This is a genomic window from Bradyrhizobium amphicarpaeae, assembly GCF_002266435.3.
GTDB classification, from domain to species: Bacteria; Pseudomonadota; Alphaproteobacteria; order Rhizobiales; family Xanthobacteraceae; genus Bradyrhizobium; species Bradyrhizobium amphicarpaeae.
On record NZ_CP029426.2, the window covers coordinates 4,587,270 to 4,697,123 of the forward strand.

Genomic DNA, 109,854 nt, shown 5'->3' on the forward strand with positions numbered 1-109,854 from the left:
CCCATGGCCGCCATCGCAACGACGGCGCCCCGCATTCGGCAATAGGAGCAAGTGCAGCGGCGGATCGACTTGAAGCCGTCGCTAAGTGTCACCTCGAAGCGCACCGAGCCACAATGGCACTGGCCTGCTCGAACGGTCGCGTCACTCGTCATGGTCCGTGTGTACCCCGATCCAGATCACGTCCACGCCCGGCTCGGGGCGCACTGGACTGTCTTAGCGGGGATCGAACGAGATGTAAGACAAATTCGCGCAACCCTTCAATTCCGAGAGGTCGCCAGCCTGCTGAAGCCGTTGACCAGTCTTGTTCTTGCCCGCGCAACACTGTCCCTCACCGCGCGGCTCACGGCCCGGATGGCGCGCCAGGCGTCCGTCTCCTGCAGCCAGGCCTTCGCCGCGGCGTATTTTCCGTAAGCCCAGGCAAAGGCGGGAATGCGCATCAGCTTGTCGCGCGTGAGGTGAAACAGGCGCTCGACCAGCACCAGCTTGAGCAATTCGCCAACGATCAAGACCATCGCTCCGCTCAGCACCTGGCCGGTCGCAGTGAGGTACGCAGCAACCGGCTTGACCGGCTCCAGAATGATCACGGGCACCAGGAACAATGCAAGCGACGCATATGGCGAAAGCGATTTGATCCAGGCGCTCAAACGCCTGAATTCAGCGTGCCGCCCGATCCAGCGCGCGATCGGCGCCGCCACGGCCATGAAGACCGCATCCACCAGGAAGTAGATCGCAGCCAGGATATAGGTGATCGGTCTCAGGATTTGCTTCACGGCATCTCTCCCGCAGAGTGAAAGCCGGAACCTGGGCCTAAGTTTCACCTCCGCGTGGATAGTTCGAGGCAGCCGGCGGGAACTTTTCCGGGTCGGCGTCTCAGATCTCGGCATAGATCTCCAGCAGATTGCCGTCGGGATCGCGGAAGAACAGCGTGCGGTGGCCGAAGGACTGGTTGGTGGGCGGTGACACCAGCGCAACGCCTTGCCGGACGAGTTCGTCGGCGCACGCGTCGACCTCGGCGGCGGATACCTTGAAAGCCAGTTGCAGGGAGGCCGTGCCATACGGCACCGGTGCATCGGCGGCGGTCCGACCCGGCTTCGCCAGGGCGAGCGTGTTGCTGCCGAGGCCATACTCGATCCAGTTCGGCGACAGTTCGCGCAGCAGGGGAAAGGCGAGCACGTCCTCATAGAAGCGGCGCATCGCGGCCATGTCGCGCACGAAGATGACGGTGTAGTCGATCGCGCGGATGGCGTTGAAGGGAGAGCGCCGGGTTGGTTCGGGTGTCTGATCGTTGGTCATCGCGTCCTTCATACTTCGGCTCGTAGCCCGCATGAGCGAAGCGACATGCGGGAAGACTTCAGCCAAGGCCCGGATGTCGCTTCGCTCATCCGGGCTACAAAATCACTCCACCAATTCCGGCCACGGCACGATGGTCGACTTCACCGTCTTCATCGCCATCGCGTCCTTCACTGCCTGCGCGACGCCTTCGTCCGTGAACGGATAGATCGTCTGCATCTTCAGCCAGGGATATTTGTCCCGGGTGCGGTAGAGCATGTCGACGCCGAGCGGGAGGTCGTTGCCGGTGAAGCCCCAGGAGCCCAGCACGTTGAGATCCTTGGTGCAGATGCGATGCCAGGAGGTCTCGATCGAGCCGGCGTCGGTGAACTGGCCCATCTCCACATAGGTGCCGCCGTCACGCAGCATCTCGATGCCTTCGGGGCCGGCGGTAGGGTGCCCCGAACAATCCATCACGAGATCGGCGCCGAAGCCGCCGACGATCTCGCGGACGCGCGCGATGCGCCCCTCGGGTGACTTGATCTCCTCGATGTTCACGGTCGCCTCCGCACCGAACTCGCGCGCAAGCTTGAGCCGCGGCTCCTCGGGGGCGCCGACGCAGATCACGCGCCCTGCCCCCATCTCCCTGGCGGCTGCGACCGCCAGAATGCCGATCGGACCGGAGCCCTGGATCACCACCGTGTCGCCCCAGGTAAAACCGCCGGCACGGCTGGCGCGGTTGAAGGCGCGGATGCACGATGTCAGCGGTTCGGACAGTGCCCCTAACCGCAGCGACATGTCGTCGGGCAGCTTGTAGATCTTGGTGCCCGGCAGCATCTCGAGATCGACATAGACATATTCGGCCCAGCCGCCCCACATGTGCGGCGCCTTGTCGAAGCCGAGATAGCGGCCGTAATAGACCGGCGTCAGGCACTTGTTAGCGGTTTGCGGGTAGTGGATGCAGTAATAGCACTGGCCGCATGGCATCAGCGGCGGGATCATCACTTTTGATCCGACCCCGAGCGGCTTGCTCATGAAGTCCTCGGTGAATTCCTCGCCGCACTCGACGATGACACCGCCGATCTCGTGGCCGAGCGTGAACGGCCAGGGCAGCGGCTTCGGCCAGTGTCCTTTGAGAATGTGCAGATCGGTGCCGCAAACGCCGCAGGCGCCGACCTTGATCAGCGCAGCCTTGCGGCCGACCTTCGGCCAGGGCACGGTTTTGATGACGGGCTCCGAGCCCGGCCCTGCATGGGTGCATACGCGAATGGATTCCATGGCTATTTCCTCGATGCCCGTCTGTTCTGATTGATGGGTGCGGGCGTGAGGTGAAGCGTATGTGAGATGTACGGTCGTGCCAAGGTGGCAGTCTAATAGTGCGCATGAGCAAAGTGACATTTGGGACAAGCGGTCCGGGGTTATCGCTTCGCTCATCCGGGTTACGGTGCAGCTACACACTCAGTCGTCATCCTGAGGTGCGAGACGTGCGACGCGTAGCGTCGCGCGGGGAGCCTCGAAGGATGAGCTACAGGCGCTTGCTGCCCATCCTTCGAGGCTCGCTTCGCTCGCGCCTCAGGATGACGGCGGTGCGTGTGGCAGCAGTGCATGGCGACTATCCCACCCAACTGCCTTGAGCGTTCAGCGCTGAGCGTGTAAGGCGCCGATAGTCTCACCCTAGGTCATGCCCCTTGAATCCCCTGCCCCAAGATCCCGCCGCTGCGTCCGGCTCGTTCGCGGCGATGAAGTCGGGGCCGTACCGGCTCCAGTTTGGCTCTTACGTGCTGGCGATGATGGCCGACAACATCGAGCATGTGATCAGCTATTGGGTGGTGTTCCAGAAATTCCATTCGCCGGCGCTGGCGGGCTTTGCGGTGCTGTCGCACTGGCTGCCGTTCCTGCTGTTCTCGGTCGCGGTCGGCGGCCTTGCCGACCGGTTCGACCCGCGCCGCATCATCCAGTGCGGCATGCTGCTGTTCATCGTGGCATCGAGCGGATGGGGCTTCTTCTTCCTCACCGACACGATCCAGATGTGGCACGCGATGCTGCTGCTGGTGATCCACGGCTGCGCCGGCGTGCTGTGGCAGACGCCGAACCAGTTGCTGCTCTACGACCTCGTCGGCCCCGCCGATTTGCCGAGCGCGGTGCGGCTCAACGCGATGGCGCGCTATCTCGGCATCCTGGTCGGACCTGCGGTGGGCGGAATCATCATGCTGACGCTCGGCACCTCGCACGGCATCATCTTCAACACGCTGTTCTATCTGCCGATGCTGCTCTGGCTGTTCTGGGCACCCGTGCGGGACAGAAGCGTGGCGGCGCGGCGCTTCGCGGTGCGAGGCCTTGCCGACATCGTGCTGACCATCCGCGCCATCGGCACCCAGCCGACCCTGACGGCGATGACCTGGCTTGCCGGCCTCACCTCCTTCATGATCGGCAACGCCTATCACGCCCAGATGCCGGGCTATGCCGGCGATCTCGGCCATGGCGATCCCGGTGTCTCCTACAGCGTGCTGCTCGCGGCCGATGCGGCCGGCGCGGTGCTCGCCGCCATCGCGCTGGAATCCTGGGGACGCCTCAAGGGCACGCCGCGCACCGCGATCCTGCTTGCGATGCTCTGGAGCGTGGCGCTGCTCGGCTTCGCCACGGTGCGGATCTATCCGGTTGCGATTGTGCTGCTGTTCTGCGCCGGCTTCTTCGAGCTGTCGTTCAACACCATGGCGCAGGCGCTGGTGCAGCTGAATGCGCCGCACGACATTCGCGGCCGCGTGGTCGGTCTCTATAATATGGCGGGGCTCGGGATGCGGGCGTTCAGCGGCATCACCGTCGGGGTCGCAGGCGCGGCGATCGGCATCCACTGGTCGCTGGGGCTGTCGGCTGCGGTGCTGCTGGCGCTGCTGGTTCTGCTCTATGGTCGAGCGACGAGAAAGGCGGCCGGTTGACTCTCGCCCCTGCCCACCGCACCTTCGACACAGGGCATGGGGAGATCAGGCGTTGCGCAATCGCTGGTGCATTCTTGCGATCCTGTTCGTCGTTCGCCTCACCATTGCATTCCAGTTCCAGAGCGTGGCCGCGGTGGCGCCGCTGCTGCAGCAGACTTTCGGCGTCGGGCTCGCCGACATCGGCATCCTGATCGGACTCTATTTCACGCCCGGCATCGTGCTGGCGCTGCCCGGCGGCGCGATCGGGCGAAAGCTCGGCGATAAATCCACGACCATTGCGGCGCTGCTGCTGATGACGGCAGGCAGCCTCGTCATAGCCGCCACCGATATCTGGGGCTTGCAGATGGCAGGCCGGCTCGCCTCCGGCGCCGGCGGCGTGCTGCTGACGGTGCAGCTCACCAAAATGGGCGCCGATTGGTTCGCCGGAAGGGAGATCGCAACCGCGATGGCGATCTTCGTCAATTCCTGGCCGGCCGGCGTTGCGATCTCGCTGCTGGTGCTGCCGGCGATAGGCACCGCGTACGGCGCAGGCGCCGTGTTCCTGACAACGGGCGCACTGAGTGCGATCGGCATCGTGCTAATCCTGTTCTACCAGCCGCCGCCAGCGACGACAGCCAGCGCGGCCGGCTCCGGCCGGCTCGATCCTCTTGCGCTGCTGGCGGTGATCGTCGCGGGCACGATCTGGGGCCTCTATAATGTCGGCTTCGCCATGATCTTCTCGTTCGGCCCCTCGCTGCTCGTCGAGCGCGGCTGGAGCATTGCGGCGGCGGGCTCGGCGATCAGCCTCGTGATGTGGCTGTCGGTGATCTCGGTGCCGTCAGGCGGATTTCTCGCCGATCGCACCAAGCACCCCTTTGTCTTGGCAATCGCGGCGAGCCTCGTGGTGGCCGGCCTGCTCGCCTGGCTGACCCGGTCCGATGCCGTGATTGCGATCCTCGTCCTGGGCGGCCTGATCGGCGGCCTGCCCGCCGGCCCGATCATGAGCCTGGCCGCCCGGGTGCTCGCGCCGCAGACGCGAGCGATCGGAATGGGCGTGTTCTACACGCTGTTCTATGCGGCGATGATGCTGGGGCCGGCCGTGGCAGGACGGCTTGCCAAGTCGGCCGGGACCGCGGCGGTCGCGCTCGACCTCGGCGCGTTGGCAGTGCTGGCCTGCCCGCCGCTGATGTGGCTTTTCGAACGCATTGTGTCCGTCCGTGACCGCCGCACCCAATCCTAACGCGGCATTAACCCTATGCACCTTAGGGTCGTCCCCGGACTCCGCCAGGCGGGGGGTCGGGTTGTGAAAATGGCGTTGGCGAACAAAAAATTTCTTCCGGCCGCCGAAGAGCGTCGGCGTTTCCAGCGGGTCAAGGTCCACCTGCTCGGCCGCTACATGCTGCCGGATCGCCGTGAATTCCCCTGCCAGGTGATCAACATGTCGCCGGGCGGCCTCGCGCTGCTCGCCCCCGGCATCGGCAATGTCGGCGACCGCGTCGTCGCCTATCTCGACCATATCGGCCGCGTCGAGGGCAAGATCACCCGCATCATCGACAACGGCTTCGCCATGACGGTCGGGGCGACGCCGAGGAAGCGCGACAAGCTCGCGGCACAGCTGACCTGGCTCGCCAACCGCGACATCCTCAACCTGCCGGAAGACCGCCGCCACGACCGTATCGTGCCGCGCAACCCGATCGCGGTGCTGACGCTCGAGGACGGCACCAAGATGACCTGCCGCATCATCGACCTCTCCCTGTCCGGCGCGGCTATTGCCGCGGAGAACCGGCCGCCGCTGAAATCGACGGTTCTGCTCGGCCGGGTCCAGGGCCGCGTGGTCCGAAACCTCGAAGACGGCTTCGCGCTCGAGTTCGTCCACGCGCAGCCGATCGAGACACTCGAAGAGAGCGTTACCGCGCGGTAAAGCGCCTGCACGCCAAATCCCACGTATTTCCAGCCCCGAAGGCGGCCTCCGCAATGCGGACGCCGCCTTTTTCATGCGTGATGACAGGCCTCGCGCCGGTTAACGCGCGACCCGTTTGCGCACAGAAAGTGCGGTTCCGCCAACGTTTCCGCGTTAATCGATAAAACTTGAATCAATTGCAGTTGCTTCAAATTTTATGAGAATTCGATTCAAGTATAGATCGAATTCGCCGCGCCTTTTACTTGTATTCGTCTCGACTTGACTTGGCTGACTTAGCGGCAACGCAAAAGCTCCGTGCGAAATGTGGTCCCAACAAGAAACGGGGGCCGCAATGTTTGATTTCAAGGGACAGGGGAAAGGGCTGGCACTGGCTGCCATGCTCTTCGGGATCAGCGCGGCAGCGCAGGCCGGCGAAAGCCGTCTGCTCTACGCGAGCCTCGGCGACACCACGCGTGCGCCGATCGGCTGGGTCGAGTTCTGCGCGGACAATACCGCTCAGTGCCAAAGCGCGCCGACGCAGCCGCGCGACATCGTGATGTCGCAGGCCGCATGGCGCGACCTCGTCAAGGTCAATCGCTGGGTCAACGAGACCGTCAAGCCTTTGACCGACCAGGAGCACTGGGGCGTGATCGAGAAATGGTCGCTGCCGACCGACGGTTACGGCGACTGCGAAGACTACGTGTTGTTGAAGCGCAAGATGCTGATCGATGCCGGATGGCCCCGCCAGGCCCTGCTGATCACCGTCGTGCGCGACAAGAAGGGCGAAGGACACGCGGTGCTGACGGTGAAGACCGACAAGGGCGAGTTCGTTCTCGACAATCAGAACGAGAACGTCGTTGCCTGGACGGAGACCGGCTACCGCTTCGTCAAGCGCCAGTCGCAGAGCGATCCCAACGTCTGGGTTTCGCTGGGCGATACCAAGCCGGCGGTCTCCACCGCCAGCGCGAGAGATTAAGAACGAGACAAGGAGTTACGCGACCCGGTCACATCCCCACCCCTCCCCGTCCCAGACCGGTTCGCGCGCGCCCAGCCATCCCCCAATGGCTGGGCGCAACTTTTTTGGGGGTCTTCAATCAGCCCTGCGACGACCACGGCACGCGCGCGGCGGTGAAATCACGCCAGGTGCCTTGCAAGGCCGGCCTGACGCCGATCGATGCACGCGCCTGCCAGCCGGCGATCGCGGCGGCAGCGATGGCGCCGTCGGGCTCGGCTCCGAGCCCGTCGAGCAGCGAAGCCGTGACCGCCATGTCGTTGAAGGCGCCGAGCTCCTCCTGCAAACCGGCGAGCCTGCGGGCAAATTTCCGCGCGGACTTGCGATCGGCAAACAGCGGCAGCAGGAACTCGCTGAGATAGCGCAGCCGCTTCGTCGCGAGCCGCACCCGGTGCAGTTCGTCCATCGTGAGCGACTTGAAGCGGCGGCCGCGCTTGAGCACCTTGGCGTGCTGCTCCGAGAGAATGCGCTGCGCGAAATTGACGGCGGGCTCGGCGAGCCGGCCGAGATCTTCAGCAGCGACATCGTTGCGCCAGCCCCGTGTCTCGATCCAGTTGCCGAGACCGATCAGGAACATGGCGCAGCGGCGGTCGTCGAGCGCGTGATGCGCCTTGCCATAGGCGTCGGACTGGCGCTTCGCCGCAGCCCGGCCGAGAGCATCGAAACCTGCGATGGAAGGGCATGCTTTCGCGATCGTCGGCAAGGTCTCGAACTGGAACACATCCCAGTCGCGTGCGGCGGACAGGTCTTGCGCCAGCCAGCGCGCCTCCGATCGCAGCGCGTCGAGATTGCTGAGCGCGCCGACCGAGCGCATCAGGCCGAGCGCCGATCGGATCCGGCGCAGCGCGACGCGCAGCTGATGCACGCCTTCCGGATTGCGCCCGTCCTCGGCCGCCGGCAGCGACTGAAGCAGATGCAGGAAGCAGGAGCGCAGGATCGTCGCGAACGCCTCGTCGAGCGTCACTGACGGATCGAGGCGAAGTTTTCGGGGGCGTCGTGCCGCGGGCGGCGTGCGGGCGGCAAGGTCGAATCCGCGCGCCGATTTGCTGCGGATGGACGGCTTCACCGCGCCGTGCTCGGCCAGCCGCAAGGCGACCTCGAAGATCGTGCTCGCGCTGCCGCTCTTGAGCTCCAGCTCGATCTCGCTCACCGGCAGCGATCGATCGCTTGCCGTCAGCGCGCCATGGTCGAAGGCGACCTCGACCGTGCCGGACGGCAGCTCGATCATCCGCGCGTGGCGGTGGATGTCGGCGGCGAAGACGGCTTCGAGCGGCCGCGCTTCGAGACGGCTGCGAAGCTTCTCCGGAATGAAAGGCATCGCCAGAGCGCGATCGGGCGCCAGCGAGGCCACGCGCGCCTCCCACTCGCCGCGGCGCAGCGGATCGTCCGTAGCCTCGGTCTTCACCGTTTGCACGAAGCGCGCGCCGCTCTGGCGAACGCGCAGGCTGAGGCCGTTGCGCCGGAGCATCCGCTCGGGCGTGTCATAGTAAACGGATCTGAGATGCTTTCGCGAACCCTTGTTGCGCGCATTGGCGGCGATGATTGGTGCGGCGTTGAAATGCGCCATGCGATCGGCATCGACCAGCAGCTTGAGCTCGATTTCATGGGAATGGGCGGCAACGCCCGACTGCGTCGACTCCGGCGCGGGCGAGGCATCTGGCGATGGCGTCTCATCACTCACGGCGCCCTCGACGATCGCAGGCTCAGCCGGTTCAATCTGCCTGAGGAAGCCGGCTACGACTTGCGTCCTCTTGTTGTCCTTCGGGACAGCATTCCCGTCCGGCGCGCTCGGGGTTTTGCGAGCCGGTGTTGTGTCTGATTTCAGCATTTGCGGTAACATGACAGTTCAATGACAGAGCGGCAGCATATAGCCGGTCAGGCCCGCAAGGAATAGTTACATGACGTCGCGCCGCGTGATCGTCGACTGTCATAATTCGCAGCAAGGTTGCGAACTACGTTGCAGTAGAGATTCGCGGGCGATCGAATTGATGGCGAATCGCGTTGTTCTCGAAACCGAAATGAACGCGTTCGCGAGCTTGACTCATGCTGGCCGAGAAATTCTTTCTGGTTCTGGAGACGCTTAGAAGTCACGCGTCCGACGACAGACCCGCGATTGTGACAAGCGCCGCGCCGCCGCCTGCCGTCCCTGAGATCGCAACTGCCTTGCATTGCAAGAAACCGGTCCCCGACCAGCGGGGATAGAAAAAATCCAGCCTGGACGATCGGTACTTGGTGCTGCCCGCCCTCACGCGCCCAGCACGTCCGCGAGCCGCAGCTCGTCGGCGACGGGATCCTTCAGGAACAGCTCGGCCTCGATCTCGTCGAGATGCGACAGCATCTCGCGGCGCGCGGCCTGCTTGTCGCGCTTGCGGATCGCGGCGACGATGCCGGCGTGATGATCGGTGCCGCAGGCCGGCGTGTCGTGGCGGCGGTACAGCAGGATGATGAGCGAGGAGCGCGCGATCAGCTCCTTCAGGAATCCAAGATAGATGGTGTGGCCGCTCATCTCGGCGACGAGCTTGTGGAACTCACCGGACAGGCGAACCGAGGCGCGCGCGTCGCCGCGCAGCTCCGCCTCGCGCTCCTCACTGAGGTGTTGCTGAAGACGATCGAGCCAGGCCGGCGACATCGCTTCGATGGCGAGATCGACGATGGTGGGCTCGATCAGGCGCCGCGCCTCGAACACTTGGCGGGCATCGGCCGGCGTGGGACGCGCGACAAAGGCGCCGCGGTTCTTCTCGATATTGACGATGCCCTCATGCGCGAGCTGCTGGAGCGCAGTGCGGACCAGCGTGCGGCTCGCGCCGTAGATCTCGCCGATCTCGTCCTCGCCGAGCTTGGTGCCTGGCAGCAGGCGGTGCTCGAGGATCGCGGCGGTCACGCCCTCCCGGATGCGGCTGACGCGATCGCTGGCGTCTGGCGCGTCGGATTTGGGGCGGGGCTTGGCGGCCATGGTTGCAGGGGCTCGATCGACGACGTTCGCCCCGGATGTTAGTCGACCAGCTGTATCCAATCACAGGCGAAACTTTATACAATCGCCGCCCGCTTTGTGTGCAGACGCCTGCGCGCAGGTTTGACGGCCGGGATGCGCCGGATTCGATCTAACGATCTGACTCCGCTGCACAGTTTCGAGAAACCGGCGGACCGAAGGCGGTTGGCACGGACCTTGCGGAGAGAGCCGCAGCACCGCCTTCCTCTCGGATACGCCATGGCCACTCCCGCCGCTCTCGAACTGGTCGCCGTCACCAAGCGCTACGACACGACGCTGGCGGTCGACACCGTCAATCTGAAGATCCCGGCCGGCACCTATTGCTGCCTGCTCGGCCCGTCCGGCTGCGGCAAGACCTCGACGCTGCGGATGATCGCGGGCCACGAAGCGGTCAGCGAGGGCGACATCATCCTGGGCAGCCAGAACGTCACCGACCTGCCGCCGGCCGAGCGCGGCACCGCGATGATGTTCCAGTCCTACGCGCTGTTTCCGCATCTGAGCGTGATCGACAACGTCGCCTTTGCCCTCAAGATGCGCGGCGTCGACAAGCCGACGCGCCACAAGCGCGCCGGCGAATTGCTGGAGCTGGTGGCGATGAGCCAATATGCAGGCCGACTTCCGGCGCAGCTGTCCGGCGGCCAGCAGCAGCGCGTCGCGCTCGCCCGCGCGCTGATCACCGAGCCGCAGATCCTGCTGCTCGACGAGCCGCTCTCCGCGCTCGATCCGTTCCTGCGCGTGAGGATGCGCGGCGAGCTCAAGCGACTGCAGCGCGAGCTCGGCATCAGCTTCATCCAGGTCACCCACGGCCAGGAAGAGGCGATGGCGCTCGCGGACCACATCGTGGTGATGAACCACGGTAAGATCGAACAGCAGGGCACGGCCCGCGACATCTTTCACCGTCCCCGCACAGAATTCGTGGCCCGCTTCATCGGCGGCCACAACGTCCTCAGCGACGCCGGCAAACTCATCGCCGTCCGCGCCGATCAGCTCGGCATCGCGCCGTTCGTTGACGGCGCGTTCGGCGCGCCGGCGCTGCTGACCCAGACCGAGTACCAGGGCTCCTACATCGCCGTCTCGCTGACGCTCGACGACGGCACCGCCCTGTTCTCCCACGTTCCCGAAGCCACTTTCGACGTCCACCCGTTCCGTCCGGGCGATCGCGTGCTGGCCACCTGGGATCCCGCCAAGGCGCAACGCCTGCAATAGCGCCGATCGATCACTGGAATGCGCAACAGAGGAGTGACTGACATGAGCAAGACCACTGGGACGAAGGGCGTCAGCCGCCGTACGCTGCTCAAGGGCACCGCTGGTCTCGCCGGCCTTGCCGCCGGCTCCGGCGCCATCACCGGCTTTCCCTATGTGAAGTCGGCCGACGCGAAGGTGCTGCGCTATCTCGGCACCGCCGTGAACGAAGGCGACGACATCTCCAAGCAGTGCCTGAAGGACACCGGCATCAAGATCGAATACATCACCGCGACCACCGACGACGTCACCAAGCGCGTGATGACCCAGCCGAACTCCTTTGACGTGCTGGACACCGAATATTTCTCGCTGAAGAAAATTGTGCCGTCGGGCAACATCCTTGCGCTCGACGCCAGGAAGATCAAGGAGTTCGACAACATCACGCCGGTCTTCACCAAGGGCGAGACGCCCGGCGGCAAGAAGATCGGCGGCCAGGGCACCGCGCCCTGGAAGGTGCTCTATCTCGAAGGCAAGGACTCCAAGAAGTTCGCGACCTCGGCGACCGAATTCGTCACGCTGATCCCGACCGTCTACAACGCGGACACGCTCGGCATCCGCCCCGACCTGATCAAGCGTCCGATCAGTTCCTGGTCCGAACTGCTCAACCCCGAATTCAAGGGCAAGGCCTCGATCCTCAACATCCCCTCGATCGGCATCATGGACGCCGCGATGGTGGTGGAAGCCACCGGCAAGTACAAATACGCCGACAAGGGCAACATGACCAAGGAAGAGATCGATCTCACCATGAAGGTGATGACCGAGGCCAAGAAGGCCGGCCAGTTCCGCGCCTTCTGGAAGGACTTCAACGAGAGCGTCAACCTGATGGCTTCTGGCGAGACCGTGATCCAGTCGATGTGGTCGCCGGCGGTGACCAAGGTGCGCTCGATGGGCATCGCCTGCACCTTCCAGCCGCTGAAGGAAGGCTATCGTTCCTGGGCCTCGGGCTTCTGCGTCTCCAAAGGCGTCTCGGGTGCCAAGCTCGACTGGGCCTACGAGTTCGTCAACTGGTTTCTATCAGGCTATGCCGGCGCCTATCTCAACCGCCAGGGCTACTACTCCGCCGTGCTCTCCACCGCGAAGGCGCATATGGAGCCTTACGAGTGGGCGTACTGGATGGAAGGCAAGCCGGCCGAGAAGGACATCAAGGCGCCCGACGGTTCGCTGCTGGAGAAGGCCGGCGCCGTGCGCGACGGCGGCTCCTACGAAGATCGCATGGGCGCCGTCGCCTGCTGGAACGCGGTGATGGACGAGAACGACTACATGGTCCGCAAGTGGAACGAGTTCATCGCGGCGTAACGGACATGTCGGAAGAAGTCCTGCAACAGGCAGCCCCGGGCCTGGTCCCGGGGTCGGGCACGGCGCGCGCGGCGAAGCCGACGCGCCTGTCGCCGTCCTTCATCTCCTGGCTGCAGGCCGGGCCGATGATGCTGGTGTTTCTCGCCTTCTTTCTCATTCCGCTGGTGTTCGTCGTCATCGTCTCGTTCTGGGACTACAACGAATACCAGCTGCTGCCGGCCTTCTCCGGCCGCGGCTACACCGACACGTTCGAAGGCTGCATCGCGCAGCTGCCCGATCTCTGCACGATCGGCAAGACCTATGTGAAGACGCTGAAGCTGTGCTTCATGGTCTGGGCGATCACGCTGTTCATCGGCTTCTGGGTCGCCTATTTCCTCGCCTTCCACGTCAAGTCCAAGACCTGGCAGATGGGATTGTCGCTGCTCTGCACGATCCCGTTCTGGACCTCCAACGTGATCCGCATGATCGCCTGGATTCCGTTGCTCGGCCGCAACGGCCTCGTCAATTCCGGACTGGTCAAGACCGGGCTGGTCAACCATCCCGTGGAATGGCTGCTGTTCTCCGAATTCTCCGTGGTGCTGGCGCTGGTGCACCTCTTCACCTTCTTCATGGTGGTGCCGATCTTCAACTCGATGATCCGCATCGACAAGTCGTTGATCGAGGCCGCCTATGATGCCGGCGCGACCGGCTTCCAGACGCTGGTCAACGTCATCATTCCGCTGGCCAAGCCCGGCATCGTGATCGGCTCGATCTTCGTCATCACCATCGTGATGGGCGACTTCATCACCATCGGCGTGATGGGCGGCCAGCAGATCGCCGCTGCCGGCAAGATCATCGAGACGCGGGTGAACGCGCTGCAATTCCCCGCCGCCGCAGCCAACGCCGTCATCCTGCTCGTCATCACCTTCCTGATCATCACCATGATGTCGCGCATCGTCGACATCAAGAAGGAACTCTAGAGCATGAAGGAAGGACGCCCGCGCTCGTTCTATGTGCTCGCGATCTTCTTCGCGGCCTATGTGCTGTTCCTCTACGGGCCGATGATCGCGATCTACGTACTGTCGTTCCAGGGACCACAGGGCGGCCTCACCTTCCCGATGAACGGCGTGTCGACCTTCTGGATCGCAAAGCTGTTCAAGGGGACCGGGATCGTCGATCTCGGCGCGGCCTTCCGCCGCTCGCTATTGCTCGGCATCATCGTGATGATCGTCACCGTCGTGCTGTCGGTCGCCGCCGGCATGGCCTTCCGCAGGAAGTTCAAGGCGCAGAGCATCCTGTTCTACTCGGCGATCGCCAGCCTGATCGTGCCTTCGATCATCACCTCGCTCGGCATCTCGCTGGAATTTCGCATCATCGACGATCTGATCAAGGCGCATTGGAACGAGAATTTCGAGACCTCGATGGGCCTGCTCACCTCCGGGCTCGGCGCACACCTGACCTGGACGCTGCCGTTCGGGCTGCTCATCATGTTCGCGATCTTCAACCGCTTCGATCCCAGGCTCGAGGAAGCCGCGCGCGATCTCGGCGCGACGCCGTGGCAGACCTTCCGCCACGTCGTGCTGCCGATCATCCTGCCCTCGGTGATCGGTATCGGTCTGTTCGGCTTCACGCTGTCCTGGGACGAGCTCGCGCGCTCCAGCCAGGCGATCGGGGCGGTGAATACATTGCCGCTGGATCTGCAGGGCCTCACCACGACAGTGACGAACCCCGACATCTACGCGCTTGGCACCGTGATCTCGGCCGTGTCGTTCACGGTGATCGCGCTTGCACTCGGCACCATCGCCATGCTCAACAAGCGTCAGGCGGCCAAGGGCTCGGACGCCGGCCAAGGACTCGTCTGACAACGCGCTTGCCTGAGAAGGGACTTGTGTGATCGCGATGCGGCTACACGTCGTCAATCCCAACACCACTGTGACGATGACGGCGAAGATCGCCGCGGCTGCGCGCAGCGTCGCCCTGCCCGACACGGTGATTGACGCGCGCCAGCCCGCGATGGGCCCGGTCTCGATCGAAGGATTTTACGACGAAGCTTTCGCAGTGCCCGGCATGCTCGGCTGCATCCGCGAGGCCGACCGTGACGGCGCCGATGCCCATATCATCGCCTGCTTCGACGACACCGGCCTTGATGCTGCACGCGCGATCGCCAAAGCCCCTGTGGTCGGCATCGGCGAGGCCGGCTTCCACATGGCGACCCTGATCGCGGCGCGCTTTGCCGTGGTGACCACGCTCGGTGTCTCCATCGTGCCGATCGAGCACAACTTACGGAAATACGGCCTCGCCGAGCGCTGCGCGCGCGTTCGCGCCGCCGAGGTCCCGGTGCTCGCGCTCGAGGAGCGCAACGCGGACGCGCTTGCAAAAATCTCCGCGGAGATCACGGCCGCGATCCGCGACGACCGCGCCGAGGCCATCGTGCTCGGCTGCGCCGGCATGGCCGATCTCGCTGCGGAGCTCGCCGCGACGCACGGCCTGCCCGTAGTCGATGGCGTCGCCGCAGCCGTGACGCTGGCGGAATCGCTGGTGCGGCTCGGGCTGACGACGTCGCGGCTCGGACCGTATGCAGCGCCGCGGTCGAAGCCCTATAATGGATTGTTGTCGGGCTTTCGTCCGTAGGTGCAGCACCACATGCCTCTGGACTGCATCAGCAGAGCGTCGGTGTGCCCGACCGACAACAGCGCAAGCTTTTCGCGGCATCGAGTTCCACAATTGTTGTCGCGCCTGTTGCGACCTGCGAGCCTGCAAAAACCTTGATTCGGGGCGCACGCGGGGGCGGAGCATGACGAGATTCTTGACTGCAATGATTGCAGGAGCACTGGCGTGGGCCGCTGTCGCGGGTTCGGCATTGGCCGCCGACTTGCCGGTGAAGGCGCAGCCGGCTGCGGCGCCGTCGTGGTCTGGATTCTACGCCGGCGTGTCGCTCGGCGCTCGCTGGGCCGACAACGACTGGCAGACCAGTGACATCGCACCGAGCTTCGGTGCCGGTTCATTCGTGCCGACTGCTGGCGCCGCCGGCGCAATCGACAGCGTCGCGGCCAGGTTCGGGGGCTATCTCGGTTACAACGCTCAGATCTCGACATCCTGGGTCGCGGGCGTCGAAGCCGATTTCGGCTGGGCCGACAACAAGAAGACGACGAATCCGATACCGGGGACGGTCGGGCTCTTCCTGGGCGCCCCGCTGATTGGCCTTCCATCCGGCAGCGTGCGGGAAACATGGGACGGCAGCCTCCGTGGCCGTCTCGGCTACCTCGTCAGCCCCGCCACACTGGTCTACGGCACTGGCGGCGTGGCGTGGCAGCGCCTCGAACTGAGCGCCAATTGCACCGTCGTTCCCGGAAACTCGTTCTGCTTCGGCGCCCCTCACAACGAAACCTATGCGTCGACACGGGTCGGCTGGACCGTCGGCGGCGGCGTCGAGCACATGATCGGCGGTCATTGGCTCCTGCGCGCCGATTACCGTTACGCCGATTTCGGGACCTGGACCCAAACGTTCTTCGCCGCTGGTGGCGTCGGAATTGGGTTCGACGACCGCTTCACCGCCCACGTCACGGCCCGCACCCACACTGCAACGGTTGGCCTCGCCTACAAGTTCTGAAGTGGACTCACTGACGACCGCATTCCGTCGAATCAGCCCGGCATTGCCTGCCTGGACGGGGCCCGCGGCGTACCGCGGCGTCGAGGTAAACCGGTATCTTGAAACCTTTTTCGTTGAATTCCGTTCGTTCTTGTCGGCCCAGCCTCTTTTTGGTCCCAATCGTTGCCGATCAGTAACACTTTCGGGACGCCCCGGCGGCTTTCGGCATGCCGGTCTTCGCCACTCACCAAGTTTCCAATTTGGGTTTTGTCAGCGATGCACGATCTCGCAGCGGACACTCGGTCCAATCCCCTGCTTCGTCTTGGCGCCCAGCCGATCGCACTGACTGCGGCCGCGCTGCTGCTGCTGATCGCGGGCGTCACCTCGATCGCGATCTGGCGCGCCTATACCGGCGCAGTTCCTGAGCCCGACCGGGTGGTGGCGTCGCGGCAGCTCCAGGCCCGCACCGCCCAGGCCTCCGAGCAGCTGGTCGAGAAGACCAAGGGGCTGGAGGCGACCCAGCAGGAATCGATCGACCAGCTTCAGGTCGTGCAGGACCAGCTCCAGACCATGAAGCGGCTGATGGCGGCGCAGCAGGCTGACACCAAGCGCCTGTCCGAACAGGTCGCGTCACTGAACGAGTCGATCGACGGCTTACGGCAATCGTTTGCCAGCGCACGGTCGACCGAAGTTGAAACGCCCTCGGTTACCCGCAGGAAACCGGCGCGACACCGTGTCCACGCCAGTGCACGCAAGCGCTCGCGCGGCTGAGCGCCACGCGGTGGAACTTTTATTTTGGCCACTTGTGAACTGGATCACATTCGCCCGTATGATTCCGCGCGATGGTCACCGTTACCGGATGGCGTGAGCCGATTTCAATGTCCGGGGCTGGCAAGGTCGTTGACGGTATACTGCGTCAACGGCCTTGTTTTTTGGTCGGTCAGCCTTTCGCCAAGGCGCTATTCGCAGACGTCCACGCGGCGGTATCGCCATCCAGCTGGGGTCCTGACACGCTTCCGCACCACGTAGCAGCCGCCGTAGCCGTCGTTATAGGCGGGACCATAATCGTCGGGAACGGCGTAATAGGGGTAGCCGTAGCCATAGCCGTAATAGCCGCCGTACAGGCCGGCACCGGCGATGCCCGCCCCGATCCCCACGCCCGGCCAGAAACCGCCGCCGTGCCAGTGGCCGCCATGGCCCCAGCCGCCACCGTGGCCCCAGCCACCGTGTCCAAATCCGCGCGCCTCGGCCGCATGCGGCACCGACAAGCCGATCGCCGCAACGGCCAGCGCCGCCATCATCATCCTGCGTAACATCACTCGATCCTCTGCGTGGAAACGCTCCACGCTTCAAAGCGGGGACCAAGCTAACGTTATCGGGGCATTCCGGACAGCCACACTGCCTCACTTCCCCGCGAGAATTCAGCAGCCGCGACAGATGCTCTTGAGCTTCTTGTCGAGCAAACGATTCTCGGCGGCGACGGCCGCATCTGTTCCACCGCCGGTGGCGGCGGCGCCTCCGCCGCCTGACCCTGACGATTGAGCCGTGCCGAGGCTGTTCGTGCCGGGCGGTGGGGCCGACGAATTGGCGACGCCTCCACTCGATCCCGCAGCGCCGCCGGTCGATCCGGCAGACCCGCCACCCGCTTGCGCAAAAGCTATGGCGGGCATCGCCGCGAGCGCAAAGATCGTGATCATGGTCTTGAGCGAGGCGGTTGCGGACGAGGCGGCCATCGGAAATCTCCTTCACCGGTCAACCGCCGTTGCGAAGTCCGGTTCCGGAACAATTGCCGCCGCCTGAGCTTGAACCAGCAGCGCAATTCGACGCGCACAAGCTCATCACCACGACTCCAACAACAGGAAGGCAAAGTCACGATGACGGATCGCGACCCCTTTGCGGAAGGCGAACGCGCGGCGCGCGAAAACATCCCCGCCGAAGCAAATCCCTATACGGATGGCAGCGACGAGCACGCATTATGGTCGGCGGGTCACGAGAGGGTTGCGAGCGCGACGGAAGCAAGCGAGTCCGAAGGCACTTAACCGATCCGCTTCAGGCCCTTCGTGAAGCGCGGACCGTTGGCGACATAGAATCTGGCCGCACTCCCCATCTTCTGCACCTGGGCATCGTCGAGCGTGCGGATCACGCGCGCCGGTGAGCCGATGATCAGGGAACGTTCGGGAAATTCCTTGCCCTCGGTGATGACGGAACCGGCTCCGACGATGCTGTTGCGGCCGATCTTCGCGCCGTTCATCACGATCGAGCCCATGCCGACCAGCGCGCCCTCCCCGATGGTGCAGCCGTGCAGGATGACGTTGTGGCCGACCGTGCAGTTGTTTCCGATGACGAGGGGAAAGCCGAGATCGGTGTGGCAGGTCGAGCCATCCTGCACATTGGCGCCCTCGCCGATCTCGATCCATTCATTGTCGCCGCGCAGCACCGCGCCGAACCAGACGCTGGCACCCGGCTTCAGGCGCACACGGCCGATCACGGTCGCGGTCTCAGCGATGAAATAATTGCCGTCGGCGGGAAGATCGGGCGCCTGCCCGTCGAGCTCGTAGATCGCCATGGAGGTCTCCTGTCGCGTTGACCACTGGCATAGCGAAACGGCAGCCGCGAGGCAAAGGCGCCGGCAGCGCTCGATGCGCGGGCGTCAGCCCAGAACGCCGGCGGCGCGCAGCGTCATCAGGAAGAAGGTGCCGCTCATCATGCTCCAGAAGCCGGCGATGACGGTCGCCATCATCACGAATTCGGCGCGGCGGCTTTCCACCCGCATGCCGCGCAGCGTGTTGCGCATGATGATGAAGGGCGCGGCGAACACCAGGAACGGCACTGCAGCGAAGGTCTTCGGCGCCACGCCGTCCTGCAACAGGCCGAAGCCGGCGGGCCGCTGCGCCAGCGCCTGGTATCCGTTCACGAGCGCGCCCGCGAGCGCGAAACCGATGCAGATCGAGAACAGGGTATTGAAAGCTTCAGGTGTCATCGGAACGGTCCGCCCTTACGCAACGCCACCGCCTTCCTGTGACAAATCGTGCTGGTTAACGCTACATTATCCTTAAGCGAAGGTTAACGCCGCCGTCCCGTCGGCGCAGGGCGGTCCCCGCCCCCCGCAGCCCGGAACGCTGCGCGATATCGCCGCCGCATGGCATATTCGCCGCTGATTCGTCGGCCATCGGCCGACTTCCGGCCCGGCCTCGCAAAGACTCATGACGGTGTTTTCGGCAGCTCCCCCCAGGTCCCCCCGCACGCGCACCTCGACGCGCATCTGGGCGCATGCCGTCCCGATCGTGCTCGGCGGCATTGCCGCGGTCGGCGCAGTCGCGCTCGTCGCCTATCTGTTGTGGCCGACCTGGGGCACACGCGGCGCGGACGCCCCGGACAAGCTGCCGGTGAGCGTCGGCGGCACGCTGTTCAACCTGCCGGTGACGGCGATCCGCATGAAGATCCAGCGGCACTCCGGGCCGCAGGAGCGCATCGATCTCGACTTCCTCTATCCGTCGCTCGAGCCGCCCAGCGCGCCGAAGCACGTCACCGCCGACACGGTGGAAGCGGCGGTGCAATCGATCGACCGCATCTTCATGTCGATCGCAGCCCATCACGATGCGCTCTCGCCCGAGCAGCGGGCAGCCACGATCTATCCGCGCTACCTCGACCCGGCCGCGGCGACGCCGGTGGACGGGCTGACAATGCGGATGTTCCGCGCCGACACGCCCTACGGCAGCGAGGACTTCTATTCCGCTGCCAGCCCCGCGCTGACCGCGCGCTGCACCCGCGATGCGGCCACCCCCGGCATGTGCCTGTCCGAGCGCCGGGTCGGCGGTGCCGACCTCACCTTCCGTTATCCGCGGAGCTGGCTGTCGCAGTGGCACGATGTGGCGGAGGCGATGGACAGGCTGACGGCGCAGCTGCGCGGGCCGAAGGGGTGAGCGGGGCTGCGCGCCCTGGCTCCCGAAGCCAAAACTGCGAAAACAACCCCATGCACAGTAACCAAGCGCCTGTGATTGTTCGTATTTTTCGAAGTCGAATTTGGCGTTTTGACGTCGTCATGGGGCAGTTGTGAAGCTGCTGTTCGTCATTGCGAGCGCAGCGAAGCAATCCGGAATCCCTCTCCGGAAAGATTCCTGGATTGCTTCCGCCTTTGCCAAGGCTTCGGCGGACAAGTCGCTTCGCTCGCAATGACGATGTGGAGAGAGCGCGCTCGATTTCGATGCGTGTCCCGGACGCGCTGCAGCGTTCTTACGCTGCTGCGCAGAGCCGGGATCCAGAAGGCCCCGAGCTCCGCCGTTGCATGGGCCCCGGCTCTGCAGCGCACCGCCGAAGGGGCGCTGCGCTGCGTCCGGGGCGCGCGGCCGAAGTGGCGGTGCAGAATTATTCCTGATCGACCAGATCGTCCTCGAGGATCGCCATCTGGAACTGGAACGAGCGATCGTCGTCCTCGTCGTCGACGAAGAGCACGCCGATGAACTCCTCGCCGATATAGACTTCGGCGGAATCGTCCTTCTTCGGCCGCGGCACGACGCGGATCTTGGGATTGCCGAATACGCGCTTCAGATACGCATCGAGCTTTCTGACTTCTTTGACGTCCACGGCAAGTCTCCGATCGAAATTGGCAGGCCGCGTTTTAGGACGAGACGCGGCGAACCGCCAGCATGAATTGCCAAACAATTTGGGGACGAAAAGGGCCGGAGAATCCGGCCCTTGCACGCGAGTTCAAAGCCCCATCGCGTTGATCATCTGATCCATGGTGCGCGAGGGCTCGGCGCAGCCGGCCTCACCGACGACCTTGGCAGGCACGCCCGCGACGGTGACGTTGTGCGGCACCGGCTTGACCACGACCGAGCCGGCGGCGATGCGCGCGCAATGGCCGATCTCGATGTTGCCGAGAATCTTCGCGCCGGCGCCGATCAGCACGCCGTGGCGGATCTTCGGGTGACGGTCCTCGTTCTCCTTGCCGGTGCCGCCGAGCGTGACACCGTGCAGGATCGAGACGTCGTCCTCGATGATGGCAGTCTCGCCGCAGACGAAGCCGGTGGCGTGGTCGAGGAAGATGCCGCGGCCGATGCGCGCGGCGGGATTGATGTCGGTCTGGAACACCGCGGAGGCGCGGCTCTGCAGATAATACGCGAAATCCTTGCGGCCCTTCAGATAGAGCCAGTGCGCCAGCCGATGGGTCTGGATGGCGTGAAAGCCCTTGAAGTAAAGCAAGGGATCGATGAAGCGCGAGGTCGCGGGATCGCGGTCGTAGACGGCGACGAGATCGGCGCGGAAGGCGTTGCCGAGATCGGGATCGTCGCGCAGCGCTTCGTCATAGGTCTGGCGAACGAGGTCGCCCGACAGAGCTGAGTGATCGAGCCGGTCGGCGACGCGGTGGATCACCGAATCCTCCAGACGGCTGTGATGCAGCACCGTCGAATAGATGAAGGTCGCAAGCTCGGGCTCGCGATGGACGATGTCCTCCGCCTCGCCCCGGATCCGATCCCAGATCGGATCGAGCGATGCGAGCTTTCCTCCCGGATTGACCTGATGCACTGCCATGATTTGCTCTTTGGGATTTGTTCTTCGAGTGGGCTCGTTTGACCGGTTCTATAGCATAGTCTAGGCGCCGAAGTCCTGACCGGCTTGCCTGGGAGTGAACAGCGCCTTGCCTCGCGAATGCATATCAAGACGTTGAAACACAACAGCTTCTTTCGACGACCCCAAGCAGCGAGGTCGGCTCAAAGTGGTCAGAGTTTTGCCAAATTCAAGCCGGGCGACTTCAGACTATTGGTGAATTCTCTCCGAGCGGCTATTGCGAGCATGGTCGGAACCGGGGACGGGAAGCGGATTTGAGCATCACCACCGATCAACTGCGCGCGCGCGCCGCGGGTACGCTTTGGCTGCGTCTGGCGGCGGTCGCCCTGCCGCTGCTGATGATCGCGCCGGCGTTCTGGAACGGCTACCCGCTGTTGCAATGGGATACCGGCGGCTATCTGGCGCGCTGGTACGAGGGCTATCTCGTTCCCAGCCGCTCCACGGTGTTCGGGCTCTATCTGCACTACGGCGAGAGCTTCGGTTTCTGGATCAACCTCGGGGTCCAGTCGCTGGCGACGCTGTGGCTGCTGCAGCTCACCCTGCGCGTGCTCTCGATGATGCAGACCTTCCGCTTCGTCGCGATCAGCCTCTGCCTGATCGTGTCGACCGCGCTGCCCTGGCTTGCGAGCATGCTGCTCACCGACATCTTTGCCGGGCTCGCGGTGCTGTCGCTGTTTCTGCTGGTCGTCGGCGCCGGCCGCACCTCGACGCTGGAAAAGATCGCGCTGTTCGTCTTCACCGCCTTTGCCGCGGCCACCCACAGCGCCACGCTCGGCGTGTTGCTCGGCCTCTGCGTCGCGGGCTGGATGGTGCGGCCGTTTCTGAAGGATCGCCTGCCGGTCGCCGGCCTGGCGCAGGCGAGCCTCACCATCGTCGCGGGCGCGGTGATGCTGGTCTCGGCGAATTATGCGCTGTCAGGCAAGGTCGCCTGGACGCCCGGTGGCACCGGCGTCGCGTTCGGGCGCATGATGCAGGACGGCATCGTCGCGCAATATCTGAACGACCATTGCCCGCGCGAGCGCTACAAGCTCTGTCCCTATCGCAACGAATTGCCGGCGACCGCCGACGAATTCCTGTGGGGCAAGAGCGTGTTCAACGCGCTCGGCCGTTTCGAAGGCCTGAACGACGAGATGGGCAGCATCGTCGTGCAGTCGCTGAAGGACTATCCGCTCTGGCAGGCCGGCGCCGCGCTGCGCGCGATGGGCCAGCAATTGCTGCATGTCGCGACCGGCGAAGGCACCAACGGCTGGATCCCCCACACCCGCGGCATCATCGAGCGCTACGTGCCTTCGCAGGCGGCGCCGATGCGCGCGGCGCGTCAGCAGAATTGGGGCATCAATTTCGACTATGTGAACTGGCTGCATGTCCCGGTCGCGCTGGCCTCGATGCTGGCGCTGGTTGCCCTGCTCGGCCGCGCGTTGGCACACCGCCGGCTCGACGATTTGACACTGCTGGCGGCAACCGTGACCCTCGCTCTGCTCGGCAACGCCTTCATCTGCGCCGTCATCTCCGGCCCCCACGACCGCTACGGCGCAAGGATGGTGTGGGTTGCGACGTTCGTGGTGCTGATGGCGGTGGGGCGGAGGGTTGGGGAGGACGGCAAGGCGCGGTGAGATTGGTTGAAGGGGCATCGGGGGTTGGCCTCTTGTTTAAGCATGACCCCCGCGCCCCATTTACGGAGGTCAAGCGTTTGGTAGGTTTGCCGTCCTTCAGCCTGAGGGCGAACAATGAAGCAGATACTTTGTGTTATAGCTTTTGTCATGATTGCAACCTCGGCTCGTGCGCAGCTCACATCTGAGCCCGCGCCAGGGACGCTGCCGGCCGGTCAGAGTGTGCTCGTCGATGACGGCACGTGTGGGCCAGGAAAGATCAAGAAAGTCACTGGCGGTAGCGACACGAATATGACGACGGGTCAAGCGATCAAAGGCGGATCCGGCCGAAAGAGAACCTGCATCAAGAAGCCTTAGAAGCGCCAGCAGGAGGTCGCCCAATCGGCGGCCTCTCTCCTAGCTGCCGCACTTTCTTGAAGGTAGCGAACGGGGCGATAGACCTAGGCAGACGCCGCTTGAGCCGATAGTCTTGCCCCTTTGGAGCACAGATCATTTGGCCAAGTTTTATTTATTGCTCGCGATTTCGATATCAGCTTTCTACTTCTCGGCCAGCGCCGACGAGGGGATGAAGATCCAATTCTCATTTGGGCCGACCAAACCCTGTACGACCGTTTTTCCAAATCCCGAGATTCGGCTCAAGCACGTTCCAGCGGAGACCCGCACGGTCATAGTGAGGTTTCGCAGAGAGAAGGACTACGAGATGGGCGGCCAAGAGATACCGCTTCCCTCGGATCACCTCATAAAATCCGAAAGCTTGAGGACCTGGGGCCCGTGTAATTCTGGCCTCTATACCTACGAGGTCATCGCTAAAGCCAGCACGGGGGCTGTTTTGGCGAAAGCTGAATGGTCGGAGCCCTACCCTCCGTAAAGCCCGCAGGATCGGTAGAGCACCAGCGAAACCCATCAATCCGTTCGCCGCTGACGAAGCATGATGGGTTTCGCAAGGGCTCAACCCATCCTACGCGCTGGCCTCTATGCTGATGAGATTTGGATGAAGCGTCCTCGCGCTTGGCTTCGTCCAAGCAGCGAGCGCATTCATTCGCCCCCATGTTTTCACACCGCCTTGGCGAGCGCGATCAGCCGGAAATCCTCCAGCGCCGCGTGCCGATGCGGGGCGACTTCGCGCCGGTAGGTCTCGGTGTCGACGATCGAGCGGAAGGTGGCGAAATCGCCGTATTCATTGATTGCCGCTTCGTCCCAGCGTTCGCTTGGCGAGCCGACGAGGCTCGCCAGGACCGGTCCGGAGAACATCCGCACCAGCGGCTTACCGGCCGCCAGACGCCGGAATGCCGGCCTGTAGCGTTCGTTAAAGGCTTCGCGGCCTGAGCAGGGCGCGGCGTCGAATCCGTCCTCGTAATGCGCATGGGCGCGGTAGCGCAGCAGATTGAGCATATAGACCGGCTGGCCGGGCGGAATCGCGCGCTCGGCGGCATCAAGGGCTTGCAGGGTGATTTCGATGAGGTTCATGGGACGTCTCGCGTTCCCAGCGCCGCAGAATGCGCGCTGACGTTCTGCATGTAGCCGTTCGGGAATGGCCCTTGTAGTGACCACACAGCCATGACTATGTGGACTACATGTCCACAACGACTTTGCCTCCCGACCTCTCGCGTCTCCTCGCCTTCGTCCGCGTCGTCGAGGCGGGCTCCTTTGCCGAAGCCGCGCGGCGGGCGGGGACGACCACCTCGGCGATGTCCAAGGCGGTCGCCCGCTTCGAAAAGGCGCGCGGGTTGCGGCTTTTGCATCGCTCCACCCATTCGTTGGCGCTCACTGAGGAGGGCGACAGGCTGATGGCGGCGGGACGCGCGTTGGTCGAGAGTCTCGCCCGTGTCCAATCCGCGCTCGGCGAAGTCGCGCGCGACGAGGGCGGACGGGTGCGCGTGACCGCCCCCGCCTCGTTCGCGCGCGCCTGCATCCTGCCGCGACTGCCCGCGTTCCTGCGGGAACGCCCGGAAATCGAGATCGAAGTCAAATTCCGCAACGAGATTCTCGATCTCGCGGCGGAAGGCGTCGACATCGCAATCCGTTCAGGGCCGCTCGACCGCGCGCCCGGCCATCACGTGCGGCGTCTTTGCACGTTCTCCTGGATCGCTTGCGCCTCGCCTGCCTATCTGAAAGCGCGCGGCACGCCGACTAGTCCGGACGAGCTTTCTGCGCACGACCACGTCGGCTTCCGGAATCCCGCGAACGGTCAGATCCTGACCTGGCGCTTTGCCAACCCGCGGGGCAAAGGAGCCATTCGCGTCACGCCCAAGCCCAAGCACATTTGCGACGACGCGCACGCTTCGCTCGCTTTGATGGTGAATGGGTTCGGGGTCGGCTGGGGGCCGGCGTGGCTCGTCGAGGAAGACCTTCGCGCCGGCCGGCTGGTCGAAGTGCTTGCGCCCTGGCGCGCGTCTGGAGAACCGCTATGGATGCTGCGGACCTCCGACCGCCGCCCGCCCCTGCGCACGCAACGCGTCATGTCGTTCCTCACCACGCTTGCCGCTGGGTTCAGCGACAAGGCGGTGTGAAGCATCGGTCGTCACCGAAGTTCGGGCGCCAGGAAACTGAGCTCCAGCCCGCAGGATGGGTAGAGCGCCAGCGAAACCCATCAATCCGTTCGCCGCTGACGAAGCATGATGGGTTTCGCAAGAGCTCTACCCATCCTACGGGCTGAACTTCAAATAGGCTTTGAGCTTCGCTCAGGTTGAAGTTCCGTGGCGACTTGATGTTACGGCGCGAAGTTCAGCGAGATCTGCGATGCGCTGCAATGGCGAAAAATCCACTTTCCACAGATCGAGCTCAAACAATTCCCCTCGCTGATCGACATTGAGCGCGACTGAGACGATCACGCCATCTGCATCATGGAATTCGGCTTCACCGACACACCTGCCGAAGCGTCGGTCTGGGCTGCCGACGAAGCGAATACTACCCATTCCACCGTCGTTCATTTCCTCGACGAGGTGGAAACGGCCATTCGAAGGTGACGACGGCCCCAGAATATAGACGATCAAGTCACGCTCTTCGGCTGTCAGTGCGCGTGGCATCTTCCTGCTCGCAGCTTCTAGCGAGCTTCGATTATACCATGCTGGACTCGAGATGTCCGCGTCTCGCCCTGAGCCGACGACCCGACCTCTCGCCATGACGCTTGCAAGAACTCCAGCTGGTCGCCGTCGCCTCATCCCCGCCGGGCCAAAAACTCCAGCACGCCATTCTTGTACACCTTGTCGCCCACTGCGCGCATGTGGTCGCGGTTGGGAATGTCCAGCACTTCCGAGCCCGGGATGATCGCTCCGAGCGCGCTGGCACTTCCTGCGACATCGTCGGTCGAGCCGACCGCGATCAGCACGGGCACGTCGATGCGCGCGGCTTCGTCTCTCGTCATGAGATCGCGCGTGCCGCGCAGGCAGGCGGCGAGCGCGCGGCGGTCGGAGCGGGTTTGGTCCGCAAACGCGCGAAACGTGCGACCGACGGGATCGGTGACGTCGTCGAGATCCGGCGCTTCCAGCGCCTCGGCGACGTTCTCGCCGGGGCCGGTGCCCTCGATCAGGCCGCCGATGCCGATGCCGCCGAGGATCGCCGAGCGCAGCCGCTGCGGCTCGTTGAGCGAGAGCCAGGCGGTCATCCGGCCGCCCATCGAATAGCCCATGATATCGGCCTGCGGGATGGCGAGATGATCCATCAGCGCGAGCACGTCGCCGGCCATCACGGGAATCGAATATTGGGCGGGCTCGTAGAGCTTCTCGCTTTCACCATGGCCGCGATTGTCGAGCGCGATGACACGGCGCCCGTTCTTGCGCAGCTCAGAGACCCAGGTCGGATAGACCCAGTTGACGTTCTTGCTGGAGGCGAAGCCGTGCACCAAGATGATCGGATCGCCCTCGCCTTCGTCGAGATAGGCAATTTCAACGGCGCCGTTGTGAAAGCTCGGCATCAGCAGTTCCGTAGTGTTGTGGGGAGTGATTGATCTTAGGCCGTGACGGCCGTGCTTGCCAGAGCCGTATCGGCTGCGATCCGCGCCCGGCGTAAGCGCCGCGCTCTCTTCCGATCGCACCAGGCCTGGGTCAGGCGTTCGGTGGTCGCCTTGATCGACGAGAGAAGGCCGAACAGCGTCAGTGCCGCACCGAACAGCCACAGCGCCAGATCGAACGCGCCGCCGATCAGCAGCAGCGCGCCGCGGCCGAGCAGCTTCATGATCGCGCGCGCCTTGCCGCCCTGCGCTTCGGCAAGCCGCGCCGCGCGCGCGACGTCCTTGGGGCCTTCGGCGATGCGGAGCGTATCCATCGCCCCGCGCGTGCCGGTCTTCTCCGCGACGCGCGTGACGTCCTTGCCGAGCCGGACCAGCGCACCGGCCTTCTCCGCCCGGAACGCGGCCTTGATCGCGCTGACGGTATCGCGCGGCCGCAGCACCGAGCCCGATACCACCGCATTGCGCAGCGCCGGCGTGTCGACGACGTCGCGCGCGGAACGGCCGGCCCAGACGGCGAGCCCCTCGCCGAGCCGCCCGACCTTGCGCGCATCCTTAACCAGCGTCAGTCCGGCGCGCACCGGCGCAGCACCGCCGACGGACACGTAGGTGGCCGCCGTCACCGCAAGGCCCGCGGCCGCCAACCCGAGCACGAGGCGGTCGGTATCCTCGCCCATGGCCAGATGCTTGCCCTCGCGCACCACGTCCCTGATGTCGCCGATCACGAAGAGATCGCCCGCCACCGTCCCGGACAGGCTCGCGACGTCGTCGGCATTGCCGGTCACGAGCCCGGTGGCGAACCGTTTGGCGAAATGCGAGCTGGAACCTTCGGCCTTGACCGCGTCATTGACGCGGCTCAAGAGGTCGTCAGGCAGCGCGATATTGCGGTCACGCGCGAGCGCGACGAAACTGTCGGCGAGATCGGCATCGCCGGCGGCGAGCGCGGCTTCGACGTGGTCCTGGACCAGGCGGTCATTGTGCCGCAGCACTTGGTCGAGCTTGAGCTCGGAGAGCACGGCTGGATCATCCTGGGCGGCGAGGATCGCGCCGGCCTCACGGGCGTGCGGTGCTACCTGCGCGAGCATGAAGCTGCACGCCGCGATACCGGTCAACGCTGTGCTGATTCGCAGCCACTTCATGTGGAAAAGCCCGGCGATCCCTGAAATCGTCTGCGCCTCAAGATTCGTCGTTCGGCGCAATTTGCTCGTCCCAGAGACATAGTATGCCAAAATTGCGACACAACGTCCCCGACGAAAGAAGGGCTTCTCTCAGGCCTCAAGATTGTGTCGAATTTGCATGAGCAAATGAGCATGGGGCAATTGCGAACCTTTCGGTTCCGCTGGACTAGCAATCATCCACACCCGCCAGTATGGTCCGCGGCGCCTTAAAGATGCCGCGTCAGGTCTTGATTGTGTCTGCCGCCATTGCCACTCCAGGATGAGTTACGATGTCCGACCATGTTGTCCCGCACTTCCATAACGATGCCGGTGTCCCCGTCATCGAGATCGGCTCGCAAGAGTTCATGTGCGTGGGCGCCAACCCTCCGTTCGACCATCCGCACGTCTTCCTGGACCTCGGCAACGACAACGAGATCATCTGCCCCTACTGCTCGACGCTGTACCGTTTCGCCGCCGACCTGAAGGCCGGCGAAGCCCGCCCGCCGGAATGCGTCCTGAAGGACAAGGTGGCCTGACCCCGCCCTTCGGTCAGGGGTGGCGCTCTCCCGCACGATTGTCATCGCCGGTGCCGGCATCGGTGGACTGACGGCTGCGCTGGCGCTGGCAGCCCGTGGCTTCCGAATCGTCGTGCTGGAAAAGGCCGAGCGGCTCGAGGAAGTCGGCGCAGGCCTGCAACTCTCCCCCAATGCCAGCCGCGTGCTGGTCGAGCTCGGCCTCGCCGAGCGCCTCACGTCGCGCGCCGTCACGCCGGAGGCAGTCTCGATCATGAGCGCGCGGGCCGGCGGCGAATTGTTGCGCATGCCGCTCGGCGAAGCCGCCTCGCTGCGGGCCGGCGCCCCCTATTGGGTGATCCACCGCGCCGACCTGCAATCGGCGCTGGCGGGCGCCGTGGCCGAGCATCCCGACATCGACCTGAAGCTCGGCGCGACCTTCGAAGACGTCGCACCCCATGCCAAGGGGCTCACGGTGGTCCATCGCAGCGGCACGATCCGCCGCAGCGATCTCGCCAGCGCGCTGATCGGCGCCGACGGCATCTGGTCGACCGTGCGCCAGCATCTGTTTCCCGAGGTGCAGCCGCGCTTCTCCGGGCTGATCGCCTGGCGCGGCACGCTGGATGCCACGCAGCTGCCGAAGGATTACACCGCGCGCCGGGTGCAGCTGTGGATGGGCCCGAATGCCCATCTCGTCGCCTATCCGATCGCGGGCGGACGCCAGATCAACGTGGTCGCCGTGTTGCCGGGCACCTGGAACAGGCCGGGCTGGAGCACGCCCGGCGATCCGCTCGAGGTGATGGATGCCTTCGCCGCGCCGCGCTGGCCCGCCTCGGCGCGCATGATGCTCGCCACGGTCGACAGCTGGCGGAAATGGGCGCTGTTCGGCGTGCCCGACGGCTGCCCCTGGAGCAAGGGTGCGGTGGCGCTGCTCGGCGATTCCGTGCATGCGATGCTGCCTTTTGCAGCGCAGGGCGCCGGCATGGCGATCGAGGATGCCGCGGTGCTCGCCCGGCACCTCAGCCTTGAAGCCGCCGAGAGCAGCGCGGGCATCAGTGCTGCGCTGACGCAATACGGCCGTGCCCGTCAGGCGCGGGTGCGGCGCGTGCAGCGGACCGCGCGGCAGCAGGGCCGCATCTATCATCTCGGCGGACCGCTGGCGGCCGCGCGCGATCTTGCGATCCGCGCGCTCGGCCCGGACCGCATGCTGGCGCGGCAGGACTGGATTTACGGTTGGCGGCCCTGATGCGAAGCGCCGCCGGCGCCGCGCCTCAGCGCGACGCCTTGCCGGGTTTCGAAGCGGGCCTGGCGATCGCCGCAGGCGACAATGGCGTGGCAGGCGGCGTCGCCTCGGGCGGCGTTTCCCGGCACCGGTTGCGGCGCCAGGCGTCCTCGGCCATTTGCGACGACCCGCGCACGGCAACATAATCGTTGCGATAGGCGAGCTCGGATACCACGGCGCCGCCGGCCCCGGTCTCGGCCTTCTCCATCAGCCCCCGCAACTCGTCGGTGCGCTTGGCGAGCAATTTGCGCTCGGCCTCCAGCTGCTTGCAGTCGTACAGTTCGTATTTGGCGGGATCGGCGAAGGCCGGCGCGATCGTCTCGCTCATGCTGGCGCAGCCGGACAAGCCGGCGCCAGCCGCAAGCAGCGCGAGGAGCGCGCCGAAGCCGCGCGGCGATGTGAAAAACGAAGCAGCCATGCCGGATGAATAGTCCCCGTGGATTGAGAATGCCTAAAGCAACACCAGATGTCCGGATTGAGGCTTTGCCTTGTGCGCCCGGCTCGCTTAAGGAAGAACCGTCCCTCCGGGCCCAAAAAGCGCCAATTCCAGACGGCCAAGGATGGACTTAAGTATTTGATCTCGTTGGATCAAGCGGGCATGGCGGAATTGGTAGACGCAAGGGACTTAAAATCCCTCGGTGCGCAAGCGCTGTGCCGGTTCGACCCCGGCTGCCCGCACCACGAGCTCTGACGGCACCCTGCGTTGCGGGCAGCGATCGCGAGCGGACATTGAAGATTGATCCCTAGGCCATTCATGGCTCCGCGCAACATGGGGGCGCGCCGAAGATCGTGATCGGGCCGACCGCCAGGGTGGCGATCACCAGCTGAACGCGCCGATCACACGATGCCCGCCTGGCTGCAAGTGACCGGCCTGCCGTGGGGCCTGTTGCAGACGCCGGGCACCCTGACCTGATCCGGTTCGAAACGATGGACGGGCTCGCCCGCGCATTTGCAGATGGTCAGGCTCTTAGCGAGGTGGCCGGCGAAAGCTTCGGACGAGGTCACAATCACCGCCCCCTCGGGACCGATCTCCTCGACGAGGTAGCGCGGCTCCTTGCCGCCGTCCTTGGCCATCAGGAGCGAGCGAAATCGATCTTCTTCCGGAAAAGTCAACGACGGCCGCGATCCCGGTGGTCCGAACCTGTCGGTTGTCGTGACGGGCGGTGCTTCCACCGCAACTCTCGGGAGGGTCGGCTTCACCTCGCCGATCTCAACGCTCTTTGGGTCCTTGCCCGCATCAAGCGCCTCATTCATGGCTTCGAAAATGTCACCGGCCGTGACGACCCTCGATCCATGACCGTCACCGACGACCACGGCTCTCGTTCCGGCCCTGATCTTGTCGAGCGCTTGCGGAAGTGAAAGCGTCGGCTTCACCCGCCCCAAGACAATCCGCTGCATCGAAAGCCCCTCCCGGAACTCAGCGCTGTCACGATCGAAACGTTCTGCGCCGCTGACGACGTCAGCTCACGCCGGGCCTATTTCAGAACCTTTTTCTTCGCCCATTCCCGGACGCGCTCCTCCGAGACTTCGAAATGCATGGTGTCGCGGAAGCCGACGCCAGAGTACCAACCCGCCTTGTTGAAAAGCGGAATGAGGAGCGCGATGAACGCCGGCACGCTCCCGCCGGTGTTCGCGGGCGCGTCGAAGCCGACGACCTTGAAATCCACCGCCGTTCCCCAGGCGTGATTGGAAATGTGGGTGCTGACCGAACCATTGGTCGGCTTGCGCATGCGCACGCTGAGCATGCCTTCGGTCGACAGAACGTTCGCGAGATCCGGCTCCTTCGCGAAAGCTTTCGCCAGAACGGCTTTCACGTCGTCGATGGCCGGCTTGATGCCGGTGAGGCGAAATAGCGGAGACATCCGCTCCAGCACGACGTTGCGCTTGACGAGATCGGATGCGCGCTCGTTCTGTCCGACGGTCGTAAGCGGCATATGAGGCGAACCGAGGAGCGAGATCATCGTCTCCTCCTTGGCGCTCGAGAGTCCATTGTTGATGGGCAGCAGAGTGGCAAGACGGACCGGTGCCGAAAAACGGCGGGCCAGATCAGCACGGCTCACCGTCGCGCCCGCGCCGAGCGCCCGGGCGGCAGGCCCGGCTGCCGCGATCGCCGGCGCATCGACGATCCGTTCCACCGCCAGCATCAGCTCCTTGCTCGCCGACCGCACCTCGGCGGCACGATTGATGATCGGCCCCCAATGTCCCGCCTCCTCCCGCAGCCCCAGCGCAGCGATCTCGACCACCATGGCCGGACATTCCTTGCTGAGCTTTTGAAAGGCAAAGCCCGGGGAAGCCGGATCGCCGAAATTCTCGCGGTCGCGGTCGTTCTCGCGCGGCCGCATATCCACCTCGAATATCTCGCGGAGCCCCTCGCCGGGATGATCCTGATAATGGTGGAAGACGTCGAGCAATTCGGCACGCGGCGCAACGAGGTCGAAGCTCATCTGGAACAGACCCGCCTCCGCGGTGTTGGCCGCCCGGTTGTTGGCGCTCCGGTCCCGTCCTTCGCAGCAACGCCCGCTGCTCTCCCGCATGCCAAGACCAAGCAGCAGGACGAACAGGGCTCGCAAGCGCTCGACAGCGGTCGCCGTGCCCATGCCGATGGCCCTCAACTGGTCGCTATACCAGCTGAGAGCATCTCCCTTGAGATGGCCGTGGGAATGGAATGCAGGTTCCAAGGCGCGCGCCATGCGATCCGCGACGGGATCATGCGCCTGCAATCGCGCGTAGGCCGACGCGTAAGCCACCGCCATGCCTTCGGTGTAGCCGATGCAGGCCACGCCGCGATTTTTCCAGTCATATCGCGCGATCGCCGATACTTTTGCAGCGGTGATGACCTGGGGCGTGACGTCGGCCACCAAGGGTGCAGCATCGGACAAGGGGGCAAGGAGTTCGAAGCGATGATCCTGCCCATCCAGGTTCACCACGGACGTTTTTGATGGTGGCTTGGGCGTCTGTTTCCTGGCCATGCAATCCTCCAGCAGCCGCCAAGACCGGCGGCCTTCAAAAAAATGTTCGACAATCAACGCAACGTGTAATGGTAACTTCTGGCAATAATGACCATTAGTACGGCGCCGCCACGGGGCCGTCAACCTCAGCGTGTCACACGATCTCGCACGCACCGATCACGCTTCGGACACCAGGCCTCCGCCGGACGCGACGTCGCCGCTAGGCCGAGCGCGGTCAACTTTAAGGCGATTATGCCCCACATGTCCTTGAGAAATGGGGCGCTCGCTGCTAACCCGGGCGAGAACAAGGCGCAGACTCCATGGCTCAGACTTCCTTTCCCGCCCAGTCGACGACGGAAAGCCTGAAGGTCGGGGCCGACACCTATTCGAGCGCGATCGCCGACGCGCAGAACTACATGAACTGGGTGATCGACCAGTTCCGCCCCTACCTGAAGGGTGCGATCGTCGAGGTCGGTTTCGGGCATGGGCTCTACAGCAGAGTGCTCGGAGAGCTCGGCGCGTATTGCGGCGTGGACCACGACCGCGAAAGCGTCGAACGCGCCACCAAGGCGATGCCCGATCGCAACTTCGCCGTCTGCGACATTCTGGTCCGCGATCAGCTGAGTTCCCTGTTTCCCCAAGGCGTCGATGCGGTCTTCACCATCAATGTGCTCGAGCACATCGAGGATGACGCCACCGCAATTGCCAATCTGGTGCAGGTGCTCAAGCCCGGAGGCCATCTCCTGATCAGCGTTCCCGCCCTGATGCTGCTCTACAACGATCTCGATCGCCTGGCAGGACACTGCCGCCGCTACACCACGACCCGCCTCGCCAAGCTGCTCGCCGATCAACCGGTCGAACTGGTCCGGCTGAACTACTTCAATCCGATCGGCGGACTTGGGTGGCTTGCCAATCGCCTGAAGCGGCATCAGTCGCTGAACGATGCCGCCGTCAACGGGCAGATCGCCCTGTTCGACAAATATGCCGTGCCGCTGTCGCGGGCGCTCGATCCGCTCTCGCGAAGCTTCTTCGGGCAATCCGTCACCTGTATTGCACGCCGCTTATGATCTCAGTCGTCATTCCTGCGCTCAACGAGCGCAACGGCATCGTCGAAACCATTGATCGAGCCAAGGTGGCTCTCGACGGCGCTCAGCTCACCCCCTACGAAATCATCATCGTCGACGATGGTTCGGCCGACGGCACCGGAGAGCTTGCCGAACAGGCCGGTGCAAAGGTGCTCAGGCATCCCCACAACATCGGCTATGGCCGTTCGCTGAAGGATGGAATTCGCGCCGCATCCTACGACACGATCGTCATCAGCGATGCGGATGGCTCTTACCCGATGGAAGCGATCCCGGCCCTCGTCACGCGTTTCAACCAGGGTTTCGACATGGTCGTCGGGGCCCGGACCGGGCCCAATTACCGCGAGTCGATGCTGAAGTCGCCGTTGCGCGCCATCCTCAAGGCGATCGTCGAATTCACCGCCAACCGCGAGATCCCCGACATCAATTCCGGCTTGCGGGTGTTCGGCCGGCAGGTCGCGATCTCCTATTTCGACCATGTCAGCGACCTCTTCAGCTTCACGACGTCGCTGACGCTCGCCTACATGATGAACGCGAAGTTCGTCGACTACATCGACATCGACTACAATGAGCGCATCGGGCGCTCCAAGGTGAACCTGTTTCGCGACTCCATTCGAACCCTGCAATACGTCCTCGAGGCCTGCACCTACTACAATCCGCTCAAGATCTTCGTGCTGCTGGCGATGATGTGCATGGCGCTCGCACTGGTCTCGCTGATCGGCGGCATCATCCTCCAGCTCGTCAGCGCCTTCGTCCTCGGCGTCGGCGCGATCCTGCTCAGCATCCTCGTCGTCGCCATGGGACTGCTCGCGGTGCTGCTGAAGCAGATCATGAATCAGCGGCCATGACCTCCCGCGGCGAGGGAACGCGATGTGCGGCATAGCGGGCGTCTTTCATCGTGACGGGCGGCCCGCCGACGGCCGCGCGGTTGCGGCGATGTCGGCCGCACTGGTGCACCGCGGGCCGGACGGCGAGGGCAACTGGCTGGACGGCCCCGTCGGCCTCGCCCATCGCAGGCTCGCCATCCGCGATCTCTCCGATGCCGGGCGCCAGCCGATGCTCGATGCATCCGAGCGCATCGTCGTCACCTACAACGGAGAGATCTACAACGATCACGAGCTGCGCAGCGAGCTCGAGCGATCGTTCGGCGTCCGCTTTCGCAGCACCTGCGACACCGAGATCCTCCCTTACGCCTACCTCGCCTGGGGCGAGGCGATGTTCGAACGCCTGGAAGGATTTTTCGCGATCGGCCTGTGGGACCGGCAGGAGCGCCGCCTGATCCTGGCGCGCGACGGCATCGGGATCAAGCCGCTGTACTACTCCGAAAGCAGCAGCCGCGTCCTGTTCGCAAGCGAGATCAAGGGACTCACGGCAAGCGGTGACCTCGCCGCGCGGATCGATGCCGTGGCCCTGCATACCTATCTCGCCGCGGGCCATCCGGGAACGCGACAGAGCCTGTACCAGGACATCAAGCAGCTCCCGCCCGGCACGATGATCGGATTTACCGACCGCGAGCGGACGGAGCGGCGGTTCTGGCGGCCGGTGCGCGCGCCTGTGATCCGCGACCTCGACGAAGCCGTTGTCCGGCTGCAATCGACGATCGAGACCGTGGTGAAGAGCCAGATGGTGAGCGACGTGCCGCTCGCCGTGCTGCAGAGCGGTGGCATCGACAGTTCGCTGATCAGCCTCACGCTCGGCCGCCTCGGTTTGAAGCCGCCGCTGTTCACGGCCGGCTTCGCCGAGAAAAGCCATGATGAAACCGCGGTGGCGCAGCAGATCGCGACCGCCGCCGGCCTGTCGCTCAACGTCATCGACGGGGAAGCGGGCGAGGATGCCGAGGCGGCGCTGCGGGCGGTGGTCTATCATTTCGACGGCCAATGCGCCGACACGGGCGCGCTCGGCTTCTATCATCTGGCGGCTGCAGTCCGCCGGCATTCCACGGTGGTGCTGTCCGGCGACGGCGGCGACGAATTTTTCGCCGGATATGAAACCTATGCCGCCACCATGATGGCTGAGCGCGCACGTCACGTCGTCCCGCGCGGCCTTGCCGGCCTGACCGGGCGCCTCGCCTATGCCGCGGTGCGCGGCAACGAGAAGCGGCTTCCGGCGGCAGCGCAGCTCGCCCGCTTCGCGCTCGGGCTCGGCGAAGCCGGCAACAGCCCGCATCTGCAATGGCGGCGGCTGGTTCCCCGCTTTCTCGCCGAAAGGATCTATGACCGCGAGATGGCCGGTCTTGCATCGGCCGACCCGTTCGCGGAATACGCCGAATATTACTCGGAGCCGCATGACAATCTGCTGGATCGGGCGCTGATCGCCGACCAGCGCTTCCATCTGCAAAGCGTCCTCACCAAGGTCGATGCCATGAGCATGGCGCACGGTCTGGAAGTGCGCGTGCCGATCCTCGACCGACGGGTCATGGACCTCGCCGGCAGCCTCGACGTCTCGCTGCTCAATCCCTGGCCCAGGGGCGCGCCGAAATACGTGTTGCGCAAACTCGCCGAGCGCCTGGGCATGCCGGGTGAGGCCGCATGGTCGCGCAAGCGCGGCTTCAACGTGCCGATCGCACAACTGATGCGACGCGGCGGGCTGCGGCCGATCTGCGACCGGGTGCTCGGCCGCGAGGCTGATGTTTTTGCGCCCTTCCTGAAACCGGAGGCAATCCGGCTGCTGTGGAATGCGCATCGCGAGGCGACGAGCGACAATGCGTTCGCGCTGTGGCCGATCCTGACGCTGGGCATCTGGTTGACGGGCCTTGCCGCCCCCTCGCCGCGCCGAGCGTAGGGAGCGAACGCATGCCGGACCTGAAGGACCAGACGATCAACGATTTCGGCGAGCAATGGACCGCGTTCCGCGAAAACCCCGGCTATTACGGCTCGGCGGACCTGCTTGCCGATCTGTTCGGTCCGTTGCTGTCCCTCGACGAGGTCAAGGGCAAGCGGATCGCCGATATCGGGAGCGGCACGGGGCGCATCGTCAACATGCTGCTCGATGCCGGGGCGGATCGTGTCGTCGCGGTCGAACCCTCCGATGCCATGCTGGTCCTGAAGGACAACACGCTGGCACGCGCGGAGCGCATCGACTATCTGCAGGCGCCCGGCGACCAATTGCCGCCGGATCTCGGGCTCGACTATGTGGTTTCGATGGGTGTGCTGCATCACATCCCCGAACCGGCGCCGGTGGTTCGCGCGGCCTACGATGCGTTGCGCCCCGGCGGACGCTGTATCGTCTGGCTCTATGGCTACGAGGGCAACGAGACCTATCTGTCGCTCGCGATCCCGCTGCGCAAGCTCACCGTCCTGCTGCCGCACCGGCTGCTGGTGGTGCTGTCGCATGGTCTGGAATGGGTGCTGACGGCCTATATCGGGCTGTGCCGCATATTGCCGCTACCGATGCGGTCCTACATGCGTTCGGTGCTGGCGAAGTTTCCGCGCAGCGTTCGCCGCTTGACCATCTACGACCAGCTCAATCCCGCCTACGCGAAATACTACACGCGCGCGGAGGCTGAGGCGCTGCTGTCGGATGGCGGATTCGGGGATGTCAGGCTCTACCACCGCCACGGCTATAGCTGGACCGTGTCCGGCACCCGGCCCGCTTGACCGGCGTCGAGCAGCAGCACCCAGAACAACATCAGCGCGCTGAAGAGCAGGATGAAGCTGCCCTCGAGGGACGTCCCCACGACGGAGATCAACGAGGGCATCAGGAGACCGACGATGAGAGCGGCGGCGAGCGCCGCGGCCGAAAGATCGACCAGCAGGATCGCGGCATAGAGCGCGAGCTCGAAGAAGGCATATTCCTTGAGACGCGGCGAGCTGAGATAGAGTGCAAACATCGCCAGCACCGTGATGCGCATCGCCACGCGGGGGTGATCCATCAGCCAGCGATCCAGCCGCACAGGCAGCGAACCTCCTCCATGCGCCGGCCGGTTTCCGATCAAGCGCAGGATGCACAGGGCGAACGGCCCGAGCACCAGTGCAGTCGCGGCGACTGCATAGGCTGCGAAGATCGCCGGCTTGCTATCGATCAGGCCCACATGGCCCATCAGATCCCGCGCCAACAGCAGCAGTGACGGATTGCTCTCGAACAGCTCGACGAGGTGCTGGTCAGGAATCTTTCCGGCCATCGCAAGCTGCCAGCTCGCGAACAGATCGGGGTAGGCCAGCCACGATATCAGGATCGGCAAGGCGAAGCTGAACGCCGCCATCGCGATCAGCGTCAGCTTGCGGCCGCGCGGCAGCGGCAGGAAGTACAGCGCGGCCAGCACGGGAAAGAACACCAGCTTGAACGACATCACGAGGCCGAGTAGCCCGGCGCCGGCGAGGCGCGACGGAAAGCTGCGGTCCTCCGCCGCTCCGGATGCGGGCAGAGAAAGCAGGAGCGTCAGCGCGATCGCGGTCAGCACGCCGCTCAGGATCGCGAAATTGCCCGACGCCTGCACCCATTCGAAACCGACGAAGGCGCCGAGCGCGCAGAGCACCCTGAGCCCGACCTCGCGAGCGCTCGTTCGCGTTCGGCCAGGCCCCTGAAAACCTGGCAAGAGGAGGCCGCAGAGGACGGCAAGGACGGGAAAGATAGCTCTGTAATGAGCGACCAGAATGCCGCCCGCGCAGAGGGGTCGGAAGGCCTCCAGCGTCACCGGCAGATAGGGGTAAGAGAGCTTGGTGCCCTTCAGGTTCTTGACGAAGTAGGGATCGAGCCCGGCGGCATAGGCATCCACCGCCGCACAATTGACGCGGGTGTCCCAGCCGTATCTCACATCAAGCGTGGCGTCGTTGGCGAGATTGCCCAACACCAGGAGCGCGGTCAGTGCAATCAGGCAGCCTAGCCAGATGTTTCGCCTCGAAGCCATGTCGGCCGAGGGCTCCAACCATCGTGCTGTCCCGGTGACATCAGACACAATCGGATACCTTGCCTGGCCTGCTTCTCAAGGGCGCCAGCGCGGCGCCTCATCAATCGGCCGCCACAGTGGACAGCAGGTGTTTCCGTTTCACCCCGCCGGACCGACCTGCCCCCGCCGGACGCCGATCTTTAGGGATGGATGGTGAATCACTGGTTTCCGGATCAGGGCAGAATCCGAGGTCGTCGCGCGGTCTCCTCACCAATTCTTGTTCGCCTCTCCTCCGCCTGCCAGCCATCCCGAAACAAGGGTTGTGCAACGCAGCATGAGCGGTGGATAAAGTCGCTCAATTTCAGAGGTGAGCTTCTTGTCTGACGTCAATGCCGACGATTGGGTGTCTTCGGGACACCGCCCGATGAGATTCCCGGAATTCGTCATTGTCATCGCGTCCATCATGGCGCTGAACCCGCTTGCGATGGACATGATGCTGCCGGCACTGCCCAATATCGGGGCAGCCTTCAAGATTCCCGTCGCCAACCATCTCCAGCTGGTGCTGTCGACCTTCCTGATCGGCTTCGGCGCAGGCCAGTTCATCATGGGTCCGCTGTCAGACCGGTTCGGACGACGCCCCGTTCTGCTCGGCGGAATGACGGTCTATGCCATCGCGAGCGTGCTGGCGATCGCCGCGCCGTCGTTCGAAACATTGTTGCTGGCGCGCGCGCTGCAGGGATTTGGCACCGCGGCGACACGCGTGATCGCGACCTCGATCGTGCGCGATTGCTATGTCGGCCGCAGGATGGCGAGCGTGATGTCGCTTGCGATGATGGTGTTCATCGCCGTGCCCGTGGTTGCGCCGTCGTTCGGACAGGCGGTGCTGCTGGTGTCGCAATGGCGGGGCATCTTCGTCGTGCTGGCGCTGTATGGCCTGCTCGCCCTCGCCTGGAGCGTGCTGCGTCTGCCGGAGACTCTGCCCGAGTCCGAACGCAGGTCGCTTGCTCCTGCCGATATACTTTCCGCCTTCCGACAGACCCTGACCAACCGGCAGACCATCGGCTACGCGATGGCCGCAGGCAGCGTCATGGGGGCGCTGTTCGCCTATGTGTTCTCGGCACAGCAGGTCTTCACCGGCATCTACCACCTCGGCCATTATTTCCCTCTCGCCTTCGCCGCGATCGCGACTGGCGTCGCCATTGCCGGTTTCCTCAATGCGCGACTTGTCGGTCGGCTGGGCATGCGTGTGATCTCCCACGGCGCGCTGACGCTTTATGCCGTCGTGGCCTCGATCCTCCTCATCACGGAAAGCCTGAACATGCTGCCGCTGGCCCTGTTCATGGCGCTGTCAGCGCTGATGATGTTCTCGTTCGGCATGATGGTTGCGAACTTCACCGCGCTTGCGATGGAGCCGCAGGGCCACATCGCCGGCACGGCCTCGTCGCTCTACGGCTCGATCACGACGCTGATCGGCATAGCGATCGGCATGGCGATTGGACAAAGCTTTGACGGCACGCTGATGCCGTTCTCGGTTGGCTTCTTCCTGTCGACGCTCGCCGCGCTCGCGATCGTGCTGGTGGTTGAGAAGGGCCGGCTGTTCAAGCCGCATCATCATCCCACCGCTTGAGGAACTTCCCGATCGCCTCGATGTTGTCCTGCAGCATTTTGAAAGGCGCTGCGATGGAACTGGAACCCCGCGAAGACCACGGCCACGTCGAGCCGAAAACGACGGAACGTTCCGAGCCGGGCACCGGACGGTTCGCGTTCACGACGCCTTTTGCGAGCGAAGGGCTAGAGCAGGTGCGCGACAGCCACTGCTGAGAGGGACCCTACTCGGTCGCTCGCCGGCTGGCACTGAAATCATCCGCAGCGCTCTCGGCTATCATCCGCATTCCCCGAGGCCCCATCATCAGCCCGAGGCCCCATCATCAGAGCGACCGCCTCACGCGTTAGACCGGGCCGCCCCCGAAATGTCCGGTCTGCGAGGCCCCCCACTCCGTCCATCGGTTGCAAGATTCCTGGTTGCGGAAACACAGTGCGGCCCAGCCACGGTCGAGCGGTGTCCCGGCCGGCAAGCCCAGCGTCGGCTCGTATTCGAAGGGCGCCGCCTTGTGCGGATGGTCCGGGCTGTAGAACGCGGTGGCGAAGGCCAGCGAACCATCACCACTCACCGCGCTCAGCGGCACGCCGGTCACCTCGCGCCACTCGCGCGTCAATTCGCCGGCGGCATGGGCGTAGAGATTCCGTCCTTCCACGTAACCGTGATCGTTGCGGTAGACGGCATGGATCGGGCGACGATCAGGATGGCCGCGAGCGCGACGCCGGCCACGATCATGGTGAGGTTGACGGTGTAGAAGCGCTCGATCGGGTAGCTTGTGCCGCAGACCACGAACGGTGAACAAGAACATTCCCTGCAACGCCCATAGCGACGGCAGATCGGTGCCCATCAGGAGCAACGTCGCCACCGGCAGCACGATCGTGCCATCGCGACATGGCAGCGGCGCCGCTGGTGACAGCGGCGCCGCGTGGCGAAGACAGCGAAGGTTGCGTGAACCCGCCGCCCCTTACTCCGACTTGTCGACGTTCCAGAACAGCGGCGTCGCCGGGCCGTCGAGCACGCCGGTCAGCGATTTGCGCCAGCCGCTCGGCGTCTGATACTGCCCGAGCGGGATATAGATCACCTGCTCATAGGCTTCCTTCTGGATGTCGGTTGCGATCTTCTTCTGCTCGTCGAGCGAGGCCGCACGGACGAAATCGTCCTTGAGCTTCTCGATCTTGGCGTCTTCCGCCCAGCCGAACCAGCCGCCCTTCTTGCCCTGGCCGCCGATCGAGAGATTGGCGATCGGGTTCGACACGTCGGGCGCGACCCAGTTGGTGAAGAACATGTTCCAGCCGCCCTCCTTCGGAGGCTTCTGGCTGGCGCGACGGCTCACTACCGTCTGCCAGTCGGTCGCCTGCAGGTCGACCTTGAAGCCGGCCTCACGCAGAAGCTGGGCGGCCACGATCGGCTGCGCCTTGAGCGTCGTGACATCGCCGGGCGCCATCACCACGACGGGGGTACCGTCATAGCCGGACTCGGCGAGCGCCTTCTTGGCTTCCGCCATGCCGTTGCCCTTGATCAGCGTCTCGGCGCCGACCTCGGTCGCAAACGGCGTATCGCAGATGAAGAACGCGCCGCAGATCTTTTGATACTTGGGATTGCCGATCAGCGCGTCGAGCACGTCCTTCTGGTTCATGGCCAGAAGCGCAGCACGCCGCACTTTCGCGTTGTCAAACGGCGGATAGAGGAAGTTCATCCGGCCGAGCGTCTGATAGCCGAACTTGTTCAGGACCTCGATCGTGAGTTCCTTGTTCGCCTCCAGCACCGGAAGCATGTCGTAGGGCAGGTTCTCCATGAAGTCGATGTCGCCCGACTGCAGCGCGTTCACCGCGGTCTGCGAGTCCGGCATGGTGATCCACTCGACGCGGTCGACCTTCGCCACCTTGCCGCCGGAGGTCCAGCTTGCCGGCTCCTTGCGCGGCACGTAGTCGGTGTTCTTGACGTAGACCGCCTTCACGCCGGGCTGGAATTCCGAGGCCACGAACTTGAAGGGGCCCGAGCCGATCTGCTCGGGGATCTGCTTGTCCGGCGGCGTCTCGGCGAGACGCTTCGGCATCATGAAGGCGACGCGCGAGGACGGCTTGCCGATGGAGTCGAGCACGAGGCCGTAGGGCTCCTTCAGCTTCAGCGTGATGGTCTTGGCGTCGGTCGCCTCGATGCTCGCGGTGAAGTCCATGAGCTTCTGGCCCATGCCGTCGACCGCGGCCCAGCGCTTCAGCGAGGCAACGCAGTCTTCCGCCGTTACCGGCGCACCGTCATGCCACTTCAGGCCGTCGCGCAGGGTGAAGGTGTAGGTGAGCTTGTCGTCGGAGATCTTCCAGTCCGCCATCTGCGGCTGGATCTTGAAGTTCGAATCGGGAGCCACCAGCGTGTCGTAGATCATGTAGCCATGGTCACGCGTGATGTAGGCCGTGGTGAAGATCGGATCGATGATGCGCAGATCGGAATGCATCACCGCCGTAATGGTCTTGCCGGCCGCAAGCACAGGCGAGGCGAACGCCGTCGAAAGCGCGACGACAGACAGCGCGAGTTTGGAGGCGAACGCGCGAGACCCCCGGCGCATGAAGTGCAACATAAAAAGTTTCTCCTGACGTGAAACTGTTCAAAGGCGGGCTATTGATTGAGCATGTGGTTCGTTCTTTGGGCGAACTAACCTCATGCAATGCCTTTATCTTTCGAGACTTGCAGACCGTGCCGAGCGCGTCAATCCGGTTTCGCTGCAAGCCCAGGCGGCACGCGCACAGGCTCCACAAAGATCGGTTTGGCTCTACAACACTCTCCACTCGTCCCGACCGTGGCAATGCAATGCGCGTTCCATCTTCCGAAGCTTGAGAGACATTGAGATGAATCCAGCCAATCTTCCTTTCGATTCCGAAGCCATGCTCGAAGGTCTGCGCACCTGGGTCGAATGCGAAAGCCCGACCTGGGACGCCGGGGCCGTGAATCGCATGCTCGATATCGCGGCGCGGGATATGGCCATCATGGGTGCGACGATCGAACGCATCGCGGGCCGGCAGGGCTTTGGCGGCGTGATCCGCGCGCGCTTTCCGCATCCCAAGCAGGGCGAGCCCGGCATCCTGATCGCCGGACACATGGATACCGTCCATCCGGTCGGCACCATCGAGAAGCTGAAATGGCGGCGCGAGGGCAACAAGTGCTATGGCCCCGGCATTTACGACATGAAGGGCGGCAATTACCTCTCGCTGGAAGCGATCCGGCAACTGGCGCGCGCATCCTTCACCACGCCGCTGCCGATCACGGTGCTGTTCACGCCGGACGAGGAAGTCGGCACGCCCTCGACACGCGACATCATCGAAGCCGAGGCCGCGCGCAACAAATACGTGCTGGTGCCGGAGCCCGGCCGCGCCGACAACGGCGTCACCACCGGACGTTACGCCATCGCACGCTTCAATCTCGAGGCGACGGGCCGGCCGAGCCACGCCGGCGCGACGTTGTCGGCGGGACGCTCGGCGATCCGCGAGATGGCGCGGCAGATTCTCGCCATCGACGCCATGACGACGGAGGACTGCACCTTCTCGGTCGGCGTCGTGCATGGCGGGCAATGGGTCAATTGCGTTGCCACGACCGCCACCGGCGAAGCGCTCTCCATGGCCAAGCGGCAGGCCGATCTCGACCGCGGCGTCGAGCGGATGCTGGCACTGTCGGGCACGGCCAACGACGTTGCCTTCAAGGTGACGCGCGGGGTGACGCGTCCGGTGTGGGAGCCGGATGCCGGCACGATGGCGCTGTATGAGAAGGCGCGCGGCATCGCCAAATCGCTCGGCGCCGAACTGCCGCATGCGAGCTCCGGCGGCGGCTCCGACGGCAATTTCACCGGTGCGATGGGCATCCCGACGCTGGACGGCCTGGGCGTGCGTGGAGCCAATGGCCACACGCTGGAAGAGTATATCGAGGTCGAGAGCCTGGTCGAACGCGGCCGCTTGATGGCGGGACTGCTTGCGACGCTGGACTGACATCCGGGAAGACCGCCGTCATGGCCGGGCTTGACCCGGCCATCCACGGCCTTTTGCCACCAAACGCGAAGAAAGACGTGGATGCCCGGGTCAAGCCGGGCAAGACGACCCTCGGGTCCCGGCCCCCTGATGGCACGGGAATTGCTGAAATGTTAGGCTGGTGGCAGAACAGACCACCGCGGCTGCCGCCGATTTGCCTCTAATCAGACGGATTCAACTTGCTCGGATATCTCCTTCGCCGAATCTTCGCCGCTGTGCCCGTGATGGGCGTCGTCGCGCTGTTCGTCTTCCTCCTTCTTCGCCTCACCCCCGGCGATCCCGCGGCGATCCTCGCCGGCGACAACGCCACCCCGGAGCGGCTGGAGCGCATCCGAACCTCGCTCGGCCTCAACGAGCCTCTGATCGTGCAGTTCATCACCTGGGTGAACAAGCTGCTGCACGGCGATCTCGGGACCTCGCTGATCTCCAACCTGCCCGTCATGAAGATGATCGGCCAGCGCGTCGAGCCCTCGATCTCGATCGCGCTGTGCACCATCATCCTTGCCGTGATCGTGGCAGTGCCCCTGGGCGTGATTGCGGCATGGAAGCACGGGACCTGGATCGATCGCTTCGTGATGGGGCTTTCCGTGCTCGGCTTTTCGGTGCCGGTGTTCGTGGTCGGCTATGTCCTGATCGAGGTGTTCGCGCTCGAGCTGCGCTGGGTGCCGGTGCAGGGCTTCAAGAGCATCAGCGCAGGCTTCGGCGCGTTCTTCGAACGCATGATCCTGCCGACCTGTGCCCTCTCCTTCATCTACATTGCCCTGATCGCGCGCATGACGCGCGCGGCCATGCTGGACGTGCTCGGCGAGGACTACGTCCGTACCGCACGCGCCAAGGGCATCAACGAGGTCGCGGTGATGATGCGGCATGCGCTGCGCAACGCCGCCGTACCTGTCATCACCGTGATCGGCACCGGTTTTGCGCTCCTGATCTCGGGCGTCGTCGTCACGGAGAGCGTCTTCAACATCCCCGGCATCGGGCGTCTCACCGTGGATGCGGTGCTGGCGCGCGACTATCCGGTGATCCAGGCGATGATCCTGCTGACATCCCTGATCTATGTCGTCGTCAATCTTCTCATCGACGTCGCCTACACCCTGCTTGATCCCCGGATCCGGTACTGAGGCAAGGATTTAAGGACAAACATGTCGGTCGATACCCTTCCCCAGTCGTCCATTCCGATCACGTCGCCGCTGCGGCCGCGCTTCGGATTCCTGACCTCGACGCCGATCATCGCCGCGGCGACGATCCTGCTCACGCTGATCGTGCTGATCTCGATCCTCGCGCCGCTGATCGCGCCGCATGATCCGATCCAGCTCGCGCCGTCGCAGCGATTGAAGCCGGCGTCCGCGCAGTTCCTGCTCGGCACCGACGCCTATGGCCGTGACCTGGCTTCGCGCGTCCTCTATGGCGGCCGCATCTCGCTGCTGATCGGCATCGGCTCGGCGATCCTCTCGATCGTCATCGGGCTCGCGATCGGCCTCGTCTCCGGCTTCTTCAAGCTGGTCGACGCGGTGCTGATGCGGGTCATGGACGGCTTGATGGCGATGCCGAGCATCCTGCTCGCAATCGCCGTGGTCTCGCTGTCCGGTGCCAGTATCTGGACCGTGCTGATCGCCATCACCATTCCCGAGATTCCGCGCGTGGCCCGCCTGGTGCGCTCGGTGGTGCTGTCGGCGCGCGAGGAGCCCTATGTGGAAGCCGCGATCTCCGTCGGCTCGTCGCTGCCGAAGATCATGTGGCGCCATTTGGTGCCAAACACCATCGCGCCGCTGATCGTCCAGGGCACCTATGTCTGCGCCAGCGCCATCCTCACCGAGGCGATCCTCTCGTTCCTCGGCGCCGGCATCTCGCCGGAAACGCCGACCTGGGGCAACATCATGGCCGAGGGCCGCCAGTACTTCCAGATCAAGCCGTCGCTGATCTTCTGGCCGGGCCTTTTGCTCTCGATCGCCATCCTCAGCATCAACCTGATCGGCGATGCCGCCCGCGACGCCCTCGATCCGCGCATGAAGCAGCGGGAAGGCAAGTGATGACCGATAAAGTGATTACCAACACAATCCTCGACATCAACAACCTCGTGGTCTCCGTCGGCAAGAAGCCGGGCGGGCCAAAGATCATCGACGGCATCTCGATCCAGGTCCGCGAGCGCGAAACGCTGTGCCTCGTCGGCGAAAGCGGCTCGGGCAAGTCGGTGACCTCGCTCACCACGATGGGTCTCCTGCCGAAGGGTACGCTGGTGCCGACCGCCGGCAGCGTCAAGCTGGTCGGCGAGGAGATCCTCACCGCGACCGACCGCCGCCTGCGCCAGCTCCGCGCCACGCAGATGGCGATGATCTTCCAGGAGCCGATGACCGCGCTCAATCCGGTGGTGCCGGTCGGCCGCCAGATCGACGAGGTGCTGCGCGCGCACACCAGTCTCGACGCCAGGGCGCGCAAGAAGCGCATTCTCGACATGATGGACCAGGTGCGCCTGCCCCAGGTCGAGCGCATCTTCGCCTCCTATCCGCACCGCCTCTCCGGCGGCCAGCGCCAGCGCATCATGATCGCGATGGCGCTGGTGCTCGAGCCGAAGCTCCTCATTGCGGACGAGCCGACCACCGCGCTCGACGTCACCACGCAGAAGCAGATCCTGACCCTGATCCGCGACCTCCAGCGCGATCACGGCACCGCCGTGCTGTTCATCACCCACGACATGGGCGTGGTGGCCGAGATCGCCGACCGCGTCGCGGTGATGCGGCAGGGCCGGCTGGTCGAGACCGGCCCGCTCGAGGCCGTGCTGCGCAATCCGACCATGGAATACACCCGCAATCTGCTCGCGGCGGTGCCGAGCCTGGTGCCGCGGGCACCGCGCGAGGAGAGCCGCGAGCCGGTGGTGCTGGAGGCCAACGAGCTCAGCAAGGTCTACAAGGAGCGCGCATTCTTCGGCAAAGGCCGCGAGGTCGTCGCCGCCGACAAGGTGACGCTGACCTTGCGCAAGGGCCGCACGCTCGGCATCGTCGGCGAAAGCGGCTCCGGCAAGTCGACGGTGGCGCGCTGCATCGTCCGCCTGATCGATCCGACCTCCGGCGGCGTACGGCTCGCCGGCCGCGAGATCGCCGACATCTCGCGTCGCCTGCTGCAGCCGCACCGGCAGAAGATCCAGATCGTGTTCCAGGATCCCTACCGCTCGCTCAACCCGCGCGTGACCGTCGGTGAGAGCATCGCCGAGGGCCCGATCAATTACGGCGTCGCGCACGCAGACGCGATCAAACGCGCCCGCGAGCTGCTCGAGCTGGTCGGCCTGCCGGCCGACGCCGTGTCGCGCTATCCGCACCAGTTCTCCGGCGGCCAGCGCCAGCGCATCGCGATCGCCCGTGCGCTCGCGCTCGATCCCGACGTGCTGGTCGCGGACGAAGCGGTCTCGGCGCTCGACGTCTCGGTGCAGGCACAGGTACTGGACCTCCTGGACGAGATCCAGAATCGGCTCGGCATCGCGATCCTGTTCATCACCCACGATTTGCGCGTCGCAGCGCAGATCTGCGACGAGGTCGTGGTGATGCAGCACGGCCGCGTCGTCGAGCAGGGCCCCGCCGCCGAGGTGCTGACGCATCCGAAAGAGGATTATACAAGGGCTCTGCTGGAAGCGGCACCGGGCCGTGGTTGGGATTTCGCGAACTTTCGGCCGGTGTCGGAAGGTGTGGCGGCGAGCGCCTAAATCTCTCAGTCGTTATTCCGGGGCATCGCGAAGCGATGAGCCCGGAATGCACCGAACTACAGAGTTTGCTGCACCTGGATTCTCGGGTACGCAATTGCGCACCCTAGCTCGCGCCAACTGGCGCACCCCGGAATGACGGCGGAGCAGCATTCCTAAAACGTCTTGACCCTATGCGCGGCGCGAGTGCGTCCCGCCTTGCTCTCTCCGCAAGGCCAAGGCTAACGTCCCCCCTCTTTGCTCACCGGACCAGAATTGATGACACGCATCGCCGTCGGCGGCTTCCTGCACGAGACCAACACCTTCGCTCCCACCAAGGCGACCTTCGCCGACTTCCAGCATGGCGGCGGCTGGCCGGCGATGACGGAAGGCGCGGACGTCCTGAAGGTGATGCGCCGCATCAATGTCGGCCTTGCCGGCTTCGTCGACAGCGCAGAGGCCAATGGCTGGGAACTCGTTCCGACGATCGCCTGCGGTGCAAGCCCTTCGGCGCACGTCACCAGGGATGCCTTCGAGCGCATCGTCAAGGTGATGGTCGATGGCATCGCGGCCGCCGGCCCGCTCGATGCGGTCTATCTCGACCTGCACGGCGCCATGGTGACCGAGCATCTCGACGACGGCGAAGGCGAGATCCTGGCGCGCGTACGCCGCGTCATCGGCAAGGACGTTCCGCTGGTCACCAGCCTCGACCTCCACGCCAACGTCACGCCCGGGATGATGGAACATGCCGACGCGCTGATCGCCTATCGCACGTATCCCCATGTCGACATGGCCGAGACCGGCCGCGCCTCGGCGCGGCATCTCGCGCTGCTGCTGAAGTCCAAGCAGCGCTTTGCCAAGGCGTTCCGGCAATTGCCGTTCCTGATCCCGATCAGCTGGCAATGCACCAACGACCAGCCGACCAAAGGCATCTATGAAAAGCTCGCCGCGCTGGAAAGCGATGCGGTTCCGACGCTGTCTTTCGCACCGGGCTTCCCTGCCGCCGATTTCCGCGACTGCGGCCCGAGCGTGTTCGCCTATGGCAAGACGCAAGACGACGCCGACCGCGCGGCGGATGCGATCGTCAAGCTGATCGAAAGCCACGAGGACGATTTCGACGGCAAGATCTGGTCGCCCGACGACGGCGTGCGGTACGCCATGGAACTTGCGAAGAGCGCGAGCAAGCCGATCATCATCGCCGACACCCAGGACAATCCCGGTGCCGGCGGCGATTCCGACACCACGGGCATGCTGCGCGCGCTGGTGCGCAACAAGGCCAGCGCCGCGACCGGCGCGATCTACGATCCGGTCTCGGCCAAGGCCGCGCATGACGCCGGCGTCGGTGCCACCGTGACGCTGTCGCTCGGCGGCAAGTCCGGCATTCCCGGCGACGAGCCCTATACCGAGACCTTCGTGGTCGAAAACCTCTCCGACGGCCGCTTCATCGCGGGCGGCCCGTACTATGGCGGCCGCGAGATGGAGATGGGGCCCTCGGCCTGCCTTCGCATCGGCGACGTCCGCGTCGTCGTCTCCTCGCACAAGGCGCAGCTCGCCGACCAGGCGATGTACCGCTATGTCGGCATCGAGCCGACCGAGCAGAAGATTCTGGTCAACAAGAGCTCGGTGCATTTCCGCGCCGATTTCGAGCCGATCGCTGCGAGCCTGATGATCTGCGCCGCGCCCGGCGCGATGCCGGCCGACACCGCCACCCTGCCCTGGACGAAGCTGCGCCCGGGCATCCGCATCAAGCCGAACGGCTCCGTTTTCACGCCTCCCTCCCGCTAACTGGACAGAACCCATGCCCACGATCGACCGCATCGACGGCTACGCCGACGAGCTCACCGCCATCCGGCGCGACCTGCACGCACATCCCGAGATCGGCTTCGAAGAAGTGCGCACCTCCGGCATCGTCGCCGACAAGCTGAAGAGCTGGGGCATCGAGGTGCATCGCGGCCTCGGCGGCACCGGCGTGATCGGAATCATCAAGGGCAAGGGTTCGGGCGGCAAGCGGATTGGCCTGCGTGCCGACATGGACGCGCTGCCGATGGAAGAGAACACCAATCTGAAGTGGAGCTCGAAAATCCCCGGCCGCTTCCACGGCTGCGGTCATGACGGCCACACCACCATGCTGCTCGGCACGGCGCGCTACCTCGCCGAAACCAGAAACTTCGACGGCACCGTCCACCTCATCTTCCAGCCGGCCGAGGAAGGCCTCGGCGGCGCCCGCGCGATGATCAAGGACGGGCTGTTCGAGAAGTTTCCCTGCGACGAGCTGTACGGCCTGCACAACGCGCCCGACCTCAACCACGGCGAGATCGCGATCCTGCCCGGCCCGGCAATGGCCAGCGCCGACTTCTTCGACCTGCGCATCACCGGCTACGGCGCGCATGGCGCGATGCCCGAGCGCTCCAAGGACGCGGTGATCATCGCAACCACGCTGGCGCAGGCGATCCAGACCATCGTCAGCCGCAACGTCGAGCCGCTCCAGGCCGCCGTCATCTCGATCACGCAGATCCATGCCGGCTCGGCCTACAACGTCATCCCGGGCGACGCGCATCTTTGCGGCACCATCCGCACCTTCTCGAAGGAGGTCCGCACTCTGATAGCGGAACGCATCCGCACGATCTGCGCCGGCATCGCGAGTGCCTACGAATGCGTGATCGACGTCGACATCCGCGACACCTTCGACGTGCTGATCAACCAGGTCGAGCAGTCCAAGGTGGTCGAGGAGGTCGCGCGCACCATCGTCGACCCCGCCAACGTCATCACCCGCGCCCAGCCCAAGATGGGCAGCGAGGATTTTGCCGACATGCTGCAGACCATTCCCGGTGCCTATTTCTGGGTCGGCCATGACGGCTCCGTGCCCGTGCACAATCCCGGCTTCGTGCTCGACGACAAGATCCTGCCGATCGGCGCCAGCATGTTCGCCCGCATCATCGAGACCCGCATGCCGGTCGGTTCTCATGCCTAAGAAGAGCGCTGAAGAGGCGGTCACCTCGCTGCACGATCTGTCCGCGCTCGATCTGATCGCGGGCTATCGCGCCAAGCAATTCTCGCCGAGCGAGGTGCTGGAGGATTTGCTCTCGCACGTCGCTGCGTGGGAACCGCATCTGAAGGCGCTCTACGCGTTCGATCCGGACGGCGCGCGCGAGGCCGCCAAGGCCTCGACCGCGCGCTGGACCGGCGGCGAGCCGTCCGGTGCGCTCGACGGCGTACCCGTGACGGTGAAGGACAACATCGCGACCAAGGGCGTGCCGGTGCCGCTGGGTGCCGCCAGCGTCAAGCTCGTCCCGGCCGAGAAGGACGCCCCTCCCGCCGCGCGCCTGCGCGAGGCAGGCAGCATCATCTTCGCCAAGACCACCATGCCCGATTACGGCATGCTGTCATCCGGACTTTCCAGCTTCCACGCACTCGCGCACAACCCCTGGGACCTCTCCAAGAATCCCGGCGGCTCCAGCGCAGGCGCCGGCGCTGCGGCGGCGGCCGGCTATGGCCCGCTGCATCTCGGCACCGACATCGGCGGCTCGGTCCGCCTGCCCGCGGGCTGGTGCGGCCTCGTCGGCCTGAAGCCGAGCTTCGGCCGCGTGCCGATCGATCCGACCTATGTCGGCCGTGTCGCCGGCCCCATGACCCGCACGGTCGACGATTGCGCGCTGATGATGAGCGTGATCGCAAAGCCCGACCGCCGCGACGGCATGAGCCTGCCAGCCGAGCCGCTGAACTGGAAGGGCCTGGAGAAATCTCCGCGAAAACTGCGCATCGGATTGATGCTCGATCCCGGCTGCGGCCTGGCGCTGGAGAAACCAGTGCGCGAGGTCGCAGTGAAGGCGGCGAAGGCGTTCGAATCCGCAGGCAGCGTCGTCACCGAAATCGACGGCATCCTCACGCGCGAGATGCTCGATGGCCTCGATAATTTCTGGCGCGCGCGGATGTGGGATGATCTGGCCAGGCTGACGCCGGCCGAGCAGGCCAAGGTGCTGCCTTACATCTTCAAATGGGGCGAGTCCGGTGCGAAGCTCTCGGGTGTCGATGTCATCCGCGGCTTCAATCAGACCATGGCGATCCGCGCGGCGGCGGCGAAGCTGTTCTGCGAGTTCGACTACGTGATCTCGCCGACCGCGCCCAACGTGAACTATCCGGCCGACTGGGCTTCCCCCACCAACGACCCCATGAAGCCGTTCGAGCACATCGCCTATACCGTGCCGTGGAATATGTCGGAGAACCCCGCCGTCTCCGTCAACGGCGGCTTCGACGCCAAGGGTTTCCCCATCGGCGTGCAGATCGTCGGTCGCCGCTTCGACGATATCGGCGTGCTCGGCATGGCCAAGGCATTTGAGGGCCTGCGCGGAGCGCAGAAGCCCTGGCCCAAACCGCCTTCACACAAGACGCAGCACTAGCGTCACTGCACAATTCGTCATGCGCGGGCTCGACCCGCGCATCCATCCTCTTTGAAAAGATGGATTGCCGGGTCAAGCCCGGCAATGACAGAATTGGGTCAAGAATCCAGAAGGAAGGAAACCGCCATGGCGTATGAGACGATCAAATACGAGGTCGCCGAGCAGATCCTCACCATCACGCTGAACCGGCCCGACAAGCTCAACGCCTTCAACGCGCAGATGCAGGCGGAGCTGATCGACGCGTTCGACGCCGCCGACAAGGACGACAACGTCCGCGCCATCATCGTGACAGGCGCAGGCCGCGGATTTTGCGCGGGGGCCGATCTGTCGTCAGGTGCTGATACTTTCGATCGCGACGCCCGGCGCGGACCGGTGAAGCGCTTCGCCGACGGCAAGGTCGACTACAGCGATCCGCAGGTGCGCGACGGCGGCGGCCAGGTGACGTTGCGCATCTTCAAGTGCCTCAAGCCCGTTATTGCCGCGGTGAACGGCCCGGCAGTCGGCATCGGCGTCACCATGCAGCTCGCGATGGACATCCGCATCGCCTCGGATGCTGCACGGTTCGGCTTCGTGTTCTCCCAGCGCGGCATCGTGCCGGAGGCCGCATCGAGCTGGTTCTTGCCGCGTATCGTCGGCATCTCGCAGGCGCTGGAATGGTGCTATTCGGGCCGCGTCTTCCCGGCGCAGGAAGCGCTCGCCGGCCGCCTCGTCAGCAAGGTCGTCGCCCCCGATGATTTGCTGCCGACCGCCCGCGCGCTCGCCAGGGAATTCGCGGCCAAGACCGCGCCCGTGTCGGTCGCGCTGATCCGCCAGATGATGTGGCGCATGATGGGCGCCGACGATCCCATGGAAGCCCACAAGGTCGACAGCCGCGGCATCTACGCCCGGGGACGTTCCGGGGACGTCAAGGAAGGCGTGGTGTCGTTCCTGGAGAAGCGACCGGCGCAATTCAAGGACAAGGTCTCGACCGATATGCCGGACTATTTCCCGTGGTGGACGGAGCGGGAATATAAGTAGCTTCGTAGGGTGGGTTAGCCGAAGGCGTAACCCACCTCTTTAATCTGCGCGGCGAGAGAAGTGGTGGGTTACGCTTCGCTAACCCACCCTACGGCACTCTCACTCCATCACCAGCGCCACGCGCCCGATGGCCTTGCGATCGAGCAAGAGCCGCATCGCCTTCGCGTAGTCTTCCAGCGGCAGGCGATGCGAGATGTTGGGGCGCAGCTTGCCCTCTTCCGCCCATTGCAGCAGCGCCTTGAGGCGCACCTGCCCGAGCGCCGGATTTTTCCGCACGGCTTCGCCTGCGCGCACACCGAGCACGCTGGCGCCCTTGATCAGCAGCAGGTTGGTCTTCGCCGAGCCGATGCCGCCGGTGAAGCCGATCACCAGCAGCCGCGCGCCCCAGGCGATGCAGCGCATCGAGTCTTCGAAAACCTGGCCGCCGACGGGATCGAACACGACGTCCGCGCCACGACCATCGGTGATGCGCTTGACGGCATCGCGAAACGGCTCGCGGTCATAGCGAATGAGGTGATCGGCGCCGCGCGCCCTGGCGATGGCGAGCTTCTCGTCGCTGGACGCGGTCGCGATCACGGTCGCGCCCAGCATCTTGCCGATCTCGACTGCGGCCAATCCGACGCCACCGCCGGCGCCGTGCACCAGCAGCACCTCGCCCGGCTCAACCCGGCCGCGATCGATCAACGCGTGATAGGCGGTGCCGTGGCCGGCAAGGTAGGTCGCGGCCTCCGCATAGTCGAAAGTCGACGGCATCGGCGTGAGCTGCGCGGGCGTCACCACCGCTTCATCGGTGAACGCGCCGTGGCGCATCTTCACGATGACCTTGGCGCCGACGGCGACGCCCCTCGCCTCCGCGCTAACCTCGGTGACATCACCGGCGGCTTCCATGCCCGGCGTGAACGGCAGCTCGGGCTTGAGCTGATATTCGCCGGCGGCCATCAGCACGTCGGGAAAGTTAAGCCCGGCAGCGCGGATCGCCACGCGCACCTCGCCGGGCTTCAAGGTACGCGACGGAAATTCTTCCAGCCGCAATGTTTCGGGGGCGCCGAGCGCGCGACAGACGACAGCGCGCACCATCAGGCCGCACCCGCCTTGCTGCGCAAGAGCGCCTCGCGGATCAGCGGCAGCCGGTCGTTGCCGAAATACATGTCGGTCTTGTTGACGAAGATCGTCGGCGAGCCGAAACCGCCGCGGGCGACGACCTCTTCCGTATTCGCCTTGAGCTGATCCTTGATCGCCTGCTCCGAAATGCCGGCGAAGAATCCCTGCTCGTCGATGCCGACCTTCTTGCAGATCTCCGCGAGCACCGCGTCCTGCGAGATGTCCTTGTCGCCGCCCCAATAGGCCTCGAACACTGATGTCGCGAACGGCACCATGTCTTTGCCGAGCCAGATGCAGCCGCGCATCGCCTTGACGCTGTTCACCGGAAACACCGTCGGTGGCATCTTGATCGCAAGGCCGGCCGAACGCGCCCAGTCGGCGAGGTCCTTCTTCATGTAGCGCGCCTTCAGCGGCACCGGCGCCTCGCGCTGCGCGTAGACGCTCGGATTGACCGTGTTGAAGATGCCGCCGACCAGGATCGGCCGCCAGACGATCTCGGCGCCGAGTTCCTTCGCGAGCGGCTGGATGTTGTGGAAGGCGAGATAGGTCCAAGGGCTGGAGCAGTCGAAGAAGAATTCAATCATGGCGTTTCCTTTGATGTTCATTCCGCTCCCTCCCCGTCATTGCGAGGAGCGAAGCGACGAAGCAATCCAGAGTCTTTCCGCAGGGCCAGTCTGGATTGCTTCGCTGCGCTCGCAATGACGCCGAGAGAGCGATGGCCGTCACTTCCTTCCCAACACTTCCTTAGCCTTCTGCCCGAACATGATCTTGCGTGATTCCTCGTCGAACGGCTCTTTCACGAATTTTCCGATCGCGAGCCCCGCCTGCACCTGCGGCCTGGCGCGGACCAGGGCGTACCAGCGCTTGACGTTCGGGTAGTCGTCGAGCGTAAAGCCCTGCGCCTTGTGGGTCATGGTCCAGGGGAAGCAGGCGATGTCGGCAATGGAATAGTCGCCGGCGACATAGGCCCCGGTCTTCTCCAATTGCCGGTCGAGCACGCCATAGAGCCGGGCCGCCTCGTCGCGGTAGCGCTCGATCGCGTAAGGAACCTTCTCCGCCGCATAGAGCGCAAAATGCCCGTGCTGGCCGAGCATCGGCCCAAGGCCGGCCATCTGCCACATCACCCACTGGATGGCAACGGAACGCCCGCGCAAGTCGGTGGGCAAGAAACGGCCGGTCTTCTCCGCGAGATAAATCAGAATGGCGCCGGTCTCGAACACCGAAAACGGCCCGCCGCCGTCGGCGGGTGCGTGATCGACGATCGCGGGGATGCGGTTGTTCGGGGAGATCGCCAGAAATTCGGGGCTGAACTGCTCGCCGGCACGGATATTGACGGGCTTCACCTCATAGGGAAGTCCGAGCTCCTCCAGCATGATCGAGATTTTCCAGCCGTTCGGCGTCGGCGCGTAATAGAGGTCGATCATGACCTTTCCCTTGGCATTTCCCATCGCCGCCGCTGGAATGGAGAGCGACTTTTGTTGTTCTGTACCTCGACGTTAGGACATGGCAGGAAGGGGCGCAACACAACCTGCCGGGAGGTCCGCCATGCTGTTTCCAACCACGATCGCCGGCTCCTTGCCGAAGCCGGAATGGCTCGCCGAGCCCAACATGCTCTGGGCGCCCTGGAAGGCGCAAGGCGACGAGCTTTTGCGCGCCAAGCGCGATGCGACGCTGATCTGGCTGAAGATCCAGGAGGACGCCGGCATCGACATCCTCACCGAGGGCGAGCAGGCCCGGCAACATTTCGTTCACGGTTTCCTGGAGAAGATCGAAGGCATCGATTTCGCCCACAAGGTCGAGATGGGCATCCGCAAGGACCGCTACAAGGCGATGGTGCCGCAGGTGGTCGCGCCTCTTCGGCTGAAGGATCGCGTCCACGCCTTCGAGGCGCGCGTGGCGCGGACGCACACGAAGAAGAAGCTGAAGTTCACCCTGCCCGGCCCGATGACCATCATCGACACCATCGCCGATCGCTATTACGGCGATCGCGTCAAGATGGCGTTTGCCTTTGCCGAGCTGCTGAATGAGGAGGCCAAGGCCTTGCAGGCCGACGGCGTCGATCTCGTGCAGTTCGACGAGCCCGCCTTCAACGTCTACATGGACGAGGTCAACGACTGGGGCATCAAGGCGCTGGAGCGCGCCGCGCAGGGGCTGACCTGCACCACCGCCGTGCACATCTGCTACGGCTACGGCATCAAGGCCAATACGGATTGGAAAGAGACGCTTGGCGGGCAATGGCGGCAGTATGAGCAGATCTTTCCAGCGATCGACGCCAGCCCGATCCAGCAGGTCGCGATCGAGTGCCGCAATTCGAAGGTGCCGCTCGATTTGCTCGCGCTCCTGAAAAACAAGATCGTGCAAGCCGGCGTGATCGACGTCGCCAGCGACACCGTGGAGACCGCCGAGGATGTCGTGAAGGTGATCGATGCGGTGTCGAAATTCGTGCCCAAGAGCAACATCATCGCCACCACCAATTGCGGCATGGCGCCGATGCGGCGCGAGATCGCCGAAGCCAAGCTGATGGCGCTCGGCGCCGGCGCCGCGCTGGCGCGCGAGAAGCTGGGATGATCCGGACGCCGCTCTGCTAGTCCAGAGCGGTTGGATGCAGCGCCGGTTGATATCCGGCGCCCAGCGCCCGCAATGTGGACGGCGGTGTCAGCAGCATTGGGCTCTCCAGATCGTTGCCGGCGCGGGCATAGCCGGCCGCCGACCATCGCCACAGCCGAGCCTTCGTCACCAGAAAGCTCTCCTCGCCCTGCTGCACCATCGCGCCGTCAGGCAATTCTGCCACCGGCATCGGCAGCGCGTGCAGGCGCTTGCGGCCATGATCCAGACGCTCCAAATGGAGCTGGGCGTCCATCGCCTTCGCACTCACCTTGCTCACGCCGTTGCCCGCCTCCCACGCGGCGCGAAAGCGATTGGCGTCGTCGCGGCGGCAGAAGAAGCAGGGCCGGTGACCCGCGGCAAAGGCCGTGGCCTCGTCGAGAAAGAACAGCTCGGTCCAGCTCCGCCGCGCCATCACCGGCCGCCGCCAGCCGCGGAATTCACACAGGCAGGTGATCCAGGCCGGCGACGACCAGCGCTTGTTCAGCAGCGTCTTCGTTGCGGGATCGTGGATGATGCCGCGATTGCCGGTGAACAGGCCGCGATGCGGAGTAGCGATGATGTCACCGGTGGGGGTGACGCGGTTCTGCAGGGGCATGGCGGCCTCCGCTCGTCATTGCGAGGGAGCCCGCGACAAAATTGCGAAGCAATTTTGCGCTGGCGACGAAGCGATCCAGACTATTTCCGCGGATACATTCCTGGATTGCTTCGCTTCGCTCGCAGTGACGACGGCACTCACGCAGCGCCGTCGCGCAGTGGCGGGTGGTAGGACAGCGCGGTGTCCCAGGGGAAGAAGATCCAGGTGTCCTGCGAAACCTCGGTGATGAACGTATCGACCAGCGGGCGCCCCTTCGGCTTGGCGTAGACGGTGGCGAAATGCGCATCGGGCAGCATCTCGCGGACCAGCCTGCCGGTCTTGCCGGTGTCGACGAGGTCGTCGACGATCAGAAGCCCCTTGCCGGTGCCGCCGCCGAGCTTCATGGCCTGTTCGGAGATGCCCTTCAGGACCTGCAACTCGCCCTGCTTGTCGTGGTCGTAGCTGGCGATGCAGACCGTGTCGATCACGCGCACGCCGAGCTCGCGCGCCACGATCGCGGCCGGCACCAGGCCGCCGCGGGTGATCGCGATGACGGCGTGGAACGGGCCGACCTCGTTGAGCCGCCAGGTCAGTGCCCGGCAGTCGCGGTGGAACTGGTCCCACGAGACCGGGAAGGCCCTGCCCGCCCGCTCCTGCGCGCTCAGTTCCGGTGCTTCACCAGCCATTGTCGTCTCCTGCTTCGCCTGCCGGCAAATTCCCTGCTAACGGGTGATGTTCAGTCCTGCCAGCATTTCCTTCACCGCGGCCATGGCTGCCGCGAGCTTGTCCGCATCGCGCGAGCGCACCACGAGGTTGGTATTCGGCTTCTGCTCCTCGTCCATGAAGGGATAGCTGCCGATGATGGTGTCGGGATGGGCGGCGGCAATCGCGCGCAAGGGGCTGCCGATGTCGCCCTCCCGGGCGTTGGCGCGGACCGATTCGGAGAGCATGCGCACGCCCGATTTCAGCTTGGGCGAGACGATGTCCATCATCGCCTGCATGATCGAGGGCACGCCGGCCATCACGATGACATTGCCGATCTTGAAGCCGGGGGCGAGGATGGTGGCGCTCTGGATCAGCTCGGCGCCATCGGGGATGCGGGCCATGCGCAGGCGGGCCTCGTTGAGGTCCTGCTCGCTCCAGCGCTCGCGGAAACGGGCGACGACCTCCGGATGGTGGTCGATACCGACGCCGAACGCCTTGGCGACGCTGTCGGCGGTGATGTCGTCATGGGTCGGGCCGATGCCGCCGGTGGTGAAGACATAGGTGTAGCGATGCCGCAGTGCATCCAGGGCCGCGATGATGTCGGGCTCGTCGTCGGAGACGACCCGGACTTCCTTCAGGTCGATGCCGATATTGGTGAGGTATTCGGCGATGAAGCCGATATTCTTGTCCTTGGTCCGGCCAGACAGGATTTCATCCCCGATGACCAGAATGCCCGCCGTGACGATCTCGCTCATACCTTAAGTCCCTCACCTCTGGTCCCGACTTTGCCGAGGTAACGCGTTGAAGTCACGCGGTTTTGCTGCCGAAATAAGCAGTCCTCAGCCATTTTTTCAGGCAAGCCGCCACGCATTCCCGGCAAATGCCCTCTCTCCATGCTTATCGCGCTGGCCCGCCCCTTGCTACCTCCTCAAAGTCATGCACTCTTGCCGCATGGCCAGGGAGATACGTCGGGATCTATGGCAGTCGCGTTTGACGAAATGAATATTCCCGGTGGGGACCTTCGCCCCGCCTATCAGGAGCTGGCACGCTGGCTCAAGGAGACGCCTCCCGAGGCGCTCGAATACCGCCGCCAGGAAGCCGAGCTCCTGTTCCGCCGCATCGGCATTACCTTTGCGGTCTATGGCGATTCCGAATCGACCGAGCGCCTGATCCCGTTCGACGTGATCCCGCGGATCATGTCCGGCAAGGAATGGGGGGTGCTGGAAAAGGGGCTGAAGCAGCGCGTGAAAGCGCTGAACATGTTCCTGCGCGACGTCTATCATGGCCGCGACATCCTCCGCGCCGGGATCGTGCCCGAAGATCTGATCTTTCAGAACCCGGTGTTCCGGCCCGAGATGAACGGCCAGCAGGTGCCGCACGACGTCTACGTGCACATCGCCGGCATCGACATCGTCCGGATCGATGCCAACGACTTCATCGTGCTGGAGGACAATGCGCGGACGCCGTCCGGCGTGTCGTACATGCTCGAGAACCGCGAGATCATGATGCGGCTGTTTCCGGATCTGTTCGCCCGCCACAGGGTGGCGCCGGTCGAGCGCTATCCGGACGAACTGCTCTCGGCGCTCCGCTCCGTCGCGCCGCTAAGCGCCTCGGGCGAGCCGACCGTCGCCCTGCTCACCCCCGGCGTCTACAACTCGGCCTATTACGAGCACTCCTTCCTCGCCGACAAGCTCGGCATCGAGCTGGTCGAGGGCCGCGACCTCATCGTCAAGAACAACGAAGTGTTCATGCGGACGACGGAAGGGCTGAAGCGAGTCGACGTGATCTATCGCCGCGTCGACGACGACTTCCTCGATCCCCTCACCTTCCGCCCCGATTCCGCACTCGGCGTGCCCGGGCTGATGTCGGCCTATGCGGCCGGCAACATCACGCTCGCCAACGCCGTCGGCACCGGCATCGCCGACGACAAGGCGATCTACTCCTACATGCCCGACATCGTGAAATTCTATCTCGGCGAGGAGCCGGTCCTGAAAAACGTGCAGACCTGGCGCTGCCGCGAGCCGAAGGACCTCGCCTATGTGCTGGATCATTTGAACGAACTCGTCGTCAAGGAGGTGCACGGCTCCGGCGGCTACGGCATGCTGATCGGGCCAGCCGCGACCAAGGCAACGATCGAAGCGTTCCGCGAGAAGCTCAAGCGCGAGCCTGAAGGCTTCATCGCCCAGCCGACGCTGGCGCTCTCGACCTGCCCGACCTGCACGGCGTCCGGACTCGCACCGCGCCACGTGGATCTGCGACCGTTCGTGCTGACCGGCAGCAAGACCACGACGATCGTTCCCGGCGGGCTGACACGCGTTGCGCTGAAGGAAGGCTCCCTGGTGGTGAATTCGAGCCAGGGCGGCGGCACCAAGGACACCTGGATTTTGGACGAGTAGAGAGATGCTGTCGCGTACCGCCGAAAACCTCTACTGGCTCGCCCGCTACGTCGAACGGGCCGAATATCTCGCGCGTACCATCGATGCGACGCTGCGGGTCACGGCCTTGCCGGCCGCCTATATCGGCAAGACCAATGAATGGGACTCCGCGCTGCTCACCGCAGGCGTCGCCGCCAGCTTCTATCAGACCTACGAGGAAGCCAACGAGCACAACGTCGTCGACTACCTCTCGTTCTCCGTAGACAACCCGTCCTCGATCAGGAACTGCATCGAGGCGGCGCGGCTGAACTCGCGCTCGGTGCGCACCGCGCTGACCAGCGAGATGTGGGACACCATCAACTCGGCCTGGATCGAGCTACAGGCGGTCTGGAACAAGGGCACCTCGACGCGCGAGGACCTCGCAAAATTCCTGCGCTTCGTGCAGGAGACCTCGCTGCGCTTCGACGGCTCGGCCTACCGGACCATGCTCCGCAACGACGCCTACTGGTTCTCCCGGCTCGGCCTGCATCTGGAGCGCGCCGACAACACCGCGCGCATTCTCGACGTGAAGTATCACGTGCTGCTGCCGGAAGAGGAGCACGTCGGCGGCCCGCTGGACTTCTATCAGTGGAGCTCGATCCTGCGCTCGGTGTCGGCGCTGACGGCCTATCATTGGGTCTATCGCGAAACGCTGAAACCGTGGCTGGTCGCGGATTTGCTCATTCTCAACGGCACGCTGCCGCGCTCGCTGGCGAGCTGTTACGACAATCTCGTGCGCAATCTCGACCAGATCGGCGTCGCCTATGGCCGCCAGGGCCCGGCACAGCGCCACGCCCGCGGCATCCGCAACCGGCTCGAACACAGCAATATGAACGACATTTTCCAGCATGGCGTGCATGAATTCATTCAGGAATTCATCACGGACAATTCCAGGCTGGGCGAAATCATCACCAAGCAGTATCTGATCTGATGTCCCCCGGCTGACGAAAACGGGATATCGTCATGGCCGGGCTTGTCCCGGCCATCCACGTTCTTGCCTTCGCGCGCCGAAGAAGATCGTGGATGCCCGGGACAAGCCCGGGCATGACGAGCTTCTTCACGGTAAGCAGTCAGGCTAACCACTAACTTCACGGTCCACCATGCGCCTGCGAATCCTGCACACGACGACCTATCGCTACGAGCCGCCGGCCACCAGCGTGATCCAGATCCTGCGCATGACCCCGTGCAGCCATGACGGGCAATATGTTGCGGAGTGGCAGATCGACGTCTCCACAGACACCAGGCTCGATGCCCACGAAGACGCGTTCGGCAACGTCACCCATGTGCTGTCCTGCGGGCCCGTGGGCGATATCCGGATCACCGCCGAAGGGCTGATCGAAACCCACGACACCGGCGGCGTGCTGCGCGGTACCGACGAGCGCTTTCCGGTGGGCATGTTCCTGCGCGACACCGACCTGACCTCGGTCAATCCGGCGATGATGGCGGTCGCGCGCCAGTTGCGCAGCGAGGCCGAGAGCGACACGCTCGGCTTCCTGCACACGCTGATGACGGAGATCGGCGATCACATGACGTTCGACGAGGACCCGACCAACAGCGGCACGTCGGCCGCCGAGGCATTCACGCTCAAGCGCGGTGTCTGCCAGGACTATGCGCACATTTTCATCGCCTGCGCCCGCACCAGCGGCGTGCCGGCGCGCTTCGTCTCCGGTCACTTCCTGCGCTCGGACGGCACGGTGCATCAGGACGCCGGCCATGCCTGGGCTGAAGCCTACGTGCCCGATCTCGGCTGGGTCGGCTTCGATCCCGCCAACAGCATCTGCGCCACCGATGCCCATGTCCGCGTCGCGATCGGGCTCGACTATCTTGGCGCAGCCCCGGTGCGTGGCACCCGCTATGGCGGCGGCTCCGAGACTCTGACGGTGGCGGTGAAGGTCGAGCAGGCCGGCCGCGGCGGGCCGTCGCAATCGCAATCCCAGCGACAGAGCTAGGCGCAGCCGTCCGAACCCACGGGCCGTGCTACACTCACGGGGATCAGACCTGCTCTCCTGCGAGGACCCCATGGCAACCGTCAAGCTGCTTTCGGACGATGAACTCTCCCCTGAAGCGCGTGCCGTCTTCGAGGATATCCGCAAGGTGCGGAAGTCGGATTTCGTCAACAATTTCTGGCGCGCGCTGGCGCATGATCCGAAGACGCTGCGGAGGACGTGGGAGAGCATCAAGGAGGTGATGGCCCCCGGTGCGCTCGATCCCAAGGTCAAGGAGATGCTCTATGTCGCGGTTTCGATCGCGCATGGCTGCAGCTATTGCATCCACTCCCACACCGCCGCCGCACGGGCCAAGGGCATGTCCGAAGCCGAATATGCCGAGATGCTCGCCATCGTCGGCATGGCCGCGGAGACCAACCGGCTGGTCACGGCGCTTGGTGTGCCGGTCGACGAGGCGTTTCTGGTCGGTGCCGCTGACTGAGTGGCGGGGCTAACCGTCCGGGGAATCGGGGGTTTCATGCCTCCCCGAAATTGGCTAGTAATTCCGCGCAAACGCGTTCGGGGACTGGAAATGACCTATTGTTGCGGAATCCTGGTTCGGGACGGTCTGGTGATGATCGCCGATACCCGCACCAATGCCGGGCTCGACAACGTCTCGACCTTCCGCAAGCTGCACATCTTCTCGAAGCCCGGCGACCGCATCATGGCGATCGCCAGCGCCGGCAACCTCGCCATCAGCCAGTCGGTACTGTCCACGCTGACCGAAGGGCTGGAGGACCCCAACACGGGTGAGATCGAGACGCTGATGAACGCGCCGACCATGTTCCAGGCCGCCCAGCGCATCGGCCGGGCGATCCGTGCGGTGCATGCGACCGAGGGCCCCGCACTGCGATCCGAGGACGTCTCGTTCGACGTCTCGTTCCTGTTCGGCGGCCAGATCAAGGGCGCGCGCATGCGCCTGTTCATGGTCTACACCGCCGGCAATTTCATCGAGTGCACCACCGATACGCCATACTTGCAGATCGGCGAGCACAAATACGGCAAGCCGGTGCTCGACCGCGCCATGCATTACGACGTCGAACTCTACGAGGCGCTGAAGACCGGCCTGATCTCGATGGACTCGACCATGCGCTCGAACCTCGGCGTCGGCCTTCCGATCGACGTGCTGGTGGTGCGCGCCGACGCGTGCGATGCCGATCTCAACCACCGCATCGAGGCCGGCGAGCCCTACTTCCACGATCTGCGCTCGCGCTGGTCGGCGGCGCTGCGCGCGGCGCATCAGAACATTCCGCGGCCGCCCTACAAGAACGAAAAAGAACCGAAAACCTGACAACTGAAGAAAAGGCAGGAAACGATGAGTGAAGCAAAGAAGATCGCCGTAGTGACGGGCGCCGGCACCGGGGTCGGGCGCGCCGCGTCGCTGGCCCTGATGAACACCGGCTTCACCGTGGTGCTGGTCGGGCGCCGGCTCGACATGCTCGAGGAAACCGCGAAGCTCGGCCCCGCCGGCAAGAGCCTTTGCGTCACCGCCGACATGACCAAGCCGGAACAGATCGCGGCCCTGTTCGACAAGGTGAAGGCGACCTATGGCCGCCTCGACGTGCTGTTTAACAATGCCGGCATGGGCGCGCCCGCCATCCCCTTCGAGGACCTCAGCCTCGAGCAGTGGCAGGCGGTGGTGAACACCAACCTCACCGGCCCCTTCCTGTGCACCCAGCACGCCTTCCGCATCATGAAGGACCAGAGCCCGCGCGGTGGCCGCATCATCAACAACGGCTCGATCTCGGCGCATGCGCCGCGGCCGCTGTCGGCGCCCTACACCTCGACCAAGCACGCCATCACCGGCCTGACCAAGGCCTCAAATCTCGACGGCCGTGCCTACGACATCGCAGTCGGCCAGGTCGACATCGGCAATGCCGCGACCCCGATGACGGACCGCATGGTCAACGGTCCCGGCGTCCTGCAGCCGGACGGCACGTCGAAGCAGGAGCCGCGCATGGACGCGAAGGCGGTCGGCGACGCCGTCGCCTACATGGCCGGCCTGCCGCTGGATGCCAACGTGCTGACGATGACCGTGATGGCGACCAAGATGCCGTTCGTCGGACGGGGTTGAACTCAAAACTGCGAAAACAACCCCATGCACAGTAGGGATCTCATTGATTTCCCTAGGCTCTGTCCACGGTCGTGCCCCGGACGCTGCGCGGCATGAAATGACGCGCTGCTGAGCCGGGGCCCATGCCTCGGCGATCTCGTGCTCGGCCCTCTGGGTCCCGGCCCTGCACCGCAACGCTGACGCGTTGCGGCTTGTCCGGGACACAAAACCGTCTCCCTACTCCAAACTCTCCACCTTCCGCAGGCTCGGAAACAGCTTCATCCAGAGCAGCGCCACTGCGACGGTGGCAACGCCGCCGAGCACGGCGGCGGGCATGGCGCCGAGCAGCGCGGCGGCCACCCCGCTTTCGAACTGGCCGAGCTGGTTCGAGGCGTTGATGAAGAGGAAATTGACTGCTCCGACCCGGCCGCGCATCTCGTCGGGCGTGGACAGTTGCACCAGCGAGAAACGGATCACGACACTGATCGTATCGGCGGCGCCGAGCACGGCGAGCGACAGCACCGACAGCCACATCCACGACGACAACGCGAACACGATGGTGGCGAGACCGAACACGATCACGGCCTGGAACATGCGCAGGCCGACATGCCTGGAGATGGCGTGACGCGCCAGCACCATGGTCATCAGCAATGCGCCGACCGCGGGCGCTGCACGCAGCACGCCGAGCCCGACCGGGCCGGTCTGAAGGATGTCGCGGGCATAGATCGGCAAGAGCGCAGTGACGCCGCCGAACAGCACCGCGAACAAATCGAGTGAGATCGTGCCGAGGATGGCGGGATTACTGCGAATGAAGCGGACGCCGGCAAAGATGTTGTCCGACGCCGTCCCCTCCTTCGCGATGGCCTGCGGGCGCGGGCGGATGAAGCCGGTCAGGATCATCCCGAGAATCCAGAACAGCAGCATCATGGCATAGGCCAGATGCGGGGCGACCGCATAAGCGAAGCCGCCGAGAGCCGGCCCCGTGATGGTCGCGACCTGCGCCGCGCCACTGGAGACGGCGGTGGCGCGCTGCAGCGAACCTTGCGGCGCGATCAGCGGCAGCAGTGCCGCCGTGGTCGGGCTCTCGAACGCGCCGGCAATGCCGAGCACGAAGGTCGCGATGAAGATCTGCACCTCGCCGACCGCGCCGAGATAGGTGATGATTGCGAGATAGAGCGCGGTCGCGGCCTCAACGAGCTGGCAGAGCTGGACTACGCGTTTGCGCTCATAACGGTCGGCGGCGTGGCCGGCGACGAACACCAAAAGCGCGGTGGGCAGGAACTGCACGAGGCCGACCATGCCGAGGTCGAAGGCCGAGCCGGTGAGATCGTAGATCTGCCAGCCGATCGCGACCGCCGCGATCTGGCTGGAAAAGCGCGACAGGCTGCGCGAGAGCAGGAAGAACAGGAAGGCGCGATGGGTCAGGAGTTGGCCGGCGGTCACCGGTGAATTCACGGCTGCTGGCTGCTCAGGCATCGCCTGTTGGTCACCCCTGACTTTGGCTCCCCTGGATGTTCTCCGCGTGACTGACGCAGACCGGCTTGTCAACAGCGGGCCGGCCAACACCATTCCCGGCATTGCCTTTGCAGCGCAGGCGCGGCCATAATCATTGAGGGTTTGGGGACATCATGCTGCGCCTGCAATCGGCACTCGGCATTTTCGCATTGCTGTTGATCGCCTTCGCGCTGGCGGAGAACCACCGCGCCGTATCGCTCCGGCGGGCGGCCATCGGCCTCGTCGCCACCTTCGTCACCGCGATCGTGCTGCTGAAGCTGCCGGTCGTCGCGCACGCTTTCGGTGCCATCAACGACGCGGTTGGTGCGATTTCCGCGGCCTCGCGCGCCGGAAGCGCTTTCGTGTTCGGCTATGTCGGCGGCGGCACGCTGCCTTTCGACGTCAAGGTGCCGGGCGCCGATTTCATCCTCGCGTTCCAGGCGCTGCCGATCGTTCTGGTGATGAGCGTGCTGACGACGCTCTTGTTCCATTGGCGCGTGCTGCCGCCGGTCGTGCGCGGCATGGCCTGGCTGCTGGAGCGGACGCTCGGCGTCGGCGGCGCGGTGGGCCTCTCGACCGCCGCCAACATCTTTCTCGGAATGGTCGAGGCGCCGCTGTTCGTGCGGCCCTATCTGAAGCAGATGACCCGCAGCGAACTGTTCCTGGTGATGACCGGCGGCATGGCGGGCATCGCCGGCACCGTGCTGGTGCTCTATGCGACGCTGCTGGCGCCCCTCATTCCCGATGCGGCCGCGCATTTCGTCATCGCCTCCGTGCTGGGCGCGCCGGCTGCGATCCTCGTCAGCCTGATCATGGTGCCCGAGACCTCCGACAGACACACCGGCGGCGCGCTGGAAGACCCGGAGATGGAAGTATCCGGCACGATGGACGCGATCGTGAAAGGCACCAGCGCGGGCCTCGAGCTGCTGCTCAACATCGTCGCGATGCTGCTGGTGCTGGTGGCGCTGGTCTATCTCGTCAACGCCCTGCTCGGCCAGCTGCCGAACGTCGGCGGCGCCGCGATCTCGTTACAGCGCCTGCTCGGTCTCGTGATGGCGCCGGTGTGCTGGCTGATGGGACTGCCGTGGGATCAGGCGATCACCGCCGGCAGCCTGATGGGCACCAAGACGGTGCTCAACGAATTGATCGCCTATGTCGACTTCTCGAAACTGCCGCCCGACACGCTCGACCCGCGCTCCCGCCTGATCATGCTCTATGCCATGTGCGGCTTCGCCAACTTCGCCAGCCTCGGCATCATGATCGGCGGCCTCGGCGTGATGGCGCCTGAGCGGCGCGAGGAGATCAACGCCCTCGGGTTGAAGTCGATCGTGTCGGGGACGCTGACGACGTGCTTGATGGGGGCGGTGGTGGGAGTTCTAGCGTAGCGACGACTGCCCCCATCGCCCGCGTTCAAGTGCACAATTTCGACTTCTGCAAGATGCGGCGCACCTCGGCCAGCTTGGCACGGCACGGCTCGGCTGCCATGGCTTTCGCCTCGCTTTCCCGTCCCTGCGCCCACAGCAGCACCGCCATCAGACCTTGCGCGCCGGAGCGCACCGGCCCACCCGCCACATCCGACGCTGCCAGCGACATGGCGGTTCGCGCCTCCGTCTCGGCGTACCGCAGGTTCGCTTGTTCCAGAAAGAAGACCGCGCGGAAGACGTGAGCCCGCGCGTCTTTCGGGTAGCGGGTGACCAGGTCGAAAGATCGGCGAACCATCTCGTCAGACTTCGCCGGAACTTCCGAGGCACGGATATAGTTCAGGGCGTCCGCCATGTATGACGAATAATGGAAGGATGCGAAGCCGGCGGAGATCAGAGATCCGAGGGATGCTGCAAGCAACGTCACGCCGGCGCTCCGCGGCAGGCTGTCATAGGACCAAAAGGCCAGCCACGGCATGATCGCAAGCGCGGCGCCGGCCACCGCACCGCCGGCATGGGCATAATAATTGACATTGCCGGAGGCACCAAAGGCCAACGGCAGCAATGCGGGCACACCGAAGAAGAGCGACGTCTTCAATCGCGATATGGTTTGATCGGCATCCGCTTCGGGTTCGAAGCTCGCGACGAACAAAGCGGCGATGAGCCCGGTAATGGCGCCGGACGCGCCGACGCCGACCGTGCCGGGGCCATTGCCCAGCAGGGAGCCGACCTCGCCCGCCAGGGCACTGGCGACAAAGATCAGCGCAAACCAGCCGCGGCCGATCAGAGACTCCAACCTGACGCCGACGATGAACAACCCGACGCAGTTGCTGATGAGGTGCCACCCGCTGCCGTGCAATAGCGGCGCAAGGCCGATCCTCCACCACTCTCCGCGTCCGACGACGAGATCGTACCCGGAGGCGCCCTGAGCGATCAGCGAGCGGACATCAAGGTCGCCGTCCCGCGCAACGTCGATGGCTAGACTGCGTTGCAGGGCGAATATCAGCAAGAGACCGCAAATCAGGCCAATGGTGAGAAAAGGGATATCGGCCAGAAGCTTGTTGTCGCCGAGAAGCGTCCCCTCGCTGGGAAAGGACCGAGCGGGGTCACGCACGATCTCCGGAGCGATCGGTGCGGCGACGGGTTGAATCGACGCTCTTGAGGGCGGCGCCGTGACGCCACGTCGGCCAAAAGTGTTGGTCGCCATGAAAGCATTCCTGCGTATTCACAGCCCTGAGTTGACGGGAGAGGTATTTTCGACTGGTTAGCGCCCGCGCTGCGGGCCGCTGAAACCATCCGACTGGTAATTGTGCGGTTTCTCAGATCGGGTGCTTTTTAGCGATCGTGACGGGAACGCTGACGCGTGTTCGATGGGCGCGGTGGTGGGGTGCTGTCGTAAGTCTCTCCGGCGTCATTCCGGGGCGCGACGAAGTCGCGAGCTATGGTGCGGAACTGCGCAACCGAGAATCCCTGGGGCCGCGGCCTATGACCTAAAAGGATTCCGGGCTCGCACCGAGAGGCGCGCCCGGAATGACGTGAGAGCCCCCGTAGCCAGCCGCGATCAGAGGTCACCCTCTTCCTTGGCCAGCGTCAGCAATCGAAGCGTCAGGAACGTGAACACAGAGACCGTCACCGCGACATCGTAGGCACCGAGCCCGACCGAGACGCCAATGGCACCCGTGGCCCACAGGCTTGCGGCCGTGGCGGTGCCGTGTACCGAATTGCCCTGCTTGAGGATCGCGCCGCCGCCGATGAAGCCGATGCCGGTAATCAGGCCCTCGATCACCTTAGCCATGCCGTCAGGCGAATGCGCCAGAAGACTTTCGCTCGCCTGCACGAAGCCGCAGCTTGCCAGAGCGACCAGTGGAAAGGTGCGCAGGCCCGCGCTTCGCGCGCGCTTCTCGCGATCCCACCCGATCGGAACGGCAAGCACAAACGAGGCCGCCAGCGCAACGACATGAACGCCGATGTTGAACCTGTCCAAAGCAAATCCCCGAAACGAAAGCCGCCATCAATATCGAGCCGGCTGCAACGCGGTCAAGCTGCTGATGGTTTCCTAACGGGCGAATTTGTCGCATGCGTCGTGCAGGGATGCGTTTCGCGGGAACGCAGCCTGATTGGCGCAAGCATGATCCGGGTTGCAGATGCACTGTCCCGGATTGCGCTGCATCCGGGCTGCAAGCCGGTTCGTCATTGCGAGCGAAGCGAAGCAACCCAGAAATGCGTCCCGCAGAGATGGTCTGGATTGCATCGCTCGCAATGACGGCGGAGACGGAAAGAGACGAGAGAGCCTAAGCCTTCAACTCCACCGTCTTGAACTCCGCCGGCAGGATCACCTCCAGCAGTTCGACGTCATCCGAGTAATCCAGGATCATGTGCTTGATCTTCGGCGGCTGGGTCCAGGCGCTGCCTTCCTTCATCAAGGTCTCGCCTTGCCCGTCCATGTAGGTCTTCACCCAGCCCTTGAGCACGTAGACCATCTGGAAATCGACGTGGTGGAAATGCAGCTTCGAGACCTCGGCCGGATCGCAAGGACCTTGCAGACGGATCACGTGCGCTTGCGCGAGGCCGTGGCTGGCGTCGGCGATGCCGAGGTCGCGGTATTTCGCGTAAGCGCGCAGGCCATCGGCCTTGAAGTCTTCCTCGCGGTGATGGCTGATCGCGATGCGCTGCCTGGGGCGTGCGGGCTTCTTCGGCGCGGCAGTGAGAACCTTCGCCTTCACAGCCTTGCGTGCCGTGGATCGCGCTGCCGCCTTGACGCCGCTCCGCTTCTTCACCGCGGCCTTCGTTGCGGTTCTTGATGCCTTTTGCTTGGCCATTGTCTGCCTCCCTGATCTGAACCGGGCCCGCCGGACGGGTACACCCCGAGGGAGATTATCCAGTCCTGGAGCAGGCGGCAATTGCCGGTCGCAAGGCTCGCGGCACGATGAGCCCAACGGTCGTAGCTTGTCCCAGGCTGTCGTGGCGCGCGGCCATCGTCTCGTATTCGTTTTCCCGCTGAATTAATCTCGAAGGGAGATTCTGGGGGAATGAATCATGGGCAACAGCGTAGGTCAGCGTGCATTTCAAAATGCCCGGCTTCAGAAGCGGCAGAAAGCCGAAGTGCTGCCGCTGCTCGGGCACGCGCTCCAGCTGCACAAGATGGGGCTTCTCCCCGAGGCCCAGGCTGCCTATCGCCAAATCCTGCAGCTCGCGCCCAACCAATTCATGGCGCTGCACATGCTCGGCGCCCTGGAGTCCGATGCCAGGAACTACCAGCAAGCCGAAATCCTGTTGAGCCGGGCGGTTGCCGCGGATCCGCGATCTGCCGATGCCCATATGAGCCTGGGCATCGCGCTCAACGGGTTGCGGCGTCATGACGAGGCCTGCGCGAGCTATCGAAAGGCCCTGGCCTTGCGGCCCAACCACGCCGCAACCCTCTCCAATCTCGGTAACGCGAGCGTAGCCCTCGATCTTCACGAGGAGGCGCTCCACAGCTACGACAAGGCGATCGCACTCAACGCAAACCTTGCCGAAGCCCACAACGGCAGGGGCTGGGCGCTGTGCCGTCAGCGCAATTATGACGAGGCCATCGCAAGCCTGAACCGCGCGCTGTCGATCAAGCCCGACTATGCCGCGGCGCTGGCGAACCGTGCCACCGCTTTACGGGAGCTTCAGCGATTTGACGAGGCGCTGGCAGACGGCAATCAGGCCATCGCGCTCGCTCCCGACGACGCGAACGGGTGGATCGCGCGGGCCAGTGTCCTGCTCCAGATCCAGCAGATTGCCCAGGCATCGCACGACTGCGAGCAGGCGCTCGCGATCGATCCCGCTTCCATTCAAGCTCACCTGGTGCTGGGCCTTTGCCTCGCCGGACTTGGCCGGGTCGACGAAGCCCTCGCCAGTTTCGACAGAGCCCTCGAGATCCAGCCCGACCTCCAGAGCGCGATCTCCAACAAGATCTTCACGCTCGACTTTGCGGGGGACGCCACCGTCGAGCGGCATCAGCAGGCGCGCAAGGTGTGGTGGGAACGTGTCGGCGCGAAAATCGCTTCAGAGGCGCAGGCACCACATCACAACAGCCGCGATCCGGACCGCCGCCTGGTACTCGGCTATGTCTCGTCGGATTTCAACGCGCATTCGGCCGCGTTGATTTTCAAGCCGGTCCTTCAACACCACGACCGCTCGCAGTTCGAGGTCGTGTGCTACGCATGCTCGTCGAAGGTGGATGCGACGACCAGCGAATTCCAGGGGATTGCGGATCGCTGGCGCGACGCCTCGCAATGGATCGAGGATCGCCTCGCCGCCGAGATCCGCGCCGACGGCATCGACATCCTGATCGATCTGTCCGGCCATACCAGAGGGAACCGCCTCGGCGTGTTTGCGCGCAAGCCGGCACCGGTCCAGGTGCATGGCTGGGGTCACGGCACCGGCACCGGGCTGCCGACGATCGATTATCTGATCTCGGACCCGGTCGCGATCCCCGTCGAGGTTCGGCATCTGTTTGCCGAGACCGTGGTCGACCTGCCGTGCTTCGTCACGCTGGCGTCGCTGCCGGCCGAGATTCCGCGGGCGCCAACGCCGGCGATCGCGAACGGCTTCGTCACCTTCGGCGTCTTCAACCGCATCAGCAAGATTTCGGACGAGGCCGCGCAAGTCTGGTCCAGGATTCTCGAGCGGGTGCCGGGTTCGCGACTGCTGGTCAAGGATGTTGCGCTGGACGACCAGCTGGTCCGCGAGAACTTGCTGGCGCGGTTCGAGGCTTGCGGATTGCCGGCCGAACGCGTCGAACTGCTCGGCGCCACCTTGCGAAGCGAGCATCTGGCATCGTTCAATCGCGTCGACATCTGCCTCGACCCGTTCCCGCAGAATGGCGGCGTCAGCACATGGGAAGCCTTGCAGATGGGCGTGCCTGTTGTGGCGAAGCTCGGCAACAGCCTGCCCAGCCGTGCCGCCGGCTCCATTCTCACGGCGCTTGGCCTGCCGGACTGGGTCACGGACAGCCACGAGACGTATATCGAGATCGCGACGAGCCGAGCTTCCGAGATCAGCGAACTCGACAGGTTGCGCCGCGAGCTGCCCGACAAGATCCGGACCGCAGCCGCCAGCAACCCCGTCTCATACGGGCGGGCGGTCGACGACGCCTATCGCGCGATGTGGAGACGCTATTGCGGCAGCGGTGGTTGATTGCCTCACAGACCATCCCGCAATAGCGGGTTCGCTCGGCGCAACTCCAACGAAAATCGCGTAGGGTGGGCCAAGCGGAGCGTGCCCACGCATCTGTGGCCGGATTGGAGAGAGCGTGGGCAGGGCGCGCGAAGAGCGTGCCTTTGCCCACTCTACGAGACCGCTGCTTGTCTCAATGCAGCCGGAACACGCCATCGACGGCGCGCAACTCGGCCGGCTTGATCAGCTTGGAGTGCGCGACGGTCACTGAATGGAGGGGGCCGTCGAGCTTGTCCTGCCAGAACGCCAGGAAATCCTTCAGCGCCGGAAATTTCGGAAACATGTCATAGTTCTGCCAGACGTAGGTCTGGAGCAGCGAGGGATGATCCGGCATCCGGTAAAGGATTTGTGCCGTCGTCAGCCCGTAACCCAAAAGCTGTTTCCGAAAATCCTCGGAAACGCCCCCACTCCGCACGCCCATGCCAACCTCCTTTGCAGGAGCGCATTCAGGGGGCGGCCTGGTCGGTGTGCGCCTTACGAGCCACCCGGTACTGATGCGCTCACATGAGAGAAATGTGACGCAAACTGACAACACATCTCAAGCCCAAAGGTTTAACAAGCTGTTGAAATTCAATGCGTTAGCAGCAGATGCGGCACCGTGCTAATACGGGCAACGCTCGGGTTAACGATGGCAAGGGGATTTTGGCAGACGGCGCTATCGAGTGCTTATTTTTCTGCTACAAGCCCTTGCTCCCGCAAAAATCCTGCCTTATCTCAGCAGTGCCCGCCTGGCACTCGCAGGCGGCGACTGCTAACAATCTTAAATCATCAACCCGAGCAATTGCTTAGGAGGACTGCATGAAATTCCGTCCGCTTCACGACCGCGTCGTGGTCAAGCGCATCGACGCAGAAGAGAAGACCGCTGGCGGCATCATCATTCCCGACACTGCCAAGGAAAAGCCTTCGCAGGGTGAGGTCGTCGCCGTCGGCCCCGGTGGCCGCGACGAAGCCGGCAAGCTGATCCCGATCGACCTGAAGGTCGGCGACCGCGTGCTGTTCGGCAAGTGGTCCGGCACCGAGGTCAAGATCGACAACGTCGATCTGCTGATCATGAAGGAAAGCGACATCATGGGCGTCATGGACGTCCCCGCTTCCAAGAAGAAGGCGGCCTGACAGGCCCCTCTCCCTCCCGTCAAACACCTAAGGAAAAATTCACATGGCAGCCAAAGAAGTCAAATTCTCGGTTGAAGCGCGCGACAAGATGCTGCGCGGCGTCGACATCCTCGCCAACGCGGTGAAGGTCACGCTCGGTCCGAAGGGCCGCAACGTCGTGCTCGACAAGTCGTTCGGCGCTCCCCGCATCACCAAGGACGGCGTCACCGTCGCCAAGGAGATCGAGCTCGAGGACAAGTTCGAGAACATGGGCGCGCAGATGGTGCGCGAAGTCGCCTCCAAGTCCGCTGACGCGGCCGGCGACGGCACCACCACCGCTACCGTGCTGGCCCAGGCGATCGTGCGCGAAGGCGCCAAGTCGGTTGCCGCCGGCATGAACCCGATGGACCTCAAGCGCGGTATCGACCTCGCGGTCGAAGCCGTCGTTGCGGATCTCGTCAAGAACTCCAAGAAGGTCACCTCGAACGACGAGATCGCCCAGGTCGGCACCATCTCGGCGAACGGCGATGCCGAAATCGGCAAGTTCCTCTCCGACGCCATGAAGAAGGTCGGCAACGAGGGTGTCATCACCGTCGAGGAAGCCAAGTCGCTCGAGACCGAGCTCGACGTCGTCGAGGGCATGCAGTTCGACCGCGGCTACATCTCGCCCTACTTCGTCACCAACGCCGACAAGATGCGCGTCGAGATGGACGACGCCTACATCCTCATCAACGAGAAGAAGCTCTCCTCGCTGAACGAGCTGCTGCCGCTGCTCGAGGCCGTGGTGCAGACCGGCAAGCCGCTGGTCATCGTCGCCGAAGACGTCGAAGGCGAAGCGCTTGCGACCCTGGTCGTGAACCGTCTCCGTGGCGGCCTGAAGGTCGCGGCCGTCAAGGCTCCGGGCTTCGGCGATCGCCGCAAGGCCATGCTGCAGGACATCGCGATCCTGACCGGCGGCCAGGCGATCTCGGAAGATCTCGGCATCAAGCTCGAGAACGTCACGCTCAACATGCTCGGTCGCGCCAAGAAGGTGATGATCGACAAGGAGAACACCACGATCGTCAACGGCGCCGGCAAGAAGGCCGACATCGAGGCGCGCGTGGCCCAGATCAAGGCGCAGATCGAGGAAACCACCTCGGACTACGACCGTGAGAAGCTCCAGGAGCGTCTGGCCAAGCTCGCTGGCGGCGTCGCGGTGATCCGCGTCGGCGGCGCGACCGAGGTCGAGGTGAAGGAGCGCAAGGATCGCGTTGATGACGCGATGCATGCAACCCGCGCGGCCGTGGAAGAAGGCATCGTCCCGGGCGGCGGCGTCGCCCTGCTCCGTGCCTCCGAGCAGCTCAAGGGCCTGCGCACCAAGAACGACGACCAGAAGACCGGCGTCGAGATCGTGCGCAAGGCGCTGTCGGCTCCCGCTCGCCAGATCGCGATCAACGCCGGTGAAGACGGCTCGGTGATCGTCGGCAAGGTGCTGGAGAACAAGTCGTACGCTTTCGGCTTCGACTCCCAGACCGGCGAATACGGCGACCTCGTCAAGAAGGGCATCATCGACCCGACCAAGGTGGTCCGTACCGCGATCCAGAACGCAGCCTCGGTGGCCGCGCTCCTGATCACCACGGAAGCCATGGTCGCCGAGCTGCCCAAGAAGGGCGGCGCCGGTCCCGCGATGCCCCCGGGCGGCGGCATGGGCGGCATGGACTTCTAAGGTCCAACCACATAGAGAACGAAGAAACCCCGGCAGCGATGCCGGGGTTTTTGTTTTTTATTGATACACGTTAAGATAGCGCTCCGGCGTCATTCCGGGGCGGCGCAAAGCGCCGAACCCGGAATCCATTTCACTGCTTGCTCATGGCCTATTACGTCTACCTCCTCGCCAGCAAGAAGTACGGCACGCTCTATCTTGGCGTGACTAACGACATTGTCCGACGCATTTACGAACATAAAAGCAAAGTCGTTGCGGGGTTCAGCAAACGGTACTCTGTCGATCGGTTGGTCTGGTACGAGATCTACGACGACCCCATCACCGCGATCACCCGCGAGAAGGAACTGAAGAAGTGGCGGAGGGAATGGAAAATCCGGCTTATAGAAGAGAAGAATCCTGAATGGATTGATCTCTATCCGCAAATTGCGGTTTGACCTTGCGGATCAATGGATTCCGGGCTCGGCGCTGCGCGCCGCCCCGGAATGACGAGAGAATGGAGAGCGCCGCGCAAAATGACCGCCAGCCCTTCACCTCACCTTCCCCATCCGCTCGAAACGCGGCTCGCCGTTCTCGTCGAGCGACCAGAAGATCCGCGTCACCTTGCCGACGAGATTGTCCATCGGCACGAAACCGAACGCCGACATCATGCGGCTGTCGGTGGAATTGTCGCGGTTGTCGCCGAGCACGAAGAAATGGCCCGGCGGTATGGTGAAGACGTTGGTATTGTCGAGGTGGCCGTTGTCGACGCAATCGTGCGTCACGTAGCTCGCACCGTTCGGCAGCGTCTCGCGCCAGCGCTTGACCGTCGTAGCGTCATCCACACCGCAGGCAGAACCGGCACGCGTCTCCTTCAGCGCAACCCGCGTCACCGGCTTGTCGTTGAGGATGAGCTGGCCCTGCCGCATCTGGATGCGGTCGCCGGGCAGCCCGACCACGCGCTTGACGTAGTCGACCGAATTGTCCTTCGCCGTGCGGAACACGACGATGTCGCCGTATTCCGGATCGGAGGCAAAGACGCGTCCTGAGAGAAAGGACGGCGCGAAAGGCAAGGAATAGCGGCCGTAGCCGTAGGCATATTTCGCCGCGAAGACGTAGTCGCCGACCATCAGCGTCGGCACCATCGAATTGGAGGGGATGCTGAACGGCTGATACAGGACGAAGCGAAACAGGATCAGCGGTGACCACAGCACCGGGACCAGCAGGATCAGGATGACGATCACCTTCCAGTCCCGCGATCGCGCCGTCGGCGGCCGAATCGTGTCTTGAACAATCGTCATGCGCCTGCCCTGTTCAAACCGATGGTCATCGCGAGATTACGCAACCTTTGCGCGCGTGCAATCCCACTTCCGTGATTTTGGTCGCACAGGCGTCGTTCTTCGTTCATTGCAAGCGACGACAACGGATATGTGAAGGGCCGCCCGTGGGCGGCCCTTCACGTTTGTCACGCGCTCTCGGGCGCCTTCAGGCGCACGAGCCGGGTCAGGAGGGCATCGAGGCCCTCGCCGTGACCGGCATGGAGGTCGATGCGGCCGACCTTCTCGACCAGCCGCTCCAGCGACTCCAGCTCCTTGAGCCGCAGTAGCAGGGGGTTCTCCTCCATCAGGCGGGCGGTGTTCAGAAGCGAACGCGTCGCCGCGGTCTCCTCCTGCCGGCGGATCAGGTTCGCCTTCGCGCCCCGCTCCGCCTCCACCACCTTGTTCACCAGCTCCCGGATCTCGCCGGGCAGGATCACGTCCTTGACGCCGAGCTCGGTGACCTCGACACCTGACGCCGCGACGCGCGCACGCACATAGTCGCGCAGCTCCGCATCCAGCGCCGCCTTTGCAGACAGCACCTCGTCTAGCGTCCGGCCCGCGACCGCCTCGCGGATCGCGAACTGCACCAGGCGGTACAGCCACGCATCCACGTCGGGCACGGTCGCAACCGTGCGCTCGGGATCGACCACCCTGCGGAACGCCGTCAGCGTCACCCGCAGCGCGATGCGATCCTTGGTCAGCATCTCCTGCGCGGTGATCTCGACCGCCTGGGGCCGCAGATCGAGGCGCTTCACCTCGATCTTGCGGCCGACGGTCCAGAAGGCGTGCCGGCCGGGCGCGAGCCGCTCGATGAGCCTGCCCTCAACGTAGAGCAGGCCCGCCTCGTGGTTCTCGACCACCGTCTCGGACGATACCGCCGAACGGTTGCGCTCGATCATGCTCAGATGCCGCGCGTCGATCCGGGGATCGCTCGACACATCGATGCGGGTCGCGACCTTCCAGTAGACGCGCACCTGCCAGGGCGTCATCAGATGCACGGGCCGACCTTCGAGGCTGACGATGGCGATCTCGTCCGCTCCGGTCTCCACCGCCTCGAACAACTCGGCGGCGAGATCGGGCCGCGCGGCCTTCAGCACCGCGTAGCGATCCGCGGGGAATTCCGTCCCCACGACGTCGTACACGGTGGCCGCCAGCTCGTTGCGCCAATCGATCAGCCGATGCCGACCAGGCGCGAGCACCCGCTCGAGCTGGCCGTTTCGCGTCAGTAGCGCGCGCTCACCGTCCTTCACGGTGATCGTGGTCGTCAGCAAGTGCCAGGTCATGACACCCTCCTTCGTTTGCGTTCGGCCGGATGGCCGACAACAGGCTTCGTTTGCAAAGGATTTGAGGACGCGGACGACGCTTCCTGCAGAGATCGGCGGGCCGTGGCTTGAGCTTGCATGACGACGGGCGCACGCGCGCGATCGCGCGACGATTGTCGCGCGGCCGAGCGGAGCCACCCGGTATCAGCGCAAGCGGTATCCACCGCGGCGCGAAGCCGGTCTCACAGTGTCTAGGTTCGGACGGAAAGCCTTGCGGCAAAACGGCCGGACTGCGACTGAAGCGCGCGTCCGGTCCTCGTCAGAGGTGTCAGTTTTTCAGGCTGACCCGTAGCGCTGGAGCGGGATTCGAACCCGCGACCCGATGATTAACGTCACCTGCTCTACCCAACTGAGCTATCCTTTGTGGGACAAGAGACCGGAATCGAACCGATGCCTTCGGGGTTTCAGCCCGACGCTCTCCATGAGCTACATCCTGCTTTTGCCTTCATTCGGCGGAACACGAAACCGGAGACCGGCTCGCGCCAGCCGGGATCTCAGAGAGCCCGGACACATGGCCTAGCGAAGGAGCGGGCTAATAGACGAGGCACGCACGGGTTGCAAGAGGGAAATTCAGGATTCTTCGTGACGACTTGCGCACCGTGACGCGATGATCACAGCGCAGCACGACGTCAGGGGCGCGAAATGTCCTGGAAGCACGCCCTCACCCAGTCGATCGTCACGCGTGTCGCGGGATCACGCTTGAGGTGGTTCTGCACCAGGAGCCAGACGTCGCGCCGCCTCGGCAGCAGCGTCGCGCGCAGGCTGCGGTCGGCGAGCAACGCGGCACAGCTGTGCTCGGGCAGTACGCCGACGGCCTGATGCGACTGGATCATGGTCCTGATGATGCGGACATTGTCGGTGACGCAGCGCAAATTGGTCAGCCGCTTCGCGCGCAGGAATTGCTGTTCGGGTATCGTGTCGAGCTCGTCCGGATAGGCGCAGGCGACCGGCTCACCACCGGTGCGGTCGGCGGGCTCGAAGAAATAAAGCCTGACATCGCCGAGCTTGGAAATGGTGAAGTCGCCCTTCTCCGGCTTGCGCAGGCGAATGGCGAGATCGGCCTGCCAGCGCGAAAATTTTACGTTGCCGCTGGAGGTCAGGAATTGCAGGGTCAGGCCGGGATGATCGCGCAGAAAGCTGCTCGCGTGCGGCGCCAGCAGCTCTTCGGCGACCGCGTTGGTCGAGGCGATGCGCAGGCGACCGACCGGACCGGACCGGCTCTCCTTGATGCGGTCGATCGCCGCGACATGGGCCGCCATCGCGCCGACATGCTCGAGCACCGCTTCGCAATGGCGCGTCGGACGTCGCTGGCCATCCACGGCGTCGAACAGCGGCACGCCGAGATCGCGCTGGATGCGCGCGAGCCGGCGGCCGACCGTGGTCTCGTCGATGCGCAGCCGCGCGCTGGCGCCGGCATAGGTGCCCTCGTCCCTCACGGCTGCGATGATGCGCAGATCGTCCCAGTTCATGGCCGCGAGCCTAGCAGCCGATGCAACGACCTGCAAATCTGCAGCCATAAGCTGCAATAGTCCTGCACGATGGCAGGGCGCTATCGCGCTAATGTCGCGCCATCCGCTCGTCGCAAGAAGGCTCCCATGACCGCTCCCAAGACCCTGCTCGAACTCTCCGGCGCCGATCTCAATCCGCCGAAGCTCAACGAGGCCTGCCTCGTGCTGATCGACATTCAGAACGAATATTGCGCCGGCCCGCTGGCCCTGCCCGATGCGCAGCCCGCGATCGCCGCGGCGGCGCGCCTGCTGGCGCGGGCCCGGGAGAGCGGCGCTGCGATCATCCACATCGCGCACAAGGGCCGCGCCGGCGGCCTGTTCGACCGCGAGGCCGCGCGTGGCGCGATCGTCGATCGCCTGACGCCGCTCGCGGGCGAGCCTGTGATCGAGAAAACGCTGCCGAACGCCTTTGCCGGCACCGATCTGCAAGCCCGGCTTGCCGCGGCGGGATGCAAGAACATCGTGCTCGCCGGCTTCATGACCCACATGTGCATCTCCTCGACCGCCCGCGCCGCACTCGACCTCGGCCTGCGCACGACGATCGCGGCCGATGCCTGCGCGACCCGCGACCTGCCGGATGGCCGCGGCGGCACGCTGGAGGCCCGGACGATTCACGAGGTCGCGCTGGCCGAGCTTTCGGACCGCTTCGCGATCATCGCGCCCGGCGATGCACTGAATTGACGGAGCATACGATGCTGCAACTCTATTTCTTTCCGATGGCCTGCTCGCTCTCGAGCCGCATCGCGCTGATCGAGGCCGGCATCGAGGCGCAGTATCACCTCGCCCATATCTGGACCAAGCAGGTCGTGGACGACGGCCGCGATTTCCGCGGCGTGTCGCCGAAGGGCGCGGTGCCGGTCCTGGTGCTGGAGAACGGCGAACGGCTGACCGAGAGCGCGGCGGTGTTGCAATACATCGCCGATTTGAAGCCGAGGGCGGGCCTTGCGCCGGCGTTCGGCGATCCCGATCGCTATCGCCTGCAGGAATGGCTAAGCTTCGTCGGCGCCGAGATCCACAAGGCGTTCCTGTTTCCGACCTTCTGGTACAAGGATGACGGCTCGCTCGCCAAGCCGCGTGCGAGGATCACGCAGACCTTGTCGGTGCCGGCAGCACATCTGGCGGAGCGCGAATTCCTCGTCGGTGACAGCTTCACCGTCGCGGATGCGCATCTCACCTGGGCCTTGCTGCTGCTCCGTCCCGCAGGCATCGACATCGCGCAATGGCCGTCCCTGTCGGCCTATCTCGCGCGCATGCAGGCGCGGCCGGCCGTGCGGGAGGCGGTCGCAACGGAGATGGCGCTGCGCAAAACCCTCGCGGCGTGACAGGATGCACGGCTGCCAAAATTAGAAGCGAGATCGTGAGGGCATTGAAGTCGGCGCGGCATGCGCTAATCTGACGGGATATTTTTCAGTTTTCCCGGACGGCCTTCATGCGCCTCTTTTTTAGAAGTCATCTGCCCGGATTCTGTTTGGCTCTCCTCACCTCCTGGCTTGGCCTTGGTTCCGTCTGTGCGGAGACGCGGGTGGCACTGGTGATCGGCAACGGCGCTTATGCCTCGACGGCGCAGCTTCCGAACCCTTCGCACGATGCCGAAGACGTCGCGGCCTCGCTGAGGCGCAGCGGCTTCGAAGTGATCCAGGGCATCGACCTGCGCCAGGCCGATATGCAGGACCTGACCATCCGCTTCGCGCGCGCCGCGAGCAGGGCTGACGTCGCCATGTTCTATTACAGCGGCCATGCCATGCAGTACAACGGCGTGAACTATCTGATGCCGGTCGACGCCACGCTGACCGATGAGGCCGACCTCAAGCGCTTCGTGCGGGTCGACGACATCGTGAACGATCTGCAGCAGGCCAAGAACCTGCGCATCCTCGTGCTCGATTCCTGCCGCGACAATCCGCTGGCCGACATGCTGAAACGCTCAGCGACGCGTGCCGCCTCGGTCGGCCGCGGCCTGTCGAAGGTCGAGGCGCCACGCGGCACCATCGTGTCGTTCTCGACGCAATCGGGCCAGGTCGCCGCTGACGGCGCCGGCCGCAACAGTCCCTACACGACGGCGTTCCTGAAACACATTGAGGAGCCGCAGGAGATCGGCGACGTCTTTCGCGACATCAGCAGCGACGTCTACGATTCCAGCGGCAAGTCCCAGCTGCCGGAGCTGTCGCTGTCGATCATCGGCAAGTTCTACCTGAACGGGCCGGTGTCGGTGACGATCACACCCGGGGCGCCGCAAGCCGCGCCGCGCACCGACCCTTGCGCATCCGCGGAGGCGCACTGGAAGGCGGCGGACGGCATCGGCACCATCGGCGCCTTCGAGGATCATCTGACGCGATTTTCGAATTGCAGTTTTGCCAGTCTCGCTAGGGCGCGGATGGATGGCCTCAAGCAGAAGGTGGCAGCAGCCCCTGCGGCCGGCGAAAGCAGGACCTTTGACGGCAAGTGGGACGTGACCGTGAGCTGTGCCAGCTCCGGCAAGGCCATGGGCTATACCCGAGCCTTGTCGGCCACCATCGCCAATGGCGTATTTCATGCGGAGGATCGGGACCCGCGGACGAGCAGCACGCTCGCGATCGATGGACAAGTAGGAGCGGACGGGAAAACCACGCTGAGTGCGCGAGGCCTGACCGGTCCCAGCGCCTATACCGTCAACAACAGCGCTCCCGGCTCACCCTACGGCTACACGATCGACGCGCAGTTCGAGCGGAGCCGCGGCAGCGGCAAACGCAACGAATTGCGTCCGTGCAGCTTCACTTTCGTCAGGCGGTAGCCGGGCGCGCCTTTGCGCCGCGCACCGGCTTCACTCCACCCGCGCCAGCACGGCGAGCTTGCGGATGCCCTTGTTTCGGTAGGCGTCGAGGAACGCGTAATAGTCCTTGAACGATACGCAGCCGTTGGAATCGCCGTTCGGCCCGAGCATGAAGGTGTGGGCAAGCAGGCCGTCGCGGCCGTAGATCGCGCTCTCGCCGCCGACCGGGGTCAGGCGCAACGCGGGAACGCCGTGGAACAGCGCTTCGCGCGGTTTCAGCGTGTAGATGTGCGGCGGCGTCACGCCGCGCATGCGGGTACGCTGGGAGCGCGGATCGTCGAGATTGGAGCCGAGGCCGGAATGCGCTTCCAGCTTGGTGCCATCCGGCAGATACACCGTCTTGGCGGTGATGTCGTAGACCGCGGTGTCACGCTCATAGGGCGGAGCGCCGCCGAACATCGGGTTCTGCTCCTTCGGCGCGATAGCAGAGGTCACGGAGGCGTCCGCCGAAGCGTAAGCGAGCAGTCCGCCGGACGGCTCGCGCTTGCCCCAGAGTTTTTCGACCATCGACTGGCGCGGACCGGTGATCGACATCACCGCGGCCTTGGCGCGGTCGGCGAATGATTTCTTGGCTTCGGGCGCCGGTATGATCTGCGCCGGATCGGCAGAGGCGAGCTGTATCTGGGCATCCCCAGCATGCTTGGCCTTGTCTGCAGTCTTGTCAGGGGTCTTCTCAGCCATCTTGGCCGGGGCCGACGGCTTCAACGCTTCCGCGACTTTCGCGATCACGCCCTGCTTCGGCGCGTCTTTTGCCACCGCAACCTGGGTCGCCGGCGCCGCGCTGGCGGCGTTCGATGCCACGCCTTGGGTCGCAGCCGCAGCAAAGCGCTCGTTGAACATCTCACGCGAGATCGGGGCGGCGACCTGCAACCTGTCAGGCAGCAGCGCAAAGGCTTCCTTGATGGCGTCGCCGGCCTCGCGCAGCGCGACCTTGGGCGCCCGCTTGAGCACCGGCGCGTCGTAGCCGATTCTGCCGACGGTCGGATAGACGCTCGCGCCAAAGACGTTGCTGTAGATGGTCCAGCCGGCGCCCATCACGACGCAGCCGATGGCCGCGGCGCCAAGCCAATTGGTCGTGGTCATTTTCCGGGAAGAATTCCGCGAATTTCTCTTGGACTTCCGTGCCGCGTTACTCTGCGCAGCGATACTCGTACTCATTCGCCTTGCGTCCAGGACGGTGTCACTCAGTCCCCCTTCAAAGTGCCGCTGGTCACGATCCGGGAACAGCATCTCGCAGAGGGTCGGAGCGTCATTAAGGCGACTTTTAGTTAAATGCGGATTAAGTTCGGGCAGATGTGGGGCAACTCGTTAATGTCGTCCCATTTCGGGAAAAAGCCCGCAGAACTACGGACTTAGTTGCGTCTGTTAACTATAATTCTCGGCAGGATCGGCGCATTCAGCGGTTGTCTCCGGCCACCTTCCTAGGGCCACCCAACCAAGTCGTTTTCGTGGCCTTTGATACTTGGACGATAACCGGGAAGCATTGCGTGAGGCTGGCGTGTGCGGGCTCCGCCTTCGTCCTCCGCTGCCTGCACGGAGGGACAAGCCCGTCGCTTCCACGGCTCGTCCCTGACCGAAAGTTGATCGCGCCGAACTGGAAAATGCCGCAACAAGGAAATAGCTGCGAGAGCGGCACTTTTCGGCAGCCTCTGCGTGTGATACGGTACCGTATCAACATCGCCTTGAACTGTGCCGGGCATGTAAACGGAGGCTGGCATGAGAAGGTTCGCGCGGGCCGGAGGTTGCGCTCTGGTGTGGTCGTCTTTGTTGATGGGATATGCAGCCGCGCAGCCTGCCAATACAGCTTGCACATCGTCGGCGTCGGCCGCGGGCACGCAGACCTGGCGCTGCGACAACGGCATCACAATCGTCGCAGAAAACGGCGCCAGATTTGAACTAAAGGACGCCAACCGTGACGGACACATAGACTCCGTCGAGTTGAGCAGCAAAGCCCTGCTGGTGGAAGTGCGCAGGAAGCCGGGCGGTAATTCGTTCAAGGTGCTGACGCCGCAGGCGATTGCCGCGGTGCGCGGCACCAGATGGGCCGTCGATGTCGCAGAGGCCAAGACCTCCGTCTTCGTCGCCGACGGCCGTGTCGGCGTCAACCGCAGAACGCGTGGACGCGGCGTCGTGCTGGGCCCCGGCGAAGGCGTCGACGTGGAAGCGACCGGGCCCTTGACGGTGAAGCAGTGGGGCCAGCCGCGCATCGACGCTCTCATGGCAAGACTTGGTCAATGAGGCTTGGTCGATGAGACTTGGTCGATAGACCTCGGCCCTCAGGCCCCGAAGAAAAAGAAGATTGCAGTACGACGTAATGACGAGACGCGTTCAGATCCTGGTGGCACTCGCCCTCACCGCGCTGTGGGGCGCGGGCATCTATGCCGCGCACGCAGGCGGCCATCTGCGCTTTCTCGACCGGCTGGAAGCAACGCTGACCGATTGGCGGACCCAGGTCCGCGGCGTGCAACGTCCGCCTGATCTCGTCACCATCGTTGCGATCGACGATACCGTGGTGAAGCGCGGCGGCAGCTATCCGCTGCCGCGGGCCGATCTCGCCCGCGTCGTCGACACCATCGTGCAATTCAAGCCGAAGGTCGTTGCGATCGATCTCCTGCTCGTCGACCGCAGCGCTGCGATCGGCGACGCCACGCTGGCGAACACGCTCGCCACCGGTCCCATGGTGCTCGCCGCCGCGGCGATCTTCCCCAGCGCCAGCGAGACCGTGGAGGCCGGCAGCGCAGGTCCCCTCGCCGTGCTGCCGCAAGCCGAACGTTTCCTGCTGCCGCTGCCTGCGTTCGCCGACCACGCCGAGGTCGGTATCGTCAATGTCGCGACCGGACAATCGGGCTCGCCGCTCTCGGTGCCGATGCTGTTCCGGACCCGCGACAAGGTCGAGCTGTCGTTCCCGTTGCGGGTCGCGGCGCGCGCGCTCGACAAGCCGCTGACGATCGCGTCCGATCATCTCATGCTCGGCGACCGCACCGTGCCGACCGATACCGACTTCGCGCTGCCGATCACCTATTACGGCCCGCGCCGCACCATCCGGACCGTGAGCGCGCAGAGCATTTTCGACGGCACGCTCAATCGTGCGGCGATCGAGAACCGGATCGTCGTGATCGGCGCCGCGGTCGCGGGCGGTGGCGACCTCTATCCGACGCCGTTCGATTCCCTGATGCCCGGTGTCGAGGTGGTCTCGACCGCAATCACCCATCTCATTGCCGGCGACGGCATCGTGCGCGACCGCAGGGTCCATATCGCCGACGCGCTCGCCGCGATCCTGCTGCCGGTACTGCTGGTCGGCTTGCTGGCCTGGCGGCGCAGCGCGCTCGGCATCATGGCGGCGGCGACCGTGATGATCGCCTGGGCCGGCCTCAATGCGTTCGCGTTCACGCACGGCGTCTGGCTGAATGCGGCAACCACGCTCGCCGCCGCAGTGCCGCCGGTTGCGATCTTTGCCGGCGTGCAGCTGTGGGCCGGAGCCCGCCGTACGCAACATCTCGCCGCCAAGAGCAGATCTCTCGCACAATTCCAGGCACCGGCCGTGCAGGAATGGCTGGCGCGCGATCCGAACTTCCTGTCCAAACCGGTCCGGCAGGACGCCGCAATCGTCTTCATCGATCTCTCCGGCTTCACGTCGTTGAGCGAACGGATCGGTCCGGACGCGCTTCGGGAGATCCTGCAGGCGTTTCACGCGCTGATCGACAAGGCCGCGGTCGATTGCGGCGGCATGATCACCGGCTTTCTCGGCGACGGCGCCATGATCCTGTTCGGTCTGCCGGCTGCGATGCCCGATGACGCCGCGCGCGCGCTCAAATGCGCGATCGACTTGCACCGTGGCGTCGAACACTGGATCGCCTCGCTGCCGTCAGCGATCGGCGGCCAGCTCGGCTTCAAGATCGGCGCGCATTTCGGCGAGATCGTCGCCTCCCGCCTCGGCGAAAGCCACCAGCACATCACCGCGACCGGCGACACGGTCAACGTCGCGAGCCGGCTGATGGAAGTCGCCGTCCAGAACGATGCACGGCTCGCCCTGAGCAATACGCTGCTGGATACGGCCGACTTCCACGGGGCTCCCGACGGCGTTCTGTCGGGCCCCCTTCCCGCCCAGATCCGTGGCCGCTCCGGCGTCGTGACCGTGTGGTTCTGGCGCGACCGGGACGGACCGAGCCACACTGCGGCCATGGCCGAGATGATCGATTGAGGTCGCTACCTCGCTTCCGGCGGCGGCGAGCGGTCCAGCACGTCGCCCTTGGCGTCCTCCAGCAGATCGACGCCGTAGGTCTCGACCACGAGCGGGCCGCGCTTGCGCTGCAATTGCGCGACCTGCGTGACCTTCGCAAATAGGGCGTCGAGGACGGGATGACCGTCCGGATGCAGCTCGTCGACATAGAGCAGCTTGCCCGCAAGCAGCTTTGGATCGGGCTCGCGCATGTTGACCCAGCGGATGCGCTGGTTCTGCTGCACCACGCAGGTGCCTGATGGCAAGTAGAAGGCGAGCCAACCCGTCGTGCCATAGTCCTGCGCAAGCACGCAGGTCGCGCCATAGCGCGCGCGCATGGCCTCGATTCCCGCGGCGAGCTCGCGCCAGCCGACGCCGACGCTGCGCACGGTGGCATCGCGGCGATATCCCGAGAGCCAGCCGGTGTTGGCTTGCACGATCAGCGCCGCAAACATCACGATGCCGACAGGCGCGGCCCAGCGCAGGCAGAAATCCGCCAGGCGCCGCGCACGCGGCTTCCACTGCGCGAGGTTGGCGGCGGCAGCAGCGGCAACAACGAAAGGCGGATAGACCGGCGCGAACCAGTTGGCTTCGACGCGGGCATGCAGTGAATGCCAGACGAAATAGGCGACGATGGTCCAGAACATCGCCTCGATCAGCACGCGTGAGGCCCGTGCGCCGGCGCGCTGCCAGGTCAGCGCGTGCAGGCCCATCGCACCGAGGATGAAGACCAGCGGCGTCGCGAACGCGATCTGGGTCGGGATCAGCTCGGCGATGAAGACGGGGCGGAAGTCCTCGATCTTCGCGCGCCCGAGCTGCTTTGCGAACGAGACCCATTGGTGGTCCGCATTCCAGAGGATCACCGGCGAGAACAGCGCCAGCGCAACGAGGCCGCCGAGATAGGGCCAGGGCGAGAGAAACCAGCGCCGCAGCTTCGGCACGCAAGCGAGCCAGATCAGGATCCCGGCGCCGAAGAACATCGCCGTGTATTTCGACAGCAGCGCGGCGCCAACGGCCGCGCCGACCGCAAGCCACCAGACGCCGCGGCCGGTCTCCAGTACCTTTGCGAGGAAGAACAGCACGAAGCTGGATGCGACCAGAAGCGGCGCATCCGGCGTCACGATCAGCGTGCCGACGGAGGCCATCATCGTTACATTGAGCAGGATGGCGCTGGTCGCCGCCACGCGCGCGCCCCCGAACAGGATCGCGGCGGAGCGATAGACCGCATAGCTCATCGGCAGCGCCAGCAGGACCGAGACGAGGCGGACGCCGAGCTCGGTATCGCCCGCGATCATGGTGCCGGCGCGGATCACATAGGCGACCATCGGCGGATGGTCGTAATAGCCGCCCGCCAGATTCTTCGACCACATCCAGTAATAGGCTTCGTCGAAGGTGATCGGCGTGACCGCGGCCGCAACGAGCCGCATGGCCACCAGCGCCAGAATCAGCAGCGTGGTGTTGCGGACGATCCGAGCGTCAGCCCCGCCCATCTCGCGTTATTTCTTGCGCCAGACGAACAGGCCTGACATCGCGTAGTTCCACACCACGCCCATCAGCGCACCGGCCATGCCGGCCAGCCACCAGATCGGCTCCTGGTCGTAGACCGAGAAGGCGACGCCGACATTGGCGAGCAGGCCGACGCTGCACACGATGTAAAAGGCGATCAGGCCGCGCAGCAGCGCAAAGCCCTTCAGCCGCTGGTCGCGATAGGTGAGGAAGTTATTGAGGATGAAATTGCTGGTCATGGCGACGATGGCGCCGGCGGCCTGCGCCTCCGCGAACGGCGCCTTGAACAGCTGAAGTCCGATGAACAACGTGGTGAGATGCACCACGAGGCCGATGCCGCCGACCATCGCGAACAGGATGAAACGCAGCGAGACGATGTCGTTGCTCAGCTTGGCCAGCACCAGGCCGAGGAAGTCGAGCGCGACCATGGAATCGAGCTTGCTCTCGCCATGCTGGCGGGCGCCGAAAGTGTAGGGAATCTCGACCGCGCGCAAGCCGCCGTGCGCGGTCGCGACGACGTCGAGCAGGATCTTGAAGCCGTGCACGGAAAGCTTCGGCGCGAGCTGTTCGAACCGGTCACGGCGGATCATGAAGAAGCCGCTCATGGGATCGGCGATCTCGACCCGCAGCATCTTCCTGGCGAACTCGGTCGCCAGCGCGCTGGCGCCGGCGCGCTGCTTGTTGAAGCCCTCGGTCTTGTAGCCTTCGATGTAGCGGCTGCCGACCACGAGGTCGGCCTCGTCGCTTGCGAGCAGCAACAGCATTTTCGGCAGTTGCGTCTCGTCGTGCTGGAGGTCGGCATCGATCACGGCCACATAGGGCGCGCTGGAGGCCAGGATGCCCTCGATGCAGGCGCCCGACAGGCCGCGGCGGCCGATGCGGCGGATACAGCGCACGCGGCTGTCCTGCTGCGCCAGCGTGCGCACGACGTCCCAGGTGCCGTCGGGCGAATTGTCGTCGACGAACACGACCTCCCAGGCGACGTTGGCGAGTGTCGCCTCCAGCCGCCGGTATAGCACAGCGACATTGTCGCGCTCGTTGAAGGTCGGGACGATGACCGACAGTTCCGGCCCTTCGAGAGCCTGCAGCGGATTGTCGGAGCCCGGTCTGATCGCTTCATTCATGACGGCAGCGTATATCCGCCGCGTCTTACGCTGCCAAGTTCTTGCGCTGCCAAGTTCTTGCGCTGCCGAGCCGGGGGGCTGTGGGGAATGCCCCAAAAGGGGCCCTAAAATGCCAACGACCCCGGAACGGCGGGCTGCGCGTACATCCGGCGCAAGCCTTAAGCTATTCCAAGGTCGTCCCAGCGCCGGAGTTTTTCGCTCAACGTCGCCGTTAAAGGCTAGATGGGAATGACAAGATCGCTTCGCAAGGGGCAAAAACGACGATTTTTGCGCCTTATTGGTTCGGCACTTCCCGGATGATCGGCCCGCGCGGCGCGGGCGCGGCTGGAGCTGCGGGGGCCGCGGCCGGGGCCGGCTCGACTTTTGCCGGTTTGGGCGGCTTGCCATACTGGCCGATCGGCCCGAACACGACAGCGACCGCAAGCACGACCGCGGCGACGATCGCGCCCAAAATGCCCCCTACCGACTCAGACGCCATGGAAACCCATCCCTGTTCCAGATCCGTTGGTGATATCACGGATGCGCGCGGAGCCGGAAGTGCCGCCGAATGGCGAATGGGGCGCCCCAGGCGTCTGCCCGGCTCGTCATCCCTATTTCGCCGGCGGCCTCTGCTTGACGAAGGCCGTCACGATGTCCTTCTGCGCGGCCTCCACCGCCCTGTTCGCGGTGGCGAGATGGGCGCCGGCATCGATATCGGGATATTGCGTGGTGAGATAGTCGAGCAGCGCCACCCGGTAATATTGCCGCTCCGACGGACAGGCGCCCGCGACCGAGCGGCCAAAATCCTGTTGCGACATTCCCTGATTGCTGTCGCGCGAATATTCCCGCGCCAGACAATGCCAGTAATCGTCGCGGCCCTGCATGGCGAGCTTCTGAACGCCCTTCGCATCGTCGTCATCCGCCATGATCGGAGATATCATGGCAGCAGATGTCATCATGACGAGCGCCGCTCCCAGCATCAGTCTCCGCATCTTTTTCTCCTTTATCGCAGATCCCAAGGCGACCTTAGACCGGACGCAGCAACTGGCCAATCACAACTGGTTTGATTAGGATGACGCATCCCCTCCACGTCGATGCGAGATCCTTACCGTGGCCAAAGCAAAAACCGCGTCCAAGAAATCAGGCAACATCTTCATCGGCATCGGCGGCTGGACCTTCGAGCCCTGGCGCGGCGTGTTCTATCCGGAGAAGCTGACGCAGGCCAAGGAGCTGTCCTATGCCGCTTCGAAGCTGACCTCGATCGAGATCAACGGCACCTATTACGGCTCGCAGAAGCCGGAGAGCTTTCGCAAATGGGCGAGCGAGGTGCCCGACGGCTTCGTGTTCTCGGTGAAGGGACCGCGCTTCGCCACCAACCGGCGGGTGCTGGCGGAAGCAGGCGATTCCATCAAACGGTTCTATGATTCAGGCGTGCTGGAACTCGGCGACCATCTCGGGCCGGTACTGTGGCAGTTCGCGCCGACCAAGAAATTCGACGGCGCCGATTTCGGCAAGTTCCTCGAGCTGTTGCCGCGCCAACTCGACGGACGCGCATTGCGCCATGTCGTCGAGGTCCGCCACGACAGCTTCTGCGCGCCGGACTTCGTGGCCCTGATCCGCGAGTTCGAGACGCCCGTGGTGTTCGCCGAGCACGGCAAATATCCCGCCATCGCCGATGTCGCCGGCGATTTCGTCTATGCCAGGCTGCAGAAGGGCAATGACGAGATCAAGACCTGCTACCCGCCCAAGCAGCTCGATGCCTGGGCCGGGCGCCTCCAGGCCTGGGCTTCCGGCGGTGAACCGGACGACCTGCCCAAAGTCGACAAGGCCAAGCCGAAGAAGGAGCCGCGTGACGTCTTCGCCTACGTCATCCACGAGGGCAAGGTGCGCGCGCCCGCCGGCGCCATGGAGTTGATCGCAAGGGTGAGCTGAGGTGGGCCATTGAGGCGAGACATGGCAAAGGCGAAGAAGCTTTTCACCATCGGCTATGAGCAGACGCCGCCCAAGGCGGTGCTCGACGAGCTCGAGCAGGCCGGGGTCAAGCTCGTGGTCGACGTGCGCGCGGTGACCTCGTCACGGCGGCCGGGCTTTTCCAAGAAGCAGCTTGCCGCGGGTCTCGACGAACGCGGCATCGCCTATGTCCACCTCGCCGCGCTGGGCACGCCGAAGGAAGGTCGCCTCGCTGCCCGCAGCGGGCAATACGATTTGCTGGAGAAGATATTCTCGAAGCACCTGAAGGCGCCGGAGGCCAAGGAGGCGATGGACGAGCTCTCGGCGCTGGTGAAGAAGGCCGGTCCCGTATGCCTGCTCTGCTACGAGCGTGACCACACCCATTGCCACCGCCAGATGATCGCGGAGATCATCGAGGCGCGCGATGCGGTTGCAGTGAAGAACCTGGCGGGGCGGCAAGTGTAGCCAAGCCGTGGCGCCGGCCGCAGCCGTCATCCTGAGGTGCCGGAGCGAAGCGGAGGCCTCGAAGGACGATGGCGTGCCCCAAAGCTGCGTAGTGGCCGTTCATCCTTCGAGGCTCGCAAGCGCTCGCACCTCAGGATGACGGTTCTACCCCTCCCCCGCCAGCTTGAACGTTCCCTCCATCATCTGCACGCAGCTGCCGCCGACATGGGCGGAGACGATCTTGCCGTCCTGCTTGCGCACGCGCGTCAGCAGGATGCTCGGCCGGCCCATGTCAAAGCCCTGGCCGACCGTGAGCTTGAGTTCGCCATCGCGCACGGGATCGAGGTCGGCGAACAGTGCTGCCGCGGCAACCGTGGCGCTGCCGGTTGCGGGGTCCTCGGCGAAACCGCTGGTGCCGCGCATGAACATCCGCGCCTGGAGATCGCAAGACGCCTCCGCGGCGCCAACCTCCCGCGTATAGAACCACACCGAGAACGCGCCGTCGCGCGGGAGCACCCTGCCGAAGGCGGCCGCATCGGGCCTTGCCCGCTTCAGCGCATCGCGCGAATGCAGCTCCGCCACCAGGAAAGGCGTGCCGACGCCAACGACCTGCGGCGCGTGGCGATCGGTCCTGATGTCATCGGCAGCCAATGAGATGCAGGCCGCAATGTCAGCGGCGGAAATTTCCGCCAGTCGTGACAGCGGCTGCGGAGCAGTCAATTCGGTGCTGACCACCTTTCCTTGCTCTCGACGAATGTCGACCGGCACGAGCCCGGCCTTCTCCTCGAACAGCAAACGCGGCTTCGACTCACTGGCGAGGCTCGCCAGCACGAAGGCGGTCCCGACATTCGGATGGCCGGCAAAGGGAAGCTCCCGCACCGGCGTGAAGATGCGCACCTCGGCATCATTGGCCTTGTCACGCGGCGACAGCACGAAGGTGGTCTCGGAATAATTGAATTCGGTCGCGACCGCCTGCATCTGCACCGTCGTGAGTCCGCCGCCGTCGAGCACCACGGCGAGCTGGTTGCCGCCGAAGGCGCGGTCGGTGAACACGTCGACGGTGATGTAGCGACGCAGCATCTTCTCTTCCTCATGCAAATCACGGCCACGACCGGCCGCATCGCGCGCAGTCTACAAGCCGAAAACATCACGCGTCATGCCCCAAAATTCCGAGCAATCGGAGCAATCCCAGATGCAGGAGAAACCGTGTGCGACAACGTGTGGCGCGCCCTATCCGAGCTGAAACACCGCCACCTTCCGGTCATAGCCGCGCACCTCGACCTCGCCGAGCGCAACGGCGTCGTCACCGTCGTTGCCCAGCGCCTCGCGCACGGTCGAGGAAATCAGGAGCTGCGAACCGAACTCCTTGTTCAGTGCCTCCAGCCGCGAGGCAAAGTTCACGGTGTCACCGATCACGGTGTATTCCTTGCGCCGGGGCGAGCCGATATTGCCGGCGACGACCTCGCCGAAATGGATGCCAATGCCGATGCGAAGCGGCCAACTCGTCTGCGCGTTGATGCGGTCCATCGCGCCCAGCATCTCGCGGCCCGCGGCAACGGCACGCTGCGCCGCGTCCGAGGCCTCCAGCGGCGCGCCGAACAAGGCAAGAAAACCATCGCCCAGGAACTTGTTCACGATGCCGCCCTGACGGTCGAGAATGTCCACCAGCACTGCAAAGGCGCCGTCGAGCCGGTCGACCACCTCCTGCGGGGTGCGCGACTGCGCGCCGGCCGTGAAGCCGCGGAAATCGACGAACATCACCGCGACGCGGCGAACGTCGCCGCCCCCGCTGGTTCCCGCCGCCATCAGCCGCTCCACCACCTGCGGAGAGACATGCTGGCCGAACAGGTTCGTCACCCGGTCGCGCGCGGTCGCCGCCGCGATGCTCGCGGCAAACTGGCGGCGCAGCTGCGCGCCGACGGCGCCCGCCAGCGCACCGCAAATCAGGATGACGACGCTGCGCACAGCGTGGAAATAGATCAGGGGATCGCCAGCCTCGTCCGCCGAATTGTAGTACAGCGCGACCGACAGAAGCCCGGCTGCAGCCACGAAACCGGTGAATGCAGAGAGCCAGAAATCGAGCCGCAGGGTCGAGAGGATGACGAAGATGAAATACATCAGCGGCACGGCGAAACCGAGCGCCTGGCTTGCACCCATCGTACGGGTTTGCAGGATCAGGATCACGGTCGGCAGCGACGTCTCGATCAGCGTGCCGACATAGCGCCGGATCACCGGCACGTCCCGATCGAGCCGCAGGTTCTTTCTGATCTGGGTGTGGACCCAGACCTCGAACAGGATGAAGCCGGCGAGCAGAGCATAGACCGCGATAATCCCGTCCGTTCCGTGCCACACCCGGTTCACCACGCCGGGGTCGATCAAATAGATCGAGGTGAGCAACAGCATCATGATGCAGCCCGTCAGGATCAGTGCCCGCACCCGCAACAGCTCGGTGCGCAACACCTCCCGCGTCAGCTCGCGCTCGAAATCCTCCGACAAGACGGCTTGGTGCCGCGTCTTCCTGCTCGCAAACCTGACCATTTGCCCCTCGATTCCGGAGCCATTGTGCCTCAATCCAGCGTACGGCGGAAGCGTGTCACGGCGATCGTCATGGCGAGCAGCATCAGGGTGGCCAGCGCCAGCGTGTCGAAGCGCAAATTCTGCATGCTCGCCCCCTTCAGCATGATGGCGCGGACGATGCGCAGGTAATGGGTGAGCGGCAGGCATTCCCCGACATATTGCGCCCAGGTCGGCATGCCCGCGAACGGGAACATGAAGCCGGACAGCAGAATGCTCGGAAGGAAGAACATCATCGACATCTGCATGGCCTGGAGCTGGTTCTGCACCACGGTCGAGATGGTGTAGCCGATCGACAGGTTGGTGGTGATGAACAGTGTCGAGAGCAGTGCCAGCAGGAACAGATTGCCAAGCACGGGGACGCCGAACAGTCCGACGCCGATGCCGATGATGAGGAAGGCCTGCAGGAAGCCGACCAGCACATAGGGCACGATCTTGCCGAACATCACCTCGACAGGCTTGATCGGCATCGACAGCAGACTCTCCATGGTGCCGCGCTCGACCTCGCGCGTGACCGACAGCGCGGTGAAGATCAGCATGGTCATGGTGAGGATGGTGCCGACAAGGCCCGGCACGATGTTGAGGCTGGAGGATGCGGCCGGATTGTAACGGGCGTGCGCGCGAATCTCGAACGGCATCTCGGGGGGATTGCCGATGTAGAGATCGTGCTTGAGCGCAGTCTGCACGACCATGCCGAGCGAACCGATCGCCGCGCTGGCCGCCACCGGATCGGTCGCGTCGGCCGCGACCAGCAGCGCCGGCCTGTCACCACGCCGCACCGCGCGCTCGAAGCCGCGCGGGATCTCCACGCCGAACAGCACCTTGCCGGATTTCAGCAGGTTGTCGAAATCCTCGACATCATGGACTTCGTAGAGGAAGCGGAAATAGGCCGTGTTCTCGAGAGCTTTCAGGATCGAGCGGGCGAGGTCGGAGTCCTCCTGCAACAGTACCGCGCTCGGGAGATGATGCGGCGTGGTGTTGATGGCATAGCCGAACAGCATCAGCTGCATCACCGGCAGCATCACGATCATCGCAAACGACACGCGGTCACGCTTGAGCTGGATGAACTCCTTGATCAGCATTGCATAAGAGCGCCGCAGGAAACCGAAGCGCTCGCGGATTTCGCGGCGCGGCGGGGGATGGTCGACGGCACTCATTGGAAATTGTCCTTGGAGCGACCCATCAGTTCGATGAACACGTCTTCCAGCGAAGGCGACGATTGGTGCCAGTGCAAGCCGCTTTTTTCCCGCCACGGCGCGATGCTGGCTTCGAGCGCGGCAACGTCGCGCCCCGAGACATGAAGCGAAGTGCCGAACGGCGCCACCATGTCGATCCCGGGCTTGCCGGTGAGCCCGGCAGCGAGTTCGTTGAGTTCCTCGCCTGTCACCGTGTAGGTCGTCAGCGCGGATTTCGCGATCACCTGCTCTACCGTGCCGTGCGCGAGCAGATGGCCGTAGGCGATATAGGCGATCTCGTGGCAGCGTTCGGCTTCGTCCATGTAATGGGTGGAAACCAGTACGGTGAGGCCGTCGGCGGCGAGTGCGTGGATCTCGTTCCAGAAATCGCGCCGTGCCTTGGGATCGACGCCCGCCGTCGGCTCGTCCAGCAGCAGCAATTGCGGATTGGGTAGCGTACAGGCCCCCAGCGCCAGCCGCTGCTTCCAGCCGCCGGAGAGCTCGCCCGCCAGCTGTTCCTCGCGCCCGGAAAGGCCGATCCGCTTGATCATGTCGCGCGCAGCGCCGCGCGCATCGACCAGACCGTAGAGCCGCGCGACAAACTCGAGGTTCTCGCGCACCGAAAGATCCTGATACAGACTGAAGCGCTGGGTCATGTAGCCCACCTGGCGCTTGATCTTTTCAGCGTCGCGCAAAATGTCGTAGCCGAGACAGGTGCCCTCGCCGCTGTCGGGCGTGAGCAGCCCGCAGAGGATACGGATGGTCGTGGTCTTGCCCGATCCGTTGGGGCCAAGGAAGCCGTAGATCGAGCCGCGCTTCACCTGCATCGACAGATCGTGCACGACCTCGCGGCCGCCGAACGATTTGGTCAGCCCCTTGACGTCGATTGCGATGCCGCTCTCGCCACTCATCGCTTGTCCGCCACCGGGGTTTTGGGATCGAGATAGACGTCGATCGGCTGTCCGACCCGCAGCGCGTCCGGGCGCGATGGCCGCGCCTGGATCAGATAGACCAGCTTGTTGCGCTCATCGAGGCTGTAGATGACAGGCGGGGTGTATTCGGCCGAGGTCGCAATGAAGTAGATCTTTGCGGTGAGATCGGCTGCGCAATTGTCGCAGGAGATGCGCACATTATCGCCGATTGCAAGCTTCGGCAGTGCGGTCTCCGGCACGAAGAAGCGCAGCTTCATGTTGCCGGGCGGCATGATCGACAGCACCGGGCGCTGCGCTGCCACCATCTCGCCCTCGCGGAAATAGATCTGCTGGATGGTGCCGGCGACGGGCGCAAAGCCCTTGCGCCGCGCCATCCGCGTCTCCGACGTCGCCACCCGTGCTTCCGCGACACGCAGGGCCGACACGGCGGAGTCGAGATTGGCCTGCGTGCCCGAGCCGGTCTTGCTCAGCGAGGCCGCGCGATCATAGGTCTGCTGCGCATTGGCAAGCGTCGCCTTCTGCTGGTTGAGATCGGCGAGCTGAAGGTCGTCGTCGACGGAATACAGGGCATCGCCGACCTTGACTTCATCACCCTCGCGCACATTGAGCTTCGTGACCCGGCCCGCTTCATCAGGGCTGACAAAAATCATGTCGGCCTCGACCCAGCCCTGGAAGCCGGGATCGCGCTTGTCGTTGCAGCCGGCAAGGCCGGTTGCGAGCACGAGAACCACGATCGAGCAAAGGCGCGGCAGATTGGACTGTCGCTCCCTCACCCTGAGGAGCCGCGAAGCGGGCCACAGGCGGACCTGCATCCTTCGAGACGCGCGTTCCGCGCTCCTCAGGATGAGGTGAGACATGATTTGCGACGACCTCATGTCGTCCTCCGTTCGCCAAAAATCAAATCGAGATGGACGCGCAGCATCTCCTGTGCGTCGAGCGGCGCGTGCCGCTCAAACAGGCTTTGCCAGATCACCGCGATCATCGCCGGCGCGACCACGATCTGCGGATAGCGCGCGAGGTCCTTCTCCCGGATCTCGCCGCGGGCGATGCCCAGCTCGATCAGCGCGCGCATGGCGGCGATCCCGCGCGAGACGACCTCGCGGTAGTAGAAGTCGGCGACGGCCGGAAAGCGCGGCCCCTCCGCTACGATCAGCCGCACCAGGTCGCCGCGCCTGGTGCCGATGACTTCTTTCAGGAAATTGCCGGCAAAGGCCTCGATGAGGTCGCGCACCGATCCCGTCGGCGGCGGCAGCGCAGTCAGCCGCGCCACAACGGGCACGATGACGATGCGCACCAGCTCCTCGAACATGGATTCCTTGTCCTTGAAGTGCAGATAGATCGTGCCCTTGGCGACGCCGGCACGTTTGGCAATGTCGTCGAGCCGCGTTGCGGCAAATCCGCGGGAGATGAACTCCTCCATCGCGGCGTCCACGATTGCCGCCCGCCGCTCCTGCGCGCGCGCGGTGCGATTCGATGCGGGCACCGCTCCGAGAGCTGCGGCCGCAGCCCCCGCGCTTGGTGCAGACCTGGTGGTGAGCTTGGTCGGCTTCTTCATCCCACACGATATGACTGACCAGTCAGTCATAGTCAAGCTGAGATCGAACTGAGAGGCGCGATCGAATTAGTCTTGACTAATGTATTAGTATTAGCTAATTGAAATACATGATCGAAGCCGCTCCAAACCCCGTCACCACCGTGATGCGCGCCCTCGCCGACCCGACCCGCCGGGCCGTGTTCGAGCGCATCTTCGAGAGCAAGGAGATCACCGTCGCCGAGCTGACGCGCGGCAGCGGCGTGACCCAGGGCGCGATCTCGCAGCACCTGAAGTCGCTGAAACAGGCGGGCCTCGTCGCCGAGCGCGCCGAGGGCCGCAACGTCTATTACCGCGCCGCGCCGCAGGGACTCGAACCGCTGGTCACCTGGATGGACCATTACGGCGTGTTCTGGCGCGAGCGCTTCCAGAATCTGCGTGACCTCTTGAAGGAGATCGATCCGTGAGTGCAGTTGCTTCCAATGTCCGGACCCAGGACATCGTCATCGACGAGGTCTTCCCTCACACCGCCGCGACGATCTGGAAGGCGCTGACCAGCGCCCAGCTGATCGCGCGCTGGCTGATGCCGCCGACCGGTTTCGAGGCCGTCGAAGGCAATACTTTCACCTTCAAGACCAATCCGGCCGGCGCGTGGGATGGCACGATCCATTGCCGCGTTCTCGAGGTCGTGCCGAACCAACTCTTCGCCTATGCCTGGAAGGGCGGCGACGCCGGCAACACCGGCTACGGCTCGGCGCTCGACACCGTCGTCACCTGGTCTCTGACGCCGACCGAAGCAGGGACGCGCGTGCGGGTGGTGCATTCGGGCTTCGTGACGCCGACGAACGACACGGCCTATCGCAACATGAGCGACGGCTGGGTCAAGGTGCTGCAGCGGCTCGATGCCATCTCCGGCGAAGACAAGTGAGGAAGCATCGCGATGGATAAGCCCTATACCGGCGGCTGCGCCTGCGGCGCGATCCGCTATTCGATTGCCGGTGAGCCCTTCTTCAGCAATCATTGTCAGTGCCGGGACTGTCAGCGGGAAAGCGGCAGTGGCCACGGCTCGTATGCGACGTTCGCGCGGGCGGGCGTCACGGTCACTGGCGAGGCCAAGCATTGGGACATGGTCGGCGACAGCGGCAATGCGAAGACGCGCGGCTTCTGCCCGCTATGCGGCGTCGCGGTGTACATGACCTTCGCGGCGATGCCCGACATCTTCACCATCCGCGCCGCAAGCCTCGACGAGCCCGCCCGCTACAGGCCGCAGGCTGTCACCTACGCCGCGCGCGGACACGGCTGGGATCACCTCGATCCGAGCCTGGTCAAGTTCGAAGGCATGCCGCCCGGATGAGGCGCTAGCCGAAATCCAGCACCATGCGGCCGTCGATCTTGCCGGCCTTCATCCGCTCAAAGACGTCGTTGATCTCAGTGAGCGGCACCTTCGTCACCTCGGCCTTCACCTTGCCGTCGGTCGCGAATGCGACGGCTTCGTCGAGGTCGCGCCGCGTGCCGACGATGGAGCCGCGCACCGTGATGCGCTTGAGCACGACGTCGAAGATCGGCGTGGGGAATTCGCCCGGCGGCAGGCCGACGAGGCTGACGGTGCCCCTGCGGCGCACCATCTTCAGCGCCTGCGCAAACGCTGCAGTCGAGACCGCTGTCACCAGCACGCCGTGGGCCCCGCCGCCTGTTGCCGCAAGAACCTTGTCCACCGCACCAGCAGCGAGAGCGTTGACCGCAAGATCGGCGCCGGTTGCGCGTGCCAGCTCCAGCTTGTCCTCGGCGATGTCGATTGCAGCGACCTTGAGCCCCATCGCCTTGGCGTACTGGATCGCGACATGGCCAAGGCCGCCGACCCCTGAGATCACCACCCACTCGCCGGGCCTCGCCTCAGTCTCCTTCAAGCCCTTATAGGTGGTGACGCCGGCGCACAGGATCGGCGCGATGGCGGCGAAATCGACGCTCGCCGGCAGCTTCGCGGCGAAGGCGGCCGAGGCGATGACATATTCGGCGAAGCCGCCGTTCACGCTGTAGCCGGTATTGTGCTGGTGCTCGCAAAGCGTCTCCCAGCCGGTCTCGCAATATTCGCAGGACATGCAGGCATCGTGCAGCCAGGCGACGCCGACGGCATCGCCCACTTTCAGATTCTTCACGCCGGGCCCGAGCGCGGCGACGATGCCGGCTGCCTCGTGGCCGGGAATGAAGGGCGGCACCGGCTTCACCGGCCAGTCGCCGGAGGCGGCATGCAGGTCGGTGTGACAGACGCCGCAGGCCTTCACCTTGACCAGAATCTCGCCGGGACCGGGCTGCGGCACCGGCACGTCCTCGATCACGAGTGGCTTGCCGAATTGCTTGACGATCGCGGCTTTCATGGTCGGCATCGGTCTGCTCCTGTGCACCTTGAAGCAGAATAGCGACGACGCACCCCCTTCCATTGATGGGGGTCAAACAGCACAAAGTTTGCGCAAGCCGGCCGATCATGACACCACGATGACCACGTGGGGATGCTGGCGTGTCAGCTGTGGAACTTGAGGCCGTCGACGATCTTGTCGATCACCTTGCGCTCGGCGCGCATGGCGATGCCGACGAGATTGAGATCGTTGCGCGCCACAGCTCTCACCGCCTCGCGATTTGCGGCATCGTGCGTGGTGCTAAACATGTCTTCGGTATAGACCGCCGGTTTGACGTTGCGCGCCAGCGCACGGTCCAGCGCACGCGACAGCGCAGGGCCGTCGGCGCCGTAGATCAGGATCGGCTGCCCGATCAGCGCATGATATTTCGTGCCTGATGCGTCTTCATAGGCTTCGCCGATGCATTCGGGAAAAGCCGCGGCGATGCCGCTGGTGAGGAAGGACGCGACGTTGAGCTTTTGCCAGGCTTGAAGATCGGTACGGATCACGACCGCGATCTTGGTATCGAATTGCATGTGGTTCCTCGATTGTCATTCCGGATTCGATGCTACGCATCGCCCCGGAATGACAGCAAGAAGAATCAGCGCTCGAAAAATCAACCCTTGGCGTCGCAGGCCCAGGCGCGGATCACGCATTCCTTGCCGCCGTATTTGTAGCATTCGCGCGTGGCGGCGTTGAGCGAGGCAGAGATCTTCGGCTTGACCGCATAGCCATACGCGCCGCAGGGATTGGTCATGTCGACCGACATCGCCGCGCAGGCGCGCTTCATCGTCACGGTGGTGCAATCACCTTTGCACTGCTTCTGCGCTGCGGCGCGCGCCTCTTGCTCGTGGCCATAGTCGAACGCCTGGCCATAGGCCCCGCATTTGCCGACTGCGAACGCGCCGGCGGCATGGGCTTCGGTGATGTAGCGGGCGCCGGTGACGGCAACTGAAAAGACAAAGCAAAACATCGCGCAGCGGCGCGCGACGGCGTTCGAAGACATGGAAAATCCCCTCCCCCCAAGGCAGGTGGAGGAACTCTAAGCGGCGGTTATTTCCAGATGGTGAACGGGCGGTTGAAATCGAGGAAGTCGCGGGAGGTTCCGTAGGGTGGGCAAAGCGAAGCGTGCCCACGAGTCCAGACTGCAATTCGGAGGGATGGTGGGCACGGTGCTGAGCGCCTTTGCCCACCCTACGGCTGCGGCAGCGTCATCCGCCTCGGGCCGCCTCCAGCGCCTGCGGCGTGTCGATGTCGAGGAAGGCGCTCTCGCCATCCACGGGCACTTCGGCCACCGCCTCGCTGTGCTTGGCGATCAGATGGCGCGCGCCGACGTCGCCGTCGAGCGTCATCAATTCCTTGAAGAAGCGGCGCGACCACAGCACTGGATTGCCGCGGCGGCCTTCGCTCACGGGCACGACGATGAGATTGCCGCGATCCGGCGCGAAGCCGTGGATGAGACGGTCGATCAGGCCGGCATCGATCAGCGGCATGTCGCCGAGACAAACCACGGCGCCGTCGCAAGTCTCCGACACGGCCGCGATGCCTGATTTGACCGAGCTGGCGATCCCGCCGGCGAAATCCGGATTCTTGACAAACCGCACCTTCAGGCCTTGCAACGCCTGCTCGACCAGCTCGGTCTGATGGCCGGTGACCACGATCACCTCGGATGCTTTCGACGCCAGCGCCTGCTCGGTCGCGATCCGCACCAGCTTCTTGCCGTCGAGCTCGGCGAGCAGCTTGTTCGGTCCGCCCATCCGGGTCGAGCGTCCCGCCGCCAGCACGATGGCGGCGACCTGGCTGTTGCCCTCGGTCTCAGGTTTTGCGCGCGGCTGCGGCCGCGTGACGATCTCCATCAGCAGGCCGCCGACTCCCATGCCCATCAGCTCGGCGCGCGTCACCTTGATGCCGGCGAGCAGCCGCATCAAGACCCAGTCGAAACCGTTCTCGACCGGCGAGCGGGCGCAGCCCGGCGCGCCCAGCACCGGCACGCCGCCCGCGCGCGCGATCAGCAGGAGATTGCCGGGATCGACCGGCATGCCGAAATGCTCGATCTCGCCGCCGATGCCGGTGACGGCCGCCGGGATCACGTCGCGGCGATCGGCGATCGCGGATGCCCCGAACACGATGACAAGCTCGGCGCCTAAGCCAAGCAACTCCTTGATCGCGGCCGACAGTGCCGTTTCGTCATGCTGGACCCGCCGCTCGGCGATGATGCTGGCGCCGGCGGGCGCAAGACGCTCGGCGGTGACGCGCAGCGTCTTGTCGATCACCTTGGAGGACAGGCCCGGCAGCAGCGTCGAGACCACGCCGACGCGCTGGATGACGTAAGGCGCGATCTTCAAGACGTCCCGGCCCGCCGCCGTCACCGCGGCATCGCGCAAAGCGCCCTCGACGCCGAACGGGATGATCTTGACGGTGCCGACCATCTCGCCTTCGACCACCGGCTTGTAGGCGGCGAGTGTCGCTAAGGTGATGGCTTCGTCGATGTTGTTGATGCGGTCGACCGCGGCGCGGTCGATCACGAGCACACCCGGACGCGCCGCGAACAGGTTGGCGCGGCCGGTGAAGGCGCGCTCGACATGGATGCCCTCGCCGCCGACGGCGAGCGCGATGCCGGCGGCGGCGACGTCCTCGGAGACGTCACCCTCCTCCATACGCACCACGACGAGGTCCTTGATGCCGGCGCGCTCCAGCGCCTCGACCTCAGCGACGCCAATCGTCGTGCCCTTCTTCAGGACCAGCGGACCTTGGCGCAGGGTGTGGACGGTCACCCCGCCGATCGCATCCCTCGGGCTCGCCGGTCCGAACTTCATGCGGCTACTTCTTTTTCCTTGGGCGGCAGGCGAAGCACTGCGGTGATTTCCGCCATGATCGATACTGCGATCTCCGACGGAGAGACCGCGCCGATCGCAAGCCCGATCGGCGCGTGGATGCGCGCAATGTCGCTCTCCTTCGCGCCCTGCGCCCGCAGCCGGTCGCCGCGCTTGGCATGCGTTTTCCGCGAGCCAAGCGCGCCGATATAGAAGCAGCCGCGCTCGAAGGCGTGCAGCAGCGCGGGGTCGTCAATCTTGGGATCGTGCGTCACCGCGACAAAGGCGGTGTAGGCATCGACATTGAGCGGCGGCAGCGCAATGTCCGGCCATTCGGCCACCAGTGGAATATCGGGGAAGCGCTCGGGGCTCGCAAATGCCGTGCGCGGATCGACCACCGTGACGTCGTAGCCGAGCGAACGCGCGAGCGGCGCCAAGGCCTGGCTGATATGGACCGCGCCGACGATGACGAGCTTCGCGGTCGGCGCATAGACGTTGAGGAACAGCTTCTTGCCGCCGGTCTCGACGCTGGCGCTCTTGCCCATGCGGAGCTGCTTGTCCAACTCCGCCCGCAACGGATCCCTGGCGAAATCAGCGGATTTCACCAGGCGCTGCTCGCCGCTCTCGGTGTCGGTCACCAGGATCGCAGGCCGGCGCGCGGCCCGCTCGGCGTTCAGTTCGTGCAGGATTGCGAGCTTCACGGCTAACCGACCTTCTCGACGAAGACGCGGATGGTGCCGCCGCAGGACAGCCCGACATTCCAGGCGGTCTCGTCGGCGACGCCGAACTCCAGCATCCGCGGCTTGCCGCTCTGGATCACGTCCATGGCCTCGGTGACCACGGCGCCCTCGACGCAGCCGCCGGAGACCGATCCCAGGAACGTGCCCTCGTCGTTGATGACGAGGCTGGAGCCCGCCGGGCGCGGCGCCGAGCCCCAGGTCTCCACCACGGTGGCGAGCGCGACGCCACGACCGGCCTTCTGCCAGTCCTCCGCCGCCTTCAGAATGTCCTCGTCGCGATCGAGCATGGCTGTGCCTCTCAGGCTGCGGAGCGGATCAGGTTGCGATGATGCGGCGGCAGCGGCCGCGAGAGCGTCGTGATCAGCTCCTGGATCGAGCTCAAATTATGTACCGGGCGGAATTCGTCAACGTGCGGGAGCATCATTTTGATGCCCTGGGCCTTGGCCTCGAAGCCGCCGAACCGCAGCAGGGGGTTGAGCCAGATCAGCCGCCGGCATGACCGGTGCAGCCGGTCCATCTCGAAGGCCAGCTTGGAATCGGCCTCCCGCTCCAGCCCGTCCGATATCAGCAGCACGATGGCGCCCTGGCTCAGCACCCGCCGCGCCCACAATTTGTTGAAGTTGTGCAGCGAGGCCGAAATTCGCGTGCCGCCGGCCCAGTCCTCGACCGAGGCCGAGCAGCTCGCCAGCGCCTCGTCGGGATCGCGCTGGCGCAGCGCGCGCGTGACATTGGTCAGGCGGGTGCCGAACAGGAACACCGAGACGCGCTTGCGCGCATCGCCGACGGCATGGAGGAAATGCAGGAAGAGGCGGGTGTACTCGCTCATCGAGCCCGAGATATCGAGCAGCGCCACGATCGGCGCCGGCTTCTCGATCCGGCCGAGGCGATGGATGTCGACGATGTCGCCGCCGGTGCGCAAGGAGGCGCGCAGCGTGCGGCGCAGGTCGAGCCGCAGCCCGCGAGCATCAGGCCGCTGCCGGCGCGTCAAGAGCTCGGCCTGCGGCAGCCGCATCCGCTCGACGGCCCGCAGCGCCTCGGCGATCTCCGCGGCGCTCATCTGCGCGAAATCCTTCTTCTGAAGGATTTCCCTGTCGGACACCGACAGCCGCAGATCCTGCTCCTGGTGCTGCGGCGTCTCGGTCATGCGCGGCTGTGACATCGCCTCCTGCACGCGGCGGGAGCCGGCCTGCGGCTTCTTCTTGGCCTCGTCCGGCAGCGGCACCGAATCCAGCATGTGCTTCCATTCTTCCGAGGCACGGAAGAACAGGTTGAAGGCCTGCTTGAAGATCAGCGCATGCTCATGACGCTTGACGAAGATTGCCTCCAGCGTGGTGAAGACGTCGGCGCGGTTGCCGATGTCGATCACCTGCAGCGCGCTCATGGCATCGATGACCGCGCCCGGACCGACCGGCATGCCGGCCGCGCGCAGCGCGCGGGCGAACCCGACGATGTTGTCGGCGAATTGTTCGGTCTGCTCCGGCGCAAGGTGGTTGATGGCCATGGTTCAATACTCTCGGTCGTCATTCCGGGGCGCGCGAAGCGTGAACCCGGAATCCATTCGTCCACCGTCTCTGAAGCCCGATGGATTCTCAGGTGCGCAATTGCGCACCGTAGCTCGCGCTACGCGCGCCCCGGAACGACGACGATCAATTCTCGCTCGTCGCCTCCTTCAGCACCTTCTGCAGGGTGTCGCCCTGCATGCGGGTGATGTCGTCCTGGTACTTGAGCAGCGCACCCAGCGTGTCGCCGACCACTTGCGGGGTCAGCGAGCGGGCATCGAGTTCGGACAGCGCTGTGGCCCAGTCGATGGTCTCGGCGACGCCCGGCGACTTGTAGAAGTCCTGGTTACGCAAAGCCTGGACGAAGCGCACGACCTGCTGCGACAGCTTGGCGGAGATGCCGGGCACGCGCGACTTGACGATCGCAAGCTCGCGCTCGGCGGCGGGATAATCGACCCAGTGATAGAGACAGCGCCGCTTCAGAGCGTCGTGGATCTCGCGGGTGCGGTTGGAGGTGATGATGACGATCGGCGGGTGTGGGGCCTTGACGGTGCCGAACTCAGGGATCGTCACCTGGAAGTCGCTGAGGATTTCGAGCAGATACGCCTCGAACGCCTCGTCGGCGCGGTCGAGTTCGTCGATCAGCAGCACGGGCGGTCCGGCCACGTCGGGCTCCAGCGCCTGGAGCAACGGCCGCTTGATCATGTAGCGGTCGGCGAAGATGTCGCTCGAGAGCTGGTCGCGGTCGGTGTCGCCGGCGGCTTCCGCCATCCGGATCGCGATCATCTGCGCGGCGCTATTCCACTCGTAGACCGCGGAGGAGACGTCGAGACCCTCGTAGCACTGCAGGCGGATCAGCTTCCGCCCGAGCGCCGCCGAGAGCACCTTCGCAATCTCGGTCTTGCCGACGCCGGCCTCGCCTTCCAGGAACAGGGGACGTCCCATACGCAGCGAGAGGTAGGTCACCGTCGCCAGCGACCGCTCAGCGAGATAGCCGCGCGACGTCAGGAGTTCGAGCATCGCATCGACCGATGCCGGCAATACAGCTGATGTATCGGCACCGGAAGTAGTGGCCGCTGAAGTCATGAAAGGCCAGTCTCGGTTGCGCCCTCGCGGGGCAAGTCTTGTGCTGGGAGTGAGGTCACCTCACTCCTTGGCGTTCGCGGCATCGAGAGCGCGCCGCGTCAGCACCCCGATGAGATGGGCGCGGTATTCGGCGCTGCCGTGGATGTCGCTGTTGAGCCCGGTCGCCGGCACCTCGATGCCTTCGATCGCCTTCGACGCGAACCGCTTTTTCAGCGCCTCCTCGAAGGCCTCGACGCGGAACACGCCGTCGGAGCCCGCGCCGGTCACGGCCACCCGCACGTCCGAGGGACGCCGCGCCACGAACACGCCGACCAGCGCATAGCGCGAGGCCTGGTTGCGGAACTTGATATAGGCCGCCTTCTTCGGCAGCGGGAACATCACCTTGGTGATGATCTCGTCGGCTTCGAGCGCGGTCGAGAACAGGCCCTGGAAATATTCTTCGGCCTTGAGGCGGCGCTTGTTGGTGACGATGGTGGCGCCCAGCGCGAGCACGGCAGCCGGATAATCCGCGGTCGGGTCGTTGTTGGCGAGCGAGCCGCCGATCGTGCCCTTGTGACGCACGGCGGGGTCGCCGATCTGGCTGGCGAGATTCGCGAGCGCCGGAATCGCTTCACCCACGATCGCGGAGCTTGCGACCTCGGCATGCTTGGCAGTGGCGCCGATCACCAGCGAACGGCCCTTCATCTCGATCGCGTTGAGCCCCTCGATATGGGAGAGGTCGACCAGATGCGGGGGGCTGGCGAGGCGCTGCTTCATCACGGGAATCAGCGTGTGACCGCCGGCGATGATCTTCGCGTCTTCGTTCTTCACCAGGAGGTTGGCGGCCTGCCGCACGGTCCCGGGGCGATGATATTTGAATTCGTACATCTGAATGTCCTGATCGCGGGATCGTTGCGCGGCTTAGGCGAGGTCGGATTTCGCCATCGCCTTGGCGCCGGCGGAGATCGAGGCGACGATGTTCTGGTAGCCGGTGCAGCGGCAGAGATTGCCTTCCAGCTCTTCCCGGATCGTATGGTCGTCGAGCTCGTTGCCCTTGCGGTGCACGATGTCGATCGCAGTCATGATCATGCCCGGCGTGCAGAAGCCGCACTGCAGGCCATGGTGCTCGCGGAAGGCCTCCTGCATCGGATGCAGCGGCGCGCCATCGGCGGCCAGGCCCTCGATCGTCTTGACCTCATGACCATCGGCCATCACCGCCAGCGTGGTGCAGGACTTCACGGCTTTGCCGTCGACATGCACGACGCAGGCGCCGCACTGCGAGGTATCACAGCCGACATGGGTGCCGGTCAGGCGCAGATTTTCGCGCAGGAACTGCACCAGGAGGGTGCGGGGATCGACGTTGGCCGTGACTGGATTGCCGTTCACGATGAGGGAGATTTTTGCCATAAGCACTCTCTATCAGCGCCCCGACGGGTCCCGTCGAAGCGGTTCTTATAATTATTCCAACCCATCATATGGGCCATTATGCCCCGGGGCAACATCGCCCGGGGCGCAAGGCGCCATGACAAAAAGTGATGCCGAAGGCGCTGGCCTTCAGCCCTGTACCGCCTTGGCGAAGTTCGCGAAAAATTCGTCGGCGAGCTTCTTGGCGGCGCCGTTGATGAGGCGCTGGCCGAGCTGCGCCAACTTGCCGCCGATCTGCGCCTCGACCTCGTAGGACAGCAGCGTGCCGCCGTCCTTCTCCGCCAGCTTGACCACCGCGCCACCCTTGGCGAAGCCGGCAACCCCGCCCTCGCCCTCGCCCGAGATTCGATAGCCGTTCGGCGGATCGAGATCGGACAGGGTGACCTTGCCCTTGAAGCGCGCCGACACCGGGCCGACCTTCATTTTCGCCGTGGCGCGAAAGCCGCCGTCCTCGGTCCTCTCGAGCTCCTCGCAGCCGGGGATGCAGGCCTTCAGCACCTCGGGATCGTTGAGCTTGGCCCACACGGCCTCGCGCGGCGCCGCAAGCTGGACTTCGCCGTTCATCGTCATGGCCATGAGGGTGCCTCCCGGATCGCGTAACTTATAGTGCTGATCAAGTAACGCAGGGACGCGGCAAAGGAAAGGGCGGCGCCCGATCAAGTGCAATGCATATTCGCAACTGCAAAAAGACGTGTGCGGGCGGTTGGGGATTGGCACGGCCGGGCCATGGTGATTAGGTCGCGCGATATGAGCACTTCCCTTTCCCCCCTGCTCGCACCGATGCTGTCGAGCGCCGCCATGCGCGCGGTCTGCGATGACCGCGCGACCCTGCAGAACATGCTCGATTTCGAGGCAGCCCTGGCACGCGCGGAGGCCGCCACGGATGTGATTCCGGCCTCTGCTGTCGGGTCCATCGAGGCCGCCTGCAAGGCCGATTCCTTTGACATGGCGGCACTGGCCGAGGCCGCGACGCGATCGGGCAATCTGGCGATTCCCTTGGTGAAGATGCTGACCGCCAATGTCGGCGGGGCCGACACCGAGGCCGCGCGCTACGTGCATTGGGGCGCGACCAGCCAGGACGTGATCGACACTGCGACCATGCTGACGCTTCGCGCCGGCATCGATGCGCTGGACGCCGATCTCAGCCGCGCGATCAAGGGCTTTGCGGCGCTGGCACGCAAGCATCGCAACACCGCGATGGTGGCACGGACCTGGCTCCAGCACGCACTGCCAATGCCGTTCGGGCTCAAGGCCGCCGAATATGCCGCGGGCCTCGCCCGCGCCCGCTGCCGGCTGCGGCGGCTGCGCCGCGAGGGCCTGGCGCTGCAGTTCGGCGGCGCGGCCGGCACGCTCGCAGCCCTCGGCGACAAGGGGCTTGCCGTA

At 64.7% G+C, this 109,854-nt stretch carries 113 protein-coding genes and 3 tRNA genes (2 of these 116 running past the window's edge); 56 read left to right on the forward strand and 60 right to left on the reverse strand.

Annotated elements, in window-relative coordinates; all coding sequences use genetic code 11:
- The 4 genes from CIT40_RS21515 to CIT40_RS21530 all read right to left on the reverse strand — a co-directional run.
- A protein-coding gene (locus tag CIT40_RS21515; protein WP_094895506.1) for a GFA family protein crosses the window boundary here: on the reverse strand, nt 1-152 show its 5' portion. 277 nt of this gene lie to the left of the window's left edge; only the first 152 of its 429 coding nucleotides appear in the window; it begins with the start codon at nt 150-152; its stop codon lies off the left edge, out of view.
- 105 nt (nt 153-257) lie between these two features.
- Entirely contained in the window at nt 258-770 is a 513-nt protein-coding gene (locus CIT40_RS21520; protein ID WP_094895507.1) for a hypothetical protein, read from the reverse strand.
- A gap of 100 nt (nt 771-870) precedes the next feature.
- Nucleotides 871-1,293: a VOC family protein gene (locus CIT40_RS21525; RefSeq protein ID WP_094895752.1), complete on the reverse strand. Its 423-nt coding sequence runs from the start codon at nt 1,291-1,293 to the stop codon at nt 871-873.
- A gap of 102 nt (nt 1,294-1,395) precedes the next feature.
- A complete protein-coding gene (locus CIT40_RS21530; RefSeq protein WP_094895508.1) occupies nt 1,396-2,547 on the reverse strand; it encodes a zinc-binding dehydrogenase in 1,152 nt (383 codons plus the stop codon).
- A 461-nt stretch (nt 2,548-3,008) separates the two neighbouring features.
- On the opposite strand from CIT40_RS21530, the gene CIT40_RS21535 reads away from it, so the two are divergent.
- The 4 genes from CIT40_RS21535 (at nt 3,009) to CIT40_RS21550 (ending at nt 7,060) form a co-directional block, all read left to right on the forward strand.
- Nucleotides 3,009-4,205: an MFS transporter gene (locus tag CIT40_RS21535; RefSeq protein ID WP_094895509.1), complete on the forward strand. Its 1,197-nt coding sequence runs from the start codon at nt 3,009-3,011 to the stop codon at nt 4,203-4,205.
- Nucleotides 4,206-4,257: 52 nt separating this feature from the next.
- The gene (locus tag CIT40_RS21540; protein WP_094895510.1) at nt 4,258-5,424 is read left to right on the forward strand and encodes an MFS transporter; all 1,167 of its coding nucleotides are present in this window, start codon (nt 4,258-4,260) and stop codon (nt 5,422-5,424) included.
- A 69-nt stretch (nt 5,425-5,493) separates the two neighbouring features.
- The gene (locus CIT40_RS21545; protein ID WP_094895511.1) at nt 5,494-6,105 is read left to right on the forward strand and encodes a PilZ domain-containing protein; all 612 of its coding nucleotides are present in this window, start codon (nt 5,494-5,496) and stop codon (nt 6,103-6,105) included.
- Between the two features lie 331 nt (nt 6,106-6,436).
- Complete coding sequence (locus tag CIT40_RS21550) at nt 6,437-7,060, forward strand: transglutaminase-like cysteine peptidase (RefSeq protein WP_162307603.1); 624 nt, start codon at nt 6,437-6,439, stop codon at nt 7,058-7,060.
- 118 nt (nt 7,061-7,178) lie between these two features.
- On the opposite strand, the gene CIT40_RS21555 is transcribed toward CIT40_RS21550, so the two are convergent.
- Both CIT40_RS21555 and CIT40_RS21560 read right to left on the reverse strand, forming a co-directional pair.
- Nucleotides 7,179-8,924: a CYTH and CHAD domain-containing protein gene (locus CIT40_RS21555; protein ID WP_094895513.1), complete on the reverse strand. Its 1,746-nt coding sequence runs from the start codon at nt 8,922-8,924 to the stop codon at nt 7,179-7,181.
- 417 nt (nt 8,925-9,341) lie between these two features.
- Nucleotides 9,342-10,049 (reverse strand): GntR family transcriptional regulator, encoded by a 708-nt coding sequence (locus CIT40_RS21560; protein ID WP_094895514.1) that lies wholly within the window; start codon nt 10,047-10,049, stop codon nt 9,342-9,344.
- A 255-nt stretch (nt 10,050-10,304) separates the two neighbouring features.
- Here CIT40_RS21560 and CIT40_RS21565 point away from each other — a divergent pair, with 255 nt between their 5' ends.
- The 7 genes from CIT40_RS21565 to CIT40_RS21595 all read left to right on the forward strand — a co-directional run bounded on the left by CIT40_RS21565 (nt 10,305) and on the right by CIT40_RS21595 (nt 16,962).
- Complete coding sequence (locus tag CIT40_RS21565; RefSeq protein ID WP_094895515.1) at nt 10,305-11,291, forward strand: ABC transporter ATP-binding protein; 987 nt, start codon at nt 10,305-10,307, stop codon at nt 11,289-11,291.
- Nucleotides 11,292-11,333: 42 nt separating this feature from the next.
- Complete coding sequence (locus CIT40_RS21570; RefSeq protein WP_162307604.1) at nt 11,334-12,623, forward strand: ABC transporter substrate-binding protein; 1,290 nt, start codon at nt 11,334-11,336, stop codon at nt 12,621-12,623.
- Nucleotides 12,624-12,628: 5 nt separating this feature from the next.
- Nucleotides 12,629-13,582, forward strand: coding sequence for an ABC transporter permease (locus CIT40_RS21575; RefSeq protein ID WP_094895517.1), 954 nt, complete (start codon nt 12,629-12,631; stop codon nt 13,580-13,582).
- Nucleotides 13,583-13,585: 3 nt separating this feature from the next.
- The gene (locus CIT40_RS21580) at nt 13,586-14,464 is read left to right on the forward strand and encodes an ABC transporter permease (protein WP_094895518.1); all 879 of its coding nucleotides are present in this window, start codon (nt 13,586-13,588) and stop codon (nt 14,462-14,464) included.
- Nucleotides 14,465-14,501: 37 nt separating this feature from the next.
- Complete coding sequence (locus tag CIT40_RS21585; protein ID WP_094895753.1) at nt 14,502-15,233, forward strand: aspartate/glutamate racemase family protein; 732 nt, start codon at nt 14,502-14,504, stop codon at nt 15,231-15,233.
- A 163-nt stretch (nt 15,234-15,396) separates the two neighbouring features.
- The gene (locus CIT40_RS21590; RefSeq protein WP_244611824.1) at nt 15,397-16,212 is read left to right on the forward strand and encodes an outer membrane protein; all 816 of its coding nucleotides are present in this window, start codon (nt 15,397-15,399) and stop codon (nt 16,210-16,212) included.
- 255 nt (nt 16,213-16,467) lie between these two features.
- Nucleotides 16,468-16,962, forward strand: a complete 495-nt coding sequence (locus CIT40_RS21595) for a hypothetical protein (protein ID WP_094895520.1) — start codon at nt 16,468-16,470, stop codon at nt 16,960-16,962.
- A gap of 188 nt (nt 16,963-17,150) precedes the next feature.
- Here CIT40_RS21595 and CIT40_RS21600 read toward each other — a convergent pair whose 3' ends face one another.
- A complete protein-coding gene (locus CIT40_RS21600; RefSeq protein ID WP_094895521.1) occupies nt 17,151-17,507 on the reverse strand; it encodes a hypothetical protein in 357 nt (118 codons plus the stop codon).
- A gap of 105 nt (nt 17,508-17,612) precedes the next feature.
- Nucleotides 17,613-17,924, reverse strand: a complete 312-nt coding sequence (locus CIT40_RS21605) for a hypothetical protein (RefSeq protein WP_193550876.1) — start codon at nt 17,922-17,924, stop codon at nt 17,613-17,615.
- 141 nt (nt 17,925-18,065) lie between these two features.
- On the opposite strand from CIT40_RS21605, the gene CIT40_RS21610 reads away from it, so the two are divergent.
- Entirely contained in the window at nt 18,066-18,230 is a 165-nt protein-coding gene (locus CIT40_RS21610) for a hypothetical protein (protein ID WP_167443368.1), read from the forward strand.
- Here the strand turns inward: CIT40_RS21610 and CIT40_RS21615 are convergent.
- Both CIT40_RS21615 and CIT40_RS21620 read right to left on the reverse strand, forming a co-directional pair.
- The gene (locus CIT40_RS21615) at nt 18,227-18,757 is read right to left on the reverse strand and encodes a gamma carbonic anhydrase family protein (protein WP_094895522.1); all 531 of its coding nucleotides are present in this window, start codon (nt 18,755-18,757) and stop codon (nt 18,227-18,229) included. The two genes, CIT40_RS21610 and CIT40_RS21615, sit on opposite strands and share 4 nt — an antisense overlap.
- Nucleotides 18,758-18,841: 84 nt before the next feature.
- Nucleotides 18,842-19,171, reverse strand: coding sequence for a DUF6949 family protein (locus tag CIT40_RS21620; RefSeq protein WP_094895523.1), 330 nt, complete (start codon nt 19,169-19,171; stop codon nt 18,842-18,844).
- A gap of 223 nt (nt 19,172-19,394) precedes the next feature.
- On the opposite strand from CIT40_RS21620, the gene CIT40_RS21625 reads away from it, so the two are divergent.
- A complete protein-coding gene (locus CIT40_RS21625) occupies nt 19,395-20,114 on the forward strand; it encodes a hypothetical protein (protein ID WP_094895524.1) in 720 nt (239 codons plus the stop codon).
- A 442-nt stretch (nt 20,115-20,556) separates the two neighbouring features.
- On the opposite strand, the gene CIT40_RS21630 is transcribed toward CIT40_RS21625, so the two are convergent.
- Together CIT40_RS21630 and cysE are read right to left on the reverse strand one after the other, a co-directional pair.
- Complete coding sequence (locus tag CIT40_RS21630) at nt 20,557-20,775, reverse strand: DUF3126 family protein (protein WP_007602550.1); 219 nt, start codon at nt 20,773-20,775, stop codon at nt 20,557-20,559.
- Between the two features lie 123 nt (nt 20,776-20,898).
- Entirely contained in the window at nt 20,899-21,723 is an 825-nt protein-coding gene (gene cysE, locus CIT40_RS21635; protein ID WP_094895525.1) for a serine O-acetyltransferase, read from the reverse strand.
- Between the two features lie 290 nt (nt 21,724-22,013).
- On the opposite strand from cysE, the gene CIT40_RS21640 reads away from it, so the two are divergent.
- Both CIT40_RS21640 and CIT40_RS32935 read left to right on the forward strand, forming a co-directional pair.
- Complete coding sequence (locus CIT40_RS21640; RefSeq protein WP_162307605.1) at nt 22,014-23,372, forward strand: hypothetical protein; 1,359 nt, start codon at nt 22,014-22,016, stop codon at nt 23,370-23,372.
- A gap of 147 nt (nt 23,373-23,519) precedes the next feature.
- Nucleotides 23,520-23,726: a DUF6719 family protein gene (locus tag CIT40_RS32935; RefSeq protein WP_414645430.1), complete on the forward strand. Its 207-nt coding sequence runs from the start codon at nt 23,520-23,522 to the stop codon at nt 23,724-23,726.
- 696 nt (nt 23,727-24,422) lie between these two features.
- Here CIT40_RS32935 and CIT40_RS21645 read toward each other — a convergent pair.
- Nucleotides 24,423-24,836 carry a hypothetical protein gene (locus CIT40_RS21645; protein WP_094895527.1) on the reverse strand — a complete coding sequence of 138 codons (414 nt, stop codon included), beginning with the start codon at nt 24,834-24,836 and terminating at the stop codon, nt 24,423-24,425.
- Between the two features lie 107 nt (nt 24,837-24,943).
- Here CIT40_RS21645 and CIT40_RS21650 point away from each other — a divergent pair, with 107 nt between their 5' ends.
- On the forward strand, nt 24,944-25,879 hold the full coding sequence (locus CIT40_RS21650; protein ID WP_094895528.1) for a LysR family transcriptional regulator: 936 nt from the start codon (nt 24,944-24,946) through the stop codon (nt 25,877-25,879).
- Nucleotides 25,880-26,050: 171 nt separating this feature from the next.
- Here the strand turns inward: CIT40_RS21650 and CIT40_RS21655 are convergent, their stop codons facing one another.
- The 3 genes from CIT40_RS21655 to CIT40_RS21665 all read right to left on the reverse strand — a co-directional run bounded on the left by CIT40_RS21655 (nt 26,051) and on the right by CIT40_RS21665 (nt 28,454).
- Nucleotides 26,051-26,395 (reverse strand): DUF6984 family protein, encoded by a 345-nt coding sequence (locus tag CIT40_RS21655; RefSeq protein ID WP_094895529.1) that lies wholly within the window; start codon nt 26,393-26,395, stop codon nt 26,051-26,053.
- 131 nt (nt 26,396-26,526) lie between these two features.
- The gene (locus CIT40_RS21660; protein WP_162307606.1) at nt 26,527-27,282 is read right to left on the reverse strand and encodes an alpha/beta fold hydrolase; all 756 of its coding nucleotides are present in this window, start codon (nt 27,280-27,282) and stop codon (nt 26,527-26,529) included.
- A 35-nt stretch (nt 27,283-27,317) separates the two neighbouring features.
- Complete coding sequence (locus CIT40_RS21665; RefSeq protein ID WP_094895531.1) at nt 27,318-28,454, reverse strand: hypothetical protein; 1,137 nt, start codon at nt 28,452-28,454, stop codon at nt 27,318-27,320.
- A gap of 308 nt (nt 28,455-28,762) precedes the next feature.
- On the opposite strand from CIT40_RS21665, the gene CIT40_RS21670 reads away from it, so the two are divergent.
- Nucleotides 28,763-29,008, forward strand: a complete 246-nt coding sequence (locus CIT40_RS21670) for a zinc-finger domain-containing protein (RefSeq protein WP_007602543.1) — start codon at nt 28,763-28,765, stop codon at nt 29,006-29,008.
- Nucleotides 29,009-29,027: 19 nt separating this feature from the next.
- Nucleotides 29,028-30,230: an FAD-dependent monooxygenase gene (locus CIT40_RS21675; RefSeq protein WP_094895532.1), complete on the forward strand. Its 1,203-nt coding sequence runs from the start codon at nt 29,028-29,030 to the stop codon at nt 30,228-30,230.
- A 25-nt stretch (nt 30,231-30,255) separates the two neighbouring features.
- Here CIT40_RS21675 and CIT40_RS21680 read toward each other — a convergent pair whose 3' ends face one another.
- Nucleotides 30,256-30,684, reverse strand: a complete 429-nt coding sequence (locus tag CIT40_RS21680) for a twin-arginine translocation pathway signal (RefSeq protein ID WP_094895533.1) — start codon at nt 30,682-30,684, stop codon at nt 30,256-30,258.
- A 174-nt stretch (nt 30,685-30,858) separates the two neighbouring features.
- Between CIT40_RS21680 and CIT40_RS21685 the strand changes: the two genes are divergently transcribed.
- Nucleotides 30,859-30,947 (forward strand) — tRNA-Leu (locus CIT40_RS21685).
- 156 nt (nt 30,948-31,103) lie between these two features.
- Here CIT40_RS21685 and CIT40_RS21690 read toward each other — a convergent pair.
- Nucleotides 31,104-31,664, reverse strand: coding sequence for a hypothetical protein (locus CIT40_RS21690; protein ID WP_094895534.1), 561 nt, complete (start codon nt 31,662-31,664; stop codon nt 31,104-31,106).
- Between the two features lie 77 nt (nt 31,665-31,741).
- Nucleotides 31,742-33,235 carry a M15 family metallopeptidase gene (locus CIT40_RS21695; RefSeq protein WP_094895535.1) on the reverse strand — a complete coding sequence of 498 codons (1,494 nt, stop codon included), beginning with the start codon at nt 33,233-33,235 and terminating at the stop codon, nt 31,742-31,744.
- 299 nt (nt 33,236-33,534) lie between these two features.
- Between CIT40_RS21695 and CIT40_RS21700 the strand changes: the two genes are divergently transcribed.
- From CIT40_RS21700 to CIT40_RS21715, 4 genes are read left to right on the forward strand one after another with little or no spacing between them, the layout of a single operon-like run.
- On the forward strand, nt 33,535-34,281 hold the full coding sequence (locus tag CIT40_RS21700) for a class I SAM-dependent methyltransferase (RefSeq protein WP_094895536.1): 747 nt from the start codon (nt 33,535-33,537) through the stop codon (nt 34,279-34,281).
- Complete coding sequence (locus CIT40_RS21705; RefSeq protein ID WP_094895537.1) at nt 34,278-35,144, forward strand: glycosyltransferase family 2 protein; 867 nt, start codon at nt 34,278-34,280, stop codon at nt 35,142-35,144. The genes CIT40_RS21700 and CIT40_RS21705 overlap by 4 nt, the downstream gene beginning before the upstream one ends.
- 22 nt (nt 35,145-35,166) lie before the next feature.
- A complete protein-coding gene (asnB, locus tag CIT40_RS21710; RefSeq protein WP_094895538.1) occupies nt 35,167-37,077 on the forward strand; it encodes an asparagine synthase (glutamine-hydrolyzing) in 1,911 nt (636 codons plus the stop codon).
- 11 nt (nt 37,078-37,088) lie between these two features.
- Complete coding sequence (locus CIT40_RS21715; RefSeq protein ID WP_094895539.1) at nt 37,089-37,892, forward strand: class I SAM-dependent methyltransferase; 804 nt, start codon at nt 37,089-37,091, stop codon at nt 37,890-37,892.
- On the opposite strand, the gene CIT40_RS21720 is transcribed toward CIT40_RS21715, so the two are convergent.
- Nucleotides 37,856-39,142 carry a hypothetical protein gene (locus tag CIT40_RS21720; protein WP_094895756.1) on the reverse strand — a complete coding sequence of 429 codons (1,287 nt, stop codon included), beginning with the start codon at nt 39,140-39,142 and terminating at the stop codon, nt 37,856-37,858. The genes CIT40_RS21715 and CIT40_RS21720 overlap by 37 nt on opposite strands.
- Nucleotides 39,143-39,497: 355 nt before the next feature.
- On the opposite strand from CIT40_RS21720, the gene CIT40_RS21725 reads away from it, so the two are divergent.
- On the forward strand, nt 39,498-40,748 hold the full coding sequence (locus CIT40_RS21725; RefSeq protein WP_094895757.1) for a multidrug effflux MFS transporter: 1,251 nt from the start codon (nt 39,498-39,500) through the stop codon (nt 40,746-40,748).
- 53 nt (nt 40,749-40,801) lie between these two features.
- Nucleotides 40,802-40,942, forward strand: a complete 141-nt coding sequence (locus tag CIT40_RS21730) for a hypothetical protein (protein ID WP_167443369.1) — start codon at nt 40,802-40,804, stop codon at nt 40,940-40,942.
- A gap of 128 nt (nt 40,943-41,070) precedes the next feature.
- Here CIT40_RS21730 and CIT40_RS21735 read toward each other — a convergent pair whose 3' ends face one another.
- Entirely contained in the window at nt 41,071-41,568 is a 498-nt protein-coding gene (locus CIT40_RS21735) for a hypothetical protein (RefSeq protein WP_193550877.1), read from the reverse strand.
- Nucleotides 41,569-41,685: 117 nt separating this feature from the next.
- On the reverse strand, nt 41,686-43,296 hold the full coding sequence (locus tag CIT40_RS21740; RefSeq protein WP_094895541.1) for an ABC transporter substrate-binding protein: 1,611 nt from the start codon (nt 43,294-43,296) through the stop codon (nt 41,686-41,688).
- 268 nt (nt 43,297-43,564) lie between these two features.
- Between CIT40_RS21740 and CIT40_RS21745 the strand changes: the two genes are divergently transcribed.
- The 8 genes from CIT40_RS21745 (at nt 43,565) to CIT40_RS21780 (ending at nt 53,818) form a co-directional block, all read left to right on the forward strand.
- Nucleotides 43,565-44,695, forward strand: a complete 1,131-nt coding sequence (locus CIT40_RS21745) for a M20/M25/M40 family metallo-hydrolase (RefSeq protein WP_094895542.1) — start codon at nt 43,565-43,567, stop codon at nt 44,693-44,695.
- 218 nt (nt 44,696-44,913) lie between these two features.
- The gene (locus tag CIT40_RS21750; protein ID WP_162307607.1) at nt 44,914-45,855 is read left to right on the forward strand and encodes an ABC transporter permease; all 942 of its coding nucleotides are present in this window, start codon (nt 44,914-44,916) and stop codon (nt 45,853-45,855) included.
- Between the two features lie 21 nt (nt 45,856-45,876).
- On the forward strand, nt 45,877-46,764 hold the full coding sequence (locus tag CIT40_RS21755) for an ABC transporter permease (RefSeq protein ID WP_094895543.1): 888 nt from the start codon (nt 45,877-45,879) through the stop codon (nt 46,762-46,764).
- Nucleotides 46,764-48,428, forward strand: a complete 1,665-nt coding sequence (locus tag CIT40_RS21760; protein ID WP_244611825.1) for an ABC transporter ATP-binding protein — start codon at nt 46,764-46,766, stop codon at nt 48,426-48,428. The genes CIT40_RS21755 and CIT40_RS21760 overlap by 1 nt, the downstream gene beginning before the upstream one ends.
- Before the next feature lie 255 nt (nt 48,429-48,683).
- Nucleotides 48,684-50,189 carry a M81 family metallopeptidase gene (locus tag CIT40_RS21765; RefSeq protein WP_094895544.1) on the forward strand — a complete coding sequence of 502 codons (1,506 nt, stop codon included), beginning with the start codon at nt 48,684-48,686 and terminating at the stop codon, nt 50,187-50,189.
- A gap of 13 nt (nt 50,190-50,202) precedes the next feature.
- Nucleotides 50,203-51,375 carry a M20 aminoacylase family protein gene (locus CIT40_RS21770; RefSeq protein WP_094895545.1) on the forward strand — a complete coding sequence of 391 codons (1,173 nt, stop codon included), beginning with the start codon at nt 50,203-50,205 and terminating at the stop codon, nt 51,373-51,375.
- Complete coding sequence (locus tag CIT40_RS21775) at nt 51,368-52,801, forward strand: amidase (protein ID WP_094895546.1); 1,434 nt, start codon at nt 51,368-51,370, stop codon at nt 52,799-52,801. Before CIT40_RS21770 ends, CIT40_RS21775 begins: the two co-directional genes overlap by 8 nt.
- Nucleotides 52,802-52,927: 126 nt before the next feature.
- On the forward strand, nt 52,928-53,818 hold the full coding sequence (locus CIT40_RS21780; protein ID WP_094895547.1) for a crotonase/enoyl-CoA hydratase family protein: 891 nt from the start codon (nt 52,928-52,930) through the stop codon (nt 53,816-53,818).
- Between the two features lie 99 nt (nt 53,819-53,917).
- Here the strand turns inward: CIT40_RS21780 and CIT40_RS21785 are convergent, their stop codons facing one another.
- The 3 genes from CIT40_RS21785 to CIT40_RS21795 form a co-directional block, all read right to left on the reverse strand.
- A complete protein-coding gene (locus tag CIT40_RS21785) occupies nt 53,918-54,895 on the reverse strand; it encodes an NADPH:quinone oxidoreductase family protein (RefSeq protein ID WP_094895548.1) in 978 nt (325 codons plus the stop codon).
- Entirely contained in the window at nt 54,895-55,503 is a 609-nt protein-coding gene (locus CIT40_RS21790; RefSeq protein ID WP_094895760.1) for a 2-hydroxychromene-2-carboxylate isomerase, read from the reverse strand. The genes CIT40_RS21785 and CIT40_RS21790 overlap by 1 nt, the downstream gene beginning before the upstream one ends.
- Before the next feature lie 138 nt (nt 55,504-55,641).
- On the reverse strand, nt 55,642-56,343 hold the full coding sequence (locus CIT40_RS21795; RefSeq protein ID WP_094895761.1) for a glutathione S-transferase N-terminal domain-containing protein: 702 nt from the start codon (nt 56,341-56,343) through the stop codon (nt 55,642-55,644).
- Nucleotides 56,344-56,464: 121 nt separating this feature from the next.
- On the opposite strand from CIT40_RS21795, the gene CIT40_RS21800 reads away from it, so the two are divergent.
- Complete coding sequence (locus CIT40_RS21800; RefSeq protein WP_094895549.1) at nt 56,465-57,487, forward strand: methionine synthase; 1,023 nt, start codon at nt 56,465-56,467, stop codon at nt 57,485-57,487.
- Between the two features lie 16 nt (nt 57,488-57,503).
- On the opposite strand, the gene CIT40_RS21805 is transcribed toward CIT40_RS21800, so the two are convergent.
- From CIT40_RS21805 to CIT40_RS21815, 3 genes are all read right to left on the reverse strand, one after another.
- Nucleotides 57,504-58,121: a hypothetical protein gene (locus CIT40_RS21805; protein ID WP_094895550.1), complete on the reverse strand. Its 618-nt coding sequence runs from the start codon at nt 58,119-58,121 to the stop codon at nt 57,504-57,506.
- 137 nt (nt 58,122-58,258) lie between these two features.
- The gene (gene gpt, locus CIT40_RS21810) at nt 58,259-58,786 is read right to left on the reverse strand and encodes a xanthine phosphoribosyltransferase (protein ID WP_063195254.1); all 528 of its coding nucleotides are present in this window, start codon (nt 58,784-58,786) and stop codon (nt 58,259-58,261) included.
- A 36-nt stretch (nt 58,787-58,822) separates the two neighbouring features.
- A complete protein-coding gene (locus CIT40_RS21815; protein ID WP_027518748.1) occupies nt 58,823-59,560 on the reverse strand; it encodes a competence/damage-inducible protein A in 738 nt (245 codons plus the stop codon).
- A gap of 222 nt (nt 59,561-59,782) precedes the next feature.
- Between CIT40_RS21815 and CIT40_RS21820 the strand changes: the two genes are divergently transcribed.
- The 6 genes from CIT40_RS21820 to CIT40_RS21845 all read left to right on the forward strand — a co-directional run bounded on the left by CIT40_RS21820 (nt 59,783) and on the right by CIT40_RS21845 (nt 65,278).
- Nucleotides 59,783-61,201 carry a circularly permuted type 2 ATP-grasp protein gene (locus tag CIT40_RS21820; RefSeq protein WP_094895551.1) on the forward strand — a complete coding sequence of 473 codons (1,419 nt, stop codon included), beginning with the start codon at nt 59,783-59,785 and terminating at the stop codon, nt 61,199-61,201.
- A gap of 4 nt (nt 61,202-61,205) precedes the next feature.
- Entirely contained in the window at nt 61,206-62,150 is a 945-nt protein-coding gene (locus CIT40_RS21825; protein WP_094895552.1) for an alpha-E domain-containing protein, read from the forward strand.
- 169 nt (nt 62,151-62,319) lie between these two features.
- A complete protein-coding gene (locus CIT40_RS21830; RefSeq protein ID WP_094895553.1) occupies nt 62,320-63,168 on the forward strand; it encodes a transglutaminase family protein in 849 nt (282 codons plus the stop codon).
- A gap of 70 nt (nt 63,169-63,238) precedes the next feature.
- Entirely contained in the window at nt 63,239-63,646 is a 408-nt protein-coding gene (locus tag CIT40_RS21835; protein WP_094895554.1) for a carboxymuconolactone decarboxylase family protein, read from the forward strand.
- Nucleotides 63,647-63,736: 90 nt separating this feature from the next.
- Nucleotides 63,737-64,495 (forward strand): proteasome-type protease, encoded by a 759-nt coding sequence (locus CIT40_RS21840; RefSeq protein WP_094895555.1) that lies wholly within the window; start codon nt 63,737-63,739, stop codon nt 64,493-64,495.
- A gap of 24 nt (nt 64,496-64,519) precedes the next feature.
- On the forward strand, nt 64,520-65,278 hold the full coding sequence (locus CIT40_RS21845) for an SDR family oxidoreductase (protein ID WP_094895556.1): 759 nt from the start codon (nt 64,520-64,522) through the stop codon (nt 65,276-65,278).
- 216 nt (nt 65,279-65,494) lie between these two features.
- Here CIT40_RS21845 and CIT40_RS21850 read toward each other — a convergent pair whose 3' ends face one another.
- Nucleotides 65,495-66,733: an MFS transporter gene (locus CIT40_RS21850; RefSeq protein ID WP_162307608.1), complete on the reverse strand. Its 1,239-nt coding sequence runs from the start codon at nt 66,731-66,733 to the stop codon at nt 65,495-65,497.
- A gap of 152 nt (nt 66,734-66,885) precedes the next feature.
- On the opposite strand from CIT40_RS21850, the gene CIT40_RS21855 reads away from it, so the two are divergent.
- Nucleotides 66,886-68,136, forward strand: coding sequence for a NupC/NupG family nucleoside CNT transporter (locus CIT40_RS21855; protein ID WP_094895558.1), 1,251 nt, complete (start codon nt 66,886-66,888; stop codon nt 68,134-68,136).
- Between the two features lie 25 nt (nt 68,137-68,161).
- Here the strand turns inward: CIT40_RS21855 and CIT40_RS21860 are convergent, their stop codons facing one another.
- From CIT40_RS21860 to CIT40_RS21870, 3 genes are all read right to left on the reverse strand, one after another.
- The gene (locus tag CIT40_RS21860; protein ID WP_244611826.1) at nt 68,162-69,379 is read right to left on the reverse strand and encodes a rhomboid family intramembrane serine protease; all 1,218 of its coding nucleotides are present in this window, start codon (nt 69,377-69,379) and stop codon (nt 68,162-68,164) included.
- 354 nt (nt 69,380-69,733) lie between these two features.
- Nucleotides 69,734-70,156 carry an MgtC/SapB family protein gene (locus CIT40_RS21865; protein ID WP_094895559.1) on the reverse strand — a complete coding sequence of 141 codons (423 nt, stop codon included), beginning with the start codon at nt 70,154-70,156 and terminating at the stop codon, nt 69,734-69,736.
- Nucleotides 70,157-70,463: 307 nt separating this feature from the next.
- Nucleotides 70,464-70,991, reverse strand: coding sequence for a cupin domain-containing protein (locus CIT40_RS21870; protein ID WP_094895560.1), 528 nt, complete (start codon nt 70,989-70,991; stop codon nt 70,464-70,466).
- A gap of 217 nt (nt 70,992-71,208) precedes the next feature.
- Between CIT40_RS21870 and CIT40_RS21875 the strand changes: the two genes are divergently transcribed.
- Nucleotides 71,209-73,338 carry an O-linked N-acetylglucosamine transferase, SPINDLY family protein gene (locus tag CIT40_RS21875; RefSeq protein ID WP_094895561.1) on the forward strand — a complete coding sequence of 710 codons (2,130 nt, stop codon included), beginning with the start codon at nt 71,209-71,211 and terminating at the stop codon, nt 73,336-73,338.
- Between the two features lie 172 nt (nt 73,339-73,510).
- Here CIT40_RS21875 and CIT40_RS21880 read toward each other — a convergent pair whose 3' ends face one another.
- On the reverse strand, nt 73,511-73,798 hold the full coding sequence (locus tag CIT40_RS21880) for an usg protein (RefSeq protein ID WP_094895562.1): 288 nt from the start codon (nt 73,796-73,798) through the stop codon (nt 73,511-73,513).
- Between the two features lie 377 nt (nt 73,799-74,175).
- Here CIT40_RS21880 and CIT40_RS21885 point away from each other — a divergent pair, with 377 nt between their 5' ends.
- From CIT40_RS21885 to CIT40_RS21895, 3 genes are all read left to right on the forward strand, one after another.
- Nucleotides 74,176-74,490, forward strand: coding sequence for a co-chaperone GroES (locus CIT40_RS21885; RefSeq protein WP_094895563.1), 315 nt, complete (start codon nt 74,176-74,178; stop codon nt 74,488-74,490).
- Between the two features lie 43 nt (nt 74,491-74,533).
- Complete coding sequence (gene groL / locus CIT40_RS21890) at nt 74,534-76,174, forward strand: chaperonin GroEL (RefSeq protein ID WP_063195265.1); 1,641 nt, start codon at nt 74,534-74,536, stop codon at nt 76,172-76,174.
- A 143-nt stretch (nt 76,175-76,317) separates the two neighbouring features.
- Nucleotides 76,318-76,605, forward strand: a complete 288-nt coding sequence (locus CIT40_RS21895; protein WP_094895564.1) for a GIY-YIG nuclease family protein — start codon at nt 76,318-76,320, stop codon at nt 76,603-76,605.
- 93 nt (nt 76,606-76,698) lie between these two features.
- On the opposite strand, the gene lepB is transcribed toward CIT40_RS21895, so the two are convergent.
- The 5 genes from lepB to CIT40_RS21920 form a co-directional block, all read right to left on the reverse strand.
- Nucleotides 76,699-77,448, reverse strand: a complete 750-nt coding sequence (gene lepB, locus CIT40_RS21900; RefSeq protein ID WP_094895565.1) for a signal peptidase I — start codon at nt 77,446-77,448, stop codon at nt 76,699-76,701.
- Nucleotides 77,449-77,612: 164 nt separating this feature from the next.
- The gene (locus CIT40_RS21905) at nt 77,613-78,749 is read right to left on the reverse strand and encodes a slipin family protein (protein WP_094895566.1); all 1,137 of its coding nucleotides are present in this window, start codon (nt 78,747-78,749) and stop codon (nt 77,613-77,615) included.
- Nucleotides 78,750-79,080: 331 nt separating this feature from the next.
- A tRNA-OTHER gene (locus tag CIT40_RS21910) sits at nt 79,081-79,147 on the reverse strand.
- A gap of 5 nt (nt 79,148-79,152) precedes the next feature.
- Nucleotides 79,153-79,225: transfer RNA gene (locus tag CIT40_RS21915), tRNA-Phe, on the reverse strand.
- Nucleotides 79,226-79,417: 192 nt separating this feature from the next.
- A complete protein-coding gene (locus CIT40_RS21920; protein ID WP_094895567.1) occupies nt 79,418-80,257 on the reverse strand; it encodes a LysR family transcriptional regulator in 840 nt (279 codons plus the stop codon).
- A 126-nt stretch (nt 80,258-80,383) separates the two neighbouring features.
- Here CIT40_RS21920 and CIT40_RS21925 point away from each other — a divergent pair, with 126 nt between their 5' ends.
- The 3 genes from CIT40_RS21925 (at nt 80,384) to CIT40_RS21935 (ending at nt 83,063) form a co-directional block, all read left to right on the forward strand.
- Nucleotides 80,384-80,977, forward strand: coding sequence for a cysteine hydrolase family protein (locus tag CIT40_RS21925; RefSeq protein WP_094895568.1), 594 nt, complete (start codon nt 80,384-80,386; stop codon nt 80,975-80,977).
- Between the two features lie 11 nt (nt 80,978-80,988).
- Nucleotides 80,989-81,618, forward strand: a complete 630-nt coding sequence (locus tag CIT40_RS21930; protein WP_094895569.1) for a glutathione binding-like protein — start codon at nt 80,989-80,991, stop codon at nt 81,616-81,618.
- A gap of 107 nt (nt 81,619-81,725) precedes the next feature.
- Entirely contained in the window at nt 81,726-83,063 is a 1,338-nt protein-coding gene (locus CIT40_RS21935; RefSeq protein WP_094895570.1) for a caspase family protein, read from the forward strand.
- Nucleotides 83,064-83,093: 30 nt separating this feature from the next.
- Here the strand turns inward: CIT40_RS21935 and CIT40_RS21940 are convergent, their stop codons facing one another.
- A complete protein-coding gene (locus CIT40_RS21940) occupies nt 83,094-84,185 on the reverse strand; it encodes a DUF2778 domain-containing protein (RefSeq protein ID WP_162307609.1) in 1,092 nt (363 codons plus the stop codon).
- Between the two features lie 633 nt (nt 84,186-84,818).
- Between CIT40_RS21940 and CIT40_RS21945 the strand changes: the two genes are divergently transcribed.
- Nucleotides 84,819-85,340, forward strand: a complete 522-nt coding sequence (locus CIT40_RS21945) for a FecR domain-containing protein (protein ID WP_094895572.1) — start codon at nt 84,819-84,821, stop codon at nt 85,338-85,340.
- 76 nt (nt 85,341-85,416) lie between these two features.
- Nucleotides 85,417-87,303 (forward strand): CHASE2 domain-containing protein, encoded by a 1,887-nt coding sequence (locus tag CIT40_RS21950; RefSeq protein ID WP_094895573.1) that lies wholly within the window; start codon nt 85,417-85,419, stop codon nt 87,301-87,303.
- Between the two features lie 5 nt (nt 87,304-87,308).
- Here CIT40_RS21950 and CIT40_RS21955 read toward each other — a convergent pair whose 3' ends face one another.
- From CIT40_RS21955 to CIT40_RS21970, 4 genes are all read right to left on the reverse strand, one after another.
- Nucleotides 87,309-88,811, reverse strand: a complete 1,503-nt coding sequence (locus CIT40_RS21955) for a glycosyltransferase family 39 protein (RefSeq protein WP_094895574.1) — start codon at nt 88,809-88,811, stop codon at nt 87,309-87,311.
- Nucleotides 88,812-88,817: 6 nt separating this feature from the next.
- Complete coding sequence (locus tag CIT40_RS21960; protein ID WP_094895575.1) at nt 88,818-89,951, reverse strand: glycosyltransferase family 2 protein; 1,134 nt, start codon at nt 89,949-89,951, stop codon at nt 88,818-88,820.
- A 274-nt stretch (nt 89,952-90,225) separates the two neighbouring features.
- Entirely contained in the window at nt 90,226-90,429 is a 204-nt protein-coding gene (locus CIT40_RS21965) for a hypothetical protein (protein WP_094895576.1), read from the reverse strand.
- 112 nt (nt 90,430-90,541) lie between these two features.
- Nucleotides 90,542-90,922, reverse strand: a complete 381-nt coding sequence (locus tag CIT40_RS21970) for a hypothetical protein (protein ID WP_094895577.1) — start codon at nt 90,920-90,922, stop codon at nt 90,542-90,544.
- Between the two features lie 118 nt (nt 90,923-91,040).
- Between CIT40_RS21970 and CIT40_RS21975 the strand changes: the two genes are divergently transcribed.
- Both CIT40_RS21975 and CIT40_RS21980 read left to right on the forward strand, forming a co-directional pair.
- Nucleotides 91,041-91,862: a DUF72 domain-containing protein gene (locus CIT40_RS21975; protein WP_094895578.1), complete on the forward strand. Its 822-nt coding sequence runs from the start codon at nt 91,041-91,043 to the stop codon at nt 91,860-91,862.
- Between the two features lie 21 nt (nt 91,863-91,883).
- Nucleotides 91,884-92,345, forward strand: coding sequence for a DUF488 domain-containing protein (locus CIT40_RS21980; protein ID WP_094895579.1), 462 nt, complete (start codon nt 91,884-91,886; stop codon nt 92,343-92,345).
- 144 nt (nt 92,346-92,489) lie between these two features.
- On the opposite strand, the gene CIT40_RS21985 is transcribed toward CIT40_RS21980, so the two are convergent.
- The 6 genes from CIT40_RS21985 to CIT40_RS22010 form a co-directional block, all read right to left on the reverse strand.
- Nucleotides 92,490-93,404: a PhzF family phenazine biosynthesis protein gene (locus tag CIT40_RS21985; RefSeq protein WP_094895763.1), complete on the reverse strand. Its 915-nt coding sequence runs from the start codon at nt 93,402-93,404 to the stop codon at nt 92,490-92,492.
- 150 nt (nt 93,405-93,554) lie between these two features.
- Nucleotides 93,555-94,862, reverse strand: a complete 1,308-nt coding sequence (locus CIT40_RS21990; protein ID WP_094895580.1) for an adenylate/guanylate cyclase domain-containing protein — start codon at nt 94,860-94,862, stop codon at nt 93,555-93,557.
- Nucleotides 94,863-94,891: 29 nt separating this feature from the next.
- Entirely contained in the window at nt 94,892-96,055 is a 1,164-nt protein-coding gene (locus tag CIT40_RS21995; protein WP_094895581.1) for an ABC transporter permease, read from the reverse strand.
- The gene (locus tag CIT40_RS22000) at nt 96,052-96,984 is read right to left on the reverse strand and encodes an ABC transporter ATP-binding protein (RefSeq protein WP_094895582.1); all 933 of its coding nucleotides are present in this window, start codon (nt 96,982-96,984) and stop codon (nt 96,052-96,054) included. Before CIT40_RS22000 ends, CIT40_RS21995 begins: the two co-directional genes overlap by 4 nt.
- Nucleotides 96,981-97,880 (reverse strand): HlyD family secretion protein, encoded by a 900-nt coding sequence (locus tag CIT40_RS22005; protein ID WP_244611827.1) that lies wholly within the window; start codon nt 97,878-97,880, stop codon nt 96,981-96,983. The genes CIT40_RS22000 and CIT40_RS22005 overlap by 4 nt, the downstream gene beginning before the upstream one ends.
- On the reverse strand, nt 97,877-98,560 hold the full coding sequence (locus CIT40_RS22010) for a TetR/AcrR family transcriptional regulator (RefSeq protein ID WP_094895583.1): 684 nt from the start codon (nt 98,558-98,560) through the stop codon (nt 97,877-97,879). The genes CIT40_RS22005 and CIT40_RS22010 overlap by 4 nt, the downstream gene beginning before the upstream one ends.
- Nucleotides 98,561-98,667: 107 nt before the next feature.
- On the opposite strand from CIT40_RS22010, the gene CIT40_RS22015 reads away from it, so the two are divergent.
- Genes CIT40_RS22015 through CIT40_RS22025 form a run of 3 tightly spaced genes read left to right on the forward strand, consistent with a single transcriptional unit; the run spans nt 98,668 to nt 99,890 of the window.
- Nucleotides 98,668-99,003 (forward strand): ArsR/SmtB family transcription factor, encoded by a 336-nt coding sequence (locus tag CIT40_RS22015; protein WP_094895584.1) that lies wholly within the window; start codon nt 98,668-98,670, stop codon nt 99,001-99,003.
- Nucleotides 99,000-99,464, forward strand: coding sequence for an SRPBCC family protein (locus CIT40_RS22020; protein ID WP_094895585.1), 465 nt, complete (start codon nt 99,000-99,002; stop codon nt 99,462-99,464). The genes CIT40_RS22015 and CIT40_RS22020 overlap by 4 nt, the downstream gene beginning before the upstream one ends.
- 12 nt (nt 99,465-99,476) lie before the next feature.
- Entirely contained in the window at nt 99,477-99,890 is a 414-nt protein-coding gene (locus CIT40_RS22025; protein WP_094895586.1) for a GFA family protein, read from the forward strand.
- A 4-nt stretch (nt 99,891-99,894) separates the two neighbouring features.
- Here CIT40_RS22025 and adhP read toward each other — a convergent pair whose 3' ends face one another.
- From adhP to CIT40_RS22080, 11 genes are all read right to left on the reverse strand, one after another.
- A complete protein-coding gene (adhP, locus tag CIT40_RS22030; protein WP_094895587.1) occupies nt 99,895-100,920 on the reverse strand; it encodes an alcohol dehydrogenase AdhP in 1,026 nt (341 codons plus the stop codon).
- 134 nt (nt 100,921-101,054) lie between these two features.
- A complete protein-coding gene (locus CIT40_RS22035) occupies nt 101,055-101,465 on the reverse strand; it encodes a DUF2000 family protein (protein WP_094895588.1) in 411 nt (136 codons plus the stop codon).
- A gap of 80 nt (nt 101,466-101,545) precedes the next feature.
- On the reverse strand, nt 101,546-101,935 hold the full coding sequence (locus CIT40_RS22040; RefSeq protein ID WP_094895589.1) for a DUF4189 domain-containing protein: 390 nt from the start codon (nt 101,933-101,935) through the stop codon (nt 101,546-101,548).
- Nucleotides 101,936-102,140: 205 nt separating this feature from the next.
- A complete protein-coding gene (locus CIT40_RS22045; protein WP_094895590.1) occupies nt 102,141-103,745 on the reverse strand; it encodes an NTP transferase domain-containing protein in 1,605 nt (534 codons plus the stop codon).
- The gene (locus CIT40_RS22050) at nt 103,742-104,443 is read right to left on the reverse strand and encodes an XdhC family protein (RefSeq protein ID WP_094895591.1); all 702 of its coding nucleotides are present in this window, start codon (nt 104,441-104,443) and stop codon (nt 103,742-103,744) included. Before CIT40_RS22050 ends, CIT40_RS22045 begins: the two co-directional genes overlap by 4 nt.
- Before the next feature lie 2 nt (nt 104,444-104,445).
- Nucleotides 104,446-104,769, reverse strand: a complete 324-nt coding sequence (locus tag CIT40_RS22055) for an XdhC family protein (protein WP_007602422.1) — start codon at nt 104,767-104,769, stop codon at nt 104,446-104,448.
- A gap of 11 nt (nt 104,770-104,780) precedes the next feature.
- Entirely contained in the window at nt 104,781-105,983 is a 1,203-nt protein-coding gene (locus CIT40_RS22060; protein ID WP_094895592.1) for a vWA domain-containing protein, read from the reverse strand.
- Between the two features lie 145 nt (nt 105,984-106,128).
- Complete coding sequence (locus CIT40_RS22065; RefSeq protein WP_094895593.1) at nt 106,129-107,067, reverse strand: AAA family ATPase; 939 nt, start codon at nt 107,065-107,067, stop codon at nt 106,129-106,131.
- 60 nt (nt 107,068-107,127) lie between these two features.
- Nucleotides 107,128-107,934 (reverse strand): FAD binding domain-containing protein, encoded by an 807-nt coding sequence (locus CIT40_RS22070; protein WP_094895594.1) that lies wholly within the window; start codon nt 107,932-107,934, stop codon nt 107,128-107,130.
- A gap of 33 nt (nt 107,935-107,967) precedes the next feature.
- A complete protein-coding gene (locus CIT40_RS22075) occupies nt 107,968-108,453 on the reverse strand; it encodes a (2Fe-2S)-binding protein (protein WP_026201687.1) in 486 nt (161 codons plus the stop codon).
- 147 nt (nt 108,454-108,600) lie between these two features.
- The gene (locus tag CIT40_RS22080) at nt 108,601-109,047 is read right to left on the reverse strand and encodes an SRPBCC family protein (RefSeq protein WP_094895595.1); all 447 of its coding nucleotides are present in this window, start codon (nt 109,045-109,047) and stop codon (nt 108,601-108,603) included.
- Nucleotides 109,048-109,218: 171 nt separating this feature from the next.
- Between CIT40_RS22080 and CIT40_RS22085 the strand changes: the two genes are divergently transcribed.
- On the forward strand, nt 109,219-109,854 hold the 5' end (the start) of the coding sequence (locus CIT40_RS22085) for a 3-carboxy-cis,cis-muconate cycloisomerase (protein WP_094895596.1). Its footprint extends 720 nt past the window's final position; 636 of the gene's 1,356 nt are visible here — the first part of the coding sequence; it begins with the start codon at nt 109,219-109,221; its stop codon lies beyond the right edge, outside the window.

Bases quoted from the DNA above. Each gene is read 5' to 3' on its own strand.
- CIT40_RS21525 (WP_094895752.1), bottom strand. From the start codon at position 1,293: ATGACCAACGATCAGACACCCGAACCAACCCGGCGCTCTCCCTTCAAC.
- CIT40_RS21530 (WP_094895508.1), bottom strand. From the start codon at position 2,547: ATGGAATCCATTCGCGTATGCACCCATGCAGGGCCGGGCTCGGAGCCC.
- CIT40_RS21535 (WP_094895509.1), top strand. From the start codon at position 3,009: ATGAAGTCGGGGCCGTACCGGCTCCAGTTTGGCTCTTACGTGCTGGCG.
- CIT40_RS21545 (WP_094895511.1), top strand. From the start codon at position 5,494: ATGGCGTTGGCGAACAAAAAATTTCTTCCGGCCGCCGAAGAGCGTCGG.
- CIT40_RS21550 (WP_162307603.1), top strand. From the start codon at position 6,437: ATGTTTGATTTCAAGGGACAGGGGAAAGGGCTGGCACTGGCTGCCATG.
- CIT40_RS21555 (WP_094895513.1), bottom strand. From the start codon at position 8,924: ATGCTGAAATCAGACACAACACCGGCTCGCAAAACCCCGAGCGCGCCG.
- CIT40_RS21560 (WP_094895514.1), bottom strand. From the start codon at position 10,049: ATGGCCGCCAAGCCCCGCCCCAAATCCGACGCGCCAGACGCCAGCGAT.
- CIT40_RS21565 (WP_094895515.1), top strand. From the start codon at position 10,305: ATGGCCACTCCCGCCGCTCTCGAACTGGTCGCCGTCACCAAGCGCTAC.
- CIT40_RS21570 (WP_162307604.1), top strand. From the start codon at position 11,334: ATGAGCAAGACCACTGGGACGAAGGGCGTCAGCCGCCGTACGCTGCTC.
- CIT40_RS21575 (WP_094895517.1), top strand. From the start codon at position 12,629: ATGTCGGAAGAAGTCCTGCAACAGGCAGCCCCGGGCCTGGTCCCGGGG.
- CIT40_RS21580 (WP_094895518.1), top strand. From the start codon at position 13,586: ATGAAGGAAGGACGCCCGCGCTCGTTCTATGTGCTCGCGATCTTCTTC.
- CIT40_RS21585 (WP_094895753.1), top strand. From the start codon at position 14,502: ATGCGGCTACACGTCGTCAATCCCAACACCACTGTGACGATGACGGCG.
- CIT40_RS21590 (WP_244611824.1), top strand. From the start codon at position 15,397: ATGACGAGATTCTTGACTGCAATGATTGCAGGAGCACTGGCGTGGGCC.
- CIT40_RS21595 (WP_094895520.1), top strand. From the start codon at position 16,468: ATGCACGATCTCGCAGCGGACACTCGGTCCAATCCCCTGCTTCGTCTT.
- CIT40_RS21600 (WP_094895521.1), bottom strand. From the start codon at position 17,507: ATGTTACGCAGGATGATGATGGCGGCGCTGGCCGTTGCGGCGATCGGC.
- CIT40_RS21605 (WP_193550876.1), bottom strand. From the start codon at position 17,924: ATGGCCGCCTCGTCCGCAACCGCCTCGCTCAAGACCATGATCACGATC.
- CIT40_RS21610 (WP_167443368.1), top strand. From the start codon at position 18,066: ATGACGGATCGCGACCCCTTTGCGGAAGGCGAACGCGCGGCGCGCGAA.
- CIT40_RS21615 (WP_094895522.1), bottom strand. From the start codon at position 18,757: ATGGCGATCTACGAGCTCGACGGGCAGGCGCCCGATCTTCCCGCCGAC.
- CIT40_RS21620 (WP_094895523.1), bottom strand. From the start codon at position 19,171: ATGACACCTGAAGCTTTCAATACCCTGTTCTCGATCTGCATCGGTTTC.
- CIT40_RS21625 (WP_094895524.1), top strand. From the start codon at position 19,395: ATGACGGTGTTTTCGGCAGCTCCCCCCAGGTCCCCCCGCACGCGCACC.
- cysE (WP_094895525.1), bottom strand. From the start codon at position 21,723: ATGGCAGTGCATCAGGTCAATCCGGGAGGAAAGCTCGCATCGCTCGAT.
- CIT40_RS32935 (WP_414645430.1), top strand. From the start codon at position 23,520: ATGATTGCAACCTCGGCTCGTGCGCAGCTCACATCTGAGCCCGCGCCA.
- CIT40_RS21645 (WP_094895527.1), bottom strand. From the start codon at position 24,836: ATGAACCTCATCGAAATCACCCTGCAAGCCCTTGATGCCGCCGAGCGC.
- CIT40_RS21650 (WP_094895528.1), top strand. From the start codon at position 24,944: ATGTCCACAACGACTTTGCCTCCCGACCTCTCGCGTCTCCTCGCCTTC.
- CIT40_RS21655 (WP_094895529.1), bottom strand. From the start codon at position 26,395: ATGCCACGCGCACTGACAGCCGAAGAGCGTGACTTGATCGTCTATATT.
- CIT40_RS21660 (WP_162307606.1), bottom strand. From the start codon at position 27,282: ATGCCGAGCTTTCACAACGGCGCCGTTGAAATTGCCTATCTCGACGAA.
- CIT40_RS21665 (WP_094895531.1), bottom strand. From the start codon at position 28,454: ATGAAGTGGCTGCGAATCAGCACAGCGTTGACCGGTATCGCGGCGTGC.
- CIT40_RS21670 (WP_007602543.1), top strand. From the start codon at position 28,763: ATGTCCGACCATGTTGTCCCGCACTTCCATAACGATGCCGGTGTCCCC.
- CIT40_RS21680 (WP_094895533.1), bottom strand. From the start codon at position 30,684: ATGGCTGCTTCGTTTTTCACATCGCCGCGCGGCTTCGGCGCGCTCCTC.
- CIT40_RS21690 (WP_094895534.1), bottom strand. From the start codon at position 31,664: ATGCAGCGGATTGTCTTGGGGCGGGTGAAGCCGACGCTTTCACTTCCG.
- CIT40_RS21695 (WP_094895535.1), bottom strand. From the start codon at position 33,235: ATGGCCAGGAAACAGACGCCCAAGCCACCATCAAAAACGTCCGTGGTG.
- CIT40_RS21700 (WP_094895536.1), top strand. From the start codon at position 33,535: ATGGCTCAGACTTCCTTTCCCGCCCAGTCGACGACGGAAAGCCTGAAG.
- CIT40_RS21705 (WP_094895537.1), top strand. From the start codon at position 34,278: ATGATCTCAGTCGTCATTCCTGCGCTCAACGAGCGCAACGGCATCGTC.
- asnB (WP_094895538.1), top strand. From the start codon at position 35,167: ATGTGCGGCATAGCGGGCGTCTTTCATCGTGACGGGCGGCCCGCCGAC.
- CIT40_RS21715 (WP_094895539.1), top strand. From the start codon at position 37,089: ATGCCGGACCTGAAGGACCAGACGATCAACGATTTCGGCGAGCAATGG.
- CIT40_RS21720 (WP_094895756.1), bottom strand. From the start codon at position 39,142: ATGGCTTCGAGGCGAAACATCTGGCTAGGCTGCCTGATTGCACTGACC.
- CIT40_RS21730 (WP_167443369.1), top strand. From the start codon at position 40,802: ATGGAACTGGAACCCCGCGAAGACCACGGCCACGTCGAGCCGAAAACG.
- CIT40_RS21735 (WP_193550877.1), bottom strand. From the start codon at position 41,568: ATGGGCACCGATCTGCCGTCGCTATGGGCGTTGCAGGGAATGTTCTTG.
- CIT40_RS21740 (WP_094895541.1), bottom strand. From the start codon at position 43,296: ATGTTGCACTTCATGCGCCGGGGGTCTCGCGCGTTCGCCTCCAAACTC.
- CIT40_RS21745 (WP_094895542.1), top strand. From the start codon at position 43,565: ATGAATCCAGCCAATCTTCCTTTCGATTCCGAAGCCATGCTCGAAGGT.
- CIT40_RS21755 (WP_094895543.1), top strand. From the start codon at position 45,877: ATGTCGGTCGATACCCTTCCCCAGTCGTCCATTCCGATCACGTCGCCG.
- CIT40_RS21760 (WP_244611825.1), top strand. From the start codon at position 46,764: ATGACCGATAAAGTGATTACCAACACAATCCTCGACATCAACAACCTC.
- CIT40_RS21765 (WP_094895544.1), top strand. From the start codon at position 48,684: ATGACACGCATCGCCGTCGGCGGCTTCCTGCACGAGACCAACACCTTC.
- CIT40_RS21770 (WP_094895545.1), top strand. From the start codon at position 50,203: ATGCCCACGATCGACCGCATCGACGGCTACGCCGACGAGCTCACCGCC.
- CIT40_RS21775 (WP_094895546.1), top strand. From the start codon at position 51,368: ATGCCTAAGAAGAGCGCTGAAGAGGCGGTCACCTCGCTGCACGATCTG.
- CIT40_RS21780 (WP_094895547.1), top strand. From the start codon at position 52,928: ATGGCGTATGAGACGATCAAATACGAGGTCGCCGAGCAGATCCTCACC.
- CIT40_RS21785 (WP_094895548.1), bottom strand. From the start codon at position 54,895: ATGGTGCGCGCTGTCGTCTGTCGCGCGCTCGGCGCCCCCGAAACATTG.
- CIT40_RS21790 (WP_094895760.1), bottom strand. From the start codon at position 55,503: ATGATTGAATTCTTCTTCGACTGCTCCAGCCCTTGGACCTATCTCGCC.
- CIT40_RS21795 (WP_094895761.1), bottom strand. From the start codon at position 56,343: ATGATCGACCTCTATTACGCGCCGACGCCGAACGGCTGGAAAATCTCG.
- CIT40_RS21800 (WP_094895549.1), top strand. From the start codon at position 56,465: ATGCTGTTTCCAACCACGATCGCCGGCTCCTTGCCGAAGCCGGAATGG.
- CIT40_RS21805 (WP_094895550.1), bottom strand. From the start codon at position 58,121: ATGCCCCTGCAGAACCGCGTCACCCCCACCGGTGACATCATCGCTACT.
- gpt (WP_063195254.1), bottom strand. From the start codon at position 58,786: ATGGCTGGTGAAGCACCGGAACTGAGCGCGCAGGAGCGGGCGGGCAGG.
- CIT40_RS21815 (WP_027518748.1), bottom strand. From the start codon at position 59,560: ATGAGCGAGATCGTCACGGCGGGCATTCTGGTCATCGGGGATGAAATC.
- CIT40_RS21820 (WP_094895551.1), top strand. From the start codon at position 59,783: ATGGCAGTCGCGTTTGACGAAATGAATATTCCCGGTGGGGACCTTCGC.
- CIT40_RS21825 (WP_094895552.1), top strand. From the start codon at position 61,206: ATGCTGTCGCGTACCGCCGAAAACCTCTACTGGCTCGCCCGCTACGTC.
- CIT40_RS21830 (WP_094895553.1), top strand. From the start codon at position 62,320: ATGCGCCTGCGAATCCTGCACACGACGACCTATCGCTACGAGCCGCCG.
- CIT40_RS21835 (WP_094895554.1), top strand. From the start codon at position 63,239: ATGGCAACCGTCAAGCTGCTTTCGGACGATGAACTCTCCCCTGAAGCG.
- CIT40_RS21840 (WP_094895555.1), top strand. From the start codon at position 63,737: ATGACCTATTGTTGCGGAATCCTGGTTCGGGACGGTCTGGTGATGATC.
- CIT40_RS21845 (WP_094895556.1), top strand. From the start codon at position 64,520: ATGAGTGAAGCAAAGAAGATCGCCGTAGTGACGGGCGCCGGCACCGGG.
- CIT40_RS21850 (WP_162307608.1), bottom strand. From the start codon at position 66,733: ATGCCTGAGCAGCCAGCAGCCGTGAATTCACCGGTGACCGCCGGCCAA.
- CIT40_RS21855 (WP_094895558.1), top strand. From the start codon at position 66,886: ATGCTGCGCCTGCAATCGGCACTCGGCATTTTCGCATTGCTGTTGATC.
- CIT40_RS21860 (WP_244611826.1), bottom strand. From the start codon at position 69,379: ATGGCGACCAACACTTTTGGCCGACGTGGCGTCACGGCGCCGCCCTCA.
- CIT40_RS21870 (WP_094895560.1), bottom strand. From the start codon at position 70,991: ATGGCCAAGCAAAAGGCATCAAGAACCGCAACGAAGGCCGCGGTGAAG.
- CIT40_RS21875 (WP_094895561.1), top strand. From the start codon at position 71,209: ATGGGCAACAGCGTAGGTCAGCGTGCATTTCAAAATGCCCGGCTTCAG.
- CIT40_RS21880 (WP_094895562.1), bottom strand. From the start codon at position 73,798: ATGGGCGTGCGGAGTGGGGGCGTTTCCGAGGATTTTCGGAAACAGCTT.
- CIT40_RS21885 (WP_094895563.1), top strand. From the start codon at position 74,176: ATGAAATTCCGTCCGCTTCACGACCGCGTCGTGGTCAAGCGCATCGAC.
- groL (WP_063195265.1), top strand. From the start codon at position 74,534: ATGGCAGCCAAAGAAGTCAAATTCTCGGTTGAAGCGCGCGACAAGATG.
- CIT40_RS21895 (WP_094895564.1), top strand. From the start codon at position 76,318: ATGGCCTATTACGTCTACCTCCTCGCCAGCAAGAAGTACGGCACGCTC.
- lepB (WP_094895565.1), bottom strand. From the start codon at position 77,448: ATGACGATTGTTCAAGACACGATTCGGCCGCCGACGGCGCGATCGCGG.
- CIT40_RS21905 (WP_094895566.1), bottom strand. From the start codon at position 78,749: ATGACCTGGCACTTGCTGACGACCACGATCACCGTGAAGGACGGTGAG.
- CIT40_RS21920 (WP_094895567.1), bottom strand. From the start codon at position 80,257: ATGAACTGGGACGATCTGCGCATCATCGCAGCCGTGAGGGACGAGGGC.
- CIT40_RS21925 (WP_094895568.1), top strand. From the start codon at position 80,384: ATGACCGCTCCCAAGACCCTGCTCGAACTCTCCGGCGCCGATCTCAAT.
- CIT40_RS21930 (WP_094895569.1), top strand. From the start codon at position 80,989: ATGCTGCAACTCTATTTCTTTCCGATGGCCTGCTCGCTCTCGAGCCGC.
- CIT40_RS21935 (WP_094895570.1), top strand. From the start codon at position 81,726: ATGCGCCTCTTTTTTAGAAGTCATCTGCCCGGATTCTGTTTGGCTCTC.
- CIT40_RS21940 (WP_162307609.1), bottom strand. From the start codon at position 84,185: ATGACCACGACCAATTGGCTTGGCGCCGCGGCCATCGGCTGCGTCGTG.
- CIT40_RS21945 (WP_094895572.1), top strand. From the start codon at position 84,819: ATGAGAAGGTTCGCGCGGGCCGGAGGTTGCGCTCTGGTGTGGTCGTCT.
- CIT40_RS21950 (WP_094895573.1), top strand. From the start codon at position 85,417: ATGACGAGACGCGTTCAGATCCTGGTGGCACTCGCCCTCACCGCGCTG.
- CIT40_RS21955 (WP_094895574.1), bottom strand. From the start codon at position 88,811: ATGGGCGGGGCTGACGCTCGGATCGTCCGCAACACCACGCTGCTGATT.
- CIT40_RS21960 (WP_094895575.1), bottom strand. From the start codon at position 89,951: ATGAATGAAGCGATCAGACCGGGCTCCGACAATCCGCTGCAGGCTCTC.
- CIT40_RS21965 (WP_094895576.1), bottom strand. From the start codon at position 90,429: ATGGCGTCTGAGTCGGTAGGGGGCATTTTGGGCGCGATCGTCGCCGCG.
- CIT40_RS21970 (WP_094895577.1), bottom strand. From the start codon at position 90,922: ATGCGGAGACTGATGCTGGGAGCGGCGCTCGTCATGATGACATCTGCT.
- CIT40_RS21980 (WP_094895579.1), top strand. From the start codon at position 91,884: ATGGCAAAGGCGAAGAAGCTTTTCACCATCGGCTATGAGCAGACGCCG.
- CIT40_RS21985 (WP_094895763.1), bottom strand. From the start codon at position 93,404: ATGCTGCGTCGCTACATCACCGTCGACGTGTTCACCGACCGCGCCTTC.
- CIT40_RS21990 (WP_094895580.1), bottom strand. From the start codon at position 94,862: ATGGTCAGGTTTGCGAGCAGGAAGACGCGGCACCAAGCCGTCTTGTCG.
- CIT40_RS21995 (WP_094895581.1), bottom strand. From the start codon at position 96,055: ATGAGTGCCGTCGACCATCCCCCGCCGCGCCGCGAAATCCGCGAGCGC.
- CIT40_RS22000 (WP_094895582.1), bottom strand. From the start codon at position 96,984: ATGAGTGGCGAGAGCGGCATCGCAATCGACGTCAAGGGGCTGACCAAA.
- CIT40_RS22005 (WP_244611827.1), bottom strand. From the start codon at position 97,880: ATGAGGTCGTCGCAAATCATGTCTCACCTCATCCTGAGGAGCGCGGAA.
- CIT40_RS22010 (WP_094895583.1), bottom strand. From the start codon at position 98,560: ATGAAGAAGCCGACCAAGCTCACCACCAGGTCTGCACCAAGCGCGGGG.
- CIT40_RS22015 (WP_094895584.1), top strand. From the start codon at position 98,668: ATGATCGAAGCCGCTCCAAACCCCGTCACCACCGTGATGCGCGCCCTC.
- CIT40_RS22025 (WP_094895586.1), top strand. From the start codon at position 99,477: ATGGATAAGCCCTATACCGGCGGCTGCGCCTGCGGCGCGATCCGCTAT.
- adhP (WP_094895587.1), bottom strand. From the start codon at position 100,920: ATGCCGACCATGAAAGCCGCGATCGTCAAGCAATTCGGCAAGCCACTC.
- CIT40_RS22035 (WP_094895588.1), bottom strand. From the start codon at position 101,465: ATGCAATTCGATACCAAGATCGCGGTCGTGATCCGTACCGATCTTCAA.
- CIT40_RS22040 (WP_094895589.1), bottom strand. From the start codon at position 101,935: ATGTCTTCGAACGCCGTCGCGCGCCGCTGCGCGATGTTTTGCTTTGTC.
- CIT40_RS22045 (WP_094895590.1), bottom strand. From the start codon at position 103,745: ATGAAGTTCGGACCGGCGAGCCCGAGGGATGCGATCGGCGGGGTGACC.
- CIT40_RS22055 (WP_007602422.1), bottom strand. From the start codon at position 104,769: ATGCTCGATCGCGACGAGGACATTCTGAAGGCGGCGGAGGACTGGCAG.
- CIT40_RS22060 (WP_094895592.1), bottom strand. From the start codon at position 105,983: ATGGCCATCAACCACCTTGCGCCGGAGCAGACCGAACAATTCGCCGAC.
- CIT40_RS22065 (WP_094895593.1), bottom strand. From the start codon at position 107,067: ATGACTTCAGCGGCCACTACTTCCGGTGCCGATACATCAGCTGTATTG.
- CIT40_RS22070 (WP_094895594.1), bottom strand. From the start codon at position 107,934: ATGTACGAATTCAAATATCATCGCCCCGGGACCGTGCGGCAGGCCGCC.
- CIT40_RS22075 (WP_026201687.1), bottom strand. From the start codon at position 108,453: ATGGCAAAAATCTCCCTCATCGTGAACGGCAATCCAGTCACGGCCAAC.
- CIT40_RS22080 (WP_094895595.1), bottom strand. From the start codon at position 109,047: ATGGCCATGACGATGAACGGCGAAGTCCAGCTTGCGGCGCCGCGCGAG.